Origin of the sequence: Achromobacter sp. D10 (genome assembly GCF_035282245.1) — a bacterium.
In the GTDB taxonomy this organism is placed as follows: Bacteria; Pseudomonadota; Gammaproteobacteria; order Burkholderiales; family Burkholderiaceae_B; genus Achromobacter; species Achromobacter insolitus.
In genome coordinates this window covers 1-115,343 of record NZ_JAYJLE010000007.1, presented here as the reverse complement: position 1 = coordinate 115,343, position 115,343 = coordinate 1, and the positions used below count along the sequence as shown (strand labels likewise).

98 protein-coding genes (1 of these 98 running past the window's edge) are annotated in these 115,343 nt (G+C 65.9%); 50 read left to right on the top strand and 48 right to left on the bottom strand.

Annotation, left to right across the window (positions count from 1 at the left end):
• Window positions 1-810: the 5' portion of an SDR family oxidoreductase gene (locus VCS63_RS19790; RefSeq protein WP_253637840.1), read on the bottom strand. The gene continues 78 nt to the left of window position 1, outside the view; 810 of the gene's 888 nt are visible here — the first part of the coding sequence; the start codon lies at window positions 808-810; its stop codon lies off the left edge, out of view.
• 148 nt (window positions 811-958) lie between these two features.
• On the opposite strand from VCS63_RS19790, the gene VCS63_RS19785 reads away from it, so the two are divergent.
• Entirely contained in the window at window positions 959-1,888 is a 930-nt protein-coding gene (locus VCS63_RS19785; protein WP_082884642.1) for a LysR family transcriptional regulator, read from the top strand.
• A 259-nt stretch (window positions 1,889-2,147) separates the two neighbouring features.
• Entirely contained in the window at window positions 2,148-4,853 is a 2,706-nt protein-coding gene (acnA, locus tag VCS63_RS19780; protein ID WP_063641169.1) for an aconitate hydratase AcnA, read from the top strand.
• Window positions 4,854-4,944: 91 nt separating this feature from the next.
• On the opposite strand, the gene VCS63_RS19775 is transcribed toward acnA, so the two are convergent.
• On the bottom strand, window positions 4,945-5,721 hold the full coding sequence (locus tag VCS63_RS19775) for a DODA-type extradiol aromatic ring-opening family dioxygenase (protein ID WP_175201432.1): 777 nt from the start codon (window positions 5,719-5,721) through the stop codon (window positions 4,945-4,947).
• Window positions 5,722-5,930: 209 nt separating this feature from the next.
• Here VCS63_RS19775 and VCS63_RS19770 point away from each other — a divergent pair, with 209 nt between their 5' ends.
• The 4 genes from VCS63_RS19770 (at window position 5,931) to VCS63_RS19755 (ending at window position 9,280) form a co-directional block, all read left to right on the top strand.
• On the top strand, window positions 5,931-7,133 hold the full coding sequence (locus VCS63_RS19770; RefSeq protein WP_042794405.1) for a DUF2863 family protein: 1,203 nt from the start codon (window positions 5,931-5,933) through the stop codon (window positions 7,131-7,133).
• 6 nt (window positions 7,134-7,139) lie between these two features.
• Window positions 7,140-8,252 carry an elongation factor P maturation arginine rhamnosyltransferase EarP gene (earP, locus tag VCS63_RS19765; RefSeq protein WP_323880803.1) on the top strand — a complete coding sequence of 371 codons (1,113 nt, stop codon included), beginning with the start codon at window positions 7,140-7,142 and terminating at the stop codon, window positions 8,250-8,252.
• 141 nt (window positions 8,253-8,393) lie between these two features.
• On the top strand, window positions 8,394-8,954 hold the full coding sequence (gene efp, locus VCS63_RS19760; protein ID WP_006220534.1) for an elongation factor P: 561 nt from the start codon (window positions 8,394-8,396) through the stop codon (window positions 8,952-8,954).
• Window positions 8,955-9,070: 116 nt separating this feature from the next.
• Window positions 9,071-9,280 carry a hypothetical protein gene (locus VCS63_RS19755; protein ID WP_323880799.1) on the top strand — a complete coding sequence of 70 codons (210 nt, stop codon included), beginning with the start codon at window positions 9,071-9,073 and terminating at the stop codon, window positions 9,278-9,280.
• A 52-nt stretch (window positions 9,281-9,332) separates the two neighbouring features.
• Here the strand turns inward: VCS63_RS19755 and VCS63_RS19750 are convergent, their stop codons facing one another.
• The 17 genes from VCS63_RS19750 to VCS63_RS19670 all read right to left on the bottom strand — a co-directional run bounded on the left by VCS63_RS19750 (window position 9,333) and on the right by VCS63_RS19670 (window position 25,441).
• Window positions 9,333-9,791 (bottom strand): DUF1178 family protein, encoded by a 459-nt coding sequence (locus VCS63_RS19750; protein ID WP_112965936.1) that lies wholly within the window; start codon window positions 9,789-9,791, stop codon window positions 9,333-9,335.
• 138 nt (window positions 9,792-9,929) lie between these two features.
• Window positions 9,930-10,634 (bottom strand): DUF2968 domain-containing protein, encoded by a 705-nt coding sequence (locus VCS63_RS19745; RefSeq protein WP_076814637.1) that lies wholly within the window; start codon window positions 10,632-10,634, stop codon window positions 9,930-9,932.
• 117 nt (window positions 10,635-10,751) lie between these two features.
• Window positions 10,752-12,146, bottom strand: a complete 1,395-nt coding sequence (locus VCS63_RS19740) for a sigma-54 dependent transcriptional regulator (RefSeq protein WP_323880797.1) — start codon at window positions 12,144-12,146, stop codon at window positions 10,752-10,754.
• A 49-nt stretch (window positions 12,147-12,195) separates the two neighbouring features.
• Window positions 12,196-14,238, bottom strand: a complete 2,043-nt coding sequence (locus tag VCS63_RS19735) for a pilus assembly protein TadG-related protein (RefSeq protein ID WP_164793957.1) — start codon at window positions 14,236-14,238, stop codon at window positions 12,196-12,198.
• A 102-nt stretch (window positions 14,239-14,340) separates the two neighbouring features.
• On the bottom strand, window positions 14,341-14,772 hold the full coding sequence (locus VCS63_RS19730; RefSeq protein WP_042794408.1) for a DUF3613 domain-containing protein: 432 nt from the start codon (window positions 14,770-14,772) through the stop codon (window positions 14,341-14,343).
• 23 nt (window positions 14,773-14,795) lie between these two features.
• A complete protein-coding gene (locus tag VCS63_RS19725; protein ID WP_042797210.1) occupies window positions 14,796-15,662 on the bottom strand; it encodes a tetratricopeptide repeat protein in 867 nt (288 codons plus the stop codon).
• Between the two features lie 11 nt (window positions 15,663-15,673).
• Window positions 15,674-16,669, bottom strand: coding sequence for a type II secretion system F family protein (locus VCS63_RS19720; RefSeq protein ID WP_063641163.1), 996 nt, complete (start codon window positions 16,667-16,669; stop codon window positions 15,674-15,676).
• A gap of 13 nt (window positions 16,670-16,682) precedes the next feature.
• Window positions 16,683-17,606: a type II secretion system F family protein gene (locus VCS63_RS19715; protein WP_076814646.1), complete on the bottom strand. Its 924-nt coding sequence runs from the start codon at window positions 17,604-17,606 to the stop codon at window positions 16,683-16,685.
• On the bottom strand, window positions 17,606-18,967 hold the full coding sequence (locus VCS63_RS19710; RefSeq protein ID WP_063641161.1) for a CpaF family protein: 1,362 nt from the start codon (window positions 18,965-18,967) through the stop codon (window positions 17,606-17,608). The genes VCS63_RS19715 and VCS63_RS19710 overlap by 1 nt, the downstream gene beginning before the upstream one ends.
• A 35-nt stretch (window positions 18,968-19,002) precedes the next feature.
• Complete coding sequence (locus VCS63_RS19705) at window positions 19,003-20,331, bottom strand: MinD/ParA family protein (RefSeq protein ID WP_063959774.1); 1,329 nt, start codon at window positions 20,329-20,331, stop codon at window positions 19,003-19,005.
• Window positions 20,328-21,689, bottom strand: a complete 1,362-nt coding sequence (locus VCS63_RS19700) for a type II and III secretion system protein family protein (RefSeq protein WP_088607729.1) — start codon at window positions 21,687-21,689, stop codon at window positions 20,328-20,330. The genes VCS63_RS19705 and VCS63_RS19700 overlap by 4 nt, the downstream gene beginning before the upstream one ends.
• Window positions 21,690-21,754: 65 nt before the next feature.
• Window positions 21,755-22,714 carry a Flp pilus assembly protein CpaB gene (gene cpaB / locus VCS63_RS19695; protein ID WP_042794411.1) on the bottom strand — a complete coding sequence of 320 codons (960 nt, stop codon included), beginning with the start codon at window positions 22,712-22,714 and terminating at the stop codon, window positions 21,755-21,757.
• Window positions 22,711-23,202, bottom strand: coding sequence for a TadE/TadG family type IV pilus assembly protein (locus tag VCS63_RS19690; protein WP_063641158.1), 492 nt, complete (start codon window positions 23,200-23,202; stop codon window positions 22,711-22,713). Before VCS63_RS19690 ends, cpaB begins: the two co-directional genes overlap by 4 nt.
• A 1-nt stretch (window position 23,203) precedes the next feature.
• Complete coding sequence (locus tag VCS63_RS19685; RefSeq protein ID WP_076814648.1) at window positions 23,204-23,665, bottom strand: TadE/TadG family type IV pilus assembly protein; 462 nt, start codon at window positions 23,663-23,665, stop codon at window positions 23,204-23,206.
• Complete coding sequence (locus tag VCS63_RS19680) at window positions 23,611-24,201, bottom strand: A24 family peptidase (RefSeq protein ID WP_239501035.1); 591 nt, start codon at window positions 24,199-24,201, stop codon at window positions 23,611-23,613. The genes VCS63_RS19685 and VCS63_RS19680 overlap by 55 nt, the downstream gene beginning before the upstream one ends.
• A 74-nt stretch (window positions 24,202-24,275) precedes the next feature.
• Window positions 24,276-24,491, bottom strand: coding sequence for a Flp family type IVb pilin (locus tag VCS63_RS19675; protein ID WP_063959783.1), 216 nt, complete (start codon window positions 24,489-24,491; stop codon window positions 24,276-24,278).
• Window positions 24,492-24,613: 122 nt separating this feature from the next.
• Window positions 24,614-25,441 (bottom strand): MHYT domain-containing protein, encoded by an 828-nt coding sequence (locus VCS63_RS19670; protein ID WP_042797214.1) that lies wholly within the window; start codon window positions 25,439-25,441, stop codon window positions 24,614-24,616.
• 610 nt (window positions 25,442-26,051) lie between these two features.
• Between VCS63_RS19670 and VCS63_RS19665 the strand changes: the two genes are divergently transcribed.
• The 3 genes from VCS63_RS19665 to VCS63_RS19655 all read left to right on the top strand — a co-directional run bounded on the left by VCS63_RS19665 (window position 26,052) and on the right by VCS63_RS19655 (window position 30,281).
• Entirely contained in the window at window positions 26,052-27,650 is a 1,599-nt protein-coding gene (locus tag VCS63_RS19665) for a ShlB/FhaC/HecB family hemolysin secretion/activation protein (RefSeq protein WP_223306510.1), read from the top strand.
• A gap of 347 nt (window positions 27,651-27,997) precedes the next feature.
• Window positions 27,998-29,707 (top strand): collagen-like triple helix repeat-containing protein, encoded by a 1,710-nt coding sequence (locus VCS63_RS19660; RefSeq protein ID WP_323880793.1) that lies wholly within the window; start codon window positions 27,998-28,000, stop codon window positions 29,705-29,707.
• A 28-nt stretch (window positions 29,708-29,735) separates the two neighbouring features.
• Window positions 29,736-30,281 carry a MarR family winged helix-turn-helix transcriptional regulator gene (locus tag VCS63_RS19655; RefSeq protein WP_164793944.1) on the top strand — a complete coding sequence of 182 codons (546 nt, stop codon included), beginning with the start codon at window positions 29,736-29,738 and terminating at the stop codon, window positions 30,279-30,281.
• Window positions 30,282-30,313: 32 nt separating this feature from the next.
• On the opposite strand, the gene VCS63_RS19650 is transcribed toward VCS63_RS19655, so the two are convergent.
• From VCS63_RS19650 to VCS63_RS19620, 7 genes are all read right to left on the bottom strand, one after another.
• A complete protein-coding gene (locus VCS63_RS19650) occupies window positions 30,314-32,011 on the bottom strand; it encodes an ABC transporter ATP-binding protein (protein WP_278488712.1) in 1,698 nt (565 codons plus the stop codon).
• Window positions 32,008-33,516 carry an ABC transporter permease gene (locus VCS63_RS19645; protein WP_076814655.1) on the bottom strand — a complete coding sequence of 503 codons (1,509 nt, stop codon included), beginning with the start codon at window positions 33,514-33,516 and terminating at the stop codon, window positions 32,008-32,010. The genes VCS63_RS19650 and VCS63_RS19645 overlap by 4 nt, the downstream gene beginning before the upstream one ends.
• A 5-nt stretch (window positions 33,517-33,521) precedes the next feature.
• On the bottom strand, window positions 33,522-34,499 hold the full coding sequence (locus VCS63_RS19640; protein ID WP_042794417.1) for an ABC transporter permease: 978 nt from the start codon (window positions 34,497-34,499) through the stop codon (window positions 33,522-33,524).
• On the bottom strand, window positions 34,496-36,733 hold the full coding sequence (locus tag VCS63_RS19635) for an ABC transporter substrate-binding protein (protein WP_063959779.1): 2,238 nt from the start codon (window positions 36,731-36,733) through the stop codon (window positions 34,496-34,498). The genes VCS63_RS19640 and VCS63_RS19635 overlap by 4 nt, the downstream gene beginning before the upstream one ends.
• 99 nt (window positions 36,734-36,832) lie before the next feature.
• On the bottom strand, window positions 36,833-37,492 hold the full coding sequence (locus VCS63_RS19630) for a thermonuclease family protein (protein WP_104653668.1): 660 nt from the start codon (window positions 37,490-37,492) through the stop codon (window positions 36,833-36,835).
• A gap of 79 nt (window positions 37,493-37,571) precedes the next feature.
• The gene (locus VCS63_RS19625; protein WP_042794419.1) at window positions 37,572-38,576 is read right to left on the bottom strand and encodes a magnesium and cobalt transport protein CorA; all 1,005 of its coding nucleotides are present in this window, start codon (window positions 38,574-38,576) and stop codon (window positions 37,572-37,574) included.
• A 65-nt stretch (window positions 38,577-38,641) separates the two neighbouring features.
• Window positions 38,642-40,750 carry an ATP-dependent helicase gene (locus VCS63_RS19620; protein ID WP_042797216.1) on the bottom strand — a complete coding sequence of 703 codons (2,109 nt, stop codon included), beginning with the start codon at window positions 40,748-40,750 and terminating at the stop codon, window positions 38,642-38,644.
• Between the two features lie 118 nt (window positions 40,751-40,868).
• Between VCS63_RS19620 and VCS63_RS19615 the strand changes: the two genes are divergently transcribed.
• Window positions 40,869-41,765 carry a DUF72 domain-containing protein gene (locus tag VCS63_RS19615; RefSeq protein WP_313379589.1) on the top strand — a complete coding sequence of 299 codons (897 nt, stop codon included), beginning with the start codon at window positions 40,869-40,871 and terminating at the stop codon, window positions 41,763-41,765.
• On the opposite strand, the gene VCS63_RS19610 is transcribed toward VCS63_RS19615, so the two are convergent.
• Window positions 41,751-43,271, bottom strand: coding sequence for a PLP-dependent aminotransferase family protein (locus VCS63_RS19610; protein WP_042794421.1), 1,521 nt, complete (start codon window positions 43,269-43,271; stop codon window positions 41,751-41,753). The two genes, VCS63_RS19615 and VCS63_RS19610, sit on opposite strands and share 15 nt — an antisense overlap.
• A 168-nt stretch (window positions 43,272-43,439) precedes the next feature.
• Between VCS63_RS19610 and VCS63_RS19605 the strand changes: the two genes are divergently transcribed.
• The 3 genes from VCS63_RS19605 (at window position 43,440) to VCS63_RS19595 (ending at window position 47,323) form a co-directional block, all read left to right on the top strand.
• Window positions 43,440-44,705 (top strand): 4-aminobutyrate--2-oxoglutarate transaminase, encoded by a 1,266-nt coding sequence (locus VCS63_RS19605; protein ID WP_063641289.1) that lies wholly within the window; start codon window positions 43,440-43,442, stop codon window positions 44,703-44,705.
• A gap of 149 nt (window positions 44,706-44,854) precedes the next feature.
• On the top strand, window positions 44,855-46,324 hold the full coding sequence (locus tag VCS63_RS19600; protein ID WP_063641150.1) for an NAD-dependent succinate-semialdehyde dehydrogenase: 1,470 nt from the start codon (window positions 44,855-44,857) through the stop codon (window positions 46,322-46,324).
• Between the two features lie 144 nt (window positions 46,325-46,468).
• Window positions 46,469-47,323 (top strand): inositol monophosphatase family protein, encoded by an 855-nt coding sequence (locus VCS63_RS19595; protein ID WP_063641149.1) that lies wholly within the window; start codon window positions 46,469-46,471, stop codon window positions 47,321-47,323.
• Between the two features lie 161 nt (window positions 47,324-47,484).
• Here the strand turns inward: VCS63_RS19595 and VCS63_RS19590 are convergent, their stop codons facing one another.
• From VCS63_RS19590 to VCS63_RS19560, 7 genes are all read right to left on the bottom strand, one after another.
• Window positions 47,485-48,303 (bottom strand): NAD-dependent protein deacetylase, encoded by an 819-nt coding sequence (locus VCS63_RS19590; RefSeq protein WP_042794424.1) that lies wholly within the window; start codon window positions 48,301-48,303, stop codon window positions 47,485-47,487.
• A gap of 60 nt (window positions 48,304-48,363) precedes the next feature.
• Window positions 48,364-49,311: a serine O-acetyltransferase EpsC gene (gene epsC / locus VCS63_RS19585; protein ID WP_042794426.1), complete on the bottom strand. Its 948-nt coding sequence runs from the start codon at window positions 49,309-49,311 to the stop codon at window positions 48,364-48,366.
• 182 nt (window positions 49,312-49,493) lie between these two features.
• A complete protein-coding gene (galE, locus tag VCS63_RS19580; RefSeq protein WP_238913483.1) occupies window positions 49,494-50,543 on the bottom strand; it encodes a UDP-glucose 4-epimerase GalE in 1,050 nt (349 codons plus the stop codon).
• A 14-nt stretch (window positions 50,544-50,557) separates the two neighbouring features.
• Window positions 50,558-52,225: a glucose-6-phosphate isomerase gene (pgi, locus tag VCS63_RS19575; protein ID WP_063641148.1), complete on the bottom strand. Its 1,668-nt coding sequence runs from the start codon at window positions 52,223-52,225 to the stop codon at window positions 50,558-50,560.
• Window positions 52,226-52,238: 13 nt separating this feature from the next.
• Window positions 52,239-53,642, bottom strand: a complete 1,404-nt coding sequence (locus VCS63_RS19570; protein ID WP_323880790.1) for a phosphomannomutase/phosphoglucomutase — start codon at window positions 53,640-53,642, stop codon at window positions 52,239-52,241.
• 21 nt (window positions 53,643-53,663) lie between these two features.
• Window positions 53,664-55,925: a GNVR domain-containing protein gene (locus VCS63_RS19565; protein WP_063961673.1), complete on the bottom strand. Its 2,262-nt coding sequence runs from the start codon at window positions 55,923-55,925 to the stop codon at window positions 53,664-53,666.
• A 61-nt stretch (window positions 55,926-55,986) separates the two neighbouring features.
• On the bottom strand, window positions 55,987-57,123 hold the full coding sequence (locus VCS63_RS19560) for a polysaccharide biosynthesis/export family protein (protein WP_042794429.1): 1,137 nt from the start codon (window positions 57,121-57,123) through the stop codon (window positions 55,987-55,989).
• A 242-nt stretch (window positions 57,124-57,365) separates the two neighbouring features.
• On the opposite strand from VCS63_RS19560, the gene VCS63_RS19555 reads away from it, so the two are divergent.
• The 13 genes from VCS63_RS19555 to VCS63_RS19495 all read left to right on the top strand — a co-directional run bounded on the left by VCS63_RS19555 (window position 57,366) and on the right by VCS63_RS19495 (window position 71,059).
• On the top strand, window positions 57,366-58,775 hold the full coding sequence (locus VCS63_RS19555; RefSeq protein WP_063641146.1) for an undecaprenyl-phosphate glucose phosphotransferase: 1,410 nt from the start codon (window positions 57,366-57,368) through the stop codon (window positions 58,773-58,775).
• Between the two features lie 46 nt (window positions 58,776-58,821).
• Window positions 58,822-59,274, top strand: coding sequence for a GDP-mannose mannosyl hydrolase (locus tag VCS63_RS19550; protein WP_157123420.1), 453 nt, complete (start codon window positions 58,822-58,824; stop codon window positions 59,272-59,274).
• 5 nt (window positions 59,275-59,279) lie between these two features.
• Window positions 59,280-60,710, top strand: coding sequence for a mannose-1-phosphate guanylyltransferase/mannose-6-phosphate isomerase (locus VCS63_RS19545; protein WP_278488700.1), 1,431 nt, complete (start codon window positions 59,280-59,282; stop codon window positions 60,708-60,710).
• Between the two features lie 448 nt (window positions 60,711-61,158).
• Window positions 61,159-61,521, top strand: coding sequence for a VanZ family protein (locus VCS63_RS19540; RefSeq protein ID WP_042794432.1), 363 nt, complete (start codon window positions 61,159-61,161; stop codon window positions 61,519-61,521).
• Between the two features lie 10 nt (window positions 61,522-61,531).
• Window positions 61,532-62,641 (top strand): GDP-mannose 4,6-dehydratase, encoded by a 1,110-nt coding sequence (gmd, locus tag VCS63_RS19535; RefSeq protein ID WP_013395110.1) that lies wholly within the window; start codon window positions 61,532-61,534, stop codon window positions 62,639-62,641.
• Between the two features lie 6 nt (window positions 62,642-62,647).
• Window positions 62,648-63,601 (top strand): GDP-L-fucose synthase family protein, encoded by a 954-nt coding sequence (locus VCS63_RS19530; protein WP_042794433.1) that lies wholly within the window; start codon window positions 62,648-62,650, stop codon window positions 63,599-63,601.
• Window positions 63,602-63,639: 38 nt separating this feature from the next.
• On the top strand, window positions 63,640-64,956 hold the full coding sequence (locus tag VCS63_RS19525; RefSeq protein WP_063961672.1) for a lipopolysaccharide biosynthesis protein: 1,317 nt from the start codon (window positions 63,640-63,642) through the stop codon (window positions 64,954-64,956).
• Between the two features lie 20 nt (window positions 64,957-64,976).
• Window positions 64,977-65,879 carry a glycosyltransferase family 2 protein gene (locus VCS63_RS19520; RefSeq protein ID WP_042794434.1) on the top strand — a complete coding sequence of 301 codons (903 nt, stop codon included), beginning with the start codon at window positions 64,977-64,979 and terminating at the stop codon, window positions 65,877-65,879.
• Window positions 65,880-65,908: 29 nt separating this feature from the next.
• On the top strand, window positions 65,909-67,204 hold the full coding sequence (locus tag VCS63_RS19515) for an O-antigen ligase family protein (RefSeq protein WP_063961671.1): 1,296 nt from the start codon (window positions 65,909-65,911) through the stop codon (window positions 67,202-67,204).
• Window positions 67,197-68,327, top strand: coding sequence for a glycosyltransferase (locus VCS63_RS19510; RefSeq protein WP_042794436.1), 1,131 nt, complete (start codon window positions 67,197-67,199; stop codon window positions 68,325-68,327). The genes VCS63_RS19515 and VCS63_RS19510 overlap by 8 nt, the downstream gene beginning before the upstream one ends.
• Window positions 68,328-68,340: 13 nt before the next feature.
• On the top strand, window positions 68,341-69,228 hold the full coding sequence (locus VCS63_RS19505) for a glycosyltransferase family 2 protein (protein ID WP_042794437.1): 888 nt from the start codon (window positions 68,341-68,343) through the stop codon (window positions 69,226-69,228).
• Entirely contained in the window at window positions 69,225-69,785 is a 561-nt protein-coding gene (locus VCS63_RS19500; protein ID WP_042794438.1) for a putative colanic acid biosynthesis acetyltransferase, read from the top strand. Before VCS63_RS19505 ends, VCS63_RS19500 begins: the two co-directional genes overlap by 4 nt.
• Window positions 69,782-71,059, top strand: coding sequence for a glycosyltransferase WbuB (locus VCS63_RS19495; protein WP_323880786.1), 1,278 nt, complete (start codon window positions 69,782-69,784; stop codon window positions 71,057-71,059). The genes VCS63_RS19500 and VCS63_RS19495 overlap by 4 nt, the downstream gene beginning before the upstream one ends.
• 110 nt (window positions 71,060-71,169) lie before the next feature.
• On the opposite strand, the gene VCS63_RS19490 is transcribed toward VCS63_RS19495, so the two are convergent.
• From VCS63_RS19490 to VCS63_RS19480, 3 genes are all read right to left on the bottom strand, one after another.
• A complete protein-coding gene (locus VCS63_RS19490) occupies window positions 71,170-71,835 on the bottom strand; it encodes a response regulator transcription factor (protein ID WP_042794439.1) in 666 nt (221 codons plus the stop codon).
• 359 nt (window positions 71,836-72,194) lie between these two features.
• A complete protein-coding gene (locus tag VCS63_RS19485) occupies window positions 72,195-72,947 on the bottom strand; it encodes a response regulator transcription factor (RefSeq protein WP_063961669.1) in 753 nt (250 codons plus the stop codon).
• A gap of 563 nt (window positions 72,948-73,510) precedes the next feature.
• Window positions 73,511-75,115, bottom strand: a complete 1,605-nt coding sequence (locus VCS63_RS19480; RefSeq protein WP_063961668.1) for a hypothetical protein — start codon at window positions 75,113-75,115, stop codon at window positions 73,511-73,513.
• A gap of 379 nt (window positions 75,116-75,494) precedes the next feature.
• Here VCS63_RS19480 and VCS63_RS19475 point away from each other — a divergent pair, with 379 nt between their 5' ends.
• The 10 genes from VCS63_RS19475 to VCS63_RS19430 all read left to right on the top strand — a co-directional run bounded on the left by VCS63_RS19475 (window position 75,495) and on the right by VCS63_RS19430 (window position 89,845).
• Window positions 75,495-76,160: a TetR/AcrR family transcriptional regulator gene (locus VCS63_RS19475; protein WP_042794441.1), complete on the top strand. Its 666-nt coding sequence runs from the start codon at window positions 75,495-75,497 to the stop codon at window positions 76,158-76,160.
• A gap of 47 nt (window positions 76,161-76,207) precedes the next feature.
• Window positions 76,208-78,556: an acyl-CoA dehydrogenase gene (locus tag VCS63_RS19470; protein WP_323880784.1), complete on the top strand. Its 2,349-nt coding sequence runs from the start codon at window positions 76,208-76,210 to the stop codon at window positions 78,554-78,556.
• 12 nt (window positions 78,557-78,568) lie between these two features.
• Window positions 78,569-79,864 carry an acetyl-CoA C-acetyltransferase gene (locus VCS63_RS19465; RefSeq protein WP_323880782.1) on the top strand — a complete coding sequence of 432 codons (1,296 nt, stop codon included), beginning with the start codon at window positions 78,569-78,571 and terminating at the stop codon, window positions 79,862-79,864.
• The gene (locus VCS63_RS19460) at window positions 79,861-81,819 is read left to right on the top strand and encodes a 3-hydroxyacyl-CoA dehydrogenase NAD-binding domain-containing protein (RefSeq protein ID WP_063641142.1); all 1,959 of its coding nucleotides are present in this window, start codon (window positions 79,861-79,863) and stop codon (window positions 81,817-81,819) included. The genes VCS63_RS19465 and VCS63_RS19460 overlap by 4 nt, the downstream gene beginning before the upstream one ends.
• Before the next feature lie 79 nt (window positions 81,820-81,898).
• On the top strand, window positions 81,899-83,221 hold the full coding sequence (locus VCS63_RS19455) for an OmpP1/FadL family transporter (protein WP_042794444.1): 1,323 nt from the start codon (window positions 81,899-81,901) through the stop codon (window positions 83,219-83,221).
• Window positions 83,222-83,285: 64 nt separating this feature from the next.
• Window positions 83,286-85,676, top strand: coding sequence for a 3-hydroxyacyl-CoA dehydrogenase/enoyl-CoA hydratase family protein (locus tag VCS63_RS19450; protein ID WP_175201340.1), 2,391 nt, complete (start codon window positions 83,286-83,288; stop codon window positions 85,674-85,676).
• Window positions 85,677-85,804: 128 nt separating this feature from the next.
• Window positions 85,805-87,004: an acetyl-CoA C-acyltransferase gene (locus tag VCS63_RS19445; RefSeq protein ID WP_042794446.1), complete on the top strand. Its 1,200-nt coding sequence runs from the start codon at window positions 85,805-85,807 to the stop codon at window positions 87,002-87,004.
• A gap of 17 nt (window positions 87,005-87,021) precedes the next feature.
• On the top strand, window positions 87,022-87,567 hold the full coding sequence (locus tag VCS63_RS19440; protein ID WP_042794447.1) for a DUF4442 domain-containing protein: 546 nt from the start codon (window positions 87,022-87,024) through the stop codon (window positions 87,565-87,567).
• Window positions 87,531-88,121: a chalcone isomerase family protein gene (locus VCS63_RS19435; RefSeq protein ID WP_042794448.1), complete on the top strand. Its 591-nt coding sequence runs from the start codon at window positions 87,531-87,533 to the stop codon at window positions 88,119-88,121. Before VCS63_RS19440 ends, VCS63_RS19435 begins: the two co-directional genes overlap by 37 nt.
• A 23-nt stretch (window positions 88,122-88,144) precedes the next feature.
• Window positions 88,145-89,845 (top strand): AMP-binding protein, encoded by a 1,701-nt coding sequence (locus VCS63_RS19430; protein WP_042794449.1) that lies wholly within the window; start codon window positions 88,145-88,147, stop codon window positions 89,843-89,845.
• 40 nt (window positions 89,846-89,885) lie between these two features.
• Here VCS63_RS19430 and VCS63_RS19425 read toward each other — a convergent pair whose 3' ends face one another.
• Complete coding sequence (locus VCS63_RS19425) at window positions 89,886-91,454, bottom strand: sulfatase-like hydrolase/transferase (protein ID WP_042794450.1); 1,569 nt, start codon at window positions 91,452-91,454, stop codon at window positions 89,886-89,888.
• An 8-nt stretch (window positions 91,455-91,462) separates the two neighbouring features.
• Entirely contained in the window at window positions 91,463-92,437 is a 975-nt protein-coding gene (locus VCS63_RS19420; protein WP_323880779.1) for a Bug family tripartite tricarboxylate transporter substrate binding protein, read from the bottom strand.
• A gap of 165 nt (window positions 92,438-92,602) precedes the next feature.
• Between VCS63_RS19420 and VCS63_RS19415 the strand changes: the two genes are divergently transcribed.
• The 6 genes from VCS63_RS19415 to VCS63_RS19390 all read left to right on the top strand — a co-directional run bounded on the left by VCS63_RS19415 (window position 92,603) and on the right by VCS63_RS19390 (window position 99,825).
• On the top strand, window positions 92,603-93,127 hold the full coding sequence (locus VCS63_RS19415; RefSeq protein WP_042794452.1) for a MarR family winged helix-turn-helix transcriptional regulator: 525 nt from the start codon (window positions 92,603-92,605) through the stop codon (window positions 93,125-93,127).
• A 238-nt stretch (window positions 93,128-93,365) separates the two neighbouring features.
• A complete protein-coding gene (locus VCS63_RS19410; RefSeq protein WP_416379204.1) occupies window positions 93,366-95,492 on the top strand; it encodes a TonB-dependent siderophore receptor in 2,127 nt (708 codons plus the stop codon).
• 145 nt (window positions 95,493-95,637) lie between these two features.
• Entirely contained in the window at window positions 95,638-96,666 is a 1,029-nt protein-coding gene (locus VCS63_RS19405) for a 2-keto-3-deoxygluconate permease (protein WP_042794454.1), read from the top strand.
• Window positions 96,663-97,880 (top strand): D-threonate kinase, encoded by a 1,218-nt coding sequence (gene dtnK / locus VCS63_RS19400; RefSeq protein WP_063641133.1) that lies wholly within the window; start codon window positions 96,663-96,665, stop codon window positions 97,878-97,880. The genes VCS63_RS19405 and dtnK overlap by 4 nt, the downstream gene beginning before the upstream one ends.
• Window positions 97,877-98,929 carry a 4-hydroxythreonine-4-phosphate dehydrogenase PdxA gene (gene pdxA / locus VCS63_RS19395; protein WP_042794456.1) on the top strand — a complete coding sequence of 351 codons (1,053 nt, stop codon included), beginning with the start codon at window positions 97,877-97,879 and terminating at the stop codon, window positions 98,927-98,929. The genes dtnK and pdxA overlap by 4 nt, the downstream gene beginning before the upstream one ends.
• A gap of 5 nt (window positions 98,930-98,934) precedes the next feature.
• Window positions 98,935-99,825 (top strand): GntR family transcriptional regulator, encoded by an 891-nt coding sequence (locus tag VCS63_RS19390; protein WP_042794457.1) that lies wholly within the window; start codon window positions 98,935-98,937, stop codon window positions 99,823-99,825.
• Between the two features lie 49 nt (window positions 99,826-99,874).
• Here VCS63_RS19390 and VCS63_RS19385 read toward each other — a convergent pair whose 3' ends face one another.
• Window positions 99,875-100,543, bottom strand: a complete 669-nt coding sequence (locus VCS63_RS19385) for a FadR/GntR family transcriptional regulator (protein WP_042794458.1) — start codon at window positions 100,541-100,543, stop codon at window positions 99,875-99,877.
• 192 nt (window positions 100,544-100,735) lie between these two features.
• Here VCS63_RS19385 and VCS63_RS19380 point away from each other — a divergent pair, with 192 nt between their 5' ends.
• On the top strand, window positions 100,736-101,605 hold the full coding sequence (locus VCS63_RS19380) for a fumarylacetoacetate hydrolase family protein (protein WP_112965958.1): 870 nt from the start codon (window positions 100,736-100,738) through the stop codon (window positions 101,603-101,605).
• A 133-nt stretch (window positions 101,606-101,738) separates the two neighbouring features.
• Complete coding sequence (locus VCS63_RS19375) at window positions 101,739-102,710, top strand: tripartite tricarboxylate transporter substrate binding protein (RefSeq protein WP_323880776.1); 972 nt, start codon at window positions 101,739-101,741, stop codon at window positions 102,708-102,710.
• 45 nt (window positions 102,711-102,755) lie between these two features.
• On the opposite strand, the gene VCS63_RS19370 is transcribed toward VCS63_RS19375, so the two are convergent.
• Genes VCS63_RS19370 through VCS63_RS19350 form a run of 5 tightly spaced genes read right to left on the bottom strand, consistent with a single transcriptional unit; the run spans window position 102,756 to window position 107,742 of the window.
• Window positions 102,756-104,252 carry a class I adenylate-forming enzyme family protein gene (locus VCS63_RS19370; protein ID WP_323880775.1) on the bottom strand — a complete coding sequence of 499 codons (1,497 nt, stop codon included), beginning with the start codon at window positions 104,250-104,252 and terminating at the stop codon, window positions 102,756-102,758.
• A gap of 9 nt (window positions 104,253-104,261) precedes the next feature.
• Entirely contained in the window at window positions 104,262-104,996 is a 735-nt protein-coding gene (locus VCS63_RS19365; protein WP_042794462.1) for a CoA-transferase subunit beta, read from the bottom strand.
• Window positions 104,989-105,822: a CoA transferase subunit A gene (locus VCS63_RS19360; protein WP_042794463.1), complete on the bottom strand. Its 834-nt coding sequence runs from the start codon at window positions 105,820-105,822 to the stop codon at window positions 104,989-104,991. The genes VCS63_RS19365 and VCS63_RS19360 overlap by 8 nt, the downstream gene beginning before the upstream one ends.
• 31 nt (window positions 105,823-105,853) lie before the next feature.
• On the bottom strand, window positions 105,854-106,576 hold the full coding sequence (locus tag VCS63_RS19355) for an enoyl-CoA hydratase/isomerase family protein (protein ID WP_063641129.1): 723 nt from the start codon (window positions 106,574-106,576) through the stop codon (window positions 105,854-105,856).
• A complete protein-coding gene (locus VCS63_RS19350) occupies window positions 106,573-107,742 on the bottom strand; it encodes a CaiB/BaiF CoA transferase family protein (protein ID WP_042794465.1) in 1,170 nt (389 codons plus the stop codon). Before VCS63_RS19350 ends, VCS63_RS19355 begins: the two co-directional genes overlap by 4 nt.
• A gap of 283 nt (window positions 107,743-108,025) precedes the next feature.
• Here VCS63_RS19350 and VCS63_RS19345 point away from each other — a divergent pair, with 283 nt between their 5' ends.
• Together VCS63_RS19345 and VCS63_RS19340 are read left to right on the top strand one after the other, a co-directional pair.
• A complete protein-coding gene (locus VCS63_RS19345) occupies window positions 108,026-108,994 on the top strand; it encodes a Bug family tripartite tricarboxylate transporter substrate binding protein (protein WP_063641128.1) in 969 nt (322 codons plus the stop codon).
• Window positions 108,991-110,637, top strand: a complete 1,647-nt coding sequence (locus tag VCS63_RS19340) for an FAD/NAD(P)-binding protein (RefSeq protein WP_323880772.1) — start codon at window positions 108,991-108,993, stop codon at window positions 110,635-110,637. The genes VCS63_RS19345 and VCS63_RS19340 overlap by 4 nt, the downstream gene beginning before the upstream one ends.
• Here VCS63_RS19340 and VCS63_RS19335 read toward each other — a convergent pair.
• A complete protein-coding gene (locus VCS63_RS19335) occupies window positions 110,546-111,310 on the bottom strand; it encodes an IclR family transcriptional regulator (RefSeq protein WP_042794468.1) in 765 nt (254 codons plus the stop codon). The two genes, VCS63_RS19340 and VCS63_RS19335, sit on opposite strands and share 92 nt — an antisense overlap.
• Before the next feature lie 62 nt (window positions 111,311-111,372).
• The gene (locus VCS63_RS19330; protein ID WP_063641126.1) at window positions 111,373-111,999 is read right to left on the bottom strand and encodes a cysteine dioxygenase; all 627 of its coding nucleotides are present in this window, start codon (window positions 111,997-111,999) and stop codon (window positions 111,373-111,375) included.
• A 169-nt stretch (window positions 112,000-112,168) separates the two neighbouring features.
• Between VCS63_RS19330 and VCS63_RS19325 the strand changes: the two genes are divergently transcribed.
• Window positions 112,169-112,969, top strand: a complete 801-nt coding sequence (locus VCS63_RS19325; RefSeq protein ID WP_323880770.1) for an NAD-dependent deacylase — start codon at window positions 112,169-112,171, stop codon at window positions 112,967-112,969.
• Here the strand turns inward: VCS63_RS19325 and VCS63_RS19320 are convergent.
• Window positions 112,944-113,495, bottom strand: a complete 552-nt coding sequence (locus VCS63_RS19320) for a hypothetical protein (protein WP_323880768.1) — start codon at window positions 113,493-113,495, stop codon at window positions 112,944-112,946. The genes VCS63_RS19325 and VCS63_RS19320 overlap by 26 nt on opposite strands.
• 266 nt (window positions 113,496-113,761) lie before the next feature.
• Here VCS63_RS19320 and VCS63_RS19315 point away from each other — a divergent pair, with 266 nt between their 5' ends.
• From VCS63_RS19315 to VCS63_RS19305, 3 genes are all read left to right on the top strand, one after another.
• Entirely contained in the window at window positions 113,762-114,364 is a 603-nt protein-coding gene (locus tag VCS63_RS19315; protein WP_042794472.1) for a helix-turn-helix domain-containing protein, read from the top strand.
• A 100-nt stretch (window positions 114,365-114,464) separates the two neighbouring features.
• A complete protein-coding gene (locus tag VCS63_RS19310; protein WP_170946329.1) occupies window positions 114,465-114,713 on the top strand; it encodes a hypothetical protein in 249 nt (82 codons plus the stop codon).
• 206 nt (window positions 114,714-114,919) lie between these two features.
• Window positions 114,920-115,156 carry a DUF3079 domain-containing protein gene (locus VCS63_RS19305; RefSeq protein ID WP_042794474.1) on the top strand — a complete coding sequence of 79 codons (237 nt, stop codon included), beginning with the start codon at window positions 114,920-114,922 and terminating at the stop codon, window positions 115,154-115,156.
• Window positions 115,157-115,343: the final 187 nt, after the last annotated feature.

Sequence of the window (115,343 nt, the reverse complement as noted above, 5' to 3'; positions counted from 1 at the left end):
CGCATCGCTCCATTCGGCGTACTGCTTGAAATAGGCGCCGTTGGCCAGATAGTCGCCGCCATCCAGCGCAATGGTCTGGCCGTTGATCCAGTCGTAGCCCGGACTCAGCAGAAAGGCCGCCAGTTCACCGATGTCGTGCCCGGTGCCCAGGCGCCGCATGGGGTTCTGCTGGGCCTGCGCATCTGCGCCTGTGTCCTTGGGCCGCAGCCGCGCGCTGGCCCCTTCGGTCGGAATCACGCCTGGCGCGATGGCATTCAGGCGTATGCCGTGGCGGCCCCATTCGATGGCCAGCGATTTGGTCATGGCGTCTATGCCGGCCTTGGACATTGCCGACGGGACCACGAAGGGCGAACCGGTCCAGACCCAGGTCACAACAATGGACAGCACCGCGCCGCTGCGGCCCTCCGCGATCCAGCGCTTGCCCACGGCCTGGGTGGTAAAGAAGGTGCCGCGAAACACGGTATCGGCGATGGCATTGAAGCCGCGCGGCGACAGTTTCTCCGTGGGGCTGATGAAGTTGCCCGCGGCATTGTTGATCAAGCCCGTCAGAGCCCCGCGATCCGTCCAGATGGCCTGGACTGCGGCGTCCACGGCCTCGGCGTCGCGGATATCCACCGCCTGCACGTGGACTTCGGCGCCATGGCGTTCGCGCAAGCCGGCGGCGGCCTCCTCCAGCACGGCCGCGCGGCGCCCCCACAGATGCAACGACGCGCCCAGGGACGCCAGCCGTTCGGCCATGGCATGGCCCAGGCCGGTGCCGCCACCGGTGACGAGAATGCGCTGACCGCGGAACAGGTCCCCGCGGAACATGGTTTGGGGGGGACTTGCGGTAAGCGGGGTTTGCGGCATGGCCTGGTCTCCTGTTTATTGACGATCAGAATATCAATGAGCGCCATTCCGCGACAATCCCGCGCTTTGCGTAAACTATGTTTCCTCACAGTCAACAATAAGACTGCCCATGCCCACCCTGCCCGCGCTGGACCTCAACCTGATCCAGCTGTTCGTCACCATCGTCGACGCCGGCACCTTGAGCGAGGCTGCGCTGCGCCACGGCGTCACCCGCTCGCACGTAAGCCGCAATCTGCAAAAGCTCGAGCGCGCCTTCGGTGCCCAGCTCATCCGGCGCAGCACCCGGCGTCTGGAACTGACGCAACAGGGTTCGGTGCTTTATGAGCACGGCGCGCGCATGGCGCGCGAGGTCGAGTCCGCCCGCCACGCCCTGCAGAAGCTCGGCTCCGAGCCTACGGGCCACGTCCGCCTGAGCATTCCTACCGGCCTGGGAGAACTGGACACCTTGCGCCCGCTGCTGGTGAGCTTCGCCCTGCGGCATCCCTCGCTGACCTTGCGCGTGCTGTTCTCCAATCGGGTAAGCGACCTGATCTCGTCGGAAATCGATGTGGCGTTGCGGGTAATGAGCACCCCGCCCCAAGACTACGTAGCGCGCGCGCTCGGCGATGTGAAATGGGTGCTTTGCGCGGCGCCGGCCTATCTGGCGCAGTTCGGCCAGCCGGCCCATCCGCGCGACCTCGTCCGCCTGCATTTCCTGGGCCCGCCAGACCCCAGGCCCCAAGTCACGCTACGCCTGCGCCGCAAAGACCAGCAGCACGAGGCCAAGCTCGCGCCGCGGCTGCAATCGGAGTACTTCCCGTTTCTGGCGCAGGCCGCCCGCGCCGGCGCGGGCGTGGCGCTGCTGCCAGCCTATGTGGTGCATGAAGACATCGCCGCCGGACGGCTGACGCCGGTGCTGCCCGCCTATCAGGCCATGGGACCGGGCGAAAAGCTCTTCATCCTCACCACGCCCACCCCCTATCCATCGACCGCACAGCGCGCGGTGGTCGATTTCCTGCGCACCGAAGTGCCCGCGCTGTTGCGCGGCCTTCTTGAGTAGATTTCCCGCTCGGCCGCAACATCGGCGTAGGACTTTCTTGATAAAAGAGGCTTGCGAGTCGCGCGCGCCTCGGCCAGAGTATCGGGTGAGGCCGACGGCCGCCCGCCACATTACCGGACGGGAACTTTGACGGCCCGGCCAAGTCTTATATAAGATATAAGACATACGGCCGCACACGCGCGAGTCTCACATAGAATGACAAATGCGCAAAAACGCCAGAAAATGCCGGCTTCAGCCGGGCAAAACCACGGAGTCCATCATGCCGCACAACACCCTCGACACCCTCAAGAATTTCAAGATCGGCAATAAATCCTGTCAGTACTATTCGCTGCCGGCACTGGGCAAGTCCCTCGGCATCGACGTGCAGCGGCTCCCGGTTTCGATCCGCATTGTGCTGGAATCCGTGCTGCGCAACTGCGATGGCAAGAAGGTGACCGAAGAACACGTCAGGCAGCTGGCCAACTGGCAGGCCAACGCCAAGCGTGAAGACGAAATTCCTTTCGTGGTGGCCCGTGTGGTGCTGCAGGACTTCACCGGCGTGCCGCTGCTGGCCGACATCGCCGCCATGCGTTCCGTGGCGGATAAGATGGGCAAGAGCCCCAAGAGCATCGAGCCGCTGGTGCCGGTGGACCTGGTGGTGGACCACTCGGTCATGATCGACTACTTCGGCACCAAGAATGCGCTGGACCTGAACATGAAGCTGGAGTTCAAGCGTAACCAGGAACGCTACCAGTTCATGAAGTGGGGCATGCAGGCGTTCGACACCTTCGGCGTCGTGCCTCCGGGCTTCGGCATCGTTCACCAGGTCAACCTGGAATACCTGGCGCGCGGCGTGCACCAGGACAAAAAGAACAACGTCTATTACCCCGACTCTCTGGTAGGCACCGACAGCCATACCACCATGATCAACGGCATTGGCGTGGTGGGCTGGGGCGTAGGCGGCATCGAGGCCGAGGCCGGCATGCTGGGCCAGCCCGTCTATTTCCTGACCCCCGACGTGGTCGGCGTGGAACTCAAGGGCAAGCTGCGCGGCGGCGTCACCGCCACTGACCTGGTGCTGACCATCACCGAAATGCTGCGCCGCGAGAAGGTGGTTGGAAAATTCGTCGAATTCTGCGGCGAAGGCACCGCCAGCCTGTCCGTGGCCGAACGCGCCACCATCGGCAACATGGCGCCGGAATATGGCGCCACCATGGGTTTCTTCCCGGTCGACGATCGCACCATCGACTACTTCCGCGGCACCGGCCGCACTGAAGAAGAAATCGCCGCCTTCGAGGCCTACTTCAAAGCCCAGAAGATGTTCGGCGTGCCCAATGCCTCCGACATCAACTTCACCAAGCTGCTGACGCTGGACCTGTCCACCGTGGCACCATCCCTGGCGGGCCCGAAGCGTCCGCAAGACCGCATCGAAATCGGCAACGTCAAGAATACCTTCATCGACCTGTTCTCCAAGCCCATCGCCGAGAACGGCTTCAACCAGCCCGCCGAAAAGCTGGACCAGACCTACACCACCAGCGCCGGCACCAAGGTCAAGAACGGCGACGTCCTGATCGCAGCCATCACGTCCTGCACCAACACGTCCAACCCCAGCGTGCTGCTGGCGGCGGGCCTGCTGGCCAAGAAGGCCGTGGAAGCCGGCATGACGGTGCCCAAGCACATCAAGACCTCGCTGGCTCCCGGATCCCGCGTGGTCACCGAGTACCTGACCAAGACGGGTCTGCTGCCCTATCTGGAAAAGCTGGGTTTCGACGTGGCCGCCTACGGCTGCACGACCTGCATCGGCAACGCCGGCGACCTGACCCCGGACCTGAACGAAGCCATCATCGGCAACGACCTGATCTGCTCGGCCGTGCTCTCCGGCAACCGGAACTTCGAGGCCCGCATCCACCCGAACATCAAGGCCAACTTCCTGGCCTCGCCCCCGTTGGTCGTGGCCTACGCCCTGGCCGGCACGGTCACGCGCGACCTCATGACCGAGCCCGTCGGCCGCGGCAAGAACGGCGACGTATGGCTGGGCGACATCTGGCCGACCACCGAGGAAGTCGAATCGCTGCTGAAGTACGCGCTGGATCCCAAGGCATTCGAGGCCAACTACGGCCAGGTCAAGAGCAACCCGGGCAAGCTCTGGGAGAACATCAAGGGCGTCACGGGTGACACGTACAACTGGCCTGATTCCACCTACATCGCCGAACCGCCCTTCTTCGAGGGCTTCGGCATGACGCCGGGCGCAATGCCGACGGTCAAGGGCGCGCGCGCGCTGGGCGTGTTCGGCGACTCGGTCACCACCGACCACATCTCGCCGGCCGGCTCCATCAAGGAAACCTCGCCCGCAGGCAAGTGGCTGAAAGAAAACGGCGTCATGAAGGCCGACTTCAACAGCTACGGCTCGCGCCGCGGCAACCACGAGATCATGATGCGCGGCACCTTCGCCAACGTGCGCATCAAGAACCTCATGATCCCGGCGCTGCCGGACGGCAGCCGTTTCGAAGGCGGCGACACCCTGTTCCAACCCACCGGCGAACAGATGTCCATCTATGACGCGGCCATGAAGTACGTCGCGGCCGGCACGCCCACCGTTGTTTTCGGTGGCGAAGAGTACGGCACCGGCTCGTCGCGCGACTGGGCGGCCAAAGGCACCCAACTGCTGGGCGTGAAGGCCGTGATCACCCGCAGCTTCGAACGTATCCACCGCAGCAACCTGGTCGGCATGGGCGTGCTGCCCCTGCAATTCAAGGGCGCTGACAGCGTGCAGTCGCTGGGTATCACGGGCGAGGAAACCTATGACATTTCCGGCCTGGAAAACGGCATCAAGCCGATGCAGGACGTGACGCTGACGATCACCCGCAAGGACGGTTCGAAGCAGGATGTCACGGTGCTGCTGCGCATCGACACCCCGATCGAAGTCGACTATTACCAGCACGGCGGCATTCTGCCCTTCGTGCTGCGCCAGCTGCTGGCTGCCTGATCCCTCGGGAACAAAACAATGGCCCGGGAACCGCAAGGTTCCCGGGCCATTTCCTTTGCATGCGCGAGAACGCGGCGCCCGCGCGCCGCGATCAGTCCGCGAACTCGTAGGCGTCCATCGCCAGCGCGCCGTACGACACCTCGTCGTTCAGGCGCCGAAAACCGGCTCCGCCCGCCCCCAGCGCAACGTACAGCGGCATGAGGTGATCGTCATGCGGGTGGGCCTGCGCCGCGCCCGGTGCCTGGGCCTGCCAGTCCAGCAGCGCTGGCAGGTCGTGATCGCCCAGCTTCTCCGCGTACCACTGCTGGAAAGCCGGCACGTAAGGCAGCGCGGGCGCGTCCTGCGGCATCCGCACGTGGCGCAGATTGTGAGTCAGCGAACCCGAGCCGATGACCAGGATGTCCTCATCCCGCAGCCGGGCCAGCGCGCGGCCCAGTTCCAACTGTCCGGCGGCGTCGCGCCCCATGTCCAGCGACAGTTGCACCACCGGTACATCCGCCTCCGGGTAGAGATAGCGCAGCGGCACCCAGGCGCCGTGGTCCAGCGGGCGGCGGGGGTCGAGATCGGCGGCAATGCCCGACTCCGCCAGCAAGGCCTGCACCCGCGCCGCCAGGGAGGGCGAACCGGGCGCCGTGTACTGCAATTGGTAGAGTTCCGGCGGAAAACCGCCAAAATCGTGCCACGCAACCTGGCGATCACGCGTGGACAATGCCAAGCCCTCGCCCATCCAGTGCGGCGACACCACCAGGATGCCCTTGGGCTTGCGGCCCTGCGCGGCGCTCCAGGCGGCAAGCGCGGGGCCGGTCAGGCCGGGCTCGACGGCGAGCATGGGAGATCCATGGGAAACGAAAAGCGTAGGCCAGCGCATGGCGATGCCTCCTGATGTTGAGTCCATGGCTGTATTTTCCGTGGTTTCGTCTCAGCAATAAACCACCCATATCGGCATTATCTGTTGCCAAATCGAGAACAATGCGCCGCTACCGCGGTAGAGGCGGGCTGCGTACGAGGCTTCGCGCTACGAAGCGCGCCGGGCGTTAAACTACACAGTTGCACACTTACTGGACGCTCCCCGAAGTTATGGCCCGATCCCGCAGCCAATCCACTCCCCGCCTCACCCGTGACGCCGCCCGCCTGGTGGCGCTTGCCCAGGCGCTCAACCGCTCGGGCAGCCGCCTCGAAGACGTGTTCTGGGAGAATCAGCTTGGCGAAGCGATTCCAAAGCTGCTGAAAGGCGGGCAGGATGCCCCCCTGGAAGCCGCCCTGGACCACCTCGCCCAGAGCGACGTGGGCGCTTACGAGATCCTGATCGAACAGGCCGAGACCCTGTCCGAATCGATGAAGATCGAGAAAAATGGCGTCCGGTACGACGTTTTGCTGGTCGTGGCGCCCATCGTTGCCTGGACTCGCTACGCCATCCCCACCGGCCCGATCGCCGCGCCTGCGCAACAGGCGCTGATGGCGCAGTTGCATGGTCATGTGCTGTCCAGCAAGGCGCGTAGCGCGCTGATGCCGATGCTGGTCAGCGTGGACCAGATGCCGCGCACCTTCTCCGAAACCTGGCAATGGCTGCAGCGCCTGGGCACCCAGGCGCTGGGCGCCGAAACCGCCAAGCCCGCGCTGAACACCGAGGTCGAGACGGCCAACATGCTGGCCGACACGCGCTACATCGTGGCCGCTGTCGCGGTGCCGGAAGGCGAGCCGATCTTCCGCTGGCAGGAACAATTGGGCGAAGCCGATGCCAGCCGCGATGCCAGCCAGGAGCAATGGGCGGCGCAGGCCCAGCCCACGCTGGCCAATCTGCTGCCCGGCTGCGGTTTCGAAGCCCTGCTGCCTGACGCCTACTATGTCAGCAACCGCGAGGCCGACCGCCGGGTGCGCCCGCTGTCGCTGCGCGCGGCGGTCAGCTGGCTCGAAGGCGCGGTCAGCCTCGAGGCCTCTCAGCTGCGGGCCGTGGTGGCCGGCTGCGGTGAAAGCCGCATCGACGAATACCGCATCGGCTTCACGGCGCGCAGCAGCAACGATGTCTACTACGGCTGCGTCTGGCCCCTCTACGGACGCGAAGAAGACCTGCCGGCCGACGAAGGCCAGCCCGACGTCGTCGACGAAATTGCGGCGCTGCTCAAGGAATATGGGGTCACCGAAGTGCGCCGCATTCCCGGCGTGCTGCCGCCCGAGTACTGCGAAGACTGCGGCGCGCCCTATTTCCCGAATCCGCTGGGCGAACTGGTGCATGCCGAACTGCCCGAGGATGCCGAAGCCTCGCCCGCCAAGTTCCACTAGGCTGCCATGCAAGCCGACATCTTCTGCCGGGTCGTCGACAATTACGGCGACATCGGCGTTTGCTGGCGGCTGGCGCGCCGGCTGGCGCATGGCCGCGGCTGGGACGTGCGCTTGTGGGTCGATGACCTGACCAGCTTCGCCCGCATCCAGCCGGGCATCGTCCCGGGCTTGCCGCGCCAGCAACTGGCCGGCATCGACATCGTGCACTGGTCCGACTCTCCGGACCCGGCGCTCGCCGCCCGCGACGTCGTGATCGAGGCCTTCGCCTGCGATCCCCCCGCGCCGTTCCTGGACAGCATGCGGCGCGCGCATCCGGCCTGGATCAATCTGGAGTACCTGAGCGCCGAATCCTGGGTGGAAAGCTGCCACGGGCTGCCGTCGCAGCGCCCGGACGGGCTGGTGAAACACTTTTTCTTCCCCGGCTTCACCAACGCCACCGGCGGTCTGCTGCGCGAACCCGGCCTGTCCGCCGAGCGGGACGCCCTGCAGGCCTCTCCGCAAGACCAGGAAGTCTTTCTGCGCTCGCTGGGCGTGGCGCCCGAGCTGCTCTCGCGCCGCCGCGCGGGCGCGCGTACCGTGTCCTTGTTTTGCTATCCCGCGGCGCCGGTGCCGGCACTGGCCGAAGCGCTCGCGGCCGACCCACGCCCCAGCGTGCTGCTGGCCCCCGAAGGAGTGGCTCCCGGCCTGGAAGCTGCCTGCGCGGCGCGGGGCGCGCCCATGGTGGCCCGTCTGCCCTTCGTAGCACAGCCTGATTTCGACCGCCTGCTCTGGTGTTGCGACCTCAATTTCGTGCGCGGCGAGGACTCCTTTGTCCGAGCCGCCTGGGCCGCGCGCCCCCTCGTCTGGCAAATCTATCCCCAGGAGGAGAACGTGCACCTGGAAAAACTGGAAGCCTGGCTGGCCCGCTATCCGGCCCCGGAAACCGCCCACGCCTTGATCCGGGCCTGGAATCAATCCGGCACAGGCCAAACCGCATCCGCGCTGTCGGCCGCGCTAGCGCCTGCCGCCTGGGAGAACTGGACCGCCGCCGCGATGGCATGGGATGCGAGCCAGGCCGGGCTACCGGACCTTGCCGAAAATTTGGCTGATTTTTGCGCAGACTTGGCCAAGAAACGTTAGAATAGAGAGTTTTCCGAGCGCCCTGTATCTGTCGGGCCTCAACTATGACGCCTCCCGGGGTGTGCACGAAGCCGCTAGATCCAGGTGCGGCGGCTTTATGCAAGCACGGCGAGTGCACCCATCACCCCCGGAGTTTTATCGATGAAAACCGCTCAGGAATTGCGAGTCGGCAACGTGGTCATGGTCGGCAAGGATCCCCTCGTGGTCCAGAAGGCCGAATACAACAAGTCCGGCCGTAACGCCGCTGTTGTGAAGCTGAAGTTCAAGAACCTCTTGACCGCCTCGGCCAGCGAATCGGTCTACAAGGCCGACGAAAAGTTCGAAGTCGTCCAGCTCGATCGCAAGGAGTGCACCTACTCCTACTTCGGCGACCCGATGTACGTCTTCATGGACGAAGAGTACAACCAGTACGAAATCGAAGCCGAAAGCATGGGCGACGCCCTGAACTACCTGGAAGAAGCGATGCCCGTGGAAGTGGTCTTCTACGACGGCCGCGCCATTTCGGTTGAACTGCCCACCACCATCGTGCGCGAAATCACCTACACCGAACCCGCCGTGCGTGGCGATACGTCGGGCAAGGTGACCAAGCCCGCCAAAATCAACACCGGCTACGAACTGAACGTGCCGCTGTTCTGCGCCATCGGCGACAAGATCGAAATCGACACCCGCACGAACGAATACCGCAGCCGCGTCAACAACTGATCCGGCAAGCAGGGAAAAAAACCAGACCTTCGGGTCTGGTTTTTTTTTGCTGTCCACCTGACCCATCTTGCGGCCCTTGCTGGAAGGCATCTAGCCGGACCACATGGGAATTCAACTTGAGCATCGTCTACGTGAAGTTCATCGGCACTCACGCGGAGTACGACAAGGTTGATGCATTCATCGACGACTTCCTGTCGAAGCGGAATGCTTGCGCTGACCGCGGCAATAACGTTGAAATCGGCGTGCGCGAGTTCCTGCCCCAGGACCCTGACGGTTATCTGCTGCGCTTCTCGGCCAGGATCGGTGAACGCAGGCATGGCACCTGACGTCCCGCGCGCCCGTTCCCCTGTCCGAATCGGCTAGGGGCGGCGCACCGGATCACTGCAGCCGTTCGTCGTCCAGGAAGTCGGGCACCGCCATGACATCGATGCCCTCTTCGGCCAGCGATTCACGTTCCTCGGGGGTCGCGGTGCCGCGGATGGGACGGTCGTCGGCATCGCCTTCGTGGATGCGCCGCGCCTCTTCCGCAAAGCGCGGACCGACGTTCTCGGTATTGCGCAACAGCGCGCGCACCTGACGCATGACTGCCGCCTGCAACGCGGCCATTTTGTCGGCGTCGGAAGCATTGGCGGGCAGCGCGGGCTGAGCCGCCGGCGCATGCAGATGGGCGACGTTCAGGCGTGGCGCGGACAAGCGCTTGGTGATGCTGGCGGAGCCGCAAACCGGGCACGTGACGAGGCCACGCGCCTGCTGCGCGTCATAGTCTTCGTGCGAACCGAACCAGCCTTCGAAAATGTGGCTGTGTTCGCACTGGAGGTCGAAAACTTTAAGTGCCATGGCATCAATATGGGGTGCAACTCCCAGAATACAAGAAAGCGCGTCCGGCAGGCGATCCCCCCCCGGGGCGCAGGCCCTTTTTCTGGCCGTCCAGGACAAAGCGGGCCCGCAGGCCCGCTTTTCTGCCTGGTCAGGCGCTTACTTGCCGCGCTTCTGCGCGGGCGGATTTCCCACCTGGGCCTGCTGGGCCTGCAAGGCGTCGATCTGGCGCTGCAGATCGCGCAATTGCTGGCGCACGTCCTTTTGCTGATCGGCCAATGCCGTGGCTTCCTGGCGCGATTGTTCCTGGCGCGCCGCAACTTGCTCTTCCTGTTGCATGCGCAGCGTGCGGTCGGCCTGCAGCGTGCTGAGTTCGGCGCTCCGGCTGGCCAGCAGCTTCTCGGCATGCGCGTATTCAGCCTGCATCTTGATGCGCTTGATGTCCACTTCCGCCAGATCGGCGGATTGGCTGACAAAAGCGCGGTAAGTCGCTTCGGCCTGCTTGTCCGACTGCGTCTTCACCACGCGCCAGAAGTCCTTTTGCTGGAACAGCGCGACGTAATAAGTCAGGTCGTCCGGCTTGAACAGCAGGCTGGCGCCGTACGTGCCGTTATAGGCAGTGCGCAGCTCCGACACCTGGCGGCTCTGAATCAGGCCCTGCAGCTCCGACAGCGTGGACGCCGGGCGCGCGGCAGGAGGCGGCGCGGGAGGAGTCACCGGAGTGGATGCCGCCTGCGTGTCCTCGACCTGTTTAACCGTGGGCCGGGGCGCTTCGGATTGCGCGCTGGCGCAAGCAGCCAGGCCGGACAGGGCCGTGCCCAACAGCGCCATGCGGGCGGCGCCACGGATAAATTGGACGTTCATGCCTTCCCCAAAAAAATCGTTGCGGAACTATAGCAATTTCTTGCGATCGAGACAGATACGCTTACAACCGCCCTCTCTCTGACTGTCGCCCCCTACGGGCCATTCCCTATTGCGCGTTCAAAGTGCCTCGGCGACGCCGTCGGCCGGTTCGCCCTGCCCCGCCCCCAACTGCAGCTTGCGCATTTTTTCCCACAGCACCTTGCGGCTGATGCCCAAAGTGTGCGCGGTGTCCTGGCGGCGCCAGCCATTGGCGTCCAGCGCCGCGAGCACGCGCTCGCGCTCGGCGCGCTCGGCGTCGGTGAATACGGCAGGTTCGGCGCGCGCGGCGGCGGCCGCCCCCGCCACGCGCAGCGGCTCGGCCAGCTGGTCGAAGATGCGTTCGATGCGCGGCCGATCCCAAGCCTGGAATTGCCGCCGCGCAATCGCGACGCGCTCCGCCACGTTGGAGAGTTCTCGCACATTGCCCTCGTAGCGCGTGCGCGAGACGCGCTCCAGCAGCCACGGGGGCAGCTCGTCCTCCACGCCCTGGCTTTGAAGCAAAGAGCGAAAAATCGCCGCCTTCTCTTCCGGCCCGCGCTGCTCCAGGTTGGGAATGCGCAGCTCGATAACCGCCAGCCGGTAGTAGAGGTCCGTGCGGAATTCGTCTTGCCCCACCAACGCCCGCAAATCCTTGTTGGTGGCAGCGACCAGGCGGAAGTCCACCGGCACCTCCACCGTCGAACCCAGCCGCGTCACCGTGTTCTGTTCCAGCACGCGCAACAGCTTGACCTGCTGATAGAGCGGAAGATCGCCGATTTCGTCCAGGAACAGCGTGCCGCCGCTGGCCTGCTCGAAGTAACCCTTGTGGGCCCCGATCGCGCCCGTGAAGGCGCCCTTGGCATGGCCGAAGAAGTGCGCCTCGAAGAGGCCTTCGGGGATGGCCCCGCAGTTGACCGCCACGAAGGGGCCGTCGGACCAGGCGGCGCGATCATGCAGCAGGCGCGCGATGCGCTCCTTGCCCACGCCGGTTTCGCCGTGGATCAGCACGTTGCTGCGGCAATCGGCATACATTTCCGCTTCGGCCAGCAGGTCTTGCATGGTCGCGGACACGGCGATCAGCGGCTGCTCGCGCCGGGGCGTGCCACGATTGAGCTGATTCAGCGTGCCCAGCAGTTGGTACAGCAGCTTGCGCAGGTCGGCCGGAGTGAAGGCCAAGGGCAGCGTATAGGAGTACTCGGGCGGGTAGTAGCGCGGGTCGCGTCCACGCGCTTCCGCGGCCACCCAGATGACCGGCATGCCTTGCGCCGCCAGCCAGTCATAGCCGCTGAACCGCTTGTCTCCCATTACCGATACCGACACCAGGGCGACCGCCGGCCGCGCCAGGTCGCGGGGCGGCGGAAACGCGGTGCCGGCGTCCGCCCGCAGCAGCGACACGTCCATGCCCGCCAGGCAGCGCTCGGCGCGGCTGGCAATGTCGGAGGTGCCTTCCCAGACGTACACGTCGAATTCTTCGCGCGCAAAATTCTGGCTCATCGCAGGGACCATGCCGGAAAAAGAAGGATGCGGGTCACGGAACTCATCATCAGTACACCAGGCGGGGCTTGCCGCAATCCACGGAAATCAGCGAAACATCGGTCTGGCCCACGCTCAGGCCCAGCACGTTGAGCAACTGCTGCAGCACCGCAGACAGCGAATTCAACAGGGGATCCAGCAAAGTCATGACGACCGACAGCACTCCGCCCACCTGTCCGCCGCCGTTCAGGGCCAATGCGCCGACCGCATCGACACGGCACTGACGAATGGCATTCGGCGTCAGCGCCAGGGCGCAGGTCACATCGCTGAGCGGAGCCAGCAGCAACGAATTCAAGATGCCTCCCACCAGCTGCAGCGTGCCTCCGAGCACCCCCGTCAAGCCGCCCGTCGTCAGGCGGGCGCCGAGCTGGTCCATCGCAGTCTTGGACCACTGCATGTCATTGACGACTTTCGAGACGGTCTTGCCGGCATTGTTCTTGTCTCCGCCCACGAGCTGGGTCGCCAATTCATTGCGCTGCGCCTCGGTCAGCGGCGTGCCGGTGTTGTAAAGATCGCCCAGGATGCCGCCTATGACCGCGTCGGTCAGGTTGGAGGCAAGCTTGGACAGGTCGATGTTGGTGGCGTTGACGGTGGCGGTGGAATCAGGCGACGGCGGCGCGGTCAGGGTCACGGACACGGGCGCCGAGGAACTGAAGACAGGCAGCGTGACCTTGGCGGTCAACGGCAGTATGCCCAGCACGTTCAAGACCTGATGACGTCCTATGGCGTTGAATGCGCTGGGTTCGCAGCGATTCGTCAGCGACTGGAAATTCGCGGCGTTGGAGTCGGTGGCGGACGCCATGCCCGGAAAGCGTCCCAGGCAGACGCTGGCTGCCGCCGACGTCACGTCGATCACGGCCTGGTTCTCGGCAAGCGGTGCTTCGCACAGCTTGCGCAACGTGCCCATGGATTGCGCCACGTCGATGATGATGGGCAGGTCCACCCTTGTGTTCAAGGTGTTGGCCAACAAGGGACCGACTAGCGGGATGTTGCTGGTGTTGACGCGCAGATACACCCGTATGCCTGCGCTGATCGCTTGCGCACCCACCCCGCCTATGCCCACGGCGGGCGGCTCGACGATGCGCACCCGCGCGTCCAGGCCCAACAGCGGCACGCTCAGGCCCAAGTTGATCAGATTGCTGCCATTGGCAATGGCGAGGCCGGTTTCCAGGATGTTGAGCGCGTTGACCTCCGCCTGCAAGGCAGCGCCGGGATCGCCGCCCACCACATTCAGATTCAATACGCCTCCGTCTCCGAACAGTTTCACCGGCAGGTTCAGCGGCATCAGGTCCAAGACCGTGTTGATGGCCGAACTCAGTATCCCGACGTCGGCGTTCACCGTCTTCTGCTTGTCGATGACACTCAGCGTCGCCCTCAGCAACTGGCCCAGGGTCAGATTGTCCAGCGCCGTCAATTGCTCGGGCGTGCCCACGCCGGCAGCGGCCGACAGGGGCAGGCCCAGCGCTTCCAGCAGGCCGGCCGGCGTGATGTTCACCTTGGCCAGGCCGGCGGCGTCCAGCACGTCCAGCTGCGAAGGCGACGCCCCGACCGTGGCGAGCAATTGCGACAGCAGACCGCCCCGCTCCAGGCGCAACAGGCGCGAGCCCACCGTGAAAGTCGCGACAGGCTGCGTGTTGGTCGCCACCGCCGCGACCGACGCCGTGACACCGCCCACGCCGGGGATGAGGTTGGCCAGTTGCTTGCGGACGGCGACCCGCACGGCGTTGTAGGCCTGCCCTCCCGCGGCGTCGAAGACATGCATGCCGGACGCGTCGGAACGTGTCGGATCCCATACCTTGCATTCCACCGTGAAGTCGGCAGCCGTGAACGCGTCCAGGATATTCGGCACATTGGACAGGGCAGACGCCTTGCCCGCGGCGACGGCCCGCGTGCAGTCTGCGCTGGAGCCGAGATTAAGGACCTGTACCGCCGACAGCGCCGCCAGGTCCGCCGCCTTCTGCATCTCGCGCTTCATGTAGAACCCGTAGCCGAGTTGCAGGACGCCCAGCAGGACGACTCCAACCAGCACCGCGAAAACGACGGCCACGGTCATGCTTCCGCGTTGACGCGGCAGGCTGGCAGAAGGTAGACGGCCGGCTGACATGCTTTTTCGACTCCGTATCCGCACGCGGCGGGAAACAACGGCTCCCGGGATTTACTGGATGTTGGGCACTTCCACATTCCGGTCGAACCACTCCGGAATCGGATGCTTGAAGCTTTCAAGGTAGCGATTCCAGGCCGCCGTGGAGACGGGCCCCAGCACGGGCAAGGCGTTGCCTGCGCGCCTGCCGTCGGCCTGCGCCGCCAGCAGGCCCCGCGTCACGTCGCCAAAGCCCTCCTGCGCCGGTGGCGCGGCGGCGGATGCGGCGGCGGGCGTTTGCGGCATGGGGGTCTGCACCTGCTGCACCACCGGGCGGTCCGGCATGGAGGCGGCGGAGGACGCCGCGGCGGGCGCAGGGGCGTTGCTGGAGGCGTCCGACATGCTGCCCGTCAGCGGGGCGTTGGATTGCGCCTGGCCGAGGGACGGCGTCAGCGCGATCAGGGTGCAGGCAAGAGTGAATGAAGCGCGTTGAATCAAACTGGACATGGCGATCTTCCTTGGATTGGGGGTCAGCGCACGATAGGGCCGTTGCCCAGCCCTTCCATCAAGGGGCTCATCATCGGCATGACGGCCTGGCCGCCACTGGAAACGCGGGTGGCAGGCTCATGGGACAAATGAGACACGGCGGGCGCCGGCGTCAATTGACCGCGGATCTCGGCCGCCAGGCGCAGCACCTGGCCGCGCGCCTCTTCGCTCAATTGCGCGCGTTCCATCAGGCGCTGCGCCTTGAGCGGATCGCCCTCGACCAGCAGCAGCACCGCCAGGTTCGCCAGCACCTTGCCGCTTTCCGGCGTCAGTTCGGCAGCCTGCCCCAGGGGCACGCGCGCTCCCGCCGGGTCCCCGGCCCGCAAGCGCGCATAGCCCAGGTCGCCCAGGATCCGAGCGTCCATGGGCGCCAGCCTGGCCGCGCGAGAAAAATAGTCGGCCGCCTGGTCGAATTGTCCGCGCGAACCGGCGATCAGGCCCAGGCCATGCCAACCCTCGGCTGCCTGGTCGGTGGTGGTCAGGGCACGGTACGCCTGTTCGCTGAGCGCCGCCTGCCCGGTCTGGCGCAGCGCTTCGGCACGCAGGACCGCCACCCGAGCGTCGTTGCCGTACTTCTGCTGATAGCCGTCGATGTACGCAAGCGACGCGAAATAGCGCTCCTGGCGCTGCGCTTCGACAATCATCGACAACATCATTTCCGGTTCCTTGGGCCGGCGCTTGCTCTCGGCCTCGTCCTCCTTCTGCCGCATCAAGGCCTGTTCCTGCTGCTGTTGCTGGATCAGCTGCCAGGCGGATTCCGCACTATTGGTTTTGCAGCCGCTCAAGCCCGCGCCCGCGGCCACCACCGTAGCCACCAGCGCGCATCGCCATGCGCATGCCCTGCCCTTCATTGCGCCATCCATCACATTCCCCCCATGCGCGACAAACCGCGCAACACCGCGATAAATCCCGCCCCGCCCGTCACGATCAACAGCGCGGGCAGCAGGGTAACGATCATGACCCCCGTCATCTTGACCGTGGTCTTGCCCACCTTCTCCTTCAGCTCCAGCCTCCGCTTGTCCCGCAAGCGCTCGCCAAACCGGTTCAGGGGCTCCTGGACAGCTCCCCCGTGCTGATCGACCTGCGCGATAAGGCGGCAGATGGCGGACAGGTCGTCGTTGTCGAATCCCGTCGCCAGCCGGGCCAGGGATTGTTCGCGGCTTCGGCCGCGCACATAGAGTTCGGAGGCCAGGCGCAATTCGAACGACAGCACCGGCAGCACCTGGCCGAACTCTTTGACCAGCACCTGCAGGCTCTGGTCGATCGACAGGCCCACGCCTTGCAACAAGCGCAACAGGTCGATCAACAAGGGCAGCTCGTCGGCCGCCTGCCGCCGCCTGCGCGCCAGGCGCCGCTGCACGATCCATTTGGGCAACATGTAGCCGATCGCGAAGCCGACAAAAGCGGCGACGAAGGCGCCCAGCGGCATATCGGGGAGATGCTGGCGCAGATCCAGCATGACCGCCGCCACGGGCAACAGGATCGCCAGTCCGAAGCGGATCAGCACGAAGCGTGAGCGCGCGGTGCCGGGGTTGGCATAACCTGCCATGTCGACCAGCTTGCGGTCTTCGGCCGCCAGCAATGCATCGGCCAGCCGCCCTTCGCTCAGGCGTTTGCCAAAGGTGTCGGCCGCGCGCGCGGCCGCCGCCAGCCGGCCTTGCCCGCCATCGGCCTGCGGGGCCGCGGATGTCGCCCCCCCTGCGCGCGCGGCAAGCGCCTGATCCACCACCTGGCGGCTGCGTCCCTGGCTGCGCAGGCGTCGCGCCATGCTCAGGCCCAGCACCAACAGGCCGGCCGCCACCAGCATCAGCGCCATCGCCAGCAAGGTGGAAGCGTTCCAGGATCGCAGGATGTCCATGCGGCGCCTCCCTTCAAATTGCCTTGGCCATGCGGTACAGCCAGTAGCAACCGCCGATCTGCAGGCAGACGGCGGTGACCAGCATCCTGAAGCCCTGCGGGTCTTCCCACAGGCCCATGAACAGATTGTTGTTGGCGACGATGATGAAGCCCGCGATTCCGACGGGCAGCAAGGCCAGGATCCACGCGGATAGCCGGACCTCCGCCGAACTCGCGGTCAACTCGTTGCGCGCCTGCGCCACATCGCGCATGAAGGCCGCCATGCGTTCAAGCACCTGGTCGCTGCGGCCGCCAAAGCGCATCGCCAGCGACACCACCGCCGCGACCATGTACAGCTCCTTCAGTCCATACAGGCGGGATACGTGCGCCAATGCCGCGTCCAGTTCCTTGGAACGGCTGAGGCTTGCCGCGGTTTCCACCACCTCGCGCAGGGGCTCGTCCGTGGTGCTGGCGGCGGTCTGGAAGGCAGCGCCCATGCTGTTGCCAATCGTGATCAGGCGCACGATGTTGTCCAGGAACGCCGGCAACTGCGAGATCATCCGCCGCTGGCGCTTTTCGGCGCGCAGCCATAGCAGGAAGTATGCGAACACAGCCAGCAGCAAGCAGGTCACGGCCGCGGAAAGCACACCAAGGAATATCCAGGCCAGCACGGCCCCCGCGATGATGGGAAGTGCGATGCGCAGATACAGGCCGGCGCTTTGCCGCAGGCCCGCCAGCCGCAGCAGGCGGTCCCAACCGGCGTACCCGCTACGGAACTCTCGCGCGCCTTCGGCGAAAGGCGCGCCGCCGGCGGCCTCGTCGCGACCGCGCTGAAGCTGGCTTTCCAGAAACGCCGAGCTGGCCGCACGGCGGGCGCTGCGGTCGGCATGCCGCCACAGCAGCACCGCCCCGACGGCCAGCACCACCGCCAGACTCGCGAGCACCAGGACTTCGAGCATCAGCGCCTCCTGCTCCAGAATCCGCCGCCCCCGCCGTCGCGGTCGTCGGTCGCGTTGTCGTTGGCGCGCGCCTCGTTGCGCAGCTTGGCCAGCTTGGACGTGTGGGGGTGGATGCCCAGCCAATTCCAGCGGTCCTTTTCCTCGCCGTCCGGTGTCGCATAGGATTCGTGGCGATAGAGTTCCTGCGTGGATATCACGTTGTCGCCCATGCCAGTGATTTCAGTCACGGAGAGCACGCGGCGCTTGCCATTGGACAGGCGCCCGATCTGCACGATGAAATCCAGCGCGCTGGCGATTTGCCTGCGCAGACTGTCCTCGCTGCCCTGGAAGCCGGCAAAGCCAGCCAGCATTTCGATCCGGTACAGGCATTCGCGCGGGGAGTTGGCGTGTATGGTCGCCATCGATCCCTCGTGCCCGGTATTCATGGCCTGCAACATGTCCATGACTTCGGCGCCGCGCACTTCGCCCACGACCACACGGTCCGGACGCATCCGCAGGCTGTTGCGGATCAGCTCCCGGATGGTGACCGCGCCACTGCCATCGAAGCCGCCTTGGCGTGACTCGAGCCGTACCACGTGCGGATGGTTGAGCGACAACTCCGCGGTGTCCTCCACAGTCACCACACGCTCCGTCTCGGGAATGAAGAACGCCAGCGCGTTCAGCAATGACGTCTTGCCCGAGCTGGTGCCGCCGGACACCAGCACATTGCAGCGGTTCTTCACGGCTTCGTGCAGCAGCCGGTAGATTTCTTCATCGAACGTGCCCAGGGTCAACAGGTCGGCCGGCTTGAGCGGGTCCTGGCGAAACTTCCGGATCGACACCATGGGGCCATCCACGGCCAGAGGCTCGATCACCACGTTCAGGCGGCCGCCATCCGGCAGCCGCGCATCCACCATGGGGCTGGATTCGTCCAGCCGTCTGCCGATCGGCGCCAGGATGCGGCGCACGATGCGCAGCACATGCTGATTGTCGGTAAATCGGAGCGTCTCGCGCGCCAGTACGCCTCGGCGCGAGACGAAGACGTTGTCGTAGCCGTTGATCAGGATGTCTTCCACGGCGGGATCGGCCAGCAGGTCTTCCAGTGGCCCCAGGCCGGCCAGTTCCTTGGTCAGGGCTTCAGCGATGGCGCGCATTTCGCCTTCGTTGATCGGCACCCGGCGCAGGCGCACGAAACTCGCGACCTCGATGTCCACGAATTCCTGGATGGCCGACCGGGCCCAGCGGCCGAACTCCGCGCCCAATTCCTCGATGCGGGAGAGCAGGTGCTCGTAAGCGGCCGTCTTCACTTCCTGGTAGCGGTCCGACGCCGAAAAGCCTTTGTCGCCATCGCCGCCGAACTCTATCGTCGCTGTCATGATCATGTCGGATCCCGTAGCCGTCCGTCTCTGTCTGTCCGTCAACCGACCACCATGCGGCGATGCACGCCCGGCAGCCAGGTAGCCAGCCAGCTTGCCCGCCCGCCGGGCGTGCTCTCTTCGGCGCACAGGCGTTCCGCCAGTCCCTGCACCGCGCGCACGTAGACGTCGCGCTCAGCCTCCTCGTGCAGCAGGTGGCCGCGGTTCGTGCACACCATCAAGGCCAGCGCGCGGTCCGGCAGCGTGCCCACCAATTCCAGCTGGAAGCGTTCCGCGATCTGCTGTGCCGTCATGCCATAGCGCTCGTCATAGCGATTGACGACCAGCCCCAGGCTGCGCCTGTCCACGTGCAGTTGCTCCAGTTCCTGCAGCAGGCCCGCCAGGGACACCAGCGCGCCGACGCTCTGGTCGGTCACGATCCAGTTCAATTGCGAGGCGCGTGCCAGGCCGGAAACGAATTCAGGATTGGTGAAGCCGCCGGTATCGGCCACCACGATCGAGAAATGCTGGCGCATGCGCTCAAACACCAGCAAGGAATCCGACTGCGAGACATCGCGCATCTGGCCCAGGTCGCGCGGCAGCGACAGCACGCTCAGCCCATTGGCCGTATGCGCCATGGCCGATCCCAGCAGCGTGGAATCGAGGCGTCGCAGATTGCGCGCCGCCTCGGCGAAGTCGAAATCGCCGCCGATGTTGAGATAGAGCTGGCAATCACCCACCGGCCAGCCCATGTCCATCAGCGCGACGCGGCTGGACAAGGGCAGCGGTTCGCCGGACGGCTTGGGCAGCTTGGCGCCCGCCGCCGTGGCGCGCTGGTTGTGCGCAAGCTTGAGGCGATCCTGCACCATGCCCGCCAGATGGACGGCCAGCGTGCTGGTGCCCACGCCGGGACGCGCGCCCAGCAGCACAACGCTGCGCCGCGTGCCATCCATGCGCCCGCCTGCCGGCCTGTCGAGCAGGCGCAGCACCACTTCCTTGATTTCCTGCGGCGCCACCGAAGGATCGACAAAATCGCTGACGCCAGCCCGCAACGCAGCGATCGCCCCCTCCGGCTGGCTCAGGTACCCGACAGCCACGCGCGGCACGGTCGGCGCGATGCGCGCCAGCAGACGCGCCAGTTCCGCCGACTTGAACAGCTTTCCGGGTTCGTCGTCGCTGAGCGTGAAGTCCAGAAACACCACTTGCGGCCCGATCTCGGTCAAACGCCGCGCCAGTTCTTCTATACGCGGGAATTCCTGGGTCAGCATCCCCAGGTCGCCCAAAGCCTGTCCCAATTGCGCGGCAACTCCATTGCCCTGAGAGCAGAACAGGAACCGGGTGCCGTTTTGCAGGCCCACCCATTCGCTGGCATGTGTCTTCATATTGCTCACCGTGAAAAGCCCGGCATCTGCTGGCCACCCACCGGACCAGTCAGGTAATAGCCCCAAGCGTTGAATGCCGTATCCGTCTGCTCCTGCTTGGCTCCCGGCAGCGGCAGGGCCACGCCGCGCGCAATGGGGCGCACCAGGCGCGGGGTCACGACGATGACCAGCTCGGTGTCCTCCTGGGAATAATCCACGCTGCGAAAGAAGGCTCCGATGATGGGCAGGTCGCCCAACATCGGCACCTTGTTGACCATGGCCTTGGTCTGTCGCGATACCAGGCCGCTGATGACGAAACTCTCGCCGTCACCCAATTCCACGGTGGTGTCCGCGCGCCGCGTGCGCAGGGCCGGAATGATGGTGCTGGTGTCCGTGCTGGTATTGATGGCGATGCCATTCGTGTAGTCCAGCTCGCTGGCCTCGGGCGCCACCTTCAGCGAAATGCGGTCACGCGACAGCACGGTCGGCGTGACGGTCAGGCCGATGCCGAAGGGCTTGAAGGTCACGTTGACCGTCCCCAGGCCGCCGGCCTGGGGAATGGGCAGCTCGCCGCCAGCCAGGAAACTGGCGCTCTGCCCCGTCAAGGCCACCAGCGTCGGCTCGGCCAGGACTCGCGCCATGCCGTTGGTTTGCAGCAGGCGCAGCCGCGCCGCAAAATTGTTGGAATCGTAGAAAAGCGAAAAGCCCGACGCCACCAGGCCGCCAAGGCTGGCGGGCATGGTGGAGCTGCCTCCGCTCCAGGGCCCATTGCTGGCCGTGAAGCTGATGCCAGCCGCCTTCATCACCGAACGCGACACTTCCACGACCTTGACTTCCACTTGCACCACGCCGCCGGTGCCCGCGGTGGACAGGTCCACCACGTTCTTTTCGCCGCCCACGGTGGACGCTGCCATGGTGGCCGAGGCGATCTGCCCCAGCGGCGAATCGGCATGGCCGGACACGACGGCGCGGCCGTCCGCGAAGTCCACGTTGGCGCCGCCCTCCAGGCCGCGGCTCGCCAATGCTCCCTGCACGCCGCCACCCACGCGCACGTTCCATATCTGCGGCGCGGCGCTACCGCCGGTCCAGACCTGCAACTGCGTGGTGCCGGGCTTCTTGCCATAGAGCAGCACGGCGCCCGCGCGCTTGCCGGTGGCGGGCAGCACCTTCACGTCCGCCACCTCCGGATCGCCGATGGCGATGCGCGTAGGCGCGCCGCTGCCCAGCGTAACGGTCTGCTGCCCCTTGACCGACATCGAGATATCCCGCGCCGGCGCGCTTGCGCTGGCCGTGGGCGCTGTGCTTTGTGCCAGGCTGAGGCCACCGTGCGTCATCGCTGCCGCGGCCGACAAGAGGCAGATCATGGTGGTGCGCTGATGTTTCTTCATTGTGCAGGACCTGATAATGGAAAAAGTCCGGCTGCGGCCAGCGCCTGGTCCGCCCGCAGCCCCGTTCAATAGCGCACGCGCTCGGATTTTTCTCCTCGGATGATTTCCACTGTCCGGCCACCGCCGGAACCCGCCGGGCGGACCGCCGCGCGGGCCGCTGGCGCCAGCGCCGCGGGCGTAGTGCCGTCCAGCTGCACCAGGCTCTCGCCGGCATAGGCGCGGTTGGGTCCGGACAGCAGCGCCTCGCGCTGGGAGGGAGTCAGGTCGGCGCGGACTGGCAATACCGTGCCGCGCTGCGCGAACAGCTGCGCGTCCGGCATGCCCTCATCCCCGACCGGCCGTAGGGCCAGTTGCAGACGGCCCGCGCGGCTGGCCAGCATGAGTTCGTTGACGCGGTCGACCGGCACGGCCAGCACCGCGGTACGCGCCGGTTGGCCGGGGCCGCCCTGTTGCAGGGAGGACTTCTCGTCCGGCCCTTCCACCGACGCCTTGCCATAGGCCAGCACGCGCACCTGGGACTGCAGCAGGCGAGCCTGTCCGACAGCCACTTCGGCATTTTTCTCGATCATGAAAAACACATCCACCATGTCGCCGGGCACGATGCGATTACCGCCGCCCACCACTTCGTCCACGGCGATGGCGACGGCGCGTTCCCCTGGCTTCAGTTGGCGTGCCAGACCTTGGGTCAGCAGGCTGGGCACGATGGGATCGCCCGCAGCAATGTCGACCTTCGTCACCGCGCCTTCCAGCGGCGCGATATCGGCAAAGCCTCCCGACAGCGCGACCTGCCATTGCGCCACCGTCAACATTCTTGCGCTGTCGATGCGCGATCCTGCCGGTATCGGCTCTCGGGCCACCACTACCGGATAAAGCTTGACCGGCTCGGCCGGGGACGCCGCGACAGGCGCTGGCGCCACGGTGGCCGGCGCGCTTACAGGCGCCGACGCCAGCCGCCACGCCACGAAGGCCAGCACCAGGCCTGCCACCAGCAACAACCCCGCGACGATCTTGCTCAGACTGCTCATGGTGTCCCCTGCGATATCTGCACAATGGCCTGCGAATACAACTTGCTCGGTATCCAGTTCCGGTTGGTGCCCGGCAACGCGGTGATCAGCCCCCGCACCGTCTCCAGCAATGGCCAGGATTGGGTGGTGTAGGTCATGGCGACGGTGGCGCAATCGGCCTGCCGGCCGCCGGCTCCGGTCCAGGCGCAAGGCGCCCGTGTCGTGCTGCACAACACCGCGGATCCCGCCGAAAAAGTGCCCATCGCGGCCAGACAGGCGGCTGCCGGCACGTCGGCCTGGCCGTTGAAGCGGGCATAAACGGCCGCGCGCGCGCCGTCGGCCGCGGCGGCGGCCAATTGCTGCTGCATCCAGAACAGCGCGCCGAACCCGACCACCCCGCAGATGAAGAGCAACAGCATGGTCAGCGTCAGGGAGAACTCGAGCGCCGCAATGCCGCGCTGCCGCGCACGCAACGGACGCCCTCTTCGAAGTTGCGGACTGGCGCGCATATCAGCCCCCTCCCCCCAGCGCATTGCCCAGATGCACCGTCGCGCGCGCACTCAGCACGCTGGACGCCGGCATCAGCGCCGTCTGCAGGAATGGCAGCGACGGAATGAGCGGATGGGCGCCATAGGCATAGGACACGTTCACCTCGACCTGGTCCTGCGCCAACGGCAGGCCGCTGCAGGCGCCGCCAGCGGCGCTGCTCAGCGTGCCCCCGTTACCGCAGACGGCCACCTGGACCGGAGCCGCGGACATGGTGCTGATCCATTCCGCCTGGTAAAGCGCCGAATCGCGCCCGGCGTCCGCCCGGGCGGTCAAGGATGCGGAGCCCGCCTGCCATTGCAATACCTTGCGCGCGCCATCCTGCGCAGCCAGCGTGACGGAATGCTGCGCGGCCACCACCAGCGAATAGGTCAGGATCCCGTAAAGCACCAGGAAGAACACCACGAATACCAGGGCGAATTCCACGGAATAAGAACCGCGCTGACGGCGGCCAGGCCCAGATACGCAGCATAGGGAATCTGGCGTGCCCGGTGGCTGAGCGCCCAGACCCGCGACACTGCCAGATACAGAAGACCATGCAGTCCGGCCAGCACGCTGGCCAGCGCCAGCGTCACCATCAGCGGCGCAAACCCCAGCAACAGCCCGAGCACGGCGATGGCCTTGATATCGCCTGCGCCCATCAGACGCCTTGCCCACAGCGGCAAAAACGGCACGGCCGCCAGAAAACCCGCCAGCGCCATCAGCCATCCCGACCAGCGCGGCGGGTAGGCCCATCCGGGCACCAGCAAGGCCGCCAACAGCCACAGCAACTGCCCCGCGAGCCCCGCGACGACCAGCCGGTTTGGAACACGGCGATAGCGCAGATCCGCGTGAATCAGCGCCAGAATCCAGCATGCAAACAACAGCCACCACAGCACTTCCCCTGGATACAAGGCAGGACCTTCCGAAAAAACGAAACCGACGACAGGCGCGCCAGAACGGACGCGGACTCCTTCAATCAAGTGATGTCGTATTGCGGGCGCGCGCCGCGGCGGCTAGACACTCACCACCGCCACGGCACGAACTGACTTGCGGTTCAGCCGCCGGCGGGTGGTGTGCTGCCCCCGCCGGAGGTGCCGGTCTTGGCGTTGTCGAGCTTGGTGCCAAGCTCCTCGAACATGCCTTTGAGCGAACCGGTAAACGCGCCCACCGCGACAATGAGGGCTACCGCCACCATTCCCGCGATCAGCCCGTACTCCAGTGCGGTGATGCCATCTTCGTCATTCCAGAACTGCGCAAGCGTTGCTTTCATGTCGAGCTCCATGGGTCTCGATTGATCACCGGGGCCGGTTTTCATAACGCAGGGCCAGCCCCCTAAAGCCTGGAACTGCTCGCAAGCCGCCCTCATTCTCGCGGCCCGCGTCCAGGGTCCAACTAGGGCCCTGGCGTGGCTCTGGGCAATCTGTCCGTAGCCATGCCAGGCGCCGATTCAATGATCGAGTCGATGCGCTGCGCCGTGCGCGCGCGAAAGCGTTTCGAGGCGCGCTGCAAGTGCCAGCGCATAAGCAACAAGATGACGGCCGACAGTGCGAACGCGATATAGGGCAGCATGGCGCCGCCGATATGCAGGCCCATGGCTTCGTTGGCCGTCGTGCAGACGACCGCGCCGGCCGCGGCGCCCGTGTAATGCATACCGCATACCGCAATGGCCATCAGGATGGCCGCGCCGATACGTTGGCGTTCATTCTGGATGTTGAAGGCGAGCCACAGTGCCGCCGTGGCCGCGATGACGGCGATCAGCACCGACAAAATCACCAGCGGCAGGTTCCAGAGCAATACCGCCGGCATGCGCGCAGCGCTCATGCCGACATAATGCATGGACGCCACGCCAAATCCTGCCGCGCAGCCTCCGACCAGGCAGCGCAAGAAAGTAAAACGGTCGCGGCCGACATACCAGAAAGCCCATCCGGAAAATCCGGCGGCAACCACGAAGCTGAGTATCGTCAGGCCAGCTTGGTAACCAACTTCAAAAGGCAGGTTCTGCGCCAGCATGCCGATGAAATGCATGCTCCAGATACCGACGCCGCCCATCGCCATCGCGCCAATGACGATATAGCCGACGCGGATTTCGCCATCCTGGGTTTCCGCGCGGATACCCGCCGCCGCCAGCAGGGCGACATACGAGCCCAACGCGGCAATCAAGAAAGACAGCGCCACCAGGCTGCTGTTGAAAGAGAGCGGAACGACGTCGCCCGGACTCATGAGCGCTCCCTGTGTGGCAAGCGGCAGCGCCAGTGCGCGGCCGGCAGGCAGTTGCAATGCTTCTTGCGGTAATCCCCAGCCATCTTCGCCTCCGGGCGGGTCCACACATTTTGCGTATTTTTGATACGTATCTTTAGTTTATATATTACCAAATCATACACATCAGGGTTTTCACTGAATTTCGCGATATTGCGACATAAGATGTGTAACAAACACTCCTAAGTTTTCGAAAACATTAATAAAACCACCCAATTAGCGCTTATCTTTGCGCGAAAACATATTACGCAACCATCAAAAATTTCGAAATAATGTAAATCCACCAGGTTTATGAGGGGCAAAATCTGAAATGAATTGTCATTCAGCAGGAAATACTGGCACCATATACGCACCTGGAAATGCAACTTTTTCTTAACAGTGTTGCAACCCCTTTCCATTGGATACTCGACCGATATCGGGTATCCGTACAGAAGCGCCAGCGGAAATGAGAGACAAAAAAAGCAAGAGATGCATATCCCCCGCGGGTTCGATTTACCTCGTCCTCTTTTGCGCACTGGCAGCCGGTTCCCAAGTTCAGGCGGAAGGCCCTCTACGGGGCAATCCGGTGGATGCCATGCCCAGGCTGGAGCGTCCGCCCTCTGCTACGCAACCGCCGCCCTATGTCCAGACCGCCACGCCGGAACAACTCGCCTTGCAAGCCCGGCTGGCGCAGCGCATCGTGCCGCGCAATTTCGATGTCAGCGGCGTGCGGGCGATTCCTTTCGAGGAAGTGTCGGGACTGCTCAGCCCGCTGGCAGGCAAGGAAATCAGCCTGGGCGAACTGGTCCAGGAAGTCGACAAGATCACGCAGCTCTACCGTGACAAGGGCTTTCCCTTGTCCTTCGCACTGCTGCAGAACCAGACGTTCGCCAATGGCTTGGTCGTGGTGACCGTGGTCGAGGGCTATATCGGCAACGTGCGGATCGAAGGCGATATCGGCAATGCGCGGGACAGGCTTGAGACCCTGGCCGCACCCATGCAGGAAGAAAGGCCGCTCAAACAGGCCACGCTGGAGCGCCAACTGAATCTGATGCGAACCGTGCCGGGGGTGAAGTTCACGCCCAGCCTGGATCTGCCTCGCCGCGCGGACGGCGCCACCGAGCTGGTACTGGCCGCCAGCCGCCAGCCCGTCAGCCTGACCGGCGGCATCGCGGACTTGGGCACCGGCATGCAGCCCATCGTGAACATGGCGACCAACAGCCTCACGCCCCTGGGCGAGCAAGTAAAGCTGACCGCTTCGGTGCCATTCAATACCGATGACGTGAAGTACGTGTCCGGAGAAATCCGCGTGCCCATAGGGGCGGATGGTCTGGCGGTGAAGATCGACGGTTATCACTACGATGCGCGTCCGCAGGACGATGCCATCGAGATGCTGGGCTTCGAGCGACGAGTGAAGAACGACCGTATCGGCGTTGGCGTGAGCTACCCGTTCCTCTTGAACAACACCCGCTCGCTGACCGGGACCCTGGGCGTCTATGCCGCCAATTCCAAGGACCGGTACGAAGCCCGCAACACCGACCGGTGGCTGCAGCAGGATGCGCAAGTGCGCGCCGCCACGGCCGAAATGCGCTACATCCAGGTGTCGGAAACCAAAGCGACGGACGTCACGCTGAGCGTGGCCAAGGGTTTTGACGCGGCGGGCGCGAAAAAGGATATCTCGACCAACTACGGCTACTCCGCCACTCCGCTGCTGGACCTGGATTTCACCCGCTACAACCTGAACGCAAAGCAGACATTCGTGCTGCCCGCGCAGATCGGTCTGGTTTTCTCGGGCGCGGCGCAATACTCCAGCAATATCCTGCCGTCTTCCGAACAGGTCTCGTACGGCAGCTGGCGCTACGCCATGGGCTATCCCCAAGGCGAACAAAGCGGCGACAAAGGCGTTGGCGTCTCGGCGGAAATCAACCGCCGCTTCGGTGTGGGCTGGGAATACCTGTCCAGTGTCCAGCCATACGCCCTGGTCGACTACGCCCGCACTTGGTACAACAACAAGGATCTGCAAACCCTGAACCAGCGCCACCTGTCTTCCGTGGCGCTGGGTTTGCGCTTCACCGACGACAAATACTATCTGTTCGATTTCAACGTGGCCAAACCCGTGGGATCGGCCACCGTCAACGACGACCGCAATGTGCGCTTCAACGCCAATTATTCGTTGTTCTATGACGCGTTCTAGCCACGCCGGATGATGCGCCCGGCAGACAGATCAACGCCCGTTACGACGGGCGTTTTTCTTGCACGGGTGCCCCGACGTTACGTAACGTCCACCGTAACGTAACGTGGGAATGAAGGTCATTCGTAACATTCGCAGGCTGCGCGCGATCGCAAATGTGCGGCTTTTTCACATCTGAGGAAAACCCTTATTTTTGTAGATAAGGCATTGATAATAAAGAAATTCAAATCACCAAAATTCTGGGAAATTATCGGTTTGAACAAGGCTTGAAAATTCTTGGCATGGTTTGTGCATGGAAGGGCGTATCGGGTTGTTTCCACGCCTGAGTCTTCCAACAACAGGAGTACGCCATGCAAACCCATTCCGAAGCGCGCAGCCTGCAGCGCATCCTGACTGCCACCGTAATGGCCACCGCCCTGGTGAGCGCCTTGGCCGCTTGCGGCGGCGGTGGCGGCGGAAAGAAAACCGCCGGCCTGCCGGGCACGGACATTCCTACGAACCCTGGCGGCGGCGGCCTCGATCCTGGCGGCGGCCTCAACCCTGGTGGCGGCACCAATCCTGGTGGCGGCACCAATCCTGGCGGCGGCACCAATCCTGGCGGCGGCACCAATCCCGGTGGCGGTACCAATCCCGGTGGCGGCACCAATCCCGGTGGCGGCACCGATCCGGGAACCCCGCCGCGCGTGGTCGGCCTGCTCGAAACAACGCTGGGCAATACCGGCGCGGCAGTGGACAACACCCTGCCCCTGAACCTCGACTCGACACTGGGCGGCGTGGGCAAGGCGCTGGACCCCACGATCAAGCCGGTAGCCGATACGGTGGTTGGCCTGACGCAGCAGATCGGCGCCACCACGGGATTGGGACAACCCACCGACGGCGTCGTCAAGCAGGTGGGCGGCCTGGTCAGCGACCTGGGCACCTCGGTCAAGGGCTCGGGCTTGCCAGGAGGATTGGGCGCAGGCGTGGGCGGCCTGGTGGATGGCCTGGGCAAAACGGTCGCCAGCACGGGCGGCCTGCTGCACGCGGACGCCAACAACCCTAATCCCCTGACAACCGTGCTCGGCAATGCGACCGGTGCCGTGGGCGCCTTGACCGGTGCATTGTCGGGCCAGGGCGGACTCTTGCAGCCCATTACCCAGCTAGTCGGCGGTGTGACCGGAGGCGCACTGAGCGGTCCCACCACGCCGCTGCTCGAACCCGCGCTGGGCAACGTCGGCAAGACAGTGGACAACGTACTGCCGCTGGGCCTGCAACCCGTGCTCGCGGGCGTGGGTGGCGCGCTGGATCCCACCGCGAGTCCGCTGGCCGGCAAGGTCACGGGCCTGACACAACAAGTGGGCGATACCACCAAACTGGGCGCGCCCGTCGCTGGCCTGTTGAGCAGCCTGGGCGGCACGGTCACCAATCTGGGCGGCGCGTTGCCGGGCGGCACGCCGGGCTTGAACGGCGTGCTGCAGGGCCTGGGCGGCGCCGTCGCCAGCGCGGGCGGCCTGCTGCATGCCACGCCGGGCAACACCAATCCCCTGGGCTCGACGCTGGCCAATGCCACCGGTGCGGTTGCCTCGTTGACGGGCGGCCTGGGCCTGGGCGGCGTGACCGGCGGTTTGACCGGCGGCGGCAACGGCGCGGGCGGCCTGCTGGCCCCGGTGACGGGCCTGCTCGGAGGCGTGACCGGCGCAGTGGGGGGCTCGACCGGCGGCAACAGCGGCGCGGGCGGTTTGTTGGCGCCGGTTACGGGGCTCTTGGGCGGCGTGACCGGCGCCGTAGGAGGCACGGCGGGCGGCGCAGCGGGCGGCGGATTGCTGGGCGGACTGGTAGGCGGGGTGAGTGTCGCCGCCAACGCTTCGGCGGGCGGAGCTGCCGGCGGATCCGCCGGTGCGCCTGCCAGCTCGGGGGGATCGGGGGCAGGCGCTGCGGCCAATGGCGGCCTGCTCGGCGGGCTGCTGGGCGGCGTGACCGGCAGCCTGACAGGCGGCGCGGCCGCGGGCGGCTCTGCCGGTGGAACCGCGAACGGCGGACTGCTGGGCGGATTGCTTGGCGGGCTGGCCGGCAAGAAGTGATCCCTCTCAACCGCCAGGAACCTACATCATGCTGCAACAACAGACCTACTTTCACCACGAGCATGTGACCGGCATGGCTGAATCATCAGGAAGCGAGCGGCGATCCGGCATGCTGGACGACATCGTCCTGCTGCTGGGCCGGCAGTTCGCCGCCTACAACGCGGCATGCCAGTCGGCCCTGGCGGAAAAGCTGGGCATCCCCCTGGCGGACCTGAAGGCGCTGGAACTGGTGATGGAGTTCGATGCCCTGCCCACGGGGCATCTGGCCCAGTTGATGGGCATCAGCTCGGGCGGCGCAACGGCATTGATCAACCGGCTGGAAGCGGCTGGCTATGTCCAGCGAGGCCGTCATCCACTGGATCGCAGAATGATCGTGATCCGGCCGGTGGAGGAGCAGTGCCAACAGCTGGCGCAGGAACGGCAGTGGATCGCCGAGGCCATTGCGACCACCGCGCGCGGCTATGACACCGCTGAGCTGGAAATGGTGCACACCTTCCTGACGCGCAGCGGCCGCAATGTGAAGCGCGACACGCTGGCCTGGCTGGAAACGGGCGGCGCGCATCACGCCGTGTAGACCGGCAGCGGGGCCCCGCCCCCGCTGCCGCATCAGGCCGTTTCGGACGGTCCGAAGTGCAGGCGCGGCACCGCGGCCAGCAGCCTGCGAGTCATGTCCTGCCGCGGCGCATGCAGCACCGCGTCGGCCGGCCCCAACTCGACGATGCGCCCGCCGTCCATGACGGCGATGCGGTCGGCCAGGTACTCGACTACGCCGAAGTTGTGCGTAATGAACAGATAGGCGATGCCCAGTTCGAGCTGCAGCTCGCGCAGCAGGTCGAGGATCTGCGCCTGCACGGAGACGTCCAGCGCCGACGTGGGCTCATCGCAGATCAGCACTTTCGGCTCGACCGCCAGCGCCCGGGCGATCGCAATCCGCTGGCGCTGGCCGCCCGAGAATTCGTGGGGATAGCGCGCCAGCGTATTGGCGGGCAGGCCCACGCGCTCGATCAGCCCCGCGGCGTGCGCACGGCGCGCATCTTTGTCCATGCCCCTGCGCAGGGACGCAAGCCCTTCATCCAGGATATCTCCCACGCGCATGCGCGGGTCCAGCGACGCATAGGGGTCCTGGAAAACGATCTGGATGTCCTGCCTCAGGCGTTGCAGCGTGCGCCGGTCCGCCGACAGCACGTCCTGGCCCCGCAGCATCGCGCGGCCGGAAATGCGCGCGCCGTCGATCAGCCGCAGCAGCGCCTTGCCGGTGGTGGTCTTGCCGCAGCCGGATTCGCCGAGCAGCGCCAGGGTTTCGCCCGCCCTCAGGGAGAAGGTCACGCCATCCACCGCCTTGACCCATGACGCGATGCGGCGCAGCGGTCCCTTGCGCACGGGGTAATGGACCTTCAGGTCCTGCACGTCCAGCACCATCTCCGCATTGCGCGCCCGCGGGGCCGCGGCCTGCAGGTCTGCGTCGCGGGCCATGGCCTCGCGACCGCTTTCCGTGAGCGGAGTACCGCGTTTTTCGAACGTGGGAATCGCCTCGAACAGCTGCCGCGCATAGGGATGCTTGGGCGCGCGGAAGAACGCTTCGGCAGCGGCGCTTTCCACGATCTCGCCACCGCGCATCAGGGCCACGTGGTGGGCCACGTTCTTCACCACCGCTAGATCGTGAGTGATCAGCAGCACAGCCATGCCCATTTCCCGCTGAATGTCAGCCAGCAGGTCCAGCACCTGCGCTTGCACGGTGACGTCCAGCGCCGTGGTCGGCTCGTCCGCGATGAGCAGCAAGGGCTCGGCCGCCAGCGCGATGGCAATCATGACGCGCTGCTTCTGTCCGCCCGAGAACTGGAAGGGATAGTCGTCGATGCGCCGTTCGGGCTCGGGAATGCCCACTCGCCGCAGCCAGTCCACGGCCCGGGCGCGCGCGGCGGCGCCGCGCAGGGGCGTATGGGCGACCAGGGTCTCGATGATCTGGTCGCCCACCCGCATGACCGGATTCAGGCTGGTGGAGGGTTCCTGGAAGATGATGCCGATGCGCCCGCCCCGCACGCCGCGCATGGCGCTTTCGGGCAGGCGGTTGAGGTCCTCTCCGTCCAGGTCTATCTGCCCGCCCACGATACGTCCGGCATCGGGCAGCAACCGCAACAGCGCCAACGCCGTCATGCTCTTGCCGCAGCCCGATTCGCCGACCAGCGCGAAGGTCTGTCGCCGCGAAATCGCCAACTGCAAACGCTTGACCGCATGGGTCATGCCGCTTTCGCCGGCGATGTCCACGTCCAGGCCGTGCACCTCAAGCAAGGAAGGCTGGCTCATGGCGCATCTCCAGGACGGGACGAGCGGGTGTCCGTGGCCAGCGCCGTACGGGGGCCGCGGCCAAACAGGCCCAGGCGGGCCATGCGGCCGGGCTTGTAGCGGCGAGTACGCGGATCAAAGGCGTCGCGCACCGCATCGGCAAACAGATTGGCCGCCAGCACCAGCGCCAGCATGAAGAGAAAGGCGGTCATTAGGTTCCACCAGATCATGGGATCGCGGGACATCTCCAGCCGCGCGCCGTCGATCATGGAACCGAAAGAATTCATGCTGGGATCCACGCCTATGCCCAGATAGGACAGCACCGCCTCGTACAGGACCAGGCCAGAGAACTCGAGCACCACGGTGATCAGGACCAGGTGAGCCACGTTGGGCAGCAGATGGCGGGTCATGATGCGCCAGTGCGATACGCCAAACGCGCGAGCGGCCTGCACGTATTCCAGCTCGCGCAGCTTGAGGGTTTCGGCGCGCAACAGGCGGCACAGGCCAGCCCAGCCGGTGAAGCCCAGGATCATGCAGAGCAGGAACAGCCGCAGGTCGGCGCGCGCGGCCGAGGTGTCGAACAGGTCTGCGTGGTTGTCTATGTAGACCTGCATCATCAGCGCGCAGGCAGCCACCAGCAGCACCCCCGGGATCGAGGTAATGGTGGTGTAGAGATACTGGATGCCGTCGTCGACCTTGCCCTTGAAATAGCCGGCGGCAATGCCGAACACAATGGCCGGGGGCAGCATCGCGATGGTGGTGAGGCTGCCAATGACGAGCGCCGTGCGGATACTCTTGAGCGCCTGCCACAGCACATCGTTGCCGATGCGGTCGGTGCCCAGCGCGTGATAGCCGCTGGACAGCCCAACCAGCGCCCCGGTCACCAGGCATAGCAACGTGAAAGTGACGGCCATGGCGCGCCAGGGCACTTCCGAGAGCCCGCCCTGCGCATCCTCGGCCTGCGCCCGCGCGCCGCGCCGCCTGGCCAGGCCGGCATAGGCCAGCCCGATCACGACGGCCGCGACGGCCAGCCCCGCTGCCAGCCCCAGCCCGAGCCGTTTGGCCACATCGCCCAGGTAGTCGCGGTCAGGGTCGTCCAGGTGCACGCCCGCGCCCCGCAGCCGGGGAAAGTCGCGCACCGGCTTGTCGTTGACGAGCATGGTTTCCTTGGTGAACTGGCGCACCGCCAAGGGTTCGGAATAGGTTTTTTCGGGGGTGGTCAGCACGGTGCCGGCCAGCAAGCCGTCCAGCGCGGAACGCACCGCGGGCGCGTAGGCAGGAGGTGCGTCGGCGGCGGCGCCCGGGGCCGGCGGCAGCAGCGGCCGATAATGCACCGAGTCCAGCAGGCCAATCGTCACGAACGCGGCAAGAATCACTGCCGAGCACATGGCAGGCGTGTCGCGGGCCACCCGCGCCCACGTCGCGCGCAGGTTCGGGCTGCGGCGCACGTGCCAGGCATAGGCCAGCGCGCCCAGGGTCATGAGCCATAGCGCGATATCGGTCCAGAGGAAGACGAACTTGGGCATGGCGGCTACTCGAATCTGACGCGGGGGTCGGCCAGCGTGTAGGAAATGTCGGCCAGGATCAGCCCCACGATGTAGAGGGCGGCCCCGAGGAACACCATGGCGCGCACGATGGAGAAATCCTGCGCGTTGATCGCGTCGATGGTGTAGCTGCCCAACCCCGGAATGCCGAAGAAGGACTCTGCGATCAGGCTGCCCATGAACAGCAGCGGCAAGGCGGCCACCGTGCTGGTCAGTATGGGCAGCATCGCGTTTCGCAGCACGTGCCGGAACAGCACGACGCGTTCGGCCAGCCCCTTGGAGCGCGCAGTGCGCACATAGTCCTTGCCAATCTCCTCCAGGAACAGGGTGCGGTAGAAGCGCGCTTCCGGCCCCAGCCGCGAGACGATCGCGACAAGCACCGGCAGCGCCAGGAACTTGACCACGTCCAGCCCGCCCGAAAAACCCGAGAACGGCACCAGGCGCAGCAGCTTGGCGAATACCCATTGGCCGGCAATGATGTAGAACAGGCTGGAAATGGACAGCAGCAGCACGCAGACCACCACGCCCCAGAAGTCGAGGCGCGTCGCCCGGAAATACACCAGCGTCAGGGAAAAGACGATGCTGACGAACAGCCCCAGGAAAAAGGTCGGCACCGCCAGGGCCAGGCTGGGGCCCATGCGCGTCTTGATCTCGCGTCCGATGTCGCGCCCGCCATCGGACGCGCCGAAGTCCATGACAAGCAGAGGCACCGAGCGCTGGTAGAACACCGTGTCGGTCAGTTGGGCCGCGCCTTCGGCTTTGGCGTTGAAGAACAAGGGCTTGTCGTAGCCCCGCTCGGCCTTCCACTTTTCTACCGCGTCCTGGTTGACGCGCTGCCCGCCGATCGCCAGCCGCGCCATATCGTCGGGCGTATTCACCGCGAAGAACAGGATGAAGGTGAAGAGATTCACGCCGATCAGGATCAGCACGCCGTAAAGCAACCGGCGGATCACGTAGCCGATCATGATTGATGCTCCTTGCCCTGGGACGGCACGAAGGCCGTCTGGCGCTCGCGCCGCTTCAGCGCCACATAGGAAGGCCATATCGCCAGCGCCAGCAACAGCGCAAACAGGCCTATCGGCCACCACTTCGGGTAGTTCCACTCGTCGATCTTCTGCTGCCGCAGGACCGGGTCGATCTTCAGGTACTGCAGCGTGTTGCGGACCATCTGGGTCGGCTTGGCATTGCCGACCCATTGCTGGTAGGCACCGCCCGACATCGGGAAGTAGCCGAACATCCAGGGCGCATCGCGCTGCACGATGGCGACCATTCGCGCGATGAGCTGTTCTTTTTCTGGGCCATCGTCCAGGAACTTCATTTGCTCGAAGAGGCGGTCGTACTCGGGGCTGGCATAGTTGGCCGCATTCTCGCCGCCGCCCTTGGCCTTGGCATTGGGGCCATAAAGCAGGAACAGGAAGTTCTCGGCATCGGGATAGTCGGCGTTCCAACCCCACAGGAAGATCTGCGCGGACCCGCGCATCATCTTGTCCTGGAAGCGGTTGTAGTCGGTGGCGCGCACGTCCAGTTGCACCCCGATCTTGGCCAGCTGGCGCCGCATCCAGTCGAACTGCGGATTGGAGCCGCCCCCCACCATCGAGTCGTAGTAGAGCACCAGCGGCGCGCCCGTCTTGGCGTTGCGGCCGTCGGGGTAGCCGGCCTCGGCCAGCAGGCGGCGGGCCACGTCCACGGACTTGCGCACCGGCTTGCCGTCCACCAGGTCATAGACGACCGGGTTCACGCCTTCGGGGGGTTCACGATAGCCAAGCACGCCGGGCGGCACCGGACCATAAGCCACCGAGGCCTGGCTGTTCTCGAATACCGCGACGTACTCTTCCCAGTCGAAGGCGATGCTGATGGCCTGGCGCAGTTTGCGGTTCTTTTCCTCCTGCTCCGGCGTATCGCCCTTGCCCACCACGGGGTCCAGCCAGTTGAAACCCATGTACCAGTTGGCGGTCTCGACCGTGGTCGGCAGTTTGATGCCGTGCTCGCGATACTGGCGCGCCTTGTCCTGGCTGTCGCCCGCGGCGACCAGCATGGCCACCCCGTACTCGCCGCGCTCGATCTGGGGCACGTCGTAATAGCCCTGCATGAACTTGCCGACCAGCGGTATGGCTTCCTTTTCGACGCTGAACTCCGCGCGGTCGATGAAGGGCGTGGGCTTGCCGCAGTCAGCCAGGAGGCCCGCAGCCGCGTCGCCCGGCTCGCCTTCGCAGGGATAGGGTTCGCCGTGGAAGTTGGGATTGCGGCCCAGCACATGACGCCGGTTCTGCAGCGACTCCACCAGCATGTAGGGCCCGGTGCCCACCGGCCAGGTATTGAATGACAGGTCGTGCGCCGCCATGCCCGGCTGGCTGTAGAAGCGATCGGCCTCCCAGGGAATAGGCGCGGTGAAGGTCATGGCCAGCCAGTACTTGAACTGCGGGTACTTGCCGTTGACGCGGATGCGCAGCGTGTGCGGGTCCAGCGCCTGCACCCCGGTAAAGCCGTCGGGTTCGCGCAGGTCCAGCCACGGAGGCGTGCCGGCGCCGCCCGGCATGTCGCTGCGCAGCGCCTGGTCGCGCTGGCGCAGACGCTCCGCGTACTCTTTCAGGCCGGCCACATGCTCAATCATGAGACCGGAGATCGGCGACACGACACGCGGACTGACCAGGCGCCGGAACGCATAGACATAGTCGTCCGCGGTCAGCTCGCGCGTGCCGGTGCGCGGGAAATCGGGGATGTAGAACTTGTCGTCCAGCTCCCCCGGCGCCAGCGGGAAGTAGTCGTAGCTGCCATCCGTCTTGCGCGCGAAAGCCGGATGCGGCGCATAACGCGCGCCGGGCCGGATCTTGATGTCGTAGATGCTTTGCGCGATCCGCTCGCCGGGCGTGTCGGCGGGCAGCGTGTTGCCCTGCGCATCCAGGTAGACGGGCGGGTCGATGGCCGCGGCCGCGCGCGGCACCAGCTCGTAGGGCCGCTTCAGGTAGTGGTAGCCGTACAGCGTCTCATAGATGTTGTACGTATAAGGGGTCTCGTCGCCAGAATAAGAGCTGGCCGGATCCAGGTACTTCGGGGACCGTTTGACGAAGGCGGAAAACAGCGTGTTCTGGCTTTCGGCGCCGGACGCGTAGGGGCTGTTGATGGGGCTTTCTTGCGAGCAGCCCGCCATCGCCAGCGACAGCAGCATGGCCGCCGCCCAGAGCCGCTTCAATCCGCGCATGGAAACCTTCCCTTCAAATCGTTGCGACAGAGGATAGCAAACCCCGGCGCCGGCCCATACCCAGGCATCCCCCAGGGCCGGCAGCGTTCACGTGCGGGCTCAACCGCACTGGCGCTGCCGCCAGCAGTCATAGCGCCACTTCCAGGGTTGCATGGCGCCAGGCTGCGCCCACAGGCCGCGCCCGGCCGCCTTGGCCTGGCGCTGAAGGTCCGGCATGGCCTTGTCGCGCAGATAGTCGCCCTGGCGCGCCGTGTACGCCCAGGCGTAACCGGCCTCCACCTGCAGGCGATTGGCCGAGCGGCCGTCGTCCAGGATCAGGGCGCAGACTTCCCGTCCGTACTGGTCCTTTTCGTAGCATTGCGCGGTGAGCGTCTTGCCCGCGACCAGGCCGGCCAGGTTCTTGCGCGCCGCCTCGGCATAAGGCTGGCCGGGCTGCTCGGACCCATGACCCTCTTCGGGCGCGTCGATGCTGTCCATGCGGATGCGATGCTGGCCGTCCGGTGCGCGCAGGGTCACGGTATCGCCGTCAGCGACATTCACGATCATGCCCGTCAGGGTGTAGCTGCCCTGGGGCACGCCGCCCGCCAGCACCGCGCCCGGCCTGTCCTGGGTCGAGGAGGTCGGCCGTTCGGCCCGGTCCTGCCCCTCCCTACCCGAGGGCTGCAACCAATTGACGATGGCGCCCGCCGCCGCAAGGATCAAGGCGACAATCAGAGCGGTCAGCTTGCTGCCGCCGCGAAAGGGAGATTTGCCACGCACCAGCCGGGCTCCAGATAGGAAAACGCAGGCAGTTTGCCATAAAGGTGGTGGTGGCGGTCGTGCTGAAAGCAGCCCTGGTCTACAGCCAGCCCGACTTGCGGAAACGCCAATACAGGACCGAACAGACCGACGCGATGACGCCCAGCGTGACCGGGTAGCCCCAGGGCGACTTCAGCTCGGGCATGAATTCGAAGTTCATGCCGTAAATGCCCGCGATGGCCGTGGGCACCGCCAGGATGGCGGCCCAGGAGGCCAGCTTGCGGGTAGTGTCGTTCTGCGCGGCCTGGCCTATCATCAGGCTGGCTTCAAAGGCGAAGGCCAGGGATTCGCGCAGCGAGTTGAAGAGTTCGTCCACGCGCAGCACGCGGTCGGCGACCTCGCCGAAGTACGGGCGAGCGTGCTCGTCCACCGCCGACATCTCGACGCGAGCCAGGCGGCGGCAGATCTCCGCCAGCGGCGACACGACGGTGTGGATGCGCAGCAGGTCACGGCGCTGCCGGTACAGCCTGCGGATATCGGAGTCCTTGGCGCCGCGGATCAGCAGCTTCTGTTCGGCGCCTTCGACCACGGTTTCGATCTTGCCCGCCGCCGCGACATAACGGTCCACCAGCCAATCCAGCAATTCGGACGCGACGTAATCGCTGCCCCGCTTGAGCAGGTCGGGCGAAGCCTCCAGCCGTTCGCGCAAGGGGCTGTGGCCCGCGGTCGCGCCGCGCCGCACCGTGACCAGGAAACCGTCGCCGATAAGGAACTGGGTCTCGCCGAAGATGGGACGCTCGGCCTCGACCTCCACCGTAATGGCCACGATGAGGATCATGTTGCCGTAGTCGATGATCTTCGGCCGCCGGTGGGTTTCCAGCATCTCTTCCTGGTTCTTGTCGCAGGCGCCGAGTTCGCTGGCAACCTTGGCCAGCACTTCCGGGCGCGGATTGCGCAGGCCGATCCACAGCATGCCGTGGTCCTGGCTGACGTACTGGGCGACTTCGTCGATGGGGACCTCGCGGTCCCGCCGTCCGTTCACGTAGGCGATCGATGCGACGACTTCGGTCTTCGAGCCGTCGGCCGCATGTTCTTCAGTAGACATACACACCCTTGGTCAATGCGATCCCTGCCGGACAGCTTATATATATCGGCCGATGATAGCCCAGCCTACGAGAACAGGTTGCGCACCCGCTTGGCGACGTCCACGGCGGGCGCCTGCGGTTCCTTGGGCGCGGCGCGCCCGGCCGGCAAATCGGGCAGCTTGGGCAAGTGATCAAACAGTGGCAGCATGGCGTTCGTGATGTAGCGCGTGCGCGATCCATAAACGTGCCGGTCGCCCATGCCGGTCTGCTGGTGCACATAGAAGCGCTGCGGCACGATGAGCTGCAGGCGCTCTTTGGCCCGCGTCATCGCCACGTAGAGCAGGCGGCGCTCTTCTTCGATTTCCTCGGCCGTGCCGGTACTCATGTCGGAAGGGATACAGCCGTCCACCACGTTCAGCACATAGACCGCCTTCCATTCCTGGCCCTTGGCGGAATGGATGGTGGACAGGATCATGTAGTCCTCGTCGCGATGCGGCGCGCCGGACTCGTCGCTGGTGGCATCGGGCGGATCGAGCGTCAGTTCGGTCAGGAAGCGTTCACGCGTGCCGTAGCCCGCGGCGATGCGCGCCAGCTGGTCCAGGTCAGCGCGCCGCACGCGCGCATCGTCGTACAGGCGTTCCAGCTGCGCCCCATACCAGCGCAGGGCCAGGTCCACGTCGGCCGGCCATTTCTGAGCGGGATCGCACAGCGCCGCGTAGGTGTCGGCAAAAGCGCCCCACTCCGCCTGGGCCGCGGAACCCGGTTTGAACTCGCGCAGCGCGCGCAGGGGCTCGGCGGACGCGGACATCGCGTCCATCAGCTTGCCCGCAGTGGCCGGGCCGATGCCGGGCAGCAGCTGAGCCACACGAAATCCCGCCATGCGGCCGCGCGGGTTTTCCGCCCAGCGCAATATCGACAGCAGGTCCTTCACGTGCGCGGCCTCCAGGAAGCGCAAGCCGCCGAATTTCACGAAGGGAATATTGCGGCGAGTCAGCTCCAGTTCCAGCGCGGCGCTGTGGCTGGCGGTGCGGAACAGCGCCGCCTGCGACTTGAGCGTGGCGCCGCCCTCGCGCTGCGCCAGCACCTGGTCGGCCACCCAGCGGGCCTGGCCGGCTTCGTCGCTGACCGTCACCAGTTCGGGCAGCTGGGACGATTGCCGGTCGGTCCACAGGTCCTTGGCGTAGCGTTCCGTGGCCAGGCCTATCACGGCGTTGGACGCGTTCAGGATGGGCTGCGTGGAGCGGTAGTTGCGGTCCAGCGTAATCACGCGGGCGGGCGTGGGAAATTGCCCCGGGAAGTCCAGGATGTTGCGCACCGTGGCCGCGCGGAACGAATAGATGGACTGGGCGTCGTCGCCCACTACCGTCAGGCCGCGGCCGTCCGGCTTCATGGCCAGCAGGATCGCGGACTGCAGGCGATTGGTGTCCTGGTATTCGTCCACCAGCACGTGGTCGAAACGCGCGCCCACGTCGGCCGCGATGCCTGGCTCTCCCATCATCTCGGCCCAGTAAAGCAGCAGGTCGTCGTAGTCCAGCACCTGCTGGTCCTGTTTGGCCGCGACGTAGGCGCGGAACAGGTTCTTGAGTTCGTCCTCCCATTGGGCGCACCAGGGAAAGGATGTCTTCAGGACGTCGGCCACCGGGGTCTGGCTGTTGACCACGCGCGAATAGATGGCCAGGCAAGTGCCTTTGAGGGGAAAGCGGGACTTGGTGGACGACAGGCCCAACTCGTGGCGCACCATCCCCATCAGGTCCTCGGCGTCGCCCCGGTCATGGATGGTGAAGGCCTCGGACAGGCCGATGCGTTGCGCGCAGTCGCGCAACAGCCGCGCGCCGATGGCGTGGAAGGTGCCCGCCCATGGCAGCGAGGGGGCCTGTTGCGTCGCGCGCAGATTCATCACCCGCTGCAGCACCGAGCCCACGCGCCGCTCCATTTCCAGCGCGGCGCGGCGCGAGAAGGTCAAGAGCAGCATGCGCTGCGGATCCGCGCCGTTCAGGATCAGGTGCGCGACCCGGTGGGCCAGCGTATTGGTCTTGCCCGAACCCGCCCCCGCAATTACGAGCAAGGGGCCATCGTCTCCAGGCGCGCCCGCCACACCGAACTCGGCGGCTTCGCGTTGGGCGGGGTTGAGATCGGCCAGGGGATCGGGGCGGTCGGCGGCGGACGGGGATGGCGGATTGGTTTGGTCGGACATGAAGCGGGGCCGCATTGCCGCGGCCTCTGGAAATTGGAGGGTGAGCGTTGCCCGGCCCTCGATCGGCACTGTATATTTATACAGAAATTTTTCAATTCCGTCTGATTTGCCCTCGGCCATGCGCCTACTGACCGGCACCGCCTCCTGGACCGATCCCACCCTCCTGGCCTGCGGCCGCTTCTATCCCCCGGATGTCCGCAGCGCCGAGGCCAGGCTGCGCTTTTATGCATCGCGCTTTCCCATGGCCGAGGTGGATTCCAGCTACTACGCCATGCCCACGGCGGAAAATGCCTACCTTTGGTCGCTGCGCACGCCGGACGATTTCATCTTCAATATCAAGGCCTTCCGGCTGTTCACCGGCCATCAGACGCCGCTTTCCGCCCTGCCCGCGGACATCCGGCGCGAACTGCCTGGCTGGCCCGAACCCGTCATCTACCACGACCGGATGCCGGCGGACCTGCGCGACGAACTCTGGCGCCGCTACCAGCTTGCGCTGGAGCCGCTGCGCATGTCGGACAAGCTGGGCGCGGTGCATTTCCAGTTTCCGCCCTGGATCCGGCGCGACGCGCGAGGCCGGGCCCGGGTCGCCGATTGCGCGCGGCGCATGGAGGAACACCTGGTGTCGGTGGAGTTCCGCCACCGCAGCTGGTTCGATTCGCCCGCCGCCACCGCGGATACCCTGGCCTTGGAACGCGACCTGGGGCTGGCGCATACGGTGGTCGACAGCCCGCAGGGGTTTGACAATTCAGTGCCCGCCATATGGGCATGCACCCACCCGGAACTGACGCTGCTGCGCCTGCACGGACGCAACGCCGCCACCTGGAACGTATCCGGCGGCGCATCCTCGGGACGCTTCCAATACGAATACTCCGAACAGGAACTGGCCGAACTCGCCGAGCGCTTCTCTCGCCTGGCGGCCCAAAGCGCCCAGGCCCACGCGGTGTTCAACACCAACTTCGAAGACCAGGGCGTGCGCAACGCCGCGGCCTTCGCGGCCGCGCTAGCGCCCGCCTGAAGCGGCGAGGGGCTGCGCCGCGGCAGGTGCGCGCGCCACTTCGGCCAGGCTTTCCAGCAGCACCTCGAACTTGCGCGCGATATCGTGCTCGGGCACGCAGGCGTAGCCCAGCAGCAGGCCCGGCCGCCGGCCTTCGTCATTGACGTAATAGCGCGACAGCGCGCGCGTCAACACGCCCTTGCCGCGCGCCACGTCCACCACGCGCAGGTCATCCATGTCCGGGGGCAGCGTCAGCACCAGGTGCAGCCCCGCCATGCTGGCGTCGCGATGCAGCCAATCGGGTCCCAGCCGCCGTTCGATCAGGTTGACGAGCATGGCGCGGCGACGCCCGTACAGCATGCGCATGCGGCGGATGTGGGCCGCGTAATGGCCTTCCGAGATGAACGTGGCCAGGGCGGCGTGCGTCATCAGATGGCCTTCGCGGTAGAGCTCCGCGTGCGCCGCCTGGAACGCGGCGGTGAGGGTCTTGGGCAGCACCAGGTACCCCACGCGCAGGCCCGGGTACAGGGTCTTGCTGAACGTGCCCATGTAGATCACGGGAGCATCCGGTTCCAGCCCCAGGAGCGACGCGATGGGCCGGCCCGAGAAGCGGAACTCGCTGTCGTAGTCGTCTTCGATGATCCAGCTGCCGCTCTGCCGCGCCACCGCCAGCAGTTGGCGCCGGCGCGTCAGCGACATGACCGGGCCCAGCGGATACTGATGCGATGGCGTGACGAAGATAAAGCGCGGCGGCGTGCCCACCGTGTCCGGCAGGCGCATGCCTTCCTCGTCCACCGGCAGGTGCACCGTGCGCAGGCCGTTGGCCTGCAGAATGGTGCGCGCGCCCCAGTAGCCGGGGTCCTCGACCCAGGCGGTCTCGCCAGCCTCGCCCAGGATGCGGGTGGTCAGGTCGATGGCCTGGTGCGAGCCTTCGGTAATGATGATCTGCTCGGGATCGCAATCGATCGAACGGGTCAACGCCAGATGCTGCGCCAGCGCCTCGCGCAAAGCCGGCAGTCCGCCGCCATAGGCGTAGGTCAGCAGGTCGGGCGAGGGATTGCGCCACAGGCTGCTGACGATGCGGCCGAACTTTTTATGCGGAAACTCCGTCAGATCGGGCACGCCGGGCATGAACGCGCCCCACTGGTAGGGCGAGGCCGACACGCCATCCACAATGGCCGCGCCGCGCGGCGACAGCGCCGCACGCGCTTGCGCCGGCGGCGGCAGGTGCTTGCGCCGGCCGCTGGCCAGGTAGGAATCCGGGACCGAGGCGTTGACGAAGGTACCGTTGCCCTGGCGGCTGCGGGTATAGCCCTCCGCCAGCAGCTGGCTGTAGACGTGGACCACGGTGTTGCGGGCGATGCCGAGCTCGGCCGCGAGATCGCGCGTGGCCGGCAGCCGCGAGTCCGCCGCGATGGCGCCGTCCAGGATGGCCTCCCGGATGCCGCGGTACAGCCGCTTGTTCATCGGCTCGCTGGAGCCGTCCGCCAGCCGCAGCTGCAGCAAGTCACCGACAATAGACCGCAATTGGTTCTACCCGATTTATAAAAGTGGTTCCCACAAATGGGGCCATCGTAGCATTAAATAAGGTTTTTGCCGCCGGGCCGCCCCAAGGTAAAAAGCGCCCCCAGGGGCAGCTAGCCAAAGGCGCGCCGTGGGGGTTTTTTCCCGCCTATCATGCTCTCCGAGGCTGAGATGAAGAATCAGGACCTGAATACCCGCCGTTCCCTGGCCACGCCCCGTGGCGTCGGCGTCATGTGCGACTTCTACGCGGTGCGCGCCGAAAACGCCACCCTGTGGGATGCCAATGGCAAGGAATACATCGATTTCGCAGGCGGCATCGCCGTCCTGAACACGGGCCACCTGCACCCGAAGGTCAAAGCCGCGGTTGCCGCGCAACTGGACAACTTCACGCACACGGCCTACCAGATCGTCCCGTACGAAGGCTATGTCTCGCTGGCCGAGCGCATCAACCGCCTGGCCCCCATCGACGGCCTGAAGAAGAGCGCCTTCTTCACCACCGGCGTGGAAGCCGTCGAAAACGCCATCAAGATCGCGCGTTCGGCCACCGGCCGCTCGGGCGTCATCGCCTTCTCGGGCTCGTTCCATGGCCGCACCATGCTGGGCATGGCCCTGACCGGCAAGGTCGCGCCGTACAAGCTGTCCTTCGGTCCGATGCCGGGCGACATCTATCACGTGCCGTTCCCCAACGCCACCCAATCCATCACCGTGGCGGACTCGCTCAAGGCGCTGGACCTGCTGTTCAAGTGCGACATCGATCCGAAGCGCGTCGCAGCCATCATCATCGAGCCCGTGCAAGGCGAAGGCGGCTTCAACATCACCCCGCCCGAACTGATGACCGCGCTGCGCAAGGTCTGCGACGAGCACGGCATCCTGCTGATCGCCGACGAAGTCCAGACCGGCTTCGGCCGCACCGGCAAGCTGTTCGCCATGGAACACCACTCGGTCCAGGCCGACCTGATCACCATGGCCAAGAGCCTGGGCGGCGGCTTCCCGATCTCGGGCGTGGTCGGCCGCGCCGAGATCATGGACGGCCCGGCCGCGGGCGGCCTGGGCGGCACCTACGCCGGCAACCCGCTGGCGGTAGCGGCGGCGCATGCCGTGCTGGACGTGATCGCCGAGGAAAAGCTGTGCGAACGCGCCGTGGTCCTGGGCGACAAGCTGCGCGCGCACCTGGAAGGCCTGCGCGCCAAGGTTCCGGGCATCGCCGACGTGCGCGGCCTGGGCTCCATGGTCGCGCTGGAGCTTAACGACGCAGCCACCGGCAAGCCGGATGCGGAAGCGGTCAAGCGCGTGCAAGCCCGCGCCATCGAAAAGGGCCTGATTTTGCTAAGCTGCGGTGTGTACGGCAACGTCCTGCGCTTCCTGTACCCCTTGACCATCCCCGACGCCCAGTTCGATCGCGCGCTGGCCATCCTGTCCGAGGCGCTCGCCGCCTGACGAACAGGGCCTGAACAACCGGTTCTTCGGCAGGCAGGCACAAGTTTTGCGGGCGTAGCGGGTTTCCGGCTTGATCATCAAGCCGTCTACCCGCCACGCCCGCAAGCCGTTTCCTGGCCGGCCGCAATCCATTCAAGGAGACTCCAACAATGACAGCACTGACCCAACCCCTGGCACGCCCCGATCTGCTGCGCGACGCCTGCTACATCGACGGCAAGTGGGTAGGCGCCGGCAGCGGCGCGTCCATTCCCGTGACCAACCCCTCCACCGGCAAGACCATCCTGTCGGTGCCGAAGCTGGGCCGCAAGGAAACCGAACAGGCCATCGCCAGCGCCGAGGCCGCCCTGCCCGCCTGGAGCGCCAAGACCGGCAAGGAACGCGCCGCGATCCTGCTGAAGTGGTCGCAGCTCATGATGCAGAACCAGAAGGATCTGGCCGCCATCATGACGTCCGAACAGGGCAAGCCCGTGACCGAGGCCGCTGGCGAAATCGCGTACGCCGCCTCGTTCCTGGAGTGGTTCGCCGAGGAAGCCAAGCGCATCGACGGCGACATCCTGCAAAGCCCCAAGGCGGGTCAACGGCTGATGGCGCTCAAGCAACCCATCGGCGTGACCGCCGCGATCACGCCGTGGAACTTTCCGGCCGCGATGATCACGCGCAAGGTCGGTCCCGCCCTGGCGGCCGGCTGCACCATGGTGGTCAAGCCCGCTCAGCAGACCCCGCTGACGGCGCTGGCGCTGGCCGTGCTGGCCGAGGAAGCCGGCGTGCCCGCAGGCGTCTTCCACGTCATCACCGGCAGCTCGCGCGATATCGGCGCGGCCCTGTGCGAAAGCGACGTGGTGCGCAAGCTGAGCTTCACCGGCTCCACCGAAGTCGGTCGCACGCTGATGGAGCAATGCGCGCCCACCATCAAGAAGCTGTCGCTGGAATTGGGCGGCAACGCGCCCTTCATCGTGTTCGACGACGCCGACCTGGACCGCGCCGTCGACGGCATCCTGGCATCCAAGTACCGCAATGCCGGCCAGACCTGCGTCTGCGCCAACCGCATCTACGTGCAGGCCGGCGTCTATGAAGAGATTGCCAAGCGCCTGGTTGCCAAGGTCGAAGCCATGAAGGTCGGCGATGGCTTTGCCGACGGCGTGACCCAGGGTCCGCTGATCGACAGCAGCGCGGTGGAAAAGGTGCAGGAACACATCGCCGACGCGACCTCGCACGGCGCCCGTGTCATCGCCGGCGGCAAGCCCCATGCGCTGGGCGGCACGTTCTTCGAGCCGACGGTGGTGCGCGACGTGACGCAGTCCATGCGTTTCGCGACCGAGGAAACCTTCGGCCCGGTGGCTCCGCTGTTCCGCTTCGAAACCGAAGAAGAAGTCATCGGCATGGCCAACGACACCATCTTCGGCCTGGCCGCCTACTTCTTCACTCGCGACTACGCCCGCATCTGGCGCGTGTCCGAAGCGCTGGAGTACGGCATTGTCGGCATCAACACCGGCATCATCTCCAACGAAGTCGGTCCGTTTGGCGGCGTCAAGCAATCCGGCCTGGGACGCGAAGGCTCTAAGTACGGCATCGAAGACTACCTGGAAATCAAGTACCTCTGCGTGGACCTGGGCGCCTGATCGCGCCAGATCGACGACACCCCGCTGGCCGGCCGCCAGCGGGGCCAGGCTGCGGCCTGCGCGGGTACCCCGGGCCGGCGATGTTGCATCCCGGCCCGCGCCAGGCATGGTAGATTTGCGCGTTCCCCGAACGAACGAGTCCGTATGAGCAGAACCTTTACCCGCGAGGACACCCGCCGGCTCGCCGCCATCCTGGCTGAAACGGCGCAAACGGAAGTCATGCCGCGCTTTCGCAATCTGCCGGAAGGCGCGGTGCGCGGCAAAAGCTCCGCGCGGGATCTCGTGACCGACGCGGACGAAGCGGCCGAGCGCCTGATCGCGGCCCGTCTGGCCAAACTGCACCCCGGCGCCGTCCTGATCGGCGAAGAAGCCTCGGCTCGCAATCCCGCCCTGCTGAACATGCTGGTCGACGCCGACCTGGCATTCCTGATCGACCCCATCGACGGTACCCGCAACTATGTGGCGGGCTTGCCTCTGTTCGGCATGATGATTGCCGCCTGCCATCGCGGCGACGTGATCGCAGGAGTCATCTACGATCCGGTCAGCCGCGACAGCGCGCTGGCCGTGCGCGGCGAAGGCGCCTGGATGGAATACGAAAACGGCAAGCAGACCCAACTGGCCGTGGCCAGCCCCGTGCCTCCCGAAGACATGGACGGCCTGATTTCGACCGGCGCGCTGCCCCAGCCGCTGCGCACCGCCGTCAACAGCAATCTGGCGCGCCTGGGAAGCACCGCCTCGCTGCGCTGCGCCGCGCACGAGTACCGCATGCTGGCTGCGGGGCACTGCCACGTCGCGCTATACAACCAACTGACCGCCTGGGACCATGCCGCCGGCTGGCTGCTGCACCGCGAGGCCGGCGGTTACGCCGCCCATTTCGATGGCTCCCCCTATAAGCCCACGCATCGCACTGGCGGACTGCTCTACGCGCCGGACGCGGGCAGCTGGCACGCCGCCCGCAAAGCCTTATTGGGGGACATGGCGGATACCCCCGAGGCTTGACAGAAGCCCCTAAAGAGAGGTCGAAATCTCGGGGTTATCCCTAGGAGTTATCCCCAGTTCCTGTGGACAACCCTATGGAAAGGTCTGTAACAGCGGAAAAAAACCTTTTCTGGGCAAGCACTTGCTTAGACCGGTCAAAAACCGGCCGCCCGCGGACGGCTTTACAGCGCGTCCAGCGCCACGGCACTAGGCAGTTCCACTTTCAGGGTCAGCATGCTGTCGGCCCGGGTGCGCCCCAGGTTGATGGCAGCTATCGGCATGCCGTTGCGCGCCGCCGCGGACACGAATCGGTAGCCCGAATACACCATTAACGAAGACCCCACCACCAGCACCGCGTCCGCGTTCATGAGGCCTGTGTTGGCCCTGTCCACGCGTTCGCGCGGCACGGTCTCGCCAAAAAAGACCACGTCCGGCTTGACGATGCCGTTGCAGCGCGGACAGGGAGGCACATTGAAGCTCGCGAAGTCCTCGCCCTCGAGATCGGCGTCGCCATCGGGCGCATCCGTGGCATCCAGCAGCGCCCAGTCCGGATTGGCCTCCAGCAAGGCTTCCTGCCAGGCCTGGCGGCCGCCGCGCCAGTCGCATGTCATGCAGCGCACCGCGTCCAGCCGGCCGTGCAAGTCCACGACCTCGCGGCTGCCGGCGGCTTCGTGCAGGCCATCGACGTTCTGGGTAACCAGTACCGAAACACGGCCGCGCGACTCCAGCCGTGCCAGCGCCCGGTGCGACGCATTGGGTTGCACGTGGCCGAAACGTCTCCAGCCCACCATGCTGCGCGCCCAATAGCGCGCCCGCGCCAGGTGTCCGCCCATGAAGGTCTGAAGGGTCATGGGCGGCTTGCGCTTCCATTCACCTTCGGTGTCGCGGTAATCGGGAATGCCGGAGTCGGTGCTGACGCCCGCTCCGGTGAGCACGAACAGCCGCGGGTGGCGGTCGACAAAGCCGCGCAGCGCGGCCAGATCAGAGACTCGTGTGTCCATCCAGGCTCCTAAGTGCCTGCCGCCACGCGGGCGCGCGGCGGCGCTGGCCGCAATCGCCGTTCAGCCGCCCAGCCCACAGTCGGGCATGTCGCTGACCAGGCTGGCCTGGGTCACGTTGCTGCCCGGCGGCACGCTGCGGGTCAGCCAGACGTTGCCGCCGATGGTCGAGCCCTTGCCAATGGTGACGCGGCCCAGAATCGTCGCGCCAGCGTAGATCACCACGTCGTCCTCGATCAAGGGGTGGCGCGCCAGGCCTTTCTTGAGTTCGCCGTTTTCACCCGGCGGGAAGCGCTTGGCGCCCAGGGTGACCATCTGATAGAGGCGCACACGGTCGCCGATGATGGCGGTCTCGCCGATCACGACGCCCGTGCCGTGGTCGATGAAGAAACTGCGGCCGATGGTGGCGCCCGGGTGGATGTCGATGCCCGTGTCCGCATGCGCGATCTCCGCCACGATGCGCGCCAGCATGGGCACGCCCAGGCGGTACAGCACATTGGCCAGGCGGTGATGGATCATGGCCGCCACGCCCGGATAGCACAGCAGCACTTCGTCCACGTTGTGCGCGGCCGGGTCGCCCTGGTAGGCGGCGGTCACGTCCAGGTCCAGCGCCGCGCGCACGCGGGGCAGTTCGGCGCCGAACTGGCGCACGATCTCGATCGCGCGCTGGCGCGTATCCGCGGGCGCAGCCTGTTCGGGCCGGCCCACGTATTGCAGTTCAAGACAGACCTGGTGCAGCAGCGCGTCGAGCGCCGCGCCGATGGTATGCCCGACGTAGAAGTCCTCGACCTCTTCGCGCAGGTCTATCGGCCCCAAGCGCATGGGGAACAGGGCGCCGCAGAGATCCTTGACGATCTGGCGCAGGCTTTCCTGCGAGGGGAACTCGCGCAGGCCGGCATCTTCGCGCAAACGGCCGCGCGGACCGCGCCAGGCCACGCGCGCTTCGCGCAGGCCGGACACGATGCTGTCCAGGTTCCAGTGAGCCGGCGCGCTGTAGGTCGGCCCGCTCATGAACGCGGCTCCTGCCGGGAACCGGCGCGACGGGAAAACGGAGTGAATTCAAACATGGGTGCGCCTCGTTGACGGTGCTTGCGCGGCGGCCCGGGCCGCCGCGCGATGCTGCTTCGCAATATTTCCGTCCACTGTAACCGCTCCCGCCGTTTTCGCGGAAACCAGCCGACACGCCGCAGGGGTTATGGCGGGGCGTCCTGCTCGTAACCTTGCGGGTTCCCCTGCTGCCAACGCCAGCCGTCCGCGCACATGGCATCCACGTCATGCGTGCTGTGCCAGCCCAGCAGCGAGGCCGCGAGGGCCGGATCCGCCCACATCCGTTCGATATCGCCAGGACGCCTGGCCTGCGTGCGCACCGGAATCCGACAGCCATTGACCCGTTCGAAGGCGTGCACCAGCTCCAGCACACTGGTGCCCTGCCCCGTGCCCAGGTTCACCGCCACGAACCCGGGATGGCCTTCCGAGTACGCCAACGCCTGCACATGCCCCTGCGCCAGGTCCATGACGTGCAGGTAGTCGCGCACTCCCGTACCGTCCACGGTGTCGTAGTCGTCGCCGAATACCCGCAGAAAGGGTTGGCGGCCCACCGCTACCTGGGTGATGAACGGGAACAGATTGTTCGGCACGTCGCGCGGGCTTTCGCCGATCTGCCCGCTGTGGTGCGCGCCGATGGGATTGAAATAGCGCAGCGTGACGGCGCTGAAGGCCGGGTCCGCGGCGCAGGCGTCGCGCAGGATTTCCTCCACCATCAGCTTGGTGCGGCCATAGGGATTGGTGGGCGCCAAGGGGTGCGCCTCGGTGAACGGCAGATAGCGAGGCTCGCCGTATACGGTGGCGGACGAACTGAACACCATGCGCGACACGCCTGTTTCGCGCATGGCGCGCAGCAGCGCCACCGAACCGCCAACATTGTTGTCGTAGTACTTGAGGGGATCGGCGACGGACTCCCCCACCGCCTTGCTGCCGGCCAGGTGCAGCACCGCCTTCACCGCCGCGCCGCGCGCGGCGGACTCGGCCAGCACGGACTCGACCAGCCCGGGGCTGCGGATGTCCCCTTCCACCAGGGGAATCTCCACACCGCACAGACGTTCGACGCGGCGCACGGCCTCGCGGCTGCCGTTGCTGAAGTTGTCCAGCACCAGCGGCCGCTGGCCCGCCGCCACCATCGCCACCAGCGTGTGCGTGCCGATATAGCCGGCGCCGCCCGTCACCAACACATGCAGGTCCGGCATGGACGCGGCCTCCTTCACAGATGCGCGGCCACACCGGGCACCCAGGCGTGGCGCGGACGCGGCGCCTGCGCGTGGCTGCGGTAGCGGTCGATCCAATACGAGGTGGACGCGTCATGCCCCCAATCCACCACGCCCGCGGACACGGGCACCGCCAACTCGCGCTCGATGCCGGTGGCCAGGCGCTTGCCGAGCTCCACGCCCCATTGGTCAAAGGGATTGATGCCCCAGACCACGCTCTGCACGAACACCTTGTGCTCGTACAGGGCCAAGAGCGCGCCCAGCCCCCGCGGATCCAGCTGGCGCAACACAATCAGGGTGGAGGGCCGTCCGCCCGGATGCACCATGTGCTGCGCCAGGCTCAGCGCGCGCTCCTGGTCATCGATGTGCGCCACGTCCATCAAGGCCTGCTCCAGGCATTTGCCGCGCAGCAGCGCCTGGCGCTGCGCGAGGCAGTTGGCCAGCAGCATGCGGTGCGCGTCCGGACTGTCCGCATGGCCCTGCAGGCTGGCGATGAAGTCCACCGGCGCGCCGTCCTCGCTTTGATGCAGCCACTGGAAGAAGGTGTGCTGGCCATCGGTGCCTGGCATGCCCCAGATAATGGGAGCCGTGGGCACGCCAACCGCCGCGCCGTCGCCCGCCACGCGCTTGCCCAGCGATTCCATTTCCAGCTGCTGCAGGTAGGTGACCAGGTGCAGCAGGCGCGCGCTGTACGCCGCGATATTCAGCGAGTTATGCCCGAGCACGCTGCAGTTGACCAGGCCCGCCAGCGCCAGCTGGATGGGCGCGTTGGACGCGAATGGCGCCTGCTGGAAGTGCTGGTCCATCGCTTCGGCGCCCGCCCGCATGCCGATCAGCACGTCGGCGCCAACCGTCAGCGCGATCGACAGGCCCGCCACCGACCAGACGGAGTAGCGGCCGCCCACCCAGTCGCACATCTTGAATATCTGGCTGGAAGGTACGCCCAGCGCGCGCGCCGCCGACACATTGGCGGTGACCGCCGCCAAATGCTCCGAAACGTCGGCCACGCCGCCCTGCTTGAGCCACGCGATGGCGGCCCGCGCATTGTGCAGCGTCTCGGCGGTGGTGAAGGACTTGGAGGACACCACCACCAGGCAGCGGCGCGGATCCAGCCCGGCCACTGCGTCATGGAAGGCATGGCCGTCGATATTGGACACGAAGCGGATCTGCCGGCGTTGCGACGCGCCTCCGAAAGCCTGGACCGCCAGGCGCGGCCCCCAATCGCTGCCGCCGATGCCGATATGCAGCACCGTATTGAAATCGGCCGTCTGGTCGACCCGGCGCACGAAGTCCGTCATGCGCGAATGCTCGCAGACGGAGTCCGCGTCCTGCCCATCGGGCTGCTCCCGCGTGCGCCCGGCGCGCAGCGCCGTATGCCAGGCCGGCTTGCCTTCGGTCCAGTTGACCGGCTCTCCCGCGAACAGCGCCTGGCGCGCATCCGCCACGCCGCGCGCCTGCAGCAGCGACATGGCCGCGGCTTCCAGCGCCGGCGACTGCCGCTGCATGCTCAGGTCCACGCACAGACCCGCTGCCTCGATGACCTTAAGCGCGGCACCATCCAGCTCCGCGGCGCGCGCGGCCTGCGCGAACGCCTGCCACTCCGGGCTGTCCGCCAGGCCCGAATTCGCCCTTAGCGCCTCAACCGCATATTTGGCCTTTCCCATCGCGTGATGCTCCTTAAAACGGTAAACGAACATGAGGGGCAATGCGCCGGAACGCGTTGCGGAAGTCCTCCTCGATACGGGCCAATGCGGCCACGGTGTCCCCTTCAAAACGCAATACCACCGTCGGTGTGGTGTTGGACGGACGCGCCAGGCCGAAGCCGTCGGCGTAGTCCACGCGGATGCCGTCCAGGTCGTTGATGGACTGCGCGCCGGGGAACTGCCCTTGCGCGCGCAGCGCCGCCACCAGATCGAACTGCTCGCCTTCCGCGGTTTCCAGCTTGATTTCGGGAGTGGCGCAGGACTGCGGCAGGCTTTCCAGCAATGCCGACGGATCTGGCGCCCCAGACAGGATCTCCAGCAGCCGCGCCGCCGCGTAGATGCCGTCGTCAAAGCCATACCAGCGCTCTTTGAAAAAGATGTGGCCGCTCATCTCGCCGGCCAGCAGCGCGCCGGTCTCCCGCATCTTGGCTTTGATCAGCGAATGGCCGGTCTTCCACATCGTCGCCTTGCCGCCGGCCTCGGTGATCGCGCGGGCCACGTGGCGGCTGCATTTGACGTCGTAGATGATTTCGGCGCCCGGGTTGCGCGACAGCACGTCGCGCGCAAACAGGATCAGCTGGCGATCCGGCCAGATGATCTGGCCCGTCTTGGTCACCACGCCCAGCCGGTCGCCGTCACCGTCGAACGCCAGGCCGACTTCGCAATCGGAATAGCGCAGGCAGTAGATGAGATCCTGCAGGTTCTGCGGGTCGGCCGGATCCGGATGGTGGCCGGGGAACGAACCGTCGACCTCGCAGAACAGCTCGACCACTTCGCAGCCAAGGGCGCGGAACAACGCCGGCGCCGCGGCGCCGGCCACGCCATTGCCGCAATCGATGGCGATCTTCATGGGCCGCGCCATGCGGATGTCGCCCATCAGGCGTGCCGTATAGCACGGCATGATCTGCATCTGCGTGCGCCCGCCCGCGGCGCTGGCCGACTCGATCGGCAGGCGCATTGCGTCGCGCAGCGCGGTGATGCCTTCGCCATACAAGGACGCGCCGTCCAGCACGATCTTGAAGCCGTTGTGCGCGGGCGGATTGTGGCTGCCCGTGACCGCGATGCCCGCGCCCGTGTCCATCAATCGTGTCGCGAAGTACACCATCGGCGTGGTGGCCATGCCGATGTCGATGACATGCATGCCGGTCGAGCGCAGGCCTGCCTGCAAGGCGGCCGCCAGCTCGACGCTGCTCAGCCTGCCATCCCTCCCCACCACGATCGACCGGGCCCCTTGCTCCCGCGCCTGGGTCCCCGCCGCCATCCCCAGGCTGTGCGCAAACCGCGCGTCGATCTCGTCCGGCACTGTGCCGCGTATGTCATAAGCCTTGAAAACCGCATCCAGAATTTGCGGCGTATCCCAGCCAAAAGTTCCGTGCATGCCAGTTTCTCCGGGTGGCGTTTATTTAGGGCCGTTCTGTTTGAAATCGCCGTAATACGCCGCACGGGAGTAGCGATAACTGCCGTACTTGGACCGGAAGCCGAAGCGTTCCGGCAGGAGTTTGAGACCGTTAAAGAGCACGCCATCCACGGGCGCGCCGGCCTGGATCAGGCGCTTGGCCGTTTCACGGATTTCCCCCACCGTGTTCATGCCCGAGCGCACCACCACCATTACCGCGGCGGCATGCGTGCCGACCACGGCCGCGTCCGGAGACGACAGCACGGGCGCCGTGTCCAGGATGACCATGTCGTACTGCGATGCGAGCTCGCGCAGGGTTGCGCCAAAAACGGGCGAGGCCAGCAGTTCGGAAGGGTCGAAGGTGACCGCGCCCGTGGCGATGAAGTCCACGCCCTCGGACACGCTGTGCTTGCGGACCTGGGTCAACGGTATCGTGCCCGACAGGACTTCGAACAGGCCGTCCTCCTTGGGCACGCCGAAGTAGCGGTTGAGCTGGCCCTTGCGGAAGTCAGCGTCGATCAGCAGCACCCGCTTGCCCACGCCGCCCTGGATGAAGGCGAAGTTGGCCGACAGGAACGACTTTCCCACGCCCGCCACCGGGCCGGTGAACATGACCATGTTGTTGGCGGACTGGCGCAGCGACGCCTGCAGCACGTTGCGGAACGATCTCAGGCTTTCTATGGGTGGCGCGTTGCCCTGGCTCTGCGCAAGCAGCGCGGGCACCATCGCGTTCTTGCGCCGGCTGCGCCGCCACAGCTTGTCCTGCATGTCGCTGTACGGGATGGCGGCCAGCACCGGCAAGCCGGTATGGCGCTCGACGTCGTCGGGTTCGGACAAGCCGCCGAACAGGGCGTTGCGGACAAAGGCGCAGAGCATGCCGAAGATGAGGCCGAAGGCGGTCGCCACGCCGATGATGATGGCGGCCTTCGGGCGTACCGGCTTGTCGGGCTGCACCGCCGAGTCCAGGATGCGCACGTTGCCCACCTTGCCCGCACGGATCAGGCGCAGTTGCTGGGCGTTGTTGAGCAGCGCAGTGTAGAGCTCGGTGTTGACGCGCACGTCGCGCACCAGGCGCACCACGTCCTGCTCCAGGTCGGGAAGCTGCCGGATGTTGTTGCCGATGCGGTTCACGTCCCCGGTCAGGCCCGCGATCTGGCGATCCAGCGACACGATGGCCGGGTGGGTCGGCGCAAAGCGCGTGATCATCTCCTGACGCTTGGAGCGCAGTTCCATCACCTTCGTCTGGGCGTCCACCGATTGCGCGAGGATGAGCTTGGCCTCTTCGCTCAGGTCGATGGTTCCCCGCTTGTTGCGCAAGGAGTTGTACTTGGTCTCGGCCGCGTCCAATTCGCCCTTGAGCACCGGCAGCTGCTGTTCAAGGAACACCAGGGACTTCTCGGCCTGCGCCGACTTGCGGTTCACGTTCTGCTGCACGTACTCCTGGCCGATCTGGTTCAGCACCGCCGTGGTCAGCGCGGGATCATTGCCTTCCAGCGTGACGCCGATCACGCCCGAGGTCCGGCCGCGCTCGAAAATTCCCAGCCGCGACTGCACGTCCTCGATGGCGGCAAGGCGCGAGCTGCGCGATACGGTGAACTCGGTGCCCGGACGGCCGGTCAAGGCATCGATGTGCACGTCCATGGCGCCGCCGCCGGGCAGCCGGAAGTGCTCGGGCTTGCCCACGGTGCCATTGAACGTGGCGCCGGTGAATTTGTCGCTCAAGGTGTAGCGGCCTTCTCCCAGCGTGGTGACGCGAAAGGGCTTGCCCAGCCACTCGTTGGGCACGTCCAGCTGCGAAATCGCAATGGCCTCGCCGCCCCAGGCATAGCCGCCGCGCGGGAAGCTCGACGGATACGGCAGGCTCTCGTAGCGCTGCGCCAGCCATTCGCCGATCACAGGGAAGTAGCGCGGCTTGGCCTGGATGTACAGCAGGAACTTGTCGACAGCGGGGCCTACGACCATGCGCGAGCGCAACACTTCCATTTCGCCCGACGTCTCGGCCTTGGTATCGAACATGGAAGAGACGTCGCCAAGCAGGCTGCGGCTTTGCCCCTGGGGCATTTCCTCTTCCACCTGCACGATGATGTCAGCCGAGTAGACCTTGGGCGTGACCATCACATAGGTCAGCGCTCCCAATAATGCGAGCAGAGTGATCGCAATGATCATCCACCGGTTGGAGAAGATGGCGTCCACGTGGGACGTCAACGGAGTTTCCTGCTGACGAGCCGGCACGGACGGCTCGAACGATTCGATGGGCAACGACATGCAGCTCTCCAGAGAAGACGCCGCCGCGGTCGCGGCGTCCCCAGGCGTGGTTTAAGGCGGACTAATCTATGGCTTTCACGGTCTGTACCGTTTGCGCGCTCGGGAACAGGTTGCTGATGAAGCGGTTCCACCGCACCAGGCCGGCCGAGTCCACAAACACAACATCTTTGGGTTGCAACTCGAACTTCTCCGCCACCGCAAGGTTCTGCGGCGAGCCGGCGTTCAGGTGGAACACCAGCGGCGTCGCTTGCTCCGTGCTGCGTACAACGAATATCTGCGACGGATTCGAGGTCAGCTGGTTCGGTCCTCCGGCCAAGCCCAACGCCTCGGTCAACGACATGCGTCCGTCACGCATCACTGCAGCGGTAGGCAAGGTCACCTCGCCCATCACGAACACCTTGCTGTCGTCGCGCGGCGTCACTCTGACGATGTCGCCCGACTTCAGCAGCACTTGATTCAGGTCCTGTCCACGCTCGATCAGGGCCGGCACGTTCACGCGAGTACGGCGTCCATCGCGGATCACGTACACTGCGCTGCGATCTCCCGTCGGCAAAATGCCTCCGGCCCTGTTGATGGCTTCCAACAGGGTCATCGGAATATCGTTGATCGCAATCGCACCCGGCGTCTTGACCTCGCCGTCCACGTAAACGCGCTTGCTGCGATATCCCAGAACGCGTACGGTGATCTGCGGATCCTGGATGTACTTGCTTGAACTATTCACTATGAGATTGCGCGCCTGAAGTTCCGTCAAGCCGGCCACTTTCAGCAATCCCGCATAGGGAAATTGGATATATCCAGTGGATGAGACCGTATAGCCCGGAATGCCCGAGGCGGTATCCCCAATGGCTAGTTCGGTCACCCCAGTCCCGATGGCGTAGGTTTGCGTCGGAAGGACGAGTTCAGGGTGGTCCCACACGACGATCGAGAGTATGTCTCCCGGTCCGATGAGGTAGGGTCCGGACTTTCCGTAAAGCTTGTCGACACCTTCGTTGTCGAGCAATGCCTGGCGCGCGCGCTGATCCTCAAGCACCAGCGACGGCGTAATTTCCTTGATCACGGCCTTTGAATTCGGGTCCAGAGGATCCGCGAGCTGATTGGCGTCAAAGGTCATACCGGGAGACAAGGCGCAAGCGCCCAGCGAGGACACGAGCGCGATAGCGGCTATGGCTCGGCTCAACGTTCCGAAAAATGTCGTCATGGCAAATCCACTTGTGAATGACTTCGTTGCTTGGAGTGAGCCCGATGCGTAACGGGTTGCGACATTCCACTCTCTTTTCCTAGCCCCGCACATTCGACGGATGTCCTAAGCCTTCTCCTACATCGTTTGGAGGTTTCGGGTGCGTTGCGCACTCAATAAGATTTTGTCGGTAGCCACAAGCTTTGCGGCAGCGCACCGTTTTTGCCTTCCGCACGGCGGCTCCCCACGAACAGGAGTGCGCGATGGACCCGTCCCAAACGGACACGTCGTCTAGATTCAGCGGAGCAAGCTATCTCTACCGCTTGCTCGATGCCGCGATCGTCATTGCCTGCGGCCTGACTGCCACCGGCTTGAAGTTCTCGGACGATGCCTTGGCGGATCCTCCGCAGATCCATCTGTTCCTTATCTACCTGTGCGGGCTGGGCGTCGTCGCCATCTTCCCGGCCTTCCGGCTATATGTATCGTGGCGCGGCCGGCTGCTCACCGACCTGGTCGTGCGCAGCCTGGCGGCCTGGGCGGTGGTTTTCGCGCTGGGCATCTGCATCAGTTTTCTCATGCACCAGACCGCCGCGATATCCCGCATGTGGGCGGCTACATGGTTCGTCATGTCGGCGCTGACACTGGCAGGCTTACGCATTGCGGTCTACGCGGTACTGGGCGCGGCGCGCGACCGGGGGCTGGACCGCAAGCGCGTGCTGCTGGTGGGCTTCGGCGCGCTGGGCCACGACCTGTGGCGCCGGGTGGAGCAATACCGCGGCGCAGGCTACGAAGTGGCAGGGATCTATGCCGAACCGCATGAGAACCTGCCGCCGCAAGTGCGCCGCCTGCATGACCTGGACGGGTTGCATGGCTTCGTGCATGAGCACAACGTCCGGGAGATCTGGATCGTGCTGCCGATGGAAGCCGGCCAGGAACTGCGCGAAGTCCTCTATCACCTGCGCAACGACCTGGTGGATATCCGCTGGATTCCCGATGTGATGTCCATCCAGCTGCTGGGGCACCGCATCGGCGAATTCCTGGGCCTGCCGGCCATCCAGCTCAATAGCCTGCCTGCCGCGGGCGTGCGCGGCCTGGCCAAGGAAATCTTCGACCGCAGCTTTGCCCTCTGCGCGCTGATAGGGCTGTCGCCGGTGATGCTGACGGTGGCTCTCTTGGTGAAGGCGACCTCGCGCGGGCCCGTGTTCTTCACCCAGCCGCGGCTGGGCGTCGATGGCAAGGTATTCCACGTCTATAAGTTCCGCACCATGACCGTGCACCAGGAACAAGGCGTGGTCACCCAGGCGACCCGCAACGACGCTCGCGTCACGCGCATCGGCGGCTTTCTCAGGCGCACCAGCCTGGACGAACTGCCGCAGTTCCTGAATGTGTTGCTGGGCGACATGTCGGTGGTGGGACCCCGCCCCCATGCGCTGGAGCACAACGAAATGTACAAGGACCTGGTGCAGCGCTACATGATGCGCCACCGCGTCAAGCCCGGCATCACGGGATGGGCGCAGGTCAATGGCCTGCGCGGGCAAACGGACACGCTGCGCAAGATGAGCGACCGGGTCGAGCACGACATCTATTACATCCAGCACTGGACGTTCAGGATGGACCTGCAGATCATCGCCCGCACGGCGATCTCGGGATGGACGGGCCGCAATGTCTACTAAACCTTTGGGATGGCCCGAGCGCCAGAAGGCCGCCACGCGCGGCGGACTGCTTGCCCAGGCGGAGTTCCGCCAGGCGGTGGAGATGTTGCCCCTGGTGTCCATCGACCTGCTCCTGCGCGACGCCGCCGGCCGCTACCTGACCGGCTTGCGGGCCAATCCGCCCGCCCAGGGCGCCTGGTTCGTGCCGGGCGGGCGCATCCGTAAGAACGAAACGCTGCGCGACGCGCTGCGCCGCATCGCCCGCGACGAACTCGGCGTGCCGGAGACGGAACTGTCCTGGACTCCTCGCGGCGTCTATGAACACTTCTATGGCACCAATTTCGCGGGTGAAGCCGGACGCTCCACCCACTACGTCGTCCTCGCCTATGAGGCGGAGCTTTCTTTGGACATTTCCAGCCTGCCCCAGGCCCAGCACCGCAGTTACCGCTGGTTGCCCGCGGAGGCCATCGCCGCCGATCCCGGCGTGCACCCCTACACCCAGGCCTACTTCAAGGAGTGAGCGCCATGACCAACCCCCCTCCCCCGTACCGGGCAGTCATACTTTGCGGTGGATCAGGCTCGCGCCTGTGGCCGTTGTCGCGGGAACTGCTGCCCAAGCAGTTCATCCGTTTGACCGATGACCGCAGCCTGTTGCAAAACACCTTGCTGCGCTTGGGTTCGGCCGGCGCCGAGGCCAGGCCCACCCTGGTATGCAACGACGCCCACCGCTACATCGCCGCGGAGCAGGCGCTGGAGCTGGGCATCAAGGACGTAGAGGTGATCCTGGAGCCGTACGCGCGCAACACCGCGCCGGCGATCGCCGCGGCCACCCTGCGCGCCATGCGCGACGGGGAGGACCCCGTCATGCTCATCATGCCGTCAGACCACGTGCTGGAAGACGGCGAGGTGCTGCGCGCGGCTTTCGCCGAAGCCTACCGGGCCGCCCTGCAGGGCGCGCTGGTGACCTTCGGGATAACCCCCACCGCGCCGCTCAGCGGCTATGGCTACATCCAGGCGGACGAGCCCGGGGTCATGGCGCCGGCGCGCCGCGTGCGCCGTTTCGTCGAAAAGCCATCTCCCGAAGTCGCGCAACGCTTCATCGACGATGGGGGCTATTACTGGAACAGCGGCATGTTCGCCTTCCAGGCCTCGGTGTTCCTGTCGGAAATGGCGCGCCTGGCGCCCAAAATGCTGGAACAGGTACAGGCGGCGGTGGCCATCGGGCACGGGGAAAACTCGCTCTTCCACCTGGACGGGCCTTCCTTCGAGGCCTGCCCCAGCGACTCCATGGACTACGCCATCATGGAACGGACCGACAGCGCGGTGGTCATCCCGCTGGCGGCCTCCTGGAGCGACGTCGGCGCCTGGGACGCGGTCTGGGGCATCGCCCAGAAGACGGTGGAAGGCAATTCCACGACGGGCGACGTCATGGTGGAGGATTCACGCAACTGCCTGATCCACTCCACCAGCCGGCTGGTTGCATCGGTGGGCCTGGACGACATCGTCGTGATCGAAACCGCGGACGCCGTGCTGGTGGCGCACAAGTCGCGCTCACAGGACGTCAAGCGGCTGGTCGAGATTTTCAAGACGCAGCACCGCTCCGAACTGAACCATCACCGCGAGGTGCAGCGGCCCTGGGGTTCCTACGATTCGGTGGGCCAGGGGCCGCGCTACCAGGTCAAGCGCATCACGGTGAAGCCCGGCGCGCGCCTGTCCTCGCAGATGCACCATCACCGCGCGGAGCACTGGATCGTGGTTTCGGGCACGGCCCGGATCTACAACGGCGACAAGCAATATCTGTTGACCGAAAACCAGTCGACCTACATTCCGCTGGGCGAAATCCACAGCCTGGAGAATCCCGGAAAGATCCCGCTGGAGATCATCGAGGTGCAATCGGGGGCCTACCTGGGCGAAGACGACATCGTCAGATTCCAGGATATGTATGGCCGTGTCTAAGGATGAAGAACCCTCACGCTCCGCGCGCTCGCTGCCCCCCGAGGGGGCGCCTTTCGCCTTGGGGCGGCCCGGCGGCGTAGGGGAAGACCCCCCGCGCCACGCGCGCTCCGCGCGCTCGCTGCCCCCCGAGGGGGTGCCTTTCGCCTTGGGGCGGCCCGGCGGCGTGGGGGAAGAGCCCCCGCGCCACGCGCGCTCCGCGCGCTCGCTGCCCCCCGAGGGGGTGCCTTTCGCCTTGGGGCGGCCCGGCGGCGTGGGGGAAGAGCCCCCGCGCCACGCGCGCTCCGCGCGCTCGCTGCCCCCCGAGGGGGTGCCTTTCGCCTTGGGGCGGCCCGGCGGCGTAGGGGAAGAGCCCCCGCGCCACGCGCGCTCCGCGCGCTCGCTGCCCCCCGAGGGGGCGCCTTTCGCCTTGGGGCGGCCCGGCGGCGAAAGGGGGTTCTGGCGACCGGGAATGGCGCGGATCTGTCTGCCGGCGGCGGCGCTGTTTTTTGTCGTGCTGGTGACGGTGGGCAATCTGCCGGGCCTGGCCGCCGAGATGTCGGATGCGTTTGGGGACAAGCGCCTGCATCTTGCGGCTTACGCCTTCCTGACTACGTTGATCTATTTCTCGGTCAACCGGCGCCCGGCGCTGACGGCCCTTCTGGGGGTCGCTGCCCTGGGTGCACTGGATGAAGCAATCCAGTCCTTTGTTCCGTATCGACAGGCTGATTTATTAGACCTTTTGGCCGATATCTCCGCGGCTGGTGCAACAGTAATCTCATTGCACATTGGTACCGCAGCCTTCGGCTCCTTTCGTGCAGTCACTAAGTCTTAAGGATACAACCATGCCAAAACGGGCACTGATTACCGGCGTTACCGGCCAAGACGGGGCCTATCTGGCGGAGTTTCTGCTGGCCAAGGGCTATGAGGTCCACGGCATCAAGCGGCGTGCTTCGCTGTTCAATACCGCGCGGATCGACCATCTTTACCAGGATCCGCACGACCAGCCCCGCAATTTCGTGCTGCATCACGGCGATATGACCGACTCTTGCAGCCTGATCCGCATCGTGCAGTCGGTGCAGCCCGACGAGATCTACAACCTGGCCGCACAAAGCCATGTCGGCGTCTCGTTCGAAGAGCCCGAATACACGGCCAACGCCGACGGCCTGGGAACCTTGCGCCTGCTGGAAGCCATCCGCATCCTGAAGCTGGAAAACAAGGCCCGTTTCTACCAAGCCTCCACCTCGGAGCTGTATGGCCTGGTGCAGGAAACGCCTCAAAAGGAAACGACACCGTTCTATCCGCGCAGCCCGTATGCGGCAGCCAAGCTGTACGCCTACTGGATCAGCGTGAACTACCGCGAAGCCTACGGCATGTACGCCTGCAACGGCATCCTGTTCAACCACGAATCGCCCAAGCGCGGCGAGACCTTCGTGACGCGCAAGATCACCCGCGGCCTGGCACGCATCGTACTCGGCCTGCAGGAGTGCCTGTACCTGGGCAACCTGTCCGCCCTGCGGGACTGGGGCCATGCCCGCGATTACGTCGAAATGCAGTGGCTGATGCTGCAGCAGGATACGCCGGAGGACTATGTCATCGCGACCGGCATGCAGTACAGCGTGCGCGAATTCATCAATACCGCCGCCCGCGAGCTGGGCATCCTGCTGGCCTGGGAAGGCGAAGGCCTGGAAGAGACCGCCACCGTGCTGTTCTCCCCGGTGCACGACATCAAGCCGGGCCAAGTCATCGTCCGGGTGGACCCGCGCTACTTCCGTCCCACGGAAGTGGAGACCCTGCTGGGCGATCCGACCAAAGCCCGCGAAAAACTGGGATGGTCGCCCCGCACTTCCTTCGCGCAGCTGGTCAAGGAAATGGTGGAAAGCGATCTGCGAGATGCGCGGCGCGATGCCCTGGTCGAACAGAACGGCTACGAAATCTACGCCTACAAGGAGTAGCACGACATGACGAACCTGGAGCAACGCGTCTTTGTCGCCGGCCATCGCGGCATGGTGGGCGCCGCGATCACGCGCGAATTGCAGCGCCGCGGCTACCGTAACGTGCTGACCCGAGGCCGGGAAGAGCTGGACCTGGAGAACCAGAACCAGGTCAACCGCTTCTTCTCGACCACGCCGGTCGACGTGGTGTACCTGGCCGCGGCCAAGGTTGGCGGCATCCTGGCCAACCAGACGCATCCGGTGGAGTTCCTGTACAAGAACCTGATGATCCAGTGCAACGTGATCCGCGCCGCGTATGCGGCCGGGGTGCGCAAGCTGCTGTTTCTGGGTTCGTCATGCATCTACCCGCGCGAAGCTCCCCAGCCGATCCGCGAGGACGCCTTGCTGACGGGGCCGCTGGAAGCCACCAACGAGCCCTATGCCATCGCCAAGATCGCGGGCTTGAAGCTGTGCGAGGCCTATCAGCGAGAGTTCGGCGCGCGCTTCATCTGCGCCATGCCGACCAATCTCTATGGCCAGCACGACAACTACGACCTGCACAGCAGCCATGTGCTGCCCGCGCTGATCCGAAAATTCCACGAAGGCCGGGAAGCCGAACAGGAAAGCGTGACGATCTGGGGCACCGGAACCCCGCTGCGGGAATTCCTGTACGTGGACGACCTGGCCCAAGCCTGCGTCATGCTGATGGAACACCCGCAAGCCGAAGGCATCTACAACATCGGCGCCGGGCAGGACATCTCGATCGCCGAGCTGGCCAAGCTCGTGGCCCGCGTGGTCGGCTACGAAGGCAGCATTGTCTACGACACGAGCAAGCCCGACGGCACGCCGCGCAAGCTGATGGACTCGGCGCGCGTGCAAGCGCTGGGCTGGAAACCGGAGACATCACTGACGCATGGCATCACGCTGGCTTACGGCCACTTCCTGCGTGAACGCACGCAACATGCGCTGCCCGTGGCCTGACGGCCTCGCCAGAACCTTCATGTCGACAGGCCTCACCCATGCTCGGATTCCTCAGGAAACACATCGCCGGCAATGCCTCCTTCTGGGGGCTGGTGGAGTATGGCATCGGCCCGGTCGCGGCGCTGGTGGCCCTGCCGATCCTGTTCCGGCAGCTGGGGACCGTGGGCTTCGGCCAGTATTCCATGATCATCGCGTTGGCCGGGTTCGGCAACGCCGCCAATCTTGGCGCGGCCGTGACGGCCACCAAACTGGTGTCCGAACGCATGCACGAGCCGGGCGGGGCCTATCGCGCAGCAGGCGTGAGCATGTCCCTGATCGGCTGCGCGCTGGCGGTCGTGACTTTGGCCGCGGTGCTGCTGTGGGGAGTCGTGGGCCTGGGATGGCCCGAGGCCACCTTTGGCGGCGTGGCGGTGACGATGCTGGCCATGCCGGCGCTGGCCATCTACCTTACCCAGCAATATGACCAGCTTTTCTCCGGCTGCCTGAAGGGACGCGAAGACTTTCGCGCCACGGCCCTGTGCGAAGTCTTCAGCCGGACCGGCACCATGGGCCTGGCCTGCGCTGCGGCCTGGATGACGGCATCGCCCACCTGGACGGGCCTGGCGCAGGCGCTGGGGCTGCTGGTGGCGGGTAGCGTGAAGATGCGCGTATTCGCCCGCACGTATGGCCGCATCGTGGTGCGCCCGGTGCGCGACCGCGCCGCCATGATGGACGCCTTCAGATTCTCGCGCTGGTCGTGGCTCAACAGCCTGAGCGCCCTGGCCTTCGGGTCGGTGGACCGGGTGCTGGTCGGCAGCCTCATGGGGCCGGCGGCGCTCGCGATCTACACGGTCGGCGTGCAGGTCGGACAGATCATCCATACCGCGTCGGTCGCCATCTTCCAGAAGGCCATGCCGCGCGTCACCCGCCTGTCGGTCTCACCGCCCTATCCCGGCGCGGTGGAACGCGAGATCCGCCGCATGATGCTGTGGAACCTGGCGCTGTCGGCCAGCGCCACGCTGGCGGTGCTGGCGGTCAGCCATCCTCTTCTGAACCTGCTGCTCGGAGACAACGTCGCCACCGGCCATCTGGGAACGTTCCAGTTGCTCATCGTGGCCTCCGGGCTGCTGTCGCTGAACGCCGCCGCGCACTTTTCGCTGCTCGGGCTCGGAAACTCGCGCGCCGTCGCCATCCTGAACGGCCTGGGCGGGCTGGCGATGCTGTGCGTCATGGCGGGACTGGTACACGCGGCGGGCGAACACGCCGCGGCATGGGGCCGCATGGCCTACGCGGCGATCACGCTGGCCGGCGTGGCTCTCGCCATCCGTCAATCCCGCCCAGACTTTCCGGGCGCGTTGCCTGCGGCCACCCGTTAATTCACATGCTGAGGTCCTACATGCGCAAGCGTCATAACGATTATTCACGGCAGCTCATCGACTTTGTCCGCGAGTTGCGGCCGCCGGCGCCCATCGCGGGCAGCCTGTTGCCGAAAGTGACCATCGTGACCCCTTCGTTCAATCAGGCCCGCTTCCTGGAACGCACCATTCTGTCCGTGCTGAACCAAGGCTATCCGCGACTGGAATACATCATCATCGACGGCGGCTCCACCGACGGCAGCGTGGACATCATCCGCAAGTACGAACGCTACCTGACGTACTGGGAAAGCACGCCGGACCGCGGCCAGTCGCATGCGATCAATAAGGGCTTCGAACGCGCCACGGGCGACTATGTGGGCTGGCAGAACTCCGATGACCTGTACTTCCCCGGCGCTCTGCGCAAGCTGGGCGCGGCCGCCTCCAAGGGGCGCGCGCCTATCGTCAGCGGCAACCTCTTCGTGGCGGACGCGGACAACAACATCTTCCGCAAGATCCATTACACGCCCGTCAACCGCGGCACGCTCACGGTCGTCAAGGCGTCCATCCCGAACCAGTCCGCCATCTTCCGCCGGGACCTGCTGCAAAAGTACGGGCTCTTGCAGGAAAGCATGCGCTATTGCATGGACCTGGAGCTGTGGAGCCGGCTGCTGCGCGAGGGCAAGAACCTGATCGTGCCGGACGCCATGGGCGTTTACACCGCCCACGACGAAACCAAGACGGCGCTGATGCAGGACGTGCTGCTGGAAGAGCGCGAGCAGATCGTCACGCGCATCCGCCGCACGGAACCCGGCCTGGGCAAGCTGTTCGAGCTTTCCTGCCGGGCTTCCAAGGTGGCCGCGCATGCGCGCCAGGGCGACCTGTCCTATCTGTTCGAAAAGCTGACCACCAAGATCTTCGGACGCGATGACTGGGCTGCGCATTAGCCCTACAGCCCACACCGAGAAGAGCCGCAATGACTACGCACCGCCGCCTTTCGACCCTGCATCTGCTGGGCCTGTTTGCCTTCACGGCGCTGGCCCTGAACGACGACCGCTTTGTCCTGGGCGTGGGCAGCTTCAAGCTGTCGCCCTTCGATTTCCTGTTCGTCGCGATGCTGGTGGTCAAGGCGTTGCGGCTTGCGGATCCAGCGGCCTATGCCTTGCCCCGCGGCACGCTGGGCATGCTGCTGGGCATCCAGGCCCTGTCCGTGATCTACCTGGTCTTGGTCTCGCTGCATCACCCCGGCATCGAAACCGGCGACGTGGCGCGGGATCTGCGCATCGTCTTCTATTTCCTGTGCACGCCGTTTCTTTGCTACAAGGACATCGACAGCCCGGCCGCCTATGCCGTGCTGCAGAAGTACATCGTGGCCGCCTGCCTGGCTGTCGCCACGCTGATGCTGGCGGAACAGCTGCAGGGCTTCAGCGTGTCCAACCCGCTGCGCAACGTGCGGTTGGGTGTCTGGGCCATCCCGCTTGGCGTGGTGTCGCTGCTGTACTTCCGGCGCACGCTCAATGTCACCGGGCCCAAGGCCTACGCGCTGACGGTCTACATGCTGTTGGCGCTGGTCTTTTCGCTTAACCGCAGCCAGTACCTGCAGCTTGCGGTCTCGGTCTTCATCGCCGTGCTGCTGGGCGCCGGCCCCGAAATCCGCCGGCGCGCCGTGCTGATCTTCGCGCCGGCAGCGGTGGCCGGCGTGCTGGTCTTTGCCAGTATCGGCTACCTGGATGTGCTGACGAACCGCATTTTCAGCGTGGAGCGTCTGGACGAAGACTCCAGCTACGGCGCTCGCATCCAGGAAATGCAAGGGCAGATGGACTTCTTCGCGGAAAGCCCCGTGTTCGGCAAAGGCGCGGGCTTTCGCAGCTGGGTCATGGGCGAAAACGGTTTCGAGCTGAGCACCTTCGCCCATAACTCCTGGGCCTTTTACCTGATGAAGTTCGGCGTGGTGGGCACCATCATGATCATGCTGCCGCCGCTGCTCATCCTGTTGCTGACGCTGCTCAGGCGATACGCCCACCCCGGGCTGGAGTTGCACCGGCGCTATCTGCTGGCCACCGTCCCCATCTACATCTTCATCGATTCGCTTTCCGGCGGCCTGGCCTACGCGCCCAAGACCGCCTTCACCGGGTTCCTGCTGTGCTATTGCCTGTCGCTGATGCGCAATGCCCAGATCATGCCCGTGCCCGAACAAAGAACGACATCCGCCCCCAGCCACCGCCCGGACGTTGCGCGCCGGACGCCAACTAGAGTGATCCCACATGCCTGATGTCTTGTTTGTCGCGCCGGACCTGCACGGCGGCGTAGGAAGATGTGTCGCCTTCATCGTGGATGCCTTACCGGAACAAGGGGTGGATTCCGCCTTGTTCCTGCTGCGCTCGCGCATCCGCGAATATCCCGTCTCCAACCCTAAGGTGACCCGAGCCCTGCCAGTCAATGAATCTCCCGCGGCGCTGCGGCTGATGTTGCCGCTGGCCTTCTTCCGGCTGCTTCAGCAGATCCGGCGGGACAAGCCCGCCATCGTCTGCTCGCATGGCCTCTTGTGCAACATGCTGGTCATCGTGGCCAAGAAGCTGCTGCGCGGCAAGTTCCGCACGGTGGCCTTCGAACACAGCAGCCCCGCCATCCATTACGGGGCTTCGCGCATGCGCCGCCTGAAATGCTGGCTGGTCAGCCAGACCTATCGCCGCCACGATGCGGTCGTCGGCGTATCGCGCGGCGTCAAGGAGGACCTGGTCAGCATGTTCCCGCCGCTGCGCGGCAAGGTCCACACCATCTATAACGGCGTGCCGCTGGACAATGTCCGCGCGCAGGGCGGCCGCGGCGAGAGCGAGCCCGCGCAACCCGCGCCCTACCATGTGGTGGCGGTGGGGCGCCTGGAAGCCGTGAAGGACTACGCCACGCTGATCGATGCCGCCGCGCTGCTGGATGACCCCGGCATCCGCTTCACCATCCTGGGCGAGGGATCCGAGCACGACGCCTTGCAAAAGCGCATCAATGAAAATGCCTCCCGCACCTCGGTCACGTTGGCGGGCCATATCGACAATCCGTTCCCGGTGATTGCGGGCGCCGGCGCATTCGCGCTGACCTCCCTGCGCGAGAGCTTCGGCAACGTGCTGGTGGAAGCGCTGTGCCTGGGCGTCCCGGTGATCTCCACCGACTGTCCGCATGGCCCCGCCGAAATCCTGGACTCCGGACGCTACGGCCTGTTGGTTCCCGTGGGCGACGCCGCCGCGCTGGCCGAGGCGGTGCGACGCCTGGCCTATGACGCGGAGATGCGCCAGCGCTTCGCGGCGCAGGGCCCCGAAAGGGCCGACGCCTTCTCCCTGGAAAGGCACTGCCGCAACGTCATCGCCCTCTTCCGCCCGCTGATGCAGCGCGGCACGCCCTGAACAGGACAGCATCATGCAGAAGATACCGGTATCGGTCGTCGTCATGACGAAGAACGAAGAACGCAACATCAACAAGTGCCTGAAGGCGCTGGCCGAATTCGACGAAGTGTTCGTGGTGGACTCCAACAGCACCGACGCAACCTGCGCGATGGCGACGGCGCTGGGCGCCAAGGTCTCGAACTTCCAATGGAACGGCAAGTATCCAAAGAAGAAGCAGTGGTGCCTGGAACAGCTGCCGTTCTCGCATCCCGTGGTGCTGTACGTGGACGCGGACGAAGAGATGACGCCTGCGTTGGCCGACGAGATACGCCAGGTCCTGCCGCGCTTTGCCGCCGGCGCGGGCGGCGCCTTCGTGCCTTTCGACTATGTTTTTTGCGGCAAGAAACTCGAACATGGACACCGCGTCTACAAGCTGGCCCTGCTGGCCCGCGACCGTTCGCGCTTCCTGGACTATGACGACCTGGACGTGGCGCACATGTGGGAAGTGGAAGGGCACTATCAGCCGCAGGTGGAAGGCGAAACCTTTGCCCTGCGCCAGCGCATGGTGCACAACGATCACGACTCCTTGTTCCATTACTTCGACAAGCACAACCGCTATTCCGACTGGGAAGCAAACCTGCGCACGAAAGGGCTGATGAACGATCCGCGCGAGGCGAACGTCGGCGCGCGCGCCCTGCTCAAGCGCCTGTTCCAGGCCATGCCGTTCAAGGCGCCCATCTCGTTCCTGCATTCCTACGTCTTGCGCCTGGGCTTCCTGGATGGCAAGGCCGGTTATGACTATGCGGTGGCGCGCGCCATGTATTACTGGCAGATCCGCATCAAGACCGAGGAACTCCAGAAGGCGCGGCAGGCCAGCGCCACCGCGGCGCGGGACGATGCCGTGGCAGGAGCTGCGAAATGAGCGCCCTGCAGCGCCTGGACCGCTTTGCCCTCGCGCCTGGCCAGCGCGGCCGCTCTGCCCTGACCGTGCAGCTGTGGTGGACGGTGCAGGCCACGCTGTTCCGCTGGTCGCCGCAGGTGGCGTATGGCTTTCGCCGCTGGCTGCTGCGCTGCTTTGGCGCCCAGGTCGGACGCAAGGTGCTGATCCGGCCCACCGCCACCGTGACCTATCCGTGGAAAGTGCAGATCGGCGACTATGCCTGGATCGGGGACGAGGCAGTCATCTACAGCCTGGGGCCCATCCAGATCGGCGCCCATGCGGTGGTGTCGCAGCGCAGCTATCTGTGCGCCGCCGACCACGACGCCGGGCAGCCCGAATTTCCGTTGCGCGAGCGCGCCGTGCGCATCGAGGACGGCGCCTGGGTGGCGACGGATGTCTTCATCGGTCCCGGCGTGACCGTGGGACGCGAAGCCGTGATCGGCGCGCGCAGCTCGGTATTCCGCAACATGCCCCCCGCCATGGTGTGCCATGGCAACCCGTGCCGTCCGATCCGGCCGCGCCAGGCTGGCCCGGCATGAAGATCCTCATCTATGGCATCAACTACGCGCCCGAACTCACCGGCATAGGCAAATACAGCGCCGAGCTGGCCGAATGGCTCGCCGCGCGCGGTCACGACGTCAGTGTGGTGACGGCTCCGCCCTATTACCCGCAATGGCAGGTGCACGAGGGCTACCGCGCCGGCCGCTATCGCAAGGAAACCCTGCGCGGTGTCACCGTGCGCCGCGCGCCCCTCTGGGTTCCCGAACGGCCGGGCGGCCTCAAGCGCCTGATCCATCTGGCCAGCTTCGCCCTGTCCAGCCTGCCCACGCTGCTGCGCGCCGCCGCCGGGCGGCCGGATATCATCCTCGTCGTGGAGCCCGCCCTCTTCTGCGCGCCCGCCGCGTGGCTGACGGCGCGGCTTTGCGGCGCAAGCGCCTGGCTCCACATCCAGGACTACGAAGTCGACGCCGCCTTTGAGCTGGGACTGCTCAAGGGAGCCGGTCTGCGCGCCCTGGTACGCCGCGCCGAACGCTGGCTGATGCGCCGCTTCGACCGCGTCTCCACCATTTCCAACCGCATGCTGGACCTGGCGCTGGCCAAAGGCGTGGAGCCGGGATGCGCCGTGCTGCTGCCCAACTGGATAGACGTGGACGCGATCGCGCCGCAAGGCGGCAGCGGCCGCTACCGCGCGGAGCTTGGCATCCCCGATGACGCCATCGTCGCACTGTACTCGGGCAACATGGGCGGCAAGCAGGGCTTGCAGACCCTGGCCGACGTCGCCGCCAGGCTCAATCGCGAAACCCGCCTGTGGTTCCTGTTCTGCGGGCAAGGCCCTGAGCGCGCGCCGCTTGAAGAGCAATGCGCGGGATTGCCCCGCGTCGTCTTCCTGGACCTGCAGCCGGCCGAACGCCTGGGCGAACTTTTGAACACCGCCGACATCCACCTGCTGCCGCAACGCGCTGGCGCCGCAGACCTGGTGATGCCATCCAAACTGACCGGCATGCTGGCCAGCGGCCGGCCGGTAGTGTGTGGGGCCGCGCCCGGCACCGAATTGGCGGGTGTCGTCGCGCGCTGCGGCCTGCTGACTCCGCCGGAAGACGGCGCCGCCATGGCCGAAGCCGTGCGCAAGCTCAGCTACAACGCCCAGATCCGCGAAACGCTGGGCGCCGCCGCGCGCCAGTATGCGCAAGCCCATCTGCACGTGGACAGCGTGCTGGTCGCAGCCGAACAGGAGTTCGAGGCGCTGATCTCGGCCAAGGGCAAACCCGCCGCTCGTCCAACCGAATCCGACGCGAATACCGGACCGCGATAGCCCGCCATCCGCCTGCTGCGCCAAAGCCGCGGTCCGGCCGCGCCGCGGATCGCTTGCGCGAGCGCGATCGGAATCGGGGCGGCGTCCAGCCTGCCCCTGTCCCTTCCCCTCTAGGAGTCGGAATCGAGCTTGCCCGGCGCCGCTCCGTTTCCGCTTCTGACCAAGCCCATCTGCACAGCGATGTAGGCCGCCTCGGCCTGGTTGCGCGCATTCAGTTTCCAGTACAGGGTACGGGCATGGCTCTTCACCGTGGCCACCGATATGCCGACTTGCTGGCCTATCTCCCGCATGGTCTTGCCTTGCACCAGCAATTGCAGGATCTCTTCCTGCCTTTGCGTCAGTTCCCTGAGTTCCTGGGTAGGCGGATGCGATGCGCCCTGCGGCCGCGCTGCGGGCTGCGGATAGCACTCCCCGCCCGCCATGACCAGGCTCACGGCCGCGGCCAGCGCATCGGGGCTGGAGGCCTTGGGCATGTAGCCCGCCACACCTGCCCGCGCGCATGCTGCCATGACGCCCGGATCCAGCACCGAGTACAGCACCAATACCAGCCGGGGCATGAAGAACGCCATCGATTGGGACAGCAGCCCGACGTCCTGTTCAGCCAGGCCGCTGCAACCCATCACCAGCAGTTCCACTGGGCGGTTGATCGAACTGGACATGGTGAGCAATTGGGCTGGCGAGATAGCCAGAATGTCGTCGGTGTTCCGCACACGCTCCAGCACATGCTGGATCGCGACACGGAGCAAAGCGTAGTCTTCGATCAGTACGGTTGTCATCCCGGGGGGAACCTTGTGACGCATGGCCCATACACGGTTCCCATGACGCTGGCGCAGCGTTGCAGCAATGGCAGATCATCTGCGTCACCGATCTCACGGGAATCTCGTCCGCGGCTCAGGATCGCGATGGCGAGGCGGAGTGGTTCGCCCTCTCAATCCAGACTTGCGGACACAACCCATGCTATCAGCGGCTACGTTCGCTGAATCTCGTTCAGGAGGATGATTGGTGGAGGAATGCAGCAGCACTGCGACCGCGGATGCTGCTGTGTATGAATTAGCCAGGATGGCTATGCGCTCTCCCGGCAGCAACGGAACGCGAAGGTTCCAGGCTGCCGGGCAGACAGCGCAACCTGCCTCGGTTACCCGAGCTTGCGCCCATAAAGCTGCCCGGCGTCCACGTCCCTGCCATTGGGTTCATGCCATTCCAAGGTCGCGCCGCGTTGCAGCGCCGCGTATACGGCTTCGCCCTTGTTCTTGACATGCAAGCGCTGGTAGAGCGTGCACGCATGCGTCTTGGCCGTGGCCACCGAGATGTTCAACATCCTGCTGACCGTCTTGATCGGATACCCCCGCGCCAGCAGCACCAGCACTTCGTACTGGCGCGGCGTGATCTGCAGCAGTTGCGCGCCGGCGCTGACAGGCATGGACCCCTTGTTGGCGGCGACGTCATCGACTTCCCTGGCGGGCAGTGCGCAGACCGCCTGGGCGGGCGCCTGCAATGCCTGTTCGCTAGGGAAGCACTGTCCGCCCGCCATGACCAGGCGGATGGCCGCTTCAAGAATTTCCACGGAGGCCGTCTTCATCAGGCAGCCGTAAACGCTGGCCCCGGGCAGGCCCTGCACCGGCATGGGCAAGGGCATGACGTCCGTCAGAAGCAGGATCCGCTTCGGCGTCAATACGCGCTGGATTTCATGCAGCGCGCTCCACGCTTCGTCGGTATCCACCGGCAATCCGTAAATCAACAGGTCGGCGCCCGCGTGCACGCCGTCCGCCTTGGAGATGTCAGCCAAACCCATCCCCTCGATTTCCCACACATCATCCAACTTGCTCAGAATCTGCCACAACCCCAACCGCAGGAGCGGATGGGCTTCAATCAGGACCATCTTGGCCATGGTGTCCTCCCGGTTTTTCGACGGGCCTAGAAGGGATCTTCGCTGTGCTGAAGACTATTTTTATCCAACCCCGCGGTGCGAGTCCGCAATATCCCGGAATATCTAATGAAGCTGAACCGGGGCATTTGGGCTGGGAGACTTTCGTAGCCAACATAACGGATGGCATGGACCCATCTTATGGTTCGAAATTGTCAAAATCAAGACGTTTCGGCTCGATATAATCCGACAAAAACAGAAATCATTCGTTAGCCTTAATCATCATCGTAAATCCGGACGAGGCGCGCTCCTCGTCCTTTGGGGCGCTAGGGTTTTCACCAGGGATTCCCCATGCGCAGCTTGCGTTTTCCCTATGAAACATGCAAGAGGGAATCGGGCTCCCGGCTACGGCAGGCCATTGTTACAGCCGTAAAAAAGCCGCGCCGTGGCATCCGCCGGACGCGGCCCGAGACTTCCGGAATTAACGCAATAACTATCTAGATGTTTCCGCGGACACATAGCGCCCGTGCGTTTTTCTTGTAATCGAAATATAGGTAACATTTTTATTTTTGCGTTTCCGGCACGATTTACTCCATATAGGCGAAGTCAAATACCGTATGCCCCCCCTGATGATGCCAATGGTGCATTGAAGCATGGCGTTTCCTCAGGAAGCTTGCGTAGTGGATTTCGCCATCCGTTTCGACGTAGGTGGATGGCGAGAGCTCCTCGATCCGGTTCAGCGACACGCCCTTGCCGTAGTGACAGAAGCCCTGGTACTGAGCGCAGCGGATCACCTCTCCGCTAGGCGACACAACGATTCCGGCGTTGCGGGCCCGCATCGGGTTGCGCACGATGGGATTGCAGGCATGCGGCGTCCACTCGGTCGAGCGCGGCGAGTCCGAAAAAAAAGCAAATAATTCGTCGCAATGGCTTTGGCCGTCCGTGCGGTCGATATTAGTTAATAACCACCAGTATTCTCCGTGTTTGAAAATAATGGTATCGACTGCGGATATATTCGTCATCAGATTTACATCGAGCTCCCACTTGAGCGGAAATTCAGTGCATTTCCATAGCTCTATACTGCGGTTTCCGCAAGTCTCCGGCACCATGTAAGTGACGCCATCGTGCTCGAATATATAGGGGAACGACAAGTGGTAGGGCAGGTTCAGGGCAGTGCCCAACAGGCGGAAAGCCCCGTCGGAGTAGGTCGCCACCGAGATCGTGCCCTTGCGGGAAGTAAAATCGTAGTCCTCGAAGAATATATATGGCTTTTTGTCCTGGGTATATACGAACGGATCGGCGAAGAATCTACCCTTGGGCGGCTGCAACACCATCGCCTCGGATACCACCGCCTGCTGCCGCGCAGAGGGAAACATGCCGATCCGCCAGCGCACGTTGCGTTTCATGATGCGCCGCACAATCAAATCGGACATTAACCACGCCTGGCGCGCAATATATGCGGCGCTGTCCCACTCCACGGGATCCTCGCGCCGCATGCCGCTCATGATCTGCATGCCGGGCGGCGCAACGCCTTGCTTGACGCGGGCTAGCGCCTGCAGCGCGTCGTACACCATGAAATTTCCCAGGCTGAATGCGCGCGCCTGATTCTTCAACCAGAACACTTCGGTGTTGAAACTGCGCTGGTCCAGCAGTTCATCCTGATCTTCCTTCGGGCCCACGCGCCAGAGTTTCACCGTGGTGTGATCCTCGCGTTGGTAAACCTCCCAAAAGCCGGCATAGCGGCTTGTCGCGACCGCGATATCCGAATAACTCAATTGCCACACACCCAGGCGCGCCCAGCCCGCCATCTGTTCGCGGGTGGCCGGCGATGCGCCCAGCATGATCACCAGGTCCAGCCCCAATGCCTCGACTTGATTCTGAGCCTCGGGCGCCGGCATGCCCGGCGCCAGCGCCAGGACGGTGGTCGTATCCGTAGACACGCTTTCGCGCATGTCGCGGCAGGCAAGCGACATCCGTTGTTTGGCGGGCAACAGCCGCGCCTCCAGGCGAGACAAGACGCCAAACAGCGCTCGCGTGCTCAAGCGCGGCGAGTTCTCACCGCCTTCCGCGTCCATCACCAGCAAAGCAGCGACTTCAAAATCCTGGCTATGCGTGAGCCACTCGGCCATCTCATGCATCCAGCCGGGTTGCTCGTACCCGTCAACCAGCAGTCCCACTCTGTAGGTCTTCATTTCTCCTGCTCCTGTGCCAGGGCGTATCGGCGTTCCGTCCGGTACGGCGAACGGGCTAGATTGTGTTTTCAGGGGCGCGACAGACTCATGTCCTCGCGCTGATACTGCGGGGTTTTGCGCGTCCCTTCCAGACCACATTCATCCTAGGTCGGCAGTCCGAGGACGAATGGCTCAGGATCATGCGCAAACCCTAGGAAATTGCTCCTTCCTCCGCATGAGATTTCTCATCCCTCTGGGTGAGCCAGCGGAAAATCCGGCCGGTCCCGAAAGTGCTGCGCGCGCCCCGGTAGTGGTAAACCCTATTGGGGATAGCCGAGGCTCGCATCTCAGCCATCTCTCACGCATAATTGTTTTTAAACGAACGTTTGAATTCAACCTTATGCAAGAAATCAGACCTTCCCCCACTCGTGAGTCCATCCTCGACACCGCAGAGGCCTTGTTTGCCCAGCAGGGACACGATGGCACCTCCATGCGCCAGATCACGGCGGCCGCTGGCGTCAATCTGGCGTCGGTGAACTATCACTTCGGTTCCAAGGAGTCACTCGTGCAGGCGGTGCTCAAACGGCGGCTGGAAGTGCTGAACCGCGAGCGCTTGCGACTTTTGGATGAACTGGAGGCGCAAGCCGAAGGCAAGCCCCTGAAGCCATCGCAGATCGTGGACGCATTTTTCGGCACCTTGTTGCGCCTGGCTGCCGACCCCGCCCAGGCCGGCAGCACCTTCCTGCCCCTGCTCGAACGCACCATGACCGACCCCTCGGATTTCATCCGGGCGCTGTTCGCCGAGGAATACGCGGACGTGCTGGAGCGCTACCGCAATGCGCTCTTCGCAGCGCTGCCCGACGTGCCTCGCGCCGAGATCGTGTGGCGCTTTCAGTTCATGTTGGGGGCCACGTCCTACGCCATCATCGGCACCGACCTGCTGCGCTCGGTCACGGGCTGGACCATCGATGACGCGGAGCAGCCCGATAACCCGGACCTGCTGCTGCCGCGCCTGATGAGTTTTCTGCTGGGCGGCTTGCGCGCGCCCCTGCCACAGGTGCCGTAACGTTCACGCCCCAGCAGGCGGGACATAACATCCACGGAGACAAGAAAATGAACGCAGTCATCCTCGCTCTGGTCATCGTCGCGCTCCTGGCCGCGGTCGTGCTGAGCGTGCGTCCCATTCGCCGCGCCCTGCTGTCGGCCCCGATCTTCAATCTGTACCGCAAGGTGCTGCCGCAGATGTCGGACACCGAGCGCGACGCGCTGGAAGCGGGCACGGTGTGGTGGGAAGGTGAACTGTTCCGCGGCCGGCCCGACTGGAGCCGCCTGCTCGCCTACCCCCGTCCGCGCTTGACCGACGAAGAGCAGCGCTTTCTCGACGGCCAGGCCGAAGAGGCCTGCCGCATGGTCAACGACTGGAGCGTCACGCAGGAACGCTACGACCTGCCGGCCGAGGTCTGGACCTACCTGAAGACGCAGGGATTCCTGGGCATGATCATTCCCAAGGAATATGGCGGCCTCGGATTCTCCGCCTACGCCCACTCCGAAATCGTGACCAAGCTGTCCACGCGCTCTTCGGCGCTGGCGGTGTCGGTCATGGTGCCGAACTCGCTCGGCCCCGCTGAACTGCTGCTGCACTACGGCACTGATGAACAGAAAAACCACTACCTGCCGCGCCTGGCGCGCGGCGAGGAAGTGCCTGCCTTTGCCCTGACCAGCCCCTGGGCGGGCTCCGACGCCGCCGCCATTCCAGATAGCGGCATCGTCTGCAAGGGCGAATGGCAGGGCCGCGAAGTCATAGGCATGAAGGTCACCTGGGACAAGCGCTACATCACGCTGGCTCCCGTGTGCACCCTGCTGGGCCTGGCGTTCCGCCTGTACGATCCGGAAGGCCTGCTGGGTGGCAAGAAGGACCTGGGCATCACCTGCGCGCTGGTGCCGCACGACCATCCGGGCGTGGACACGGGCCGACGCCATTTTCCGCTGAACGCCATGTTCATGAACGGCCCCACTCGCGGCGTGGACGTCTTCATGCCGCTGGACTTCATCATCGGGGGGCCCGCCATGGCCGGACAAGGCTGGCGCATGCTGATGGAGTGCCTGGCCGCGGGCCGGTCCATCTCGCTGCCGTCTTCTAATACCGGCATGTCCAAGCTGACGGCGCGAGCGGTGGGCGGCTATGCACGCGTGCGCAGCCAGTTCCGCACGCCGGTGGGCAAGTTCGAAGGCGTGGAGGAAGCATTGGCGCGCATCGGCGGCAACACCTACATGATGGATGCCGCGCGCAGCATGACGGCAGGCGCGGTGGATCTGGGCGAGAAGCCATCGGTGGTGTCCGCGATCGTCAAGTATCACGTGACCGAGCGCGCGCGCCAGGTCGTCAACGATGGCATGGACGTGATCGGCGGCAAGGGCATCTGCCTGGGGCCGTCCAACTTCCTGGGCCGCGCCTACCAGCAGATTCCCATCGGCATCACGGTCGAAGGCGCCAACATCCTGACGCGCAGCCTGATCATCTTCGGCCAGGGCGCGATCCGCTGCCACCCGTATGTGCTGGCCGAAATGCAGGCAGCCCAATCCCCCGACCGCAAGCGCGGCCTGGATGACTTCGATCGCGCCTTCTGGGGCCATGTGGGCTTTGTCGCGAAGAACAAGCTGCGCACCCTGGGCAGCGCGCTGACCGGGGCGCGATATCTCCGCGTCAACGCCGACGTGGCGCCCGAGATGAAGCGCTACTACCAGCTGCTCAGCCGCTACAGCGCCGCCTTCGCGCTGCTGGCGGACACCTCGATGCTGGTCCTGGGCGGCAGCCTGAAGCGCCGCGAACGCCTGTCCGCGCGCCTGGGCGATGTGCTGTCGCAGATGTACCTGATCAGCGCCACGCTCAAGCGCTTCGAGGATGAAGGCCGCCAGGCGGCCGACGCGCCGCTCGCGCATTGGTCGATCCAGGATGCGCTGTTCAAGCTGCAAGAAGCCATCGAAGGCGTGCTGGACAACTACCCCAACCGCTACGTCGCCTGGAGCCTGCGCCGCCTCATATTCCCGTGGGGCCGCACCCAATCCTTGCCCTCGGACAAGCTGGGCCAGGACGTGGCGCGGCTGCTGATCAATCCGAACGCGGCGCGCGACCGCCTGACGGCAGGCTGCCATTTGCCCGCGACGGACGCCGAGCCCGTGGGCGCCATCGAACAAGCCCTGGCCGCGACGCTGGACGCCGAACCCATCGAAGCCAAGATCCGCGAGCTTGAAAAGCGCGGCGCGCTGGACGGCAACCCGCAAGCCAACGTGCGCGACATCGCCGACGCCGCCTTCGCCATCGGCGGCATCTCCGCCGAAGAATATGCGGTGGTGAAACGCCGCAACCGCTTGCGCGATACGGTAGTGAAAGTGGATGATTTCCCCTTTGACTTCCGCTCCGCGGACCAGAGCAGCCCCGTGGCCGAGCGCAGGGTCGCCTGAAGGAGCAATCGGATGGCATTCAAACCGGTTTACGTCGTCGACGGCGCCCGCACTCCCTTCCTGAAGGCCCGCACGGGCCCAGGCCCCTTTTCCGCCGGCGATCTCGCCGTGCAGGCGGGGCGCGCCCTGCTGCTGCGCCAGCCTTATGCGCCCACCGACCTGGACGAGGTCATCGTGGGCTGCGCAGCGCCCTCTCCCGACGAAGTGAACATCGGCCGCGTGATCGCGCTGCGCCTGGGCTGCGGCAACAAGGTGCCCGGCTGGACCGTCATGCGCAATTGCGCATCAGGCATGCAGGCGCTGGATTCCGCCATCGCCAACATCCAGTCCGGCCGCTCCGAACTGGTGCTGGCGGGCGGCACGGACGCGCTGTCGCGCGCGCCGGTGCTGTATTCGGATGACATGGTGCGCTGGCTGGCCGGCTGGTACGCCGCCCGCGGAGCGGGCGCCAAACTGGCGGCGCTGGGCCGCTTCCGCCTGCGCAACCTGGTGCCTGTCATCGGCCTGCTCAAAGGCCTGACAGACCCGGTCGTCGGACTTTCCATGGGGCAGACGGCCGAAAACGTCGCGACCCGTTTCGGCATCGACCGCGCCGCAATGGACGCCTATGCGGCGCAGAGCCATGCTCGCGCGCTGGCGGCCCGCGCGGCCGGCGCTCTGGGCGAAATCACGCCATTGATCGACACGCAGGGCAAGCTCTACCCTGACGACGACGGCGTGCGCGACGACTCCACCCCCGAGAAGCTCGCCAAGCTCAAGCCCGTCTTCGACAAGCCCTGGGGCAACATCACCGCGGGCAATAGCTCGCAAGTGACGGACGGCGCAGCCATGCTGGTGCTGGCTTCCGAAGAAGCGGTCCGCAAATGGAACCTGCGGCCGCTGGGCCGCATCCTCGACAGCCAATGGGCCGGCCTCGATCCCGCGCAGATGGGCCTGGGGCCCGTGCATGCCGCCACGCCCATTCTGCAGCGTCATGGACTGGGCTTGAATGACCTGGACTTGTGGGAAATCAACGAGGCCTTCGCGGCCCAGGTGCTAGGCTGCCTCGCGGCCTGGCGCGATGATGCCTATTGCCAGGAGCATTTCGGCACGCCGGCCTGGGGCGGCCTCGACCCCGCCAGGCTCAACGTCGACGGTGGCGCGATCGCCATCGGGCATCCCGTGGGCGCTTCCGGCGCCCGCATCGTGCTGCACCTGCTTGCGGCCTTGAAACGTCGCGGCGCCAGGCGCGGCATGGCGGCCATCTGCATCGGCGGTGGCCAAGGCGGCGCGATGCTGGTCGAAACCCTGGATGAGGACCGCCCATGACGACCCTGGACATGCTTGCCCACTGGCGCCTGGACCGCGACGCGGACGGCCTGGCCTGGCTGACTTTCGACCGTGCCGGCAGCGCGGTCAACGCCCTGTCCGCCGACACCATGGCGGAACTGGCCGTGGTGCTGGATACGCTGGACGCGGCGCCGCCCACCGGGCTGATCATCCGGTCCGGCAAGGCCACGGGCTTCATCGTGGGCGCCGACGTCAATGAATTCGCCGGCCTGGACACGCCCGAACAGGCGCGCGCGCTGGTCGCGCGCGGCTGGAATCTCTTCAATCGCCTGGCCTCGGTGCGCTATCCCACGCTGGCGTTGATCCAGGGCCACTGCCTGGGCGGCGGCCTGGAGCTGGCGCTGGCCTGCCGCTACCGCCTGGTGGCGGACCAGCCTGGCACCTCGCTCGCCCTGCCCGAAGTCATGCTCGGCATCTTCCCCGGCTGGGGTGGCATGCTGCGCCTGCCGCGGCTGATCGGCGCGCCCGCCGCGCTGGACATGATGCTGACGGGCCGCGGCGCCGATGCGCGCCGCGCCGCCGCGCTGGGCCTGGCAGATGCGCGGGTGCCGCCCCGCCTGCTGCTGGCCGCGGCGCGCCAGACGGTACTCTCGCGCAAGGCGCCGCGCCGCGCGCGCGGCTTCGGCGGTTGGGCCAACCATTGGCCGCTCAAGGCCGTCGTGGCCAGCCGCGCCCGTAAACAGATCGCCGCCAAGGATCCCCTGGGCCACTATCCGGCCGCGCCTGCCATCGTCGATATCTGGGAGAAGCACGGCGGCAACGCCTTGCAGGCCCCCGAGCTGATCGATCGCATCATTTCGTCCGACACGGCACGCAACTTGCTGCGGGTGTTCCGCCTGCAGGAACGGTTGAAGGCCAACGGCAAGCAGACTGGCGTCCCGCCGGCGCGCCATGTGCACGTGGTGGGTGCCGGCGTCATGGGTGGTGACATCGCGGCCTGGTGCGCGCTCAAAGGCATGACCGTCACGCTGCAGGACCAGGACATGGCGCGCATCGCGCCCGCCATGAAGCGTGCCGCCCAGCTATATGCCCGCCGCCTGAAAGACCCACGCCTGGCCCGAGCCGCATTCGACCGACTGACGCCCGATCCCGCAGGTAACGGCGTGCCGCTGGCGGATATCGTGATCGAAGCCATCAGCGAGCAGCCCGACGCCAAACGCGCCCTCTACGGATCGCTGGAACCACGCATGAAGACCGATGCCCTGCTCGCCACCAATACCTCCAGCCTGCCGCTGGAGACGCTGCGCGAGGGCCTGGCGCGTCCGCAACGGCTGGTGGGCATCCATTTTTTCAATCCCGTGGCGAAGATGCCGCTGGTGGAGGTCGTGCAGGCCGAAGGCGACGCGGGCGACATGCAAGCCCGCGCCTGCGCCTTCGTCGGCCAGATCGACAAGCTCCCCTTGCCTGTCAAGAGTGCGCCGGGCTTTCTGGTCAACGCCGTGTTGGCGCCCTATATGCTGCAAGCCATGCGCAGCGTGGACGAAGGCCTGGCGCCTGAAGCCGTGGATGCGGCCATGGTCGCCTTCGGCATGCCGATGGGGCCGCTGGAGCTTGCCGACACCGTCGGCCTGGATATCGCGCGCGCTGCCGGCGAGGAACTGGCTGGCGGCGCCGAGCCGCCGCGCTGCCTCAGCGAACGCCTTGCGCGTGGCGATCTGGGCAAGAAAAGCGGCCGCGGCTTCTACGTCTGGCGCGACGGCAAGCCGGTCAAGGGCAACCACCCGTCAGGCGCCCCCGCCGGATTGGCGCAGCGCCTGATCCAGCCGCTGATCGACGCCACGCGCCAACGCGTGGACGCGGGTATCGTCGCCGACGCCGATCTGGCCGACGCGGGAGTGATTTTCGGAACGGGGTTCGCGCCATTCACGGGCGGCCCCTTGCATTACCAGAGCAGCAATGCGATGCGCAGTATAAGACCGGCTGAGGCCGATTAGGACCTGTACACCCTAAACCGGAACGACAAGACCGGCAGTGCCCTAGAGACACACCCATCCATCACGAGGAGGCAGTACCATGAGCAGACGTTCATTGTCCCTGAGCACCTTGTCGGCCATCATGGTCGGCCTGGGCGCAACCACGACGGCGCATGCCGCCGGCTTTCAGCTCCTGGAGCAGAACGCCAGCGGCCTGGGCAACGCGTATGCGGGCTCTGCGGCGAACCCCGAGAACGCCAGCATCATCTACTACAACCCCGCAGGCATGACCTACCTGCCCGGCTTCAATGTGTCCGGCGGCGTCAACCTGATCAAGCCGTCGTTCAAGTTCTCGGACAATGGCGACAGCCGCAACCCCAGCATTCCCGGCCTGCCGGGCACCGGCCTGGGCGGATCGCGTCCCACCGGCGGCAATGGCGGCGACGCGGGCAACCTGGGCGTGGTGCCCAACATGTACGCCTCCTGGCAATTGAACGAACAGTGGTTCATCGGCCTGGGCGTGGGCGCTCCCTTCGGCCTGATGACCGAATACGACGACGGCTGGGTGGGCCAATACCACTCGAATAAATTCGAGATCAAGACGATCAACGTCAACCCGTCGATCGCCTATAAGGTCAACGAGAAGTTCTCTATGGGCTTCGGCGTTAATTGGCAGCACATCGATGCCAATTACAAGAAAAAGACCGTGCTTCCGGTTCCCGGCCTGCCGCTGGGCACCACCGGCGACGCCGACCTGAACCTCAAGGGCGACGCCTGGGGCTGGAACGTGGGCTTCATGCTGCAGCCCACGGACGACACCCGCATCGGCCTGTCCTACCGTTCCAAGATCAAGCACACCGCCAAGGGCGATACGGACATCACCAGCATCTATCCGCGCGGCAACTCGGTCTCGTTCGACGCCAAAGCCTCGGTGTCCCTGCCCGACACCCTGATCCTGAGCGCGGCGCACCAGTTGAACGAACGCTGGGAACTGCTGGGCGACGTTTCATGGACGGGATGGAGCAGCATTCCCGACCTGAAGATCCGCAACTCCGGCGCAGGCGCGCGCGACGACGAGCTGCCCCTGAACTTCCGCGACAGCTGGCGCGTCGCCCTGGGCGCCAACTACAAGTTCGCGCCCAACTGGAAGTGGAAATTCGGCGTCGCGTTCGACCAGTCGCCCGTGTACAAGGAAGCCGACCGCCCGACCTCGCTGCCGGACAATGACCGCTACTGGCTCTCGACCGGCGTGCAGTGGCAAGCCACCAAGGACACCACGCTGGACGTCGGCTACACCTATCTGTACCTGCGCAAGACGGACATCGACACCACGTCCGGCAACCAGCTGACCAAGGGCCGCGTCGCGGGCACCTATGACAGCAATGCCCATATCCTGGGCATACAGCTGTCGTCCCGCTTCTAACCCGCTCCGCGGATGGCGCCCTGGCCGGGTCCGGCTCGCCATCCGCTTTTTTCAGGAGACTGCCTTGAGCAAGTTCGTCGTCAAACACGTCGCCGTCCTGGGGGCCGGCGTCATGGGCGCGCAGATCGCCGCCCATTTGGCCAATGCCGGCGTGCCCGTCACGCTGTTCGACCTGGCCGCCCCCGAAGGCGACCGCAATGGCACGGTCAAGAAGGCGCTGGCCGGTTTGAAAAAGCTGGAGCCGGCGCCGCTGGCCGGCACGGCGCGCCTGGCATTCATCACGCCCGCCAACTATGACGACGACCTGGAACGCCTGCAAGGCTGCGACCTGGTCATCGAGGCCATCGCCGAACGCATGGACTGGAAGACGGCGCTGTACGAACGCATTGCGCCCCACGTCGCCCCCGGCGCCATCATCGCTTCCAATACCTCGGGCCTGTCGATCGACGCACTGGCCAACGCCCTGCCCGCCAGCCTGCGCGATCGTTTCTGCGGCATCCACTTTTTCAACCCGCCCCGCTACATGCGGCTGGTGGAGATCATCGCCACCTCGCATACCGAGCCGGCCGTGCTGGACCAGCTTGAAACGTGGTTGACCTCGACCCTGGGCAAGGGTGTGATCCGCGCACTGGACACGCCCAACTTCGTGGCGAATCGCATCGGCGTGTTCTCCATCCTGGCGGCCATGCACCACACTGCGCGTCTCGGCCTGGCTTTCGACGAAGTCGACGCGCTGACCGGACCGAAGATCGGCCGCCCCAAGAGCGCCACCTACCGTACCGCCGACGTGGTCGGGCTGGACACGCTGGCCCACGTGGTCGGCACCATGGAAAAGAACCTGCCGGACGATCCCTGGCACCGCTACTTCACCCTGCCCGACTGGCTGTCCGCCCTGATCGCCAAGGGCGCGCTGGGCCAGAAGACTGGCGCCGGCGTCTACCGCAAGCAGGGCAAGGAGATCCAGGTGCTGGACCTGAAGGCGCAGGACTACGTGCCCAGCGCCGGCAAGCTGGCCGATGAAGTCGCCGCGCTGCTCAAGGAGCGCGACCCGGGCAAGCGCTTCGCCGCGCTGCGCGCGAGCAACCATCCCCAGGCCCAGTTCCTCTGGAGCCTGTTCCGCGACATCTTCCACTACAGCGCCGTGCAGCTCGAACACGTGGCCGACAACGCGCGCGACCTCGATCTGGCCATGCGCTGGGGCTTTGGCTGGGCCCAAGGTCCGTTCGAAACCTGGCAGGCGGCCGGCTGGCAAGCCATTGCCGGCGCAGTCGCCGAGGACATCGCCGCCGGCCGTGCCATGAGCGACGCACCGCTGCCCGCCTGGGCGCTGGAACCGGACCGGCAGGGCGTGCATGCGCCCGAAGGCTCCTACTCCGCCCGTACCGCGCAACTGCGCCCGCGCTCGACGCTGCCGGTGTATCGCCGCCAGCTGTTCCCCGAACGCGTATACGGCGAAGGCGCCGCCGAACGCGGTGTCACGATCTGGGAAAACGAGGGCGTGCGCCTTTGGAACCTGCCGCAGGTCGATGCCGGCGTGGCCATTCTCTCCGTTACCTCGAAAAACCACACACTGGGCGCCGAAGTGCTCGAAGGCATTCTGCAGGCCGTGGCGCGGGCCGAGCGCGACTACGACGGCCTCGTCATCTGGCATGACGCGCCCTTCGCCGTAGGCGCCAACCTGCAGCAGGTGTCGGAAGCCTGCGCCGCAGGCCAGTGGGAAATGCTGGAAGCAACGGTCGAGAAGTTCCAGCGCACCTCGCAGTCGTTCAAGTACGCGCAGATCCCCACCGTCGCAGCCGTGCAGGGCATGGCGCTGGGCGGAGGCTGCGAATTCCTGATGCACGCGTCGCACCGGGTGTTGGCGCTGGAAAGCTATATCGGATTGGTCGAGGCCGGCGTCGGGCTGATCCCGGCCGGAGGCGGCAGCAAGGAATTCGCTGGCCGCGCCGCCGCGCTGGCGGCGAAGACCGCCACGCCGGGCGAAGTCTTCCCCTATCTGCAGCCCGTGTTCCAGACGATAGCCATGGCGCAGGTCGCGAAAAGCGCGCTGGAGGCCATCTCCGTGGGGTTCGCCCGCGAACACGATATCGTCGTCTTCCATCCGGACGAACTGCTGTACGTCGCCATCGGCCAGGCCCGGGCTGCGGCCGAGGCGGGATATGCGCCGCCTCCCCGCCTGCGCGACATCCCTGTCGCGGGCCGCAATGGCATCGCCAACTTTGAAATGGTGCTGGTCAACATGCGCGAAGGCGGCATGATCAGTGCCCATGACTACCGCGTGGCACGCAGCGCCGCCGTCGCCCTGTGCGGCGGCGAAGTTGAAACCGGCGCCAAGGTCGACGAGGAATGGCTGCTGGCCGTGGAGCGCAAGGAATTCGTCGCGCTGCTGCGCACGCCCGAGACGCAGGCCCGCATCCGCCACACCCTGGACACCGGCAAGCCCCTGAGGAACTAGGCCCACCCCCTAGGGGGGCCCGCCGAGGGGGCGCCGACTGCGGACCGGCGGAGCCGGATCCGCGCGGCCCCGGCAGGACAAGGCAGAGGACCGCAACGGGCAACGCCATGGACACACAAGGAATCACTATGAGCAAGCAGATTCAAGACGCCTACATCGTTGCCGCCACGCGCTTGCCGGTGGGCAAGCGCAACGGCGCCTACATCACCACCCGCCCCGACGACATGCTGGCCGCCGCGCTCAACGGCGCGCTGGCGCAAGTCCCGGGCCTGGATGCCGCGCGCATCGACGACGTAATCGCCGGCTGCGCCATGCCGGAAGCCGAACAGGGCATGAACGTCGCCCGCATCGGCCTGTTGCTTGCGGGCCTGCCGCAAAGCGTGGCGGGGGTTACCGTGAATCGCTTCTGCGCGTCCGGCCTGCAGGCGGTCGCCGACGCCGCCGCCCGCATCCGCACCGGCGAGGCCGACATCATGATAGGCGCCGGGACCGAGTCCATGAGCGCCATGCCGCAGATCATGGGCAACAAAGTGTCGATGAATCCGGCCATCTTCGAACACCAGGAGAACATCGGCATGGCCTTCGGCATGGGCCTGACCGGCGAAAAGGTCGCCGAACGCTGGAAGGTCTCGCGCGAGGACCAGGATGCCTTCGCCCTCGCCTCGCACCAGAAAGCCTGCGCGGCCATCGCCGCCGGCCACTTCCGCGCCGAAATCACGCCCTTTGAAACGGTGTCGCGCCAGCCCGGGGACGCGAGCGGCACGGTTCGCGTCACGCGCCGCGTGGTCGAAGTGGACGAGGGGCCGCGCCCGGACAGCAGCGCCGAGGCGCTCGCCCGGCTCAAGCCCGTGTTTGCCGCGCGCGGCAGCGTCACCGCGGGCAACAGCTCGCAGATGTCCGATGGCGCCGCCGCCGTCATCCTGGTGTCCGACCGGGTCCTGCGCGAACTCAACCTGAGCCCGCTGGCGCGCTTTGCCGGTTTCGCCGTGGCTGGAGTTCCGCCCGAAGTCATGGGAATCGGCCCGGTCGCAGCCATCCCGAAGGTGCTGCAACGCGCCGGCATCGGCCAGGATGCGCTGGACTGGATCGAACTGAACGAGGCCTTCGCCGCCCAATCGCTGGCGGTAATCCGCGAACTGAAGCTGGATCCGGCCAAGGTGAACCCGTTGGGCGGGGCGATCGCCCTGGGACACCCGCTGGGCGCCACCGGCGCGATCCGCACGGCGACCCTGACACACGGCCTGCGGCGCACTGGCGGCAAGTACGGGCTGGTGACCATGTGCATCGGCACCGGCATGGGCGCGGCGGGCCTCTTCGAAGCGATGTAGGCGGAGCCGCGCGCAGCATGAAGCCCTATTGGTTCAAGAACCTGTCGCCGCAATGGCGGGCGCGCCTGATGCGGGTAGGCTTCAACCTGCATCCGGCGTTCCGCGCCACCGGCGGCAAGGTGGTGCATGTGTCCGCGGACTTTCATCACATCCGCATCAAGCTGCCGCTGCTGCGCCGCACCCGCAATATCGTTGGATCCATGTACGGCGGTTCGTTGTTCGCCGTGACCGACGGCGCCCACCCCACGATGCTGATGTCCGCGCTGGGTCCGGATCACATCGTGTGGGACAAGGCCGCCACCATACGCTACCGCAAGCCGGCCTATGTCACGCTGTACGCCGACTTCCGGCTGCCGCCGGGCGAAATCGCGGAAATCCGCAGGCTCCTGGCGCGCGACCATGAAACCACCCGGACCTACACGGTGGAACTCAAAGACCGCGATGGCGTTGTCTATGCCGTGGTGGAACGCACGATCTATATCGCAGACAAGAAGTTCTACAAACAGAAGAACACTGGAGGAGAACCATGCGTCGCATCCCCGGAGGGCGAACCGCCGCCCTGAGTCTCGCGCTCGCCGCCTGCCTGGCCGGCGCCCCCGCCCATGCCGCCGATGTGGAAGTCGGCGGCGTGCGCGTGCCGGACAGCCTGTCCGAAGGCGGCCGAACGCTGGTGCTGAACGGCGCCGGCCTGCGCACCAAATTCGTGGTCAAGGTCTACGTGGCCGCGCTGTACGCCACCGCGAAAACCAGTGACGCCGCCGCGCTGGTCAATAGTGATGAACCGCGCCGCATGCGCTTGCGGCTGCTGCGTGACGTGGACAGCAAGAGCCTGGACGAAGCCCTGCAGGACGGATTGCGCGACAATACGCCTGCGCAGGAACTGGCGCAGCTCAAGGCGCCGGCCGAGCGCCTGTCGGCCCTGATGGCTGACATCGGCGCCGTGCGCGAAGGCGATGTGGTCGACCTGGATTTCGACGCCCAGGGCGTCGCGGTCACGGATAACGGCAAGTCGCGGGGCCGCATCGACAGCCCCGCATTCGCACGCGCCCTTTTGCGGGTCTGGCTGGGCGACAAGCCTGCGCAAGCTTCCCTGAAGAAAGCCCTGCTGGGCGGCTAGGACCCTAGACGGAATCCCGGGAAATGGAACGAATCTGGCAGAAAAGCTATCCCGCGGGCGTGCCCGCGGAGATCGAGATGGACGGCGTGACGACGCTGGTTTCAGTGGTACGCGAGAGCTGCCGGCGCTACGCCGGCAAGACCTCGTACATCAGCATGGGCAAATCGCTCAGCTATGCCGAGCTCGACCGGCTGACGCGCGACTTCGCTGCCTGGCTGCATGCGAACGGACTGGGCCGCGGCGACCGCGTGGCGCTCATGATGCCCAACCTGCTTCAATACCCCGTGTGCCTGTTCGGCGCCTTGCGCGCCGGCTGCGTCGTGGTCAACTGCAATCCGCTCTATACCCCGCACGAACTCCAGCATCAGTTGGCCGACTCCGGCGCTCGCGTCATCGTGGTGGCGGACAACTTCGCTGCAACCGTGCAAAAGTCCCTGGACGGAACCGCGATCGAGCGCGTGGTGGTGACGTCCATCGGAGAACTGTTGGGAACGGTCAAGGGGCGCCTGGTGGATTTCGTGGTCCGCCGAGTCAAGCGCATGGTACCCGCGTGGTCCCTGCCCGAGGCCTTGCGGCTGGGCGCAGCGCTGGAAGCTGGCCGAGCCGCCCCCTTCACCGAAGTGGAACTGGACCAGCGCGACCTGGCCTGCCTGCAGTACACGGGCGGCACCACTGGCGTGGCCAAGGCCGCCATGCTCACCCACGGCAACCTGGTGGCCAATCTGAGCCAGGCCTATGCCTGGGTGAGGCCGCTGGTAACCGAGGGCGAAGAATGCATCGTGACAGCCTTGCCGCTGTATCACATCTTCGCGCTGACGGCCAACTGCCTGACCTTCATGAAGATGGGCGCCAGCAACCTGCTTATCATCAACCCGCGCGACATTCCCGGACTGATCAAGGAAATGCGCAAGGTGCCGTTCTCTGCCTTCACTGGCGTGAATACGCTGTTCAACGCCCTGCTCAACAATCCGGATTTCGCGCGGCTGGATTTCTCGCGGCTGCGCCTCACGATGGGCGGGGGCATGGCGGTGCAGCGTTCGGTGGCCGATCGCTGGCGCGCGGTCACCGGCCGTTCGCTGGCGCAGGCCTATGGCCTGACCGAAACCTCGCCAGCCGTCACGATCAATCCTCTGGACGTCAAGGAGTTCACCGGATCCATCGGTCTGCCCGTGCCGTCCACCGACATCTCCATCCGCGACGACGCAGGCCAGGAGCTGGGGGTGGGCGAGGCTGGCGAAATCTGCGTGCGCGGCCCCCAGGTCACGCAGGGCTATTGGCAGCGGCCCGACGAAACCGCGCTGGTCCTCTACCCGGACGGGTTCCTGCGCACCGGCGATATCGGCTACGTGGACGAAAACGGCTACGTATTCCTGGTCGACCGCAAGAAGGACATGATTCTGGTGTCCGGCTTCAACGTCTATCCGAACGAGGTCGAGGACGTGGCCGCCCTGCATCCCGGCGTGCGTGAAGTCGCTGCGGTAGGCGTGCCCGACGAACGCTCGGGCGAAGCCGTCAAGCTGTACGTGATCCGCAAGGATCCTGCGCTGGACGCCGAAACCTTGATCGCGCATTGCCGCAAGCAGCTGACGGGCTACAAGGTTCCGCGCTACATCGAATTCCGCGACGATCTGCCGCGCACCAACGTCGGCAAGATCCTGCGCCGCGAGCTCAAGCCCGCCGCGCAGGCGCCCGCCGCGCCGCCGCAGGCCCGGCAGCCAGGCTAGGCCCGAACCCGCCGGCTCGCCAGCGCGAGCCGGCTCCTCCTCACCACTGTCCGAAGAAGACACCGGCGCGCTTGTGCGCGTTGGTTGCCTTTTCCACGGCCTCATCACTGATGGTGGTGCGGCGCTTGCCCCGCAGCATCCATTCCAGCAGCCGCTGCCGCAGCGCCAGCCGCGTTTCCGCATGCGCGCCGCTCGCGCCCAGGTCCTGGTATTCGTCCGGATCGGCGTGCAGGTCGAAGAGCTGCTCGCGCTCGTCCAGCCAGTACACATAGCGCCAGCGGTCAGTGCGCACCGACCAGGCTCGGGCATTCTGGGGCGTCTTGCCGCATAACAGGCGGGCCTGGCGAAAGCTGTAGTCCAGCTCCGAATACACGCAGTCCCGCCACGGCGTGGCCGCATCCCGGCCGTGCAGCAGTGTTTGCAGCTCGCGGCCCTCCAGCCTGTGGACGGGCCCGGGTGCGCCCAGCGCGCGCAGCACCGTGGGCACCAGGTCCACGCTTTCGACCATATCGTCCAAGGCAGATCCACGCGTGGCATCGGCCGAGCCGGAAGGGTCCATGACGATGAACGGCACGCGCTGCACGGTGTCGTAGAACAACTCCTTTTCACCCAGCCAGTGGTCGCCGAGGAAGTCACCATGGTCCGCCGTGAACACGATCAGCGTGTTCTTCATCAGCCCCGCGCCTTCCATGTAATCGAACAGCCGCCCGAGATGGTCGTCCAACTGCCGGATCAGCCCCTGATAGGCCGGCCGCACCACCCGCACGCATTCGTCCGTGGAAAAGCTGACGCTCTCCTCCTGCTGCCGGTAGGCCGCCACCACCGGGTGCGCATTTTCCAGCTCTTCCCGGTTGCGCCGCACCGGCAGGCATTGTTCGGGCGTATAGAGGTTGTGGTACGGGGCCGGCGCCATGTAGGGCCAATGCGGCTTCACATAGCTCAGATGCAGCACCCAGGGCTGGCTGCCGCGCCGCTTCATGAAATCCAATGCCTGGTCCGTCATATAGGCGGTTTCGGAATGCCGCTCGGCCACGCGCGATGGCAGATACGCATTACGCATGTTCCAGCCACTGACGATCTGGCCGCCCGCATCCACCCCCGCAATCACGTAGTCGGTCCAAGGGTCCGCGCTGTCGTAGCCGTGGCGCCGCAGAAAGCCGGGATAGCCGCTTTCGTCGCCTGGGGTGTGATGGCCGTCGTAGCGGTCCAGCTCCGTGAAGCCCCCCCGGGCCAGCAAGGTGCCCAGTTCGGAAGCGCCGTCGATAGCCAGCCGTTCCATGCCTGCCCGATCGGGGATGATGTGCGTCTTGCCGGCCAGCGCCAGCTCGCGCCCCTGCCCCGCCAGGTACTCGCCCAGGGTGATCTCGTTGATCGACAGCGGCACGCGGTTCCAGGTGGCGCCATGGCGCGAAGGATAGCGGCCGGTGTAGTAGCTCATGCGCGACGGGCCGCACACGCCCGAGTTCACGAATGCACGCTCGAAACGCACGCCGCGCGCCGCCAGGGCGTCCAGGCTGGGTGTCTGCAGGTAGGGGTGGCCATAACAGCTCAGGTGGTCGGCCCGCAGCTGGTCGGCCATGATAAACAGCACGTTCTGCACGGTGGACATTGCCCCTCCTACTGCGTGGCCGTGAAGCCGGAGTCTCGCACCACCGGCTCCCATTGCTTGCGGTAGGCCGCCAGGGCGGCGGCAGTGCCGGCCGCGTCCAGCGATACGGGCTCCAGGTCGGCGGCGCGCACGGCCTCCTGCATGGCGGGCTCGCGCAACACGGCAGCGATTTCCGCGCCCAGCCTGTCGGCCTTGGCCTGTGGCATCGCGGCGGGCGCAAAGAACGCGTTCCAGCCGTCTGCCGCCAGGTTCACGCCCTTTTCGCGGAAGGTGGGCACGTCCTTGAGCTCCGCGTCGCGCTCGTCGCCGGAGATCGCGAGGATACGGATCTTGCCCGCTCGGTGCTGCGGCAGCAGGGTATCCAGCGTGTCGATGCCTTGCGGCAAGATGCCCCCGATGAGTTCGGAAATCAGCGGCGCCGACCCGCGGTAGCCCACCACTTCCGGCTCCTGGCCCAGTTCGCGGCCCAGCATCAGCGCAAAGAAATGCGGCAGGCTGCCCGTGGCCGGCACGCCCACCGCGAACTGCTTGGGATTGGCTTTGAGCCATTGGCGCAGGCCGGCCAGGTCCTGAATCGGCGAGTTCGCCGCCACCGCCAGGGCGAACTTGTAGCGGCTGACCAGGGACACCGGCTTGAAGTCGCGCTGCGCGTCGTAGCCCGGGTGGGCATAGACCAGCGGCGCCACCACCATCACGGCCGGATTCGCGAGCATCAGCACATTCTGGCTGGCAGGCGCCGCATGCAGGCCTTGCGCCGCGATGCGGCCGCCCGCCCCCGTCTTGTTCTCGACCACGACGGACACACCGACCCGGTCCTTGAGCCGATCCGCGACCAGACGCTCAATACGGTCCGAACTGCCGCCCGGCGGGTAGCCCACCACCACCGTCAGGGTCCCGTCCAGCGGGGCCTGCTGCGCGCCGGCCAAGGGCGCGGCGCCCGCAAGCACCGCCGCTGCAGCGGCGCCTGTTATCCATTTACGCATGGTCTTCTCCTGGAGACAGCGGCCCCTGTCGATTATGGTTGTCACTGCATGGCCGATACCCAAATAGGAAAATTGAATTTAGCAACGCGCACGTTTGTTGATCTAATCCAGGACTTTCCATAACGATATGCAGCGCGAACTGCAACGCCATCAGGAGTAGACGCCATGCCGACCATCCCCGCGTCCGGCCAACGCCAGCTTTCCGACATGCTGATGTACCGGCTGTATCAGGCGTGGTCGCAATCCAATCCGGTGTTTCTGCGCCTGTGCGAAGGCCGCTTCGGCATCACGCGCCGCGAATGGCGCGTGCTGGCCTGTGCCGTCGAGGGCGGCATCATGAGTTCAGCCGAGCTGGCGGCCGCTGCCAAGCTGGACCTGGCCCGCACCTCCCGGACCCTGGGCGCGCTATGCGAAAAAGGCTGGTTGCGCCGTCTGCACGACAGCGCCGACCGCCGCGTGGTGCGCGTGGAAGCCACCGCTGAAGGCACGGCCCGCTACGAGGCCTTGCTGCCCGAGGTTTCGCACTTGAACGACCTGCTGGTGCAGGACCTGAGCGAGGACGAAGTCGCCCTGCTGCGCGACTTCCTTGGCCGCATCGAGCAGCGCGGCCGCCGCATGGCCGAAGACAATATCGTCACCGACAAAGCCAGCCGGCGCGAAGGCGGCACCCGCCGGCCACGTTACGCCTGAACGATCTGTCGCGTCTCGCCAACAGGCGCCCCGCTGCCACATAGCCTGCGGAACTGTCCACAAGCCGCTGATAGCACGGCGTTTTTTCTAGCAGCCTTACTGCCCGGCAAGCTTTGCAGGGCTTTTTTACATCTGCGGCCGGCCCATTTCCTGACAGCCTCCAGGAAGTAAATCAATAATAGTTATCGTTGCTATTTACATACTCAATAGGCCGAATTCAGGCCGCAGGGGAATTCCATTGATACGCCACCGTCATCCCGCCGGCCCGCGCGCGCGGCCGCTGGTTCTGCTGCCCCTTGGCGCCGCGCTCGCCGCCTGCCTGGGCGGCGCTGCCCACGCCCAACCCGCGGACTCGGCTGAACCCGCCACGATCCTGCCCGCCGTGCAGGTCACCGGCACCGGCGAAACCGCGACCAGCCCGGTCGAGGGCTACGTCGCCACGCGCAGCGCCACCGGAACGAAGACCGACACGCCCCTGTCGGAAACGCCGCAGGCCATCACCGTGATCCCGCGCGAACAGATCGTGGACCAGGGCGCGCAAAACATCCAGGACACCATGAACTACGCAGCCGGCGTGCGCCCCAATGCGTACGGCGTGGACAACCGCGCCGATTACGTGCGCATCCGCGGCGTGGAACCGGTGCAGTACCTGGACGGCCTGCGGCAGTACTTCAGCTTCAACAACCCGCGCACCGAGGTCTATGCCATGGAGCGCGTGGAAGTGTTGCGCGGCCCGTCGTCCATGCTGTACGGACAGGGCAGCACGGGCGGCATCGTCAACCTGGTCAGCAAACGCCCGCTGGAGGAAACGCAACGCGAGATCGGCGTGGTGCTGGGCAACCACAACCGCCGCGAGATCCAGGCCGACCTCACGGGTCCGGCCAGCGAGGACGGCCAATGGCTGTACCGCGTCATCGCGGTGGGACGCGACAGCGATACCCAGGTCCAATATGCGCCGGACGACCGCCTGATGCTTGCGCCCTCGCTGACCTGGCGCCCCAGCGCAGCCACATCGCTGACCCTGCAGGCCACCTGGCAGAAGGACCGCGCCGGCACCACGCAATCCTTCCTGCCCTGGAGCGGCTCGGTGCAGGAGAATCCGAACGGCCGCATCCCTACCCGGCGCTTTGCCAGCGAGCCGGGCTTCGATGCCTACGACACCGAGCAGTTCAGCGTGGGTTGGCTGTTCGAACACCAGTTCAACGACACCTGGAAAGTGCGGCAGAACTTCCGCAACACGGTCAGCAGCGTCGACTACAAGACGCTCTACCCCAACGTCTACGGCGCGCGCCGGGGCGATTCCTACATCGATCCCGAGCAGACCACCGTCGACCGCATTTTCTACGTCAACAAGCCGCGCATGCGCACGCTGCTGGCGGACCAGAACCTGGAAGGCAAGCTGAACTGGGGCCGCACGGAACACACAGTGATCTTCGGCATGGACTATTCGCGCTATCGCGAAACCAGCCAAATGGCCCGCGGCGCGGGCTCGCCGCTGAACCTGTATCACCCCGAGTACGGCAACGTGCCCGAGTATGAACTGTCGGACAATCCCAAGATCAATCAGCAGCAAATCGGTTTCTACGCGCAGGACCAGATCAAATTCGACAAGAACTGGATCTTCCTGGCCGGCATCCGCCGCGACCGCGCAGACAGCACCACCGAAGGCCAGGACCGCGAAACCGACATGGCCACCACCAAGCGCTTCGGCCTGATGTACGCGGCGGACAATGGCTGGTCGCCATACCTCAGCTACAGCGAATCGTTCACGCCGATCGCCGGGGACGATTTCTACAACCAGCGCTGGAAACCCATGCGCGGCAAACAGGTGGAGGCCGGCATCAAGTACATGCCCAAGGACGCGGACATCGAGTTCACCGCTGCCGCCTACGACCTGCGCGAGAAGAACCGCCAGACGAACGATCCGGACAATCCCAACAACCAGATCCAGGCCGGCAAGACACGCACGCGCGGCGTGGAGCTGGAACTGCGCGGCCGCGTCACCAAGGAACTGGACGTGATCGCCAACTACATCTATACCGACCTGGACCCGCAGCTGGAGGCGCAGCCCAAGCACATGGCCTCCATGTGGGGCAAGTACCGCTTCGCCCTGGCCGGCCAGCCGGGCTTCGCGGTGGGCGCGGGCGTGCGCTACCTGTCGGCCTTCCGCGACGGCGGCGCCCCCGAAACGCCCGCGGTTACGCTGTTCGACGCCATGCTCAGCTACGACAATGGCCCCTGGCGCTACGCGCTGAATGTGAACAACATCGCGGACCGCACCTACGAAGTGGTCTGCCTGGATCGCGGCGACTGCTTCTACGGGGCGCGCCGCACGGTCATGCTCAGCGGCGCCTACCGCTTCTAGATCGGCGTCCCGCCACGGACGGAAAAACCTGTACGTACATGCTGTACGTACAGGTGTACACTACGGTTTTTCACCCCTGAAACCGTCTGACAGACGCGCGCTCGAACGTCTGCAACCCAGAAAAACCGTCCTGGAGACTCCGATAGTGTCGACCGAAACTTCCCGCTCGCCCTTTTTTGGCACGATGCAGAAAATCCCCGGTGGATTGATGCTGGTGCCGCTGATCCTGGGTTCCCTGATCGGCACCTTTGCTCCCGATGCGCTGACGATCGGCGGCTTTACCACTGCCCTGTTCAAGAACAGTGCCCTGCCCTTGATCGCGCTGCTCATCTTCGCCACCGGAACCCAGGTCAACACGCGCACCGGCGGGCCCATCCTGGCCACCGCCGGCACCATTCTGCTGATGAAGACCCTGGTGCCCGCCACGCTCATCATCATCCTGGGCAGCTACGTCGGCCTGGACGGCGTGCTGGGCGTCTCCATCCTGGCGATGCTGGCCGCATTCGACAACAGCAACGGCGGCCTCTGGCTGGCCTATACCGGCCAGTACGGCGATGCCCGCGACCGCGGCGCCTATGTCGCCAGCGCGGTCAACGACGGCCCCTTCTTCAGCCTGCTGTTCCTGGGCGCCTCGGGCCTGGCCGATATCCCCATGATCGCCCTGGTGGCGGCGCTGGTGCCGTTCCTGCTGGGCGTGGTGGTGGGCAACCTGGACCCCAAGTGGCGCGACGTGCTCAAGCCCGTGCCCAACATTGTCATCCCCTTCTTCGCCTTCGCGCTGGGCACCGGCATCAATCTGGGCGCCGTGGTTTCCGGCGGCATCAGCGGCCTGATCCTGGGCCTGATCATCAGCCCCATCACCGGCGGCCTGGTCTACCTGGGTTATCGCTACATCCTGCGCCGCGGCGGCAAGAGCGGCCTGGGCTTCGCCGCCGGCACCACCGCCGGCAACGCTATCGCCACGCCCGCAGTCGTGGCCGCGGCCGATCCCAACTTCCAGCAATACGTGTCGACCGCCACCGCGCAGGTCGCGGCCTGCGTGCTGATCAGCTCGATCCTGGCCCCGGTGCTGGCTTCGTATTTCCTCAAGCGCGCCGGCGAGCTCAAGTCCGAGGATGCCGATGCGTCGGCCGCCGCGCCCGCCCTGCGTGAAGCGCGTGGAGAAGCGCTTTGAATCCCGCCATCGCCATCGTCGCCGATGACCTGACCGGGTCGGGCGATACGGCGGTGCAGTTCGTGCGCGCCGGCTGGAACACACACCTGTCCATCGGCGGCGCCGACGAGGCGCTGTCGGGTTCCGACACCGCCGGCGTGGAAGTGCTGGCGGTCACGACCAACAGCCGCGCGCTGGCAGCCGCCGACGCGGCCGAGGTCGTCTGGCAAAACGTGCGGCGCCTGCGCGCAGCGGGCGTCACGCGCCTGTACAAGAAGGTGGATTCGACCTTGCGCGGCGCCTTCAAGGCCGAGATCGACGCGGCGCGCGAGGCCTGGGGTCCGGACACCGTGGCAGTGATCTGCCCCGCCTTCCCGGCCACCGGCCGCACCGTCGTGCAGGGCGTGCTTTACGTCAATGGCAAGCCGGTCACCGAGACCTCGGCGGCCACCGATCCGGTCACCCCGGTGACAGAAAGCCATATCCCCACCCTGCTCGGTTGCGCCCACGTGGCGACCCAGGACGGCGACACGCCGCAAGCGCTGGCGGCACGCATCCGCGAAGCTGGCCAGACCGTGGTCGTCGATGCCGCCACCGAGGCCGACCTGGAGCGCCTGGCGCGCGCCATCGGCCTGCTGGGCGCGCATGCCCTGCCGGTAGGCGCGGGCGGCCTGGCGGTGCCCCTGGCCCGAGTGTGGGCCGGCGCCGACCAGACCGCGCCCGTCGTGGTGGTAGTGACTTCGCAGCACAGCGCAGCGCGCGCGCAAGCCGCCGCGCTGCAAGCCTCGGGAGCCGACACCTGGACGCCGTCGCTGCCCCAGTTGGCCGACGACGCGGCCTGGCAGGCCTGGAGCCAGCCGCTGCTGCAGGCTCACGCCAAGGCGCCGGCGGAGGCCGGCACCGTGCTGCTGCTGGCGCCCGAAGGCCAATTGGACGGCCTGGACTCGGAGACGGTCGCCGAACGGCTGGGCAGCCTGGCCGCGCAATTGATCACCAGCGCCCGCGCGGCCGGCGTGGTCGCCACGGGCGGAGACGGCGCGCGCAGCGTGCTGGTGGCGCTGGGCGCACGCGGCATTGCGCTGGTGGACGAAGTGATGGGCGGCGTGCCCTTGGGCACGCTGACCGGAGGCACGGCCGCTGGCCTGCCCGTGGTGACCAAGGCCGGCGGCTTTGGCACCGAAGACGTACTGGTTCGCGCGGTGCGCGCGATCCGCGACAGGAGATTCAAGCGATGACACAACCCCAACCGGGCAAACTGCCCCTGCTGGCCGTAACGCTGGGCGACGTAGCGGGCATCGGGCCGGAAATCACGGCCAAGATGCTGATGGGCCATGATGAACTGCGCCAGAAGGCCCGCCTGCTGGTGGTCGGCGACACGGACGTCATGGCCAATGCCGTGCGCAATCTGGGCGGCGATCCCGCCATCGTGCGCAAGCTGGACCGCGCCGCCGACTGCACCAACACCCCCGGCACCATTGAAGTGCTGCAGGCAGGCCCGTCGCTGGCTCATGTGAAACTGGGCGAGATCAGCGCGGACGCAGGCGACGGCTCGGTGCGCTTTGTCACGACGGCCTGCGCGCTGGCACGCGCCGGCGAGGTCGACGGCATCGTCACCGCCCCGCTGAACAAAGCCGCCATGCACGCGGCCGGCCACAAATGGCCCGGCCACACGGAACTGTTGGCGCATGAGTTCGGCGTCAAGACTTTTTCGCTGGTGCTGTCGGCCGGCGACCTCTACATTTTCCACGCGACCACCCACGTGTCGCTGCGCCAGGCCATCGAGGACCTGACGCCGGCGCGCATGCGCGCGGTGCTGCGCCTGGCCGGCTCCTTCGCCAAGGCGCTGGGCCGCGGCGACCAGCCGGTGGCGGTGTCGGGCCTGAATCCGCATGCCGGCGAGAACGGCATCTTCGGCACCGAAGACGCGGACATCCTGGCGCCTGCCGTCGCCGAAGCCAACGCCGCCGGCATCCTGGCCGCCGGCCCGATTCCTGCCGACGCCCTGTTCCCGCAGGCCGTGCGCGGCAAATGGAAGTTCGTTATCGCCTGTTACCACGACCAGGGCCACGCGCCCTTCAAGGCGGTTTACGGCGATGATGGCGTGAACATCACGGTAGGCCTGCCCGTCGTGCGCGTATCGGTGGACCATGGCACCGCCTTCGACATCGCCGGCCGCGGCATCGCCCGCGAGGACAGCCTGATCCTGGCCGCCGAGCGCGCCGCGCATCTGGCCCCGGGCTGGACGCATGTGTGGGAAACTGCGCGGGCACAAACCGGAGGTTGATTCCCATGGCGCCCGCCACGCACGACGCATTGCCCGCACTTGATCGCTCCGGCGATATCCCGCTGCACGCCCAGGTGGCGACGCTGCTGCGCGGATACATCCGCACGAACAAGCTCGCGGCAGGTGCCGTGCTGCCCAGCGAGGCAGCGCTATGCGAACGCTTCGGCGTGGCGCGCAGCGTGGTCCGGCAGGCGCTCGCGGCCTTGGCTACCGAAGGCCTGATCCAGCGCGAAACCGGCCGCCCCGCCACCGTGGCCGCGCCCCAGGAACACCGCCGGCTCGTGCAGCGCTCCACCGGCCTGTACGAACAGTTCGCGCAGTCTGGCGTCGCCTTGCAGACGCGCGTGCTGGCCTTCGCGCGCGCCGAGCCGCCCCCCGACGTGGAGGCCTTTTTCGGCACCACGCGACTGCTGATGCTGGAACGCCTGCGCCACGTGGCCGACGCCCCGCTGGCCTATGTGCGCACCTGGATCCCCGCCGATGCCGTGCCGGGCTTGCGCGCCGACGACCTGACCGACGCGTCCCTGCATGGCGTGCTGACGCGCCGCTTCGGCCTGCGCCCTGGCGCCGGCCGCAACCAGATCCGCGCGGTGGCCGCCGACAAGACGCTGGCGGAACTGCTGGACACGCAAACCGGCACGCCCTTGTTGATGCTGCAGGGCCAAGGCATGGACCAGCATGGTCGGCCGCTGGAATGGTTCACGACCTGGCACCGCGCGGAGCAACTGGTGTTCGACGTCGACGTCAGCATGGGTCACGAAAGCGTGCAGCCCCGACTGCAATCGCCCGCCGCGCCCACGGAGTCCTCCCCCGGAGCACACGACCCGCTGGCGCGCGCCGAGGCACTGGTGGCGGAGCTTTCCGCCGAACTGGCAAGGCTGCGCGCGCAGTCCTGAGGCGCCGGCCCTCGTACTTGGCGCGCCACCAGCTGGCGTCAGCCAGCCCTCACCCGAGCAGATTGTCCCGCACGTGCAGCAAATGCCGGCGCACGGCCTCCATGGCTCGCTCGGCATCGCGGTCATGCAGCGCCTCGACAATTTCACGGTGCTCAACCTGGTAGGCTTCGCGCCGCTCGCGCGTCAGGCTCTTGCGCTTTAACGCGCCCCAGGTTGCTTGCGACCGCGCAGCCGTCATCAGCGCGAATACCTTTTCGATAAAGAGATTATGCGTGGCCGTAGCCATCAGCTCATGCAGCTTGGCATCCCAGATTTCGAACGCTTCGAAACCTTCGGCGGCCTCGGCCTGCGCACAAGCGTTCTGCATGGCCGCGAAATCCGCCGGCGTGCCGTGCTGCACCACCAACGCCGCGATGGCCGGCTCCAGCACCAACCGAGCCGCCATCAATTCGGCGGGGCTGGTCGATAGCACTTCCGCACGCAGCAACACCTCGGCCTGCGCCAGGGTGGACGGCGGATTGGCGTAGGTTCCGCTGCCCACGCGCTGCGAGATAAGGCCTTCGTTCTTCAGGTCCGCCAACGTACGGCGCACGGTCGAGCGGCTGATGCCGAATTGCTCGCTAAGCGCACGTTCGGTGGGCAAGCGATGCCCGGCGGGCCAGGCGCCGGATTGCAGGTTCTCGATGATGACCGCGCGCAAGGCGGAAGCTTTGTCCATGGGGCGTTCCTTAGTGGCTATGCGGGCGAATAATACCAAATCAGACCAATAAAAACGTTCTCTCGCGCAATCCGTCGATAGAAAGCGGGATCATTTTGGTATATCCTCTCCCGAAATTGGGCTGCAAAATGGGCCCAATTGGTATTTTTTGGTATCAAACAAAGGCGGCTCCGACCCGCCCAGGGAGCAAGAATGAAGATTGCAGTATTCCGGATCAACGGCGAGCGCTACATCGGCGCAGTCTCCGACGATGGCGGCAGCGTTACCGCCCTGGATTTTCCGCGCGAACTCGCGGCCGCCGGCGCACTGACGGCCGTGGAATGGCTGGCCGAAGGCCGCGCCCTTCCGGCCAGGATCGGCTCGTCCTACCGCTGGGACCAGGTGGAACACGAAGCGCCCCTGCCTGCGCAGCGGCGCAACCTGTTCTGCGTAGGGCGCAACTACCACGCTCATGCCAAGGAGTTGCGCGATTCCGTCTTCAAGGACAACGACGCCAACCCCGAGTCCTGGCCCATCGTGTTCACCAAGGTGCCGCAAACCGTCGTCGGTCCATGGGACGACGTGCGCCTGCCTGTGGGCGTGTCCGACAAGATCGATTACGAAGCCGAACTCGCGGTGGTGATTGGCAAGGGCGGCCGCAATATCTCCCGCGCCGAAGCCATGAGCCATGTCATTGGCTACACCGTGGTCAACGACGTTACGGCGCGCGACGTGCAGATGCGCCACCAGCAATGGGACTTGGGCAAGTCCTTCGACACCTTCTGCCCCATGGGCCCCTGGCTGGTGACGGCCGACGCGCTGGACGGCCAGAAGACCCGCGTGCGCTGCTGGGTCAACGGCGAACTGCGCCAGGACGGCAACACCGAAGACCTGATTTTCGACATCCCCACGCTGATCGAAACCTGCTCGCGCGGCATCACGCTTTATCCGGGCGACGTCATCGCCACCGGCACGCCGGCGGGCGTGGGCCAGGGCTTGAATCCGCCGCAGTTCCTGAAGCACGGCGACGTGGTGCGCGTGGAGATCGACGGTATCGGTCACATAGAAAACCGCTTCGTCTAAGCGCAAGCCCCGGAACCTGAACACGGGGCGACGCAACAGAAAAGCCGCCGCCGCGCCCGCGATACGGATTGCTGTCCTCGAAAGGCAAGGGTAGACGCGGGGCGGCCCGGCGGCCACAAACAAGGAGTGAGACATGAATCTGCGATGCACCCGGGCGGCCGCGGCCGTCTTGCTGTGGCTGGGAGCGGCGAACGCGCTGGCTGCCGGCTATCCCGAACGTCCCGTGACCATGATCGTGCCCTTCCCGCCCGGCGGTGTCGCAGACACGATCGCGCGGCCGCTGGCCCAGGCCATGGGCGACAAGCTTGGTCAGGCCGTCGTGATCGAAAACAAGGGCGGCGCTGGCGGCGCCATCGGCATCGGCCAGGCCGGCCGCGCCAAGCCGGACGGCTACACCCTGCTGATGAGCCTGTCGTCCATTTCCATCCTGCCGGCAGCCGATCGGTTGCTGGAACGCAAGCCGGCCTATCAGCTGGATCAGTTCGTGCCCATTGCGCGGATCACGGCCGATCCCACCGTGCTGGTGGTGCGCGCGGATGCACCGTACAAGACGCTGCAGGAATTCATGGACGCGGCCAAGAAGCAGTCGGGTAAATTCAGCTACGGGTCTTCGGGCATCTACGGCACCATGCACGTGCCGATGGAAATGCTCCAGAACGCGGCCGGGGTCAAGATGATGCACGTGCCCTTCACTGGCGCGGGCCCCGCCGTGCAGGCGCTGGTGGGCGGCCAGGTCGACGCCCTGGCTACCGGCCCGTCCAGCGTCATGCAGCTGATCCAGGCCGGGCGCGTCAAGGCGCTGGCGCACTGGGGCGACGGCAAGCTCGACAGCCTGCCGGACGTGCCGTCCTTCAAGTCGCAGGGCTATGACATCAGCTTCGTGCAATGGTCGGGCGTCTTCGCGCTGGCCGGCACGCCGCCCGCCGTCATCGACAAGTTGCGCCAGACGGTCAAGGACATCGCCAACAATCCCGACGTCCAGGCGCGCATTGCGGGCACGGGCAGCCCGGTGCAATACCTGGACGCGCCCGCGTTCGACGAATATTGGAAGAAGGACTCGGCCTCGCTGGAGGTTGCGGTCAACCGGATCGGCAAGGTCGAATAGCCTGGCCGCACGCCCCGGAATACGGGGCGTGCACGCCGTTTTCGATTACACGCGCAGAGCCGCGGGTGCCAGCTGGCGGGCCAACGCCTTGCGGTCGACCTTGCCCACCGCATTCTCCGGCAGGCGATCGATCCAGAGCACGTCACGCGGCACGTAGATCCGGCCCAGGCGCGCCAAGACTTCCGCCTGTATGCCGGGCCCGTCCGGTGCGAGGTCCCCCGCGCGCTGCACGAAGATCACGGGCACTTCACCCAGATCCTCGTCCGGCGCGCCCACCACGCAGCAGGCCGCCACGCCGGGCAGTCCCGTCACCACCCCCTCGATCAACGCCGGCGAAATGTTCTCCCCGCCTCGGATGATCACATCCTTGATGCGGCCGGTAATGCTCAGGTAGCCCTGATCATCGAAACGCCCCAGATCGCCCGTGCGCAGCAACTGCGGCGCAAGGGCGTCGGCGTTGTCCACTCCCAGATATCCCAGCATCAGGCTGTCGCCTTCGATGCAGATCTCGCCTTCTCCGCCTGGCGCGGCCTGCGTGCCGTCCGGCAGCCGCAAGGTAACGCTCTGGCCGGCCAGCACCGTGCCCACTGAACCGACGCGCCGCGCTGCGGGGGGATTCATGGTCGATGTGCAGGTAGCTTCCGACAAGCCATACGACACCACCAGCGGGCAGCCCAGGAAGGCTTCGATGCGCCGATGCAGCGCTTCGGTGATCGGCGCCGAGCCGCAACGCGCAAAGCGCAACGCCGCCAGGCTGGACGGATCGAATTCCAGCTCCAACATGCGCGCATACATGGTGGGCACGCCCGTGATGATGGTGGGCCGGAACGCCTGCAGCAAACCCGGCATGTCTTCCGCCCGGAACCGGCCCGCCAGCGCTACGCAGGCACCGGCCAGCAGCGGCGTGAAAATCTGATTATTGAGCGCATTGGTGTGATGCAGCGGCATAACGTGCAGCAGTCGGTCCTGCGGCGTCAAACCCGTGTGCGCGAGCACTCCGCGCGCATTGTTTGCCAACCCGCGATGGCTGAGCAGCACGCCTTTGGGATTGCCTGTGCTGCCCGATGTGAATAACAGCAGGCCCGCGTCGCCGGGCTCCGCCTCGCCGGCGCCCGTCCAATCCAGCGGCCCTTGCGCCACGCCTGCGGCGTCCAACAAACATTGCTGCGCCAGGCCGCTGGCCCCGGCCGTCGTGGCATTGGACTCGTCATGCAACACCCAGTCCAGCCCCACCGCCGCCACGCGCCGGGCGGTTTCCGCATCCGATAGCCGCGGCTCCAGCGGACACGGACATGCGCCCGCCGCCATCACGCCCAGGATGGCCAGCACCTGGCTTTGCGAGCGTTCCATCGCGATGGCCACGCGGCTGCCGCGCGCCACGCCAACGGCGCGCAGGCCGCCGGCGATGCATCCAACCGCGCGGTACAGGTCGGCATACGTCAGCACGCCCTGCGCAGTCGCAATGGCAGGCTGCGCAGCCCATTGCGGCTGGCTCCACAGGCGCGCAAAAGCGGCCACCAACGTGGCATCGGCGATCGTCATCCCGGCCTCCTAGCGCAGCACGACGGCGGCGTCGCGTTCGAACTGTCCGTCAGGATCCAGCTCGCGCAGCGCGCGCGCTTCAGCGGTCGAGGGCAGCGCGGACGGCTCGGCGCCCGTGGCGTCGAATTCGAATCCCGTGCGCTCACGCACTTCGGACAGGCTGGATTCCGGATGCCAGGACTGCAAGGCCAGGCGCCCGTTGCGCTTGACGAATACGGCGATCGGCGTGACCACGCCGTGGAATCCGCCCCATGAGGTCATGAAGTCCAGCTTGGGCACGAAGGTGCGGCGCGAGTGCTCCGTGCGCCAGGTGCAGGCGCGCCTGGCGGTGGGCAGCATCACTGCCCCGCCCCCGCCCCCCGGCAGGCGCACCTTGGGTTCGTGCCAGTCGCCAATGCAGGAATTGTTGGCGCAGCCTTCCCCATCGATCTGGGCCGCGCCCAGGAAGGTCAGGTCCATGCGGCCGCGCGTGCACAGGTCGTAGAAATCCTCGTTCGAGAAGATCGAGGCCGTGTGCTCGGCCAGCACCGGATCGGAACTGGAGATCGGCACGTGCGAGGGCCGCGGATTCACGCCGCCAGCCACGTTGATGTAGACGAAGTCCCAGTCATACGCGCGCTTGGCCAGCAGGCAGGCCAGCATGGGCATGGTGGAATTCACGCCGCTGAAGGTGATTTCGTCCGGACGGATAAAACGCGCCAGATTGGTGACGATGTACGAAAATCCCGACCATTGCTCAGCCATGCTGCACCTCCCGTGCTTCCGGCGCCGCGGCCATGTGCGCCTGAAGATCGCCTTGCTTGTCCATGTATGCCTCCACCGCTGGATAGTCGATGGCGTAATCCGGCCAGCAGGACCCGGGCCAGGCGCCTTGCGGCGCCACGGCAAATGCCTGCACCATGAAGAACGGCACCAGCGTGGATTCCGGATTGGCCTCGAACACCGCGCTGTCGACGACCTTCTCGGCCACGACCAGCACGCTGCCCGCCGCGCGCGACATGATGCGGTCCCAGTGCGCGGTGCCGTGCACGCGCACATTGCCCAGCGCGTCCACTTCCGACGCATGAATCACGGCGAAGTCGGGGCGGATCGCCGGCACTACCCAGGTCTGCTGGCCGCTGCCATAGGGATCGTCCAGGCATTTCCAGCCATTGAGCTCGGGCAGGCCACTGCCATGCAGGCCGCCGCAAGGCTGGAACGGCACGCCAAAGGCGGCTGCCCGCAGCCCGGCCGTCAGGCTGGCGCAAGCATGTTCTTCCAGTTCGATCTCGTGACGCTCCACGGCCTTGCGGTACCACGGCGCCAGGCCGAAGTTCCCTTCCATGGCGACGATGCCCGCGCGCACGCGGCGCAGCGCGCCGGCGCGGCACAGGATGTCCACGTCGTAGCCGGGCGACTGCTTGACCAGCTCCAGATCGCGCCGCCCCTGCCGGATCAGCTCGCGCACGAAGGCGAATGGTCCGCGGTGCAGGAAGCTGCCGCCCAATGCAATCGATGCGCCGTTGGGCACCAGCGCGGCCAGCTCGGCCAGGGTGCACTGCTTGTTCTTCTGATTGAAACCCGATGCCATGATGTCTCCTTGCCTGCTTGTTCTTGTGCGCCTAGCGCGCCTGCAGATACGCCGCCACCCGGTCCTTGAGGCCCGGCTCGGCGGCGGAGCGCACCAGGCGGGCAAGGTCGGTGTCGGGCGTTTCCGCCGACAGCGCCGCGTATAGCTGGACGCGGCTGGCGCAGCTGAGCGCGGACGCGGCGTCCAGCGCCTCGCGCTCAATGTCCGGCCAGTCCTGCGCCGCAACGATGCGGCTGGCGAAGCCGTCACGCAACGCCTCTTCCGCGCTGAACGTGGCTGCCTGCTCCAGCACCGCCCGCGCACGTTCCGCCCCAACCAGTGCCGCATAACGTCGCGTGCCCAGCACCAGGCCGAATTTGAGCCCGGGCATGCGGAACGTGGCGTCCGGCGCGCTGACGCGCCATTTGCAGGCGCCAAACAAATCCACGCCCGCGCCGAAGTTGCGGCCATGGGCCAGCGCCAGCGTCAGGCACGGCGACGCCGCCAGCCGTTGCAGCAGTGTCTCGATGCGCACGAAACGCAGCAGCAGATCGCCCTCGCTCTGCTCCTGCCAAGCGCCGAAGTCGAAACCCGCGCTGAAGTTCTTGCCTTCGCCCTTGAGCACGATGAGCTTGGCGCCCCCGGCCTCGGCCTCGTCCAGCGCGGCAATCAGCGCTTCCACCAGTTCGGCCGACAAGGCGTTCATCTTGTCGGGCCGCGCCAGCGTCAGCACATGCGCCGCGCCTTGCCTGTCGATGCGCAGGACGCCGCTCATGCCGTCGTCTCCTTGCGGGCTGCGCGCAGCGCGCCCAGCACTTCGTCATTGTGTTCGCCCAATGCCGGCGGACGACGGCGCAAGGCCGTAGTCTGTCCGTCAAAGCGCACGGGCAACCCGAAAGTACGGGTGCGCACGCCATTGGGCAGCTCCACGGGTTGCACCCAGCCCATGTGCTCGACCTGCGGATCGGCCAGCACTTCGGAATAGGTGTTGATGGGCGCGCATGGCACTCCGGCCGCGCGGAACCGTGCCAGCCAGGTCTGGGCGTCCTCCGCCTCGAAGATCGCCTCCAGGATCTCGCGCAGGGCCGTCTGGTTGCGCGCGCGGGCGCTGGTATCGGTAAAGCGCGGATCAGTCAGCAGATCTTCCCGGCCCACTGTCGCGCATACGCCCTTCCACAACGCCTGGTTGCCCGCGGCCATGCCAAAGTACCCCCCCTTGCAGCGGAAGGCCTGGTAAGGCGCATTGCGCGGATGTGCCGATCCCAGCTTGACCGGATCCTTGCCGCTGCCAAAGAACTCCGAGGTCTGCAAGGCAGCGATGCCCAGCGTGGCGCCCAGCATGGGGACGTCGATATGCGTGCCTTGTCCGTCGGCCTGGGCCGCCCGCAAGGCGGACGCGATGGCGAACGCGCCGTACAGGCCCGCCGAAAAGTCCGCCAACGGAACGCCGCACTTCACGGGTTCGCCGCCGGCCTCGCCGGTCACGCTCATGATGCCGCTCATCGCCTGGATGGTCAGGTCGAAGCCGCCCTCCTGCGAGCGCGGACCGGACTGGCCGTAGGCCGAGATCGAGCAATAGACCAGTCTGGGATTGGCCTCGCGCAGTTGCGCGTATCCCAGCCCGAGGCGATCCATCACGCCCGGCCGGTTGTTTTCGATCAGCACGTCGACGGAAAGCGCGAGCTCGCGCGCCAGGGCCAGGTCGCCGGGGTCCTTGAGGTTCAACGTCACCGAACGCTTGTTGCGGTTCAGCGACGCGAAGTTCTCGCTATAGCCCTCGGAAATGGGCGGCCAGCTGCGCAGCGTATCCCCGCCTTCCGGGTTTTCGACCTTGATCACGTCGGCGCCCATGTCCGCCAACAACATGCCGCAAAAAGGTCCCGCCGCGACATTGCAAATCTCCAGCACCGTAATGCCGGCCAGTGCCGAACTGGGTGTCATGTCTGACCTCTCGTTATGAAAATTCAATATTTAGGATGAATTAAACATTATAAAAGCACGCCCTGAAGGCTGGCATCATTCACCGCACGCCTGCCGCAAGCGCATGAATTCCGGCGCCATTCCTAGTGCAATCCCTATGTAGCGCGCTTAATTGTTGACCAGCATATCACCGTGTGGAATTCTAAGTAAACCATTTGTTGATACACGAGTCCTATATTTTAGGATTTAAAAAAGGACCGCAGCCCAGCGCATGCCGGCCCCCACCGACACCAAGGAGACTTCCATGAAGAAAATGTGGCGCATTGCCCTGACAGGCATGGCGCTGGTTTTGGCAGGCGGCGCGGCCGCGGCCGACAACTGGCCGACGAAACCCGTGCGCATGGTGGTCCCCTTCCCACCCGGCGGAGCAACGGATGCCGCTGCGCGCATCTATGCGCAACATCTGGGTGACTACCTGGGCCAAGGCGTGGTCGTGGAAAACAAAGCGGGCGCGGGAGGCGAGATCGGCGCGGAGTACGTCGCCAAATCCGCGGCCGACGGCTATACCCTGCTGATGGGCGCCGTGGGCAGCCACGCGATCCATGCCGCCATGCCGGACAAGCCCGGCTACGACTTTGGCACCGCCTTCGTGGGCGTATCGATGGCAACCAGCATGCCCATGGCCGTGGCAGTGAACAGTGCCAAGATCCCGGCGAAGAATGTCCAGGAGTTGATCGCCCTGGCCAAGAGCCGGCCCGGCTCCATCACCTTCGGCTCGGCCGGCCCGGGGACGTCCCAGCACATGGCGGGCGAACTCTTCCAGGTCGTGACGGGCACCAAGCTCATGCATGTGCCCTATCGCGGCAGCGGCCCGGCCATTACCGACCTGCTCGGCGGCCAGATCGACATGGTGATCGAAACGTTGCCAGCGCTGCTGCCGCAGGTTGCCACCGGAAAAATCCGCCTGCTCGGCGTCACGACCGCCACGCGAGCCACCGCATTGCCGGATCTGCCCACGCTGGCTGAGCAAGGCGTAAAGGATTACTCGGTCGCCACCACTTACGCTTTGCTGGCGCCGGCCGGCACACCGCCCGCGGTGGTGGACAAGCTTTCGGCGGGCATGCAGAAGGCTGCCGCCATGGCGTCCGTGCAGCAAGCTGCGCAAAAGCTGGGCGCCGACGCCGTGGCCACCACGCCAGCCGACACCAGCCGCGTGCTGAAGCAGGAAGTCGCCCGATGGGCCGACGTCGTGCGCCTGTCGGCGTCCAAATGATGGCGCCTCGCGCAAGCTCCACCCCGCCTGCCGCGGACCTGGCCATCGTTGGCGGCGGCTCGGTAGCCGTCAGCCTCCTGTATCAGTTCCTGCTCTCGCTGGAACCGGCCGGCGCCCGACCACTGGCCATCGTGCTGTTCGAGCCGCAGGCCGAGCCGGGCGCGGGCGACGCCTACCAGGACGATCTGCCCAGCAACCTGCTCAATATCCCCGCTGGCAATATGTCGGCGCGGGCCGACCACCGGCTGGATTTCGTGGAATGGCTGCGCGTCCAGGACCCCGCCTGGCTGCGCGCGCACGACGCCGAAACGATCGCACCGACGGACTTTCTGCCGCGGCCGCTGTTCGGCGCCTACATGCGCGCAGTGTACGAACGAGCCCGCGCACTGGCGCGTGCCCAGGGCATCGCGCTCACGCACGTGCGCAGCCGCGTCCGCCGCGTGGCGCCCCTGCCTGGCGGGGGCGTGCATGTGGAACCCGAACAGGGAGCCCCCTGCATCGCGCGCTATGTGGCGCTATGCAACGGCAACCTGCCCTCGCAGGCCTTTCCCGGGTTGCGAGATGCGCCCGGATACTTCAACAGCCCATATCCCGTGCGCGCGCTGGCCAGCGGCATCGCCGCCGATGCGCCGGTCTGCGTGGTCGGCACCAGCCTGAGCGCCGTCGACGCCGTGGCGGCCTTGCGGCAGGCAGCCCATCGCGGCCCCATCTTGTGCGTCTCGCGCAATGGCCGCCTGCCTGCCGTACGCAGCCCCCACAACCGTACGCCCGGCATGCTGCAACAACTGAGTCCGGAAGGCGTTCCGCGCCTTGCCGCCAGGCATGGCGGCGAACTGTCTCTTTCAGTCATCGCGGCGGCGCTCCAGGAAGAAGTGCTTGCGCTGGGCGGCAGCCTGGAACCGGCAGACGTGCTGGGCATCGACGGCGATGCCCGCGCCGCGCTGGACGCAGAGATACGGCGGTCCGAGCAGGCCGCCCGTCCCTGGCAGGCCGTGGCGGCAGCGACCAACGCCACCGTGGACCTGATCTGGCATCTGATGCCGCCGTCCGAGCGCAGCCGCTTCCAGGCGCAGTGGCGTTCGCTCTGGATGGCGCGGCGCGCCACCTTTCCGATGCGCAACGCCCTGAAGCTGCAGGCGCTGTTCCAAAACGGCCAGCTGCAAGTGAGCGGCGGCTATCTGGACAGCCGGCACGACAGCGCCAGCGGCCTGTTCCACACGCGCTTGCGCAATCCGGCGGGTGACATCAGCACGCACGCCAGCCGTTATCTGATCAATGCCACCAGCTTCTCGGTCGATACGGCGCGCACGCAGGACCCGTTGGTGTCCGCGCTGCTGCGCGAAGGGCACGCCCGGCCCGACCCTCACGGCGGCCTGGCGCTGGACTACGACACGGGCTGCCTGAAAAACGCGCAGGGTGAAATCCAGGCGCATATTTCATTGTTGGGCAGCCTGGCGAGCGGCACGTACTTCTGGACCACCTCCATGGATGTCAATGCGCGTCTGGCGCAAGGCCAGGCCCGGCGCATCGCCGCGGCCCTGGCGCGGACCGCTATTGGTCCAGATAGCCCCGGCGATAGCCCATCCCTTGCGAAATCGACTGGGCACAGGCAGCCACTTCCGGCGCCAGCTGCTTCATCCTAGCGGCGCTCAGGCGATCCAGCGGCCCCGAGATGCCTATCGCGGCCACGGGCTGGTCCAGACTGTTGAACAGGGTCACGGCCAGTCCGCCCACGCCTTCGCGCCATTCGCCCCGGTTGATCGCGTAGCCGCTGCGGGCGATCTTGCGCAGTTCGTCCTTCAGCAGCGGCATGGACACGATGGTCGATGGCGTATGGCGCACGAGCTTGTCGGCGTAACGCTCGACGTAGCCTTCCGCCTGATAGGCGAGCAAGGCCTTGCCGGTGGCGACGGCATAGGCCGGCGCGCGTCCGCCCACCATGGAATAGGCGCGTATGGGCTGGGGACTGTCGATCTTGTCTACGTACACCACGTCGAAGCCGTCGAGCACGGACAAGTGCACGGTTTCTCCCGTCTGGTCGGCTAGCGTGCGCATGTACGGGGCTGCCAGCTTGCGCACGTCCAGTTGGGCTAGTTGACGCGCCGCCAGCTCGAACAGCCGCACCGCGCCGCGATAACCGCCGCCGTCATCGTCCTTGATCACGTAGCCCGCGTGGATGAGCGTCTGCAAGGTGCGGTGCGTATTGCTGCGGGTCAGCCCGACGCGAGCGGCCAGCGCATCGATGGTGCGCGGCGGATTGTCCACGTCGGTGACCGCCTCCAACACCATCAGGCCTTTGAGCAGCGTCTTGTCCATTGTTTGTTTTCCTAATATTTAGGACAAGAAAATAGCACGAGACGCCGCAATCGAACAGGGTGCTAGCCGGCGCCGCCAGCAATCGCGGCCCGCACGGCTTCGGAACGATCCCAGAGGTTGGGCAGGCTGGATGAAGAATACCCCGACACAAAAGGCTTGGCCTGCCCCGTGGCGGGGTCATAGACATGGCGCGACACGGCACCGATATTGCCGCCATAGAGATGGACGCTGATGGATACGCGGTCCGCATGGGCATTGGACACGCGGTGGATGTCGCCCTCGGCGGGCGACAGGCGCTCCACGTCGCCCGGTTGGAGGGTCGTCGCGGCTCCCGCGGGGGCCACGCCGCCATCCTGGCCGCGCACATAGCGCTGGTTGACCTCGGCGCCGCGCAACATGCCCACATAGCCCCACACCTCATGATCGTGCACCGGCGTGAACTGCCCGGGCCCCCATACGAAGCTCACCAGCGAAAACCGCTCCAGCGGATCGCAATGCAGCAGGTATTGCTGGTAGTACTGCGGATGGGGCGCGGTACAGGCTTCGGGCAGCCAGTCATCATGCCGCACCAGATCCGCGAAGGCCGCCTCCAGCTCCGGGCTTTGCGCCAGACCGGAAGGTGTGGCCAAGCGGGTCGCGGCGGCGATGAAGCGGCGCAGCCTGTCCAGGCCGCCTTGAGATTCGGGCATTGCGTCTCTCCATGAGTTCTGGAAATCCCAGATTGAAAAAATAGTATCCACGATTCAGGACGGATGCGCGACCTTGCCCCTGACGTCGCCCGGGTATTCACCCTAAGGCTATTCTTGTGAGGGCCAGACTCGCGCATGCGAGCGTATCGGACGGGCTGCAAGATTGAAAATGAAAAACACGCATCAGGATATTCCCCCCTCGCTGACGCAAGCGTTGCGGCAGGCTCGGCGCATCGTCGTCTTCACCGGCGCCGGCGTCTCCGCGGAAAGCGGCATTGCTACCTTCCGCGATGCGCTGACGGGCTTGTGGTCGCGCTTTGACGCGCAGGCGCTGGCTACGCCCGAGGCGTTCCAGGCCCAGCCCGACGTCGTCTGGGGCTGGTACGAATGGCGACGCGCGCAAGTCCTGCGCGCAACCCCGAATGCCGCGCATCGCGCCATCGCGGCATGGGCGCAGCATGTGCCCGAACTGCTCGTCGTCACGCAGAACGTGGATGATCTGCATGAACGCGCAGGCAGTCCTCGCGTCGCGCATCTGCATGGCAGCCTGCATGCTCCACGCTGCTCGGCCTGCGGCGCCGCGCACACCTTTGCGCAGGAGCTTCCGGACGGACCCGAAGAAGGACGGCGCATCATCCCGCCAGCCTGCTCAAAGTGCGGCGCTCCCGTAAGGCCCGGCGTCGTGTGGTTCGGTGAAAGCCTGCCTCGGCACGCCTGGAGCCTCGCCATGCTCGCCGCCGAACAATGCGACCTGCTATTGAGCATCGGCACATCCGCGCTGGTCTACCCGGCGGCTGAGTTGCCGCAACGCGCGCTGGCTGCCGGCGCGATCGTGGCGCAGATCAACTTAGCTGCAACGCCGCTGGATGCGCGCGCGCACCACAATCTGCGCGGCGCGGCCGCGGACGTCATGCCCCGGCTGCTCGCCAGCGCGGGCTTCGGCCTCACCACTTGCAGCCCCGATCCGTGACGGTATCGGCCAGCAGGAATGGCAAGGCCAGCAAGCCCATGTCGGCATGAGCGTTCTTGCACGGTGGCCGCGCGCTTTTCGCGATGCCTCGCGCGAGTTCGGATTGCTCGACCGGCGCCTTGGGCCCCAGGCGCACCACGGGCTCACCGCGCGAGCGCGGCATGCCCGCCGACGCCGCGTCTTCCGCTCGCCAACCGAAGTCGCGATGCGAGTCCTGCGCGCCTGACGCTTGCGCTGGCGCCCTTCCCCGCTGCGGCGAAGGCGGCGCGGGCGTCTTGTACGCGCCGGAACGTTGCCGTGGCGGCGCGGAGGGAATCGACGGCGTATCGATGCGTGCAGGCGTGGCAGGCCCGGGGTTGCCCGCAGAGGCCCCGGCGGCCATTTTCTGCGACGACGTGGAACGCTGCGGGACCTTTTCGGGCAACAGATCCACGAAGAACGAAAGGTCCGGCGGGTGCGCGGCGGACCTGCCTATGGGCTCTATCCGTTCGCGCCACCAGAGCCCGGCCAATCCCGCATGCAGCATGCATGACGCCAGTACCGCCCACCACGCCACCGCCTTTGCTCGCGGCCGCGCATCCCGGATTTCTGCCGCGACAACGCGCATTGGCACCACTTGAACAGTACGCCCGGACAACGGGCAACGCGGCGATGATAGCCTCGCGCGCAGTGAAGATTTGTGAAGATGTTGTGGGCTGATGTAGCGCACAATCAGAGACTCAAGTCAGGCGAGGGGAAACCCCAAATCCCACCACACGCACCCCGGGATACAGTGGCGGGAAAGGTTTCGCCGTGGAGATTATCATTCCGTTTTCCTGGAGACTTCCCGACGTGTTTGTGCGCTCGCCAGACGGTGTCTTGCACCGTGTGGTGCGCCACGCCACGACCACGGAAACCATCGCGCAACTCGAGAGCATGCCCAGCAATTACCACCTGGATTGCGAATGCATGCTCGACAACGGCGAAACCCTGCACTGGATTGGCGACAACCAGTATCGCCAACTGAATAGTGGCACCATTTTCACCGCCGAAAGCGCGGCCACCACGCCCCGCGGCGATTCCCGCAAAAGCGCTGCCACCAAGAGCAGCCTGCGCGACGCACGCAGGAAACCCGCGGCGCGCAAAGCCTCCGCACAGGGGCAGAGTCATTTACCATTAGCTGTCGTCAATCTAAAAACCGGCAACGACTGGAGCCTGATACGCGCCTGGCGCGAGCATCTCAATATCAGCACCGCTGATATGGCTGCGCGGCTGGGCGTGGACCACTCCATCTACGTCGAACTGGAAAGGCCGCGCCCGCGACCCAGGCAGGTTATCCTGGACCGCGTATCCGAAGCCCTGGGCGTCTCTCCCGACCAGCTCGACGATTCATTGTTTGGAGGGCATTTTCAATAGCGCCTCGCGCCGGAACATCAAGCTTCCCGCCCTGGCGCACTGAACTGCCCAAACGACTTTGGCGCCGTAATCCAATGGCCCGCGCATGGAGGTATCGCATATGCTCGGCACCGCAAGACGATTGACCGACGTCCTCGCCACCGCGCCGGACGGCACGCTGTACCGCATTGAACGCTTCGTCTCGGACCCGGACGCGTACTCCGCGCTGGGCACCCCGCGTTTCGACCCGAAGACGCATTGCATATGCCGCACCAGTACAGGCGAAAAGGTCTCGTGGCTGGGCGGACAGACCTACCGTCTGGTAAAGAGCGGCACCTCGCTGACGGCGGTGGACCGACGACGCCACTAGGCCCACCAGGACCGCCACCCCATGCATTCGGGTGGCGGCCGTTGCATCCCCAACTCTTCAAGCCCACGGCACCGGCGCGCGTCCGGCATCGCCGGCGCTCGCGCTTGTTCCAGATCAAAGATATTCATGCGCACCGAGCAGTACGCTGCACGCATACATGGAACGATCGGCGCCGCTGTAGCGCCATCACGCAGCAGGCACCCGGCATGGCCAAGAAGTTTCCCTTGCATCCCAAGCACCCCGAACGCATATGCTGGGGCTGCGATCGCTATTGCCCTACCGACTCGATGGCCTGCGGCAACGGCTCCGGCCGCACCATGCATCCCGCTGAAATGCTGGGAGACGACTGGTACACAGTCGGCGATTGGGGGTTCGACGACGGCGATGACAACGCCCGAGGCCCGGTTCCAGTCCAGGCCGCGGACCCTCCATCGACGCACTGAGCCGCAGTGAATCAATCCGCAGGGAATCAATCCGCAGTGAATCAACCCCTGCTCGCAAAACAAAAAGGCCTTCGATCCAAGATCAAAGGCCTTTCCGTTTTCTTTCTGTAGGCCAAGCAAGAAGCTTGGCGCGCCCGGCAGGATTCGAACCTACGACCCCCTGGTTCGTAGCCAGGTACTCTATCCA

Coding starts and splice junctions, on each gene's coding strand:
- pdxA (WP_042794456.1), top strand. CDS start 97,877: ATGACACAACCCCAACCGGGCAAACTGCCCCTGCTGGCCGTAACGCTG.
- VCS63_RS19570 (WP_323880790.1), bottom strand. CDS start 53,642: ATGCACGGAACTTTTGGCTGGGATACGCCGCAAATTCTGGATGCGGTT.
- cpaB (WP_042794411.1), bottom strand. CDS start 22,714: ATGAGCAGTCTGAGCAAGATCGTCGCGGGGTTGTTGCTGGTGGCAGGC.
- VCS63_RS19455 (WP_042794444.1), top strand. CDS start 81,899: ATGAGCAGACGTTCATTGTCCCTGAGCACCTTGTCGGCCATCATGGTC.
- VCS63_RS19325 (WP_323880770.1), top strand. CDS start 112,169: ATGAAAAACACGCATCAGGATATTCCCCCCTCGCTGACGCAAGCGTTG.
- VCS63_RS19540 (WP_042794432.1), top strand. CDS start 61,159: ATGGCGCGGATCTGTCTGCCGGCGGCGGCGCTGTTTTTTGTCGTGCTG.
- VCS63_RS19430 (WP_042794449.1), top strand. CDS start 88,145: ATGGAACGAATCTGGCAGAAAAGCTATCCCGCGGGCGTGCCCGCGGAG.
- VCS63_RS19690 (WP_063641158.1), bottom strand. CDS start 23,202: ATGCGCGCCAGTCCGCAACTTCGAAGAGGGCGTCCGTTGCGTGCGCGG.
- VCS63_RS19560 (WP_042794429.1), bottom strand. CDS start 57,123: ATGACGACATTTTTCGGAACGTTGAGCCGAGCCATAGCCGCTATCGCG.
- VCS63_RS19445 (WP_042794446.1), top strand. CDS start 85,805: ATGAGCAAGCAGATTCAAGACGCCTACATCGTTGCCGCCACGCGCTTG.
- VCS63_RS19665 (WP_223306510.1), top strand. CDS start 26,052: ATGCCCAGGCTGGAGCGTCCGCCCTCTGCTACGCAACCGCCGCCCTAT.
- VCS63_RS19565 (WP_063961673.1), bottom strand. CDS start 55,925: ATGTCGTTGCCCATCGAATCGTTCGAGCCGTCCGTGCCGGCTCGTCAG.
- VCS63_RS19475 (WP_042794441.1), top strand. CDS start 75,495: ATGCAAGAAATCAGACCTTCCCCCACTCGTGAGTCCATCCTCGACACC.
- earP (WP_323880803.1), top strand. CDS start 7,140: ATGCAAGCCGACATCTTCTGCCGGGTCGTCGACAATTACGGCGACATC.
- VCS63_RS19345 (WP_063641128.1), top strand. CDS start 108,026: ATGAAGAAAATGTGGCGCATTGCCCTGACAGGCATGGCGCTGGTTTTG.
- VCS63_RS19355 (WP_063641129.1), bottom strand. CDS start 106,576: ATGAGCGGCGTCCTGCGCATCGACAGGCAAGGCGCGGCGCATGTGCTG.
- VCS63_RS19785 (WP_082884642.1), top strand. CDS start 959: ATGCCCACCCTGCCCGCGCTGGACCTCAACCTGATCCAGCTGTTCGTC.
- VCS63_RS19350 (WP_042794465.1), bottom strand. CDS start 107,742: ATGACACCCAGTTCGGCACTGGCCGGCATTACGGTGCTGGAGATTTGC.
- VCS63_RS19710 (WP_063641161.1), bottom strand. CDS start 18,967: ATGATCATGACAGCGACGATAGAGTTCGGCGGCGATGGCGACAAAGGC.
- galE (WP_238913483.1), bottom strand. CDS start 50,543: ATGCCGGACCTGCATGTGTTGGTGACGGGCGGCGCCGGCTATATCGGC.
- VCS63_RS19595 (WP_063641149.1), top strand. CDS start 46,469: ATGAGCAGAACCTTTACCCGCGAGGACACCCGCCGGCTCGCCGCCATC.
- VCS63_RS19485 (WP_063961669.1), bottom strand. CDS start 72,947: ATGGCCAAGATGGTCCTGATTGAAGCCCATCCGCTCCTGCGGTTGGGG.
- VCS63_RS19615 (WP_313379589.1), top strand. CDS start 40,869: ATGCGCCTACTGACCGGCACCGCCTCCTGGACCGATCCCACCCTCCTG.
- VCS63_RS19775 (WP_175201432.1), bottom strand. CDS start 5,721: ATGCGCTGGCCTACGCTTTTCGTTTCCCATGGATCTCCCATGCTCGCC.
- VCS63_RS19700 (WP_088607729.1), bottom strand. CDS start 21,689: ATGAAGAAACATCAGCGCACCACCATGATCTGCCTCTTGTCGGCCGCG.
- VCS63_RS19730 (WP_042794408.1), bottom strand. CDS start 14,772: ATGTCCAGTTTGATTCAACGCGCTTCATTCACTCTTGCCTGCACCCTG.
- VCS63_RS19670 (WP_042797214.1), bottom strand. CDS start 25,441: ATGAGTCCGGGCGACGTCGTTCCGCTCTCTTTCAACAGCAGCCTGGTG.
- VCS63_RS19605 (WP_063641289.1), top strand. CDS start 43,440: ATGAAGAATCAGGACCTGAATACCCGCCGTTCCCTGGCCACGCCCCGT.
- VCS63_RS19545 (WP_278488700.1), top strand. CDS start 59,280: ATGACCAACCCCCCTCCCCCGTACCGGGCAGTCATACTTTGCGGTGGA.
- VCS63_RS19500 (WP_042794438.1), top strand. CDS start 69,225: ATGAGCGCCCTGCAGCGCCTGGACCGCTTTGCCCTCGCGCCTGGCCAG.
- VCS63_RS19645 (WP_076814655.1), bottom strand. CDS start 33,516: ATGCCCAAGTTCGTCTTCCTCTGGACCGATATCGCGCTATGGCTCATG.
- VCS63_RS19715 (WP_076814646.1), bottom strand. CDS start 17,606: ATGCTCGAAGTCCTGGTGCTCGCGAGTCTGGCGGTGGTGCTGGCCGTC.
- acnA (WP_063641169.1), top strand. CDS start 2,148: ATGCCGCACAACACCCTCGACACCCTCAAGAATTTCAAGATCGGCAAT.
- VCS63_RS19515 (WP_063961671.1), top strand. CDS start 65,909: ATGACTACGCACCGCCGCCTTTCGACCCTGCATCTGCTGGGCCTGTTT.
- VCS63_RS19360 (WP_042794463.1), bottom strand. CDS start 105,822: ATGGCATCGGGTTTCAATCAGAAGAACAAGCAGTGCACCCTGGCCGAG.
- VCS63_RS19620 (WP_042797216.1), bottom strand. CDS start 40,750: ATGTCCGACCAAACCAATCCGCCATCCCCGTCCGCCGCCGACCGCCCC.
- VCS63_RS19770 (WP_042794405.1), top strand. CDS start 5,931: ATGGCCCGATCCCGCAGCCAATCCACTCCCCGCCTCACCCGTGACGCC.
- VCS63_RS19655 (WP_164793944.1), top strand. CDS start 29,736: ATGCTGCAACAACAGACCTACTTTCACCACGAGCATGTGACCGGCATG.
- VCS63_RS19530 (WP_042794433.1), top strand. CDS start 62,648: ATGACGAACCTGGAGCAACGCGTCTTTGTCGCCGGCCATCGCGGCATG.
- pgi (WP_063641148.1), bottom strand. CDS start 52,225: ATGGGAAAGGCCAAATATGCGGTTGAGGCGCTAAGGGCGAATTCGGGC.
- VCS63_RS19750 (WP_112965936.1), bottom strand. CDS start 9,791: ATGGCACTTAAAGTTTTCGACCTCCAGTGCGAACACAGCCACATTTTC.
- VCS63_RS19480 (WP_063961668.1), bottom strand. CDS start 75,115: ATGAAGACCTACAGAGTGGGACTGCTGGTTGACGGGTACGAGCAACCC.
- VCS63_RS19675 (WP_063959783.1), bottom strand. CDS start 24,491: ATGAAAGCAACGCTTGCGCAGTTCTGGAATGACGAAGATGGCATCACC.
- VCS63_RS19495 (WP_323880786.1), top strand. CDS start 69,782: ATGAAGATCCTCATCTATGGCATCAACTACGCGCCCGAACTCACCGGC.
- VCS63_RS19320 (WP_323880768.1), bottom strand. CDS start 113,495: ATGCTGCATGCGGGATTGGCCGGGCTCTGGTGGCGCGAACGGATAGAG.
- VCS63_RS19375 (WP_323880776.1), top strand. CDS start 101,739: ATGAATCTGCGATGCACCCGGGCGGCCGCGGCCGTCTTGCTGTGGCTG.
- epsC (WP_042794426.1), bottom strand. CDS start 49,311: ATGAGCGGGCCGACCTACAGCGCGCCGGCTCACTGGAACCTGGACAGC.
- VCS63_RS19365 (WP_042794462.1), bottom strand. CDS start 104,996: ATGGCTGAGCAATGGTCGGGATTTTCGTACATCGTCACCAATCTGGCG.
- VCS63_RS19440 (WP_042794447.1), top strand. CDS start 87,022: ATGAAGCCCTATTGGTTCAAGAACCTGTCGCCGCAATGGCGGGCGCGC.
- VCS63_RS19385 (WP_042794458.1), bottom strand. CDS start 100,543: ATGGACAAAGCTTCCGCCTTGCGCGCGGTCATCATCGAGAACCTGCAA.
- VCS63_RS19640 (WP_042794417.1), bottom strand. CDS start 34,499: ATGATCGGCTACGTGATCCGCCGGTTGCTTTACGGCGTGCTGATCCTG.
- VCS63_RS19370 (WP_323880775.1), bottom strand. CDS start 104,252: ATGACGATCGCCGATGCCACGTTGGTGGCCGCTTTTGCGCGCCTGTGG.
- VCS63_RS19310 (WP_170946329.1), top strand. CDS start 114,465: ATGCTCGGCACCGCAAGACGATTGACCGACGTCCTCGCCACCGCGCCG.
- VCS63_RS19590 (WP_042794424.1), bottom strand. CDS start 48,303: ATGGACACACGAGTCTCTGATCTGGCCGCGCTGCGCGGCTTTGTCGAC.
- VCS63_RS19340 (WP_323880772.1), top strand. CDS start 108,991: ATGATGGCGCCTCGCGCAAGCTCCACCCCGCCTGCCGCGGACCTGGCC.
- VCS63_RS19720 (WP_063641163.1), bottom strand. CDS start 16,669: ATGGACATCCTGCGATCCTGGAACGCTTCCACCTTGCTGGCGATGGCG.
- VCS63_RS19330 (WP_063641126.1), bottom strand. CDS start 111,999: ATGCCCGAATCTCAAGGCGGCCTGGACAGGCTGCGCCGCTTCATCGCC.
- VCS63_RS19425 (WP_042794450.1), bottom strand. CDS start 91,454: ATGTCCACCGTGCAGAACGTGCTGTTTATCATGGCCGACCAGCTGCGG.
- VCS63_RS19435 (WP_042794448.1), top strand. CDS start 87,531: ATGCGTCGCATCCCCGGAGGGCGAACCGCCGCCCTGAGTCTCGCGCTC.
- VCS63_RS19390 (WP_042794457.1), top strand. CDS start 98,935: ATGGCGCCCGCCACGCACGACGCATTGCCCGCACTTGATCGCTCCGGC.
- VCS63_RS19460 (WP_063641142.1), top strand. CDS start 79,861: ATGACGACCCTGGACATGCTTGCCCACTGGCGCCTGGACCGCGACGCG.
- VCS63_RS19465 (WP_323880782.1), top strand. CDS start 78,569: ATGGCATTCAAACCGGTTTACGTCGTCGACGGCGCCCGCACTCCCTTC.
- VCS63_RS19520 (WP_042794434.1), top strand. CDS start 64,977: ATGCGCAAGCGTCATAACGATTATTCACGGCAGCTCATCGACTTTGTC.
- VCS63_RS19725 (WP_042797210.1), bottom strand. CDS start 15,662: ATGAAGGGCAGGGCATGCGCATGGCGATGCGCGCTGGTGGCTACGGTG.
- VCS63_RS19335 (WP_042794468.1), bottom strand. CDS start 111,310: ATGGACAAGACGCTGCTCAAAGGCCTGATGGTGTTGGAGGCGGTCACC.
- VCS63_RS19660 (WP_323880793.1), top strand. CDS start 27,998: ATGCAAACCCATTCCGAAGCGCGCAGCCTGCAGCGCATCCTGACTGCC.
- VCS63_RS19600 (WP_063641150.1), top strand. CDS start 44,855: ATGACAGCACTGACCCAACCCCTGGCACGCCCCGATCTGCTGCGCGAC.
- VCS63_RS19740 (WP_323880797.1), bottom strand. CDS start 12,146: ATGAGCCAGAATTTTGCGCGCGAAGAATTCGACGTGTACGTCTGGGAA.
- VCS63_RS19415 (WP_042794452.1), top strand. CDS start 92,603: ATGCCGACCATCCCCGCGTCCGGCCAACGCCAGCTTTCCGACATGCTG.
- VCS63_RS19525 (WP_063961672.1), top strand. CDS start 63,640: ATGCTCGGATTCCTCAGGAAACACATCGCCGGCAATGCCTCCTTCTGG.
- VCS63_RS19490 (WP_042794439.1), bottom strand. CDS start 71,835: ATGACAACCGTACTGATCGAAGACTACGCTTTGCTCCGTGTCGCGATC.
- VCS63_RS19735 (WP_164793957.1), bottom strand. CDS start 14,238: ATGACCGTGGCCGTCGTTTTCGCGGTGCTGGTTGGAGTCGTCCTGCTG.
- VCS63_RS19505 (WP_042794437.1), top strand. CDS start 68,341: ATGCAGAAGATACCGGTATCGGTCGTCGTCATGACGAAGAACGAAGAA.
- VCS63_RS19305 (WP_042794474.1), top strand. CDS start 114,920: ATGGCCAAGAAGTTTCCCTTGCATCCCAAGCACCCCGAACGCATATGC.
- VCS63_RS19555 (WP_063641146.1), top strand. CDS start 57,366: ATGGACCCGTCCCAAACGGACACGTCGTCTAGATTCAGCGGAGCAAGC.
- VCS63_RS19745 (WP_076814637.1), bottom strand. CDS start 10,634: ATGAACGTCCAATTTATCCGTGGCGCCGCCCGCATGGCGCTGTTGGGC.
- VCS63_RS19470 (WP_323880784.1), top strand. CDS start 76,208: ATGAACGCAGTCATCCTCGCTCTGGTCATCGTCGCGCTCCTGGCCGCG.
- VCS63_RS19380 (WP_112965958.1), top strand. CDS start 100,736: ATGAAGATTGCAGTATTCCGGATCAACGGCGAGCGCTACATCGGCGCA.
- VCS63_RS19650 (WP_278488712.1), bottom strand. CDS start 32,011: ATGAGCCAGCCTTCCTTGCTTGAGGTGCACGGCCTGGACGTGGACATC.
- efp (WP_006220534.1), top strand. CDS start 8,394: ATGAAAACCGCTCAGGAATTGCGAGTCGGCAACGTGGTCATGGTCGGC.
- VCS63_RS19510 (WP_042794436.1), top strand. CDS start 67,197: ATGCCTGATGTCTTGTTTGTCGCGCCGGACCTGCACGGCGGCGTAGGA.
- VCS63_RS19420 (WP_323880779.1), bottom strand. CDS start 92,437: ATGCGTAAATGGATAACAGGCGCCGCTGCAGCGGCGGTGCTTGCGGGC.
- gmd (WP_013395110.1), top strand. CDS start 61,532: ATGCCAAAACGGGCACTGATTACCGGCGTTACCGGCCAAGACGGGGCC.
- VCS63_RS19625 (WP_042794419.1), bottom strand. CDS start 38,576: ATGTCTACTGAAGAACATGCGGCCGACGGCTCGAAGACCGAAGTCGTC.
- VCS63_RS19635 (WP_063959779.1), bottom strand. CDS start 36,733: ATGCGCGGATTGAAGCGGCTCTGGGCGGCGGCCATGCTGCTGTCGCTG.